This is a genomic window from Streptomyces sp. NPDC006624 (genome assembly GCF_040611555.1).
GTDB lineage: Bacteria > Actinomycetota > Actinomycetes > Streptomycetales > Streptomycetaceae > Streptomyces.
The window spans coordinates 1-113,629 of the sequence record NZ_JBEXOM010000002.1; the positions used below are offsets into that span (position 1 = coordinate 1).

Annotated in this window: 99 protein-coding genes, 1 tRNA gene and 5 pseudogenes (1 of these 105 cut by a window edge); 39 read left to right on the forward strand and 66 right to left on the reverse strand. The window is 70.3% G+C overall.

The annotated features are described in order from the left end of the window. Nucleotides 1-87 precede the first annotated feature (87 nt). Both ABZY20_RS03625 and ABZY20_RS03630 read left to right on the forward strand, forming a co-directional pair. Nucleotides 88-888, forward strand: coding sequence for an AIM24 family protein (locus ABZY20_RS03625; protein WP_356436048.1), 801 nt, complete (start codon nt 88-90; stop codon nt 886-888). A 116-nt stretch (nt 889-1,004) separates the two neighbouring features. After that, on the forward strand, nt 1,005-1,481 hold the full coding sequence (locus ABZY20_RS03630; RefSeq protein WP_356436050.1) for a MarR family transcriptional regulator: 477 nt from the start codon (nt 1,005-1,007) through the stop codon (nt 1,479-1,481). 15 nt (nt 1,482-1,496) lie between these two features. Here the strand turns inward: ABZY20_RS03630 and ABZY20_RS03635 are convergent, their stop codons facing one another. Next, the gene (locus ABZY20_RS03635; protein WP_356436052.1) at nt 1,497-2,939 is read right to left on the reverse strand and encodes an ATP-binding protein; all 1,443 of its coding nucleotides are present in this window, start codon (nt 2,937-2,939) and stop codon (nt 1,497-1,499) included. Then, the gene (locus tag ABZY20_RS03640; RefSeq protein ID WP_356436055.1) at nt 2,936-3,604 is read right to left on the reverse strand and encodes a response regulator transcription factor; all 669 of its coding nucleotides are present in this window, start codon (nt 3,602-3,604) and stop codon (nt 2,936-2,938) included. The genes ABZY20_RS03635 and ABZY20_RS03640 overlap by 4 nt, the downstream gene beginning before the upstream one ends. A gap of 116 nt (nt 3,605-3,720) precedes the next feature. Between ABZY20_RS03640 and ABZY20_RS03645 the strand changes: the two genes are divergently transcribed. Then, on the forward strand, nt 3,721-4,335 hold the full coding sequence (locus tag ABZY20_RS03645; protein WP_356436057.1) for a PepSY domain-containing protein: 615 nt from the start codon (nt 3,721-3,723) through the stop codon (nt 4,333-4,335). Between the two features lie 369 nt (nt 4,336-4,704). Here ABZY20_RS03645 and meaB read toward each other — a convergent pair whose 3' ends face one another. Together meaB and ABZY20_RS03655 are read right to left on the reverse strand one after the other, a co-directional pair. Next, nucleotides 4,705-5,661 carry a methylmalonyl Co-A mutase-associated GTPase MeaB gene (gene meaB / locus ABZY20_RS03650; RefSeq protein ID WP_356436060.1) on the reverse strand — a complete coding sequence of 319 codons (957 nt, stop codon included), beginning with the start codon at nt 5,659-5,661 and terminating at the stop codon, nt 4,705-4,707. 57 nt (nt 5,662-5,718) lie between these two features. Then, nucleotides 5,719-6,927, reverse strand: a complete 1,209-nt coding sequence (locus tag ABZY20_RS03655; protein ID WP_356436063.1) for an acetyl-CoA C-acetyltransferase — start codon at nt 6,925-6,927, stop codon at nt 5,719-5,721. Nucleotides 6,928-7,075: 148 nt separating this feature from the next. Between ABZY20_RS03655 and mce the strand changes: the two genes are divergently transcribed. The 7 genes from mce (at nt 7,076) to ABZY20_RS03690 (ending at nt 16,996) form a co-directional block, all read left to right on the forward strand. After that, complete coding sequence (mce, locus tag ABZY20_RS03660; protein ID WP_356436066.1) at nt 7,076-7,516, forward strand: methylmalonyl-CoA epimerase; 441 nt, start codon at nt 7,076-7,078, stop codon at nt 7,514-7,516. Between the two features lie 233 nt (nt 7,517-7,749). Next, nucleotides 7,750-11,697 carry a polarized growth protein Scy gene (scy, locus tag ABZY20_RS03665; protein ID WP_356436068.1) on the forward strand — a complete coding sequence of 1,316 codons (3,948 nt, stop codon included), beginning with the start codon at nt 7,750-7,752 and terminating at the stop codon, nt 11,695-11,697. Between the two features lie 183 nt (nt 11,698-11,880). Beyond that, nucleotides 11,881-12,816 carry a cellulose-binding protein gene (locus tag ABZY20_RS03670; protein WP_356436071.1) on the forward strand — a complete coding sequence of 312 codons (936 nt, stop codon included), beginning with the start codon at nt 11,881-11,883 and terminating at the stop codon, nt 12,814-12,816. A gap of 85 nt (nt 12,817-12,901) precedes the next feature. After that, on the forward strand, nt 12,902-13,864 hold the full coding sequence (locus ABZY20_RS03675) for an ABC transporter ATP-binding protein (RefSeq protein ID WP_356436072.1): 963 nt from the start codon (nt 12,902-12,904) through the stop codon (nt 13,862-13,864). A 2-nt stretch (nt 13,865-13,866) separates the two neighbouring features. After that, a complete protein-coding gene (locus tag ABZY20_RS03680; RefSeq protein ID WP_356436074.1) occupies nt 13,867-14,637 on the forward strand; it encodes an ABC transporter permease in 771 nt (256 codons plus the stop codon). 122 nt (nt 14,638-14,759) lie between these two features. Further along, on the forward strand, nt 14,760-16,109 hold the full coding sequence (locus ABZY20_RS03685) for an ABC transporter ATP-binding protein (RefSeq protein WP_356436076.1): 1,350 nt from the start codon (nt 14,760-14,762) through the stop codon (nt 16,107-16,109). Then, nucleotides 16,106-16,996 (forward strand): ABC transporter permease, encoded by an 891-nt coding sequence (locus ABZY20_RS03690; RefSeq protein ID WP_356436077.1) that lies wholly within the window; start codon nt 16,106-16,108, stop codon nt 16,994-16,996. Before ABZY20_RS03685 ends, ABZY20_RS03690 begins: the two co-directional genes overlap by 4 nt. Before the next feature lie 22 nt (nt 16,997-17,018). Here ABZY20_RS03690 and ABZY20_RS03695 read toward each other — a convergent pair whose 3' ends face one another. Then, nucleotides 17,019-17,351, reverse strand: coding sequence for an ATP/GTP-binding protein (locus ABZY20_RS03695; protein ID WP_356436080.1), 333 nt, complete (start codon nt 17,349-17,351; stop codon nt 17,019-17,021). A 300-nt stretch (nt 17,352-17,651) separates the two neighbouring features. Between ABZY20_RS03695 and ABZY20_RS03700 the strand changes: the two genes are divergently transcribed. Further along, complete coding sequence (locus ABZY20_RS03700) at nt 17,652-18,680, forward strand: LLM class flavin-dependent oxidoreductase (RefSeq protein WP_356436083.1); 1,029 nt, start codon at nt 17,652-17,654, stop codon at nt 18,678-18,680. A gap of 144 nt (nt 18,681-18,824) precedes the next feature. Here ABZY20_RS03700 and ABZY20_RS03705 read toward each other — a convergent pair whose 3' ends face one another. After that, entirely contained in the window at nt 18,825-19,217 is a 393-nt protein-coding gene (locus ABZY20_RS03705) for an SCO5389 family protein (RefSeq protein WP_356436085.1), read from the reverse strand. Between the two features lie 253 nt (nt 19,218-19,470). Between ABZY20_RS03705 and nucS the strand changes: the two genes are divergently transcribed. Next, nucleotides 19,471-20,142, forward strand: coding sequence for an endonuclease NucS (gene nucS, locus ABZY20_RS03710; RefSeq protein WP_356436088.1), 672 nt, complete (start codon nt 19,471-19,473; stop codon nt 20,140-20,142). Between the two features lie 55 nt (nt 20,143-20,197). Here nucS and ABZY20_RS03715 read toward each other — a convergent pair whose 3' ends face one another. From ABZY20_RS03715 to ABZY20_RS03730, 4 genes are all read right to left on the reverse strand, one after another. Further along, a complete protein-coding gene (locus ABZY20_RS03715) occupies nt 20,198-22,687 on the reverse strand; it encodes an ATP-binding protein (RefSeq protein ID WP_356436091.1) in 2,490 nt (829 codons plus the stop codon). Nucleotides 22,688-22,954: 267 nt separating this feature from the next. Next, nucleotides 22,955-23,278 carry an STAS domain-containing protein gene (locus ABZY20_RS03720; protein ID WP_356436094.1) on the reverse strand — a complete coding sequence of 108 codons (324 nt, stop codon included), beginning with the start codon at nt 23,276-23,278 and terminating at the stop codon, nt 22,955-22,957. A 149-nt stretch (nt 23,279-23,427) separates the two neighbouring features. Continuing rightward, nucleotides 23,428-24,276, reverse strand: a complete 849-nt coding sequence (locus ABZY20_RS03725; RefSeq protein WP_356436096.1) for a 3-hydroxyacyl-CoA dehydrogenase family protein — start codon at nt 24,274-24,276, stop codon at nt 23,428-23,430. A gap of 116 nt (nt 24,277-24,392) precedes the next feature. Further along, entirely contained in the window at nt 24,393-24,563 is a 171-nt protein-coding gene (locus tag ABZY20_RS03730) for a hypothetical protein (protein ID WP_356436098.1), read from the reverse strand. A 91-nt stretch (nt 24,564-24,654) separates the two neighbouring features. Between ABZY20_RS03730 and ABZY20_RS03735 the strand changes: the two are divergent. Continuing rightward, nucleotides 24,655-25,038 (forward strand): annotated as a pseudogene (locus tag ABZY20_RS03735) (ATP-binding cassette domain-containing protein); the annotation flags it as partial. A 205-nt stretch (nt 25,039-25,243) separates the two neighbouring features. Then, nucleotides 25,244-25,816, forward strand: coding sequence for a cob(I)yrinic acid a,c-diamide adenosyltransferase (locus ABZY20_RS03740; RefSeq protein WP_356436101.1), 573 nt, complete (start codon nt 25,244-25,246; stop codon nt 25,814-25,816). Here ABZY20_RS03740 and ABZY20_RS03745 read toward each other — a convergent pair. Together ABZY20_RS03745 and ABZY20_RS03750 are read right to left on the reverse strand one after the other, a co-directional pair. After that, nucleotides 25,813-26,001, reverse strand: a complete 189-nt coding sequence (locus ABZY20_RS03745) for a DUF5708 family protein (RefSeq protein WP_356436104.1) — start codon at nt 25,999-26,001, stop codon at nt 25,813-25,815. The two genes, ABZY20_RS03740 and ABZY20_RS03745, sit on opposite strands and share 4 nt — an antisense overlap. Continuing rightward, on the reverse strand, nt 25,998-26,579 hold the full coding sequence (locus tag ABZY20_RS03750; RefSeq protein WP_356436106.1) for a hypothetical protein: 582 nt from the start codon (nt 26,577-26,579) through the stop codon (nt 25,998-26,000). Before ABZY20_RS03750 ends, ABZY20_RS03745 begins: the two co-directional genes overlap by 4 nt. Before the next feature lie 152 nt (nt 26,580-26,731). On the opposite strand from ABZY20_RS03750, the gene ABZY20_RS03755 reads away from it, so the two are divergent. The 3 genes from ABZY20_RS03755 to ABZY20_RS03765 all read left to right on the forward strand — a co-directional run bounded on the left by ABZY20_RS03755 (nt 26,732) and on the right by ABZY20_RS03765 (nt 30,520). Next, nucleotides 26,732-27,922, forward strand: a complete 1,191-nt coding sequence (locus ABZY20_RS03755) for a histidine kinase (RefSeq protein WP_356436109.1) — start codon at nt 26,732-26,734, stop codon at nt 27,920-27,922. After that, nucleotides 27,919-28,560 (forward strand): response regulator transcription factor, encoded by a 642-nt coding sequence (locus tag ABZY20_RS03760; protein ID WP_356436112.1) that lies wholly within the window; start codon nt 27,919-27,921, stop codon nt 28,558-28,560. Before ABZY20_RS03755 ends, ABZY20_RS03760 begins: the two co-directional genes overlap by 4 nt. A gap of 133 nt (nt 28,561-28,693) precedes the next feature. After that, entirely contained in the window at nt 28,694-30,520 is a 1,827-nt protein-coding gene (locus ABZY20_RS03765) for a glycoside hydrolase family 18 chitinase (protein ID WP_356436115.1), read from the forward strand. Nucleotides 30,521-30,598: 78 nt separating this feature from the next. Here ABZY20_RS03765 and ABZY20_RS03770 read toward each other — a convergent pair whose 3' ends face one another. The 20 genes from ABZY20_RS03770 to ABZY20_RS03865 all read right to left on the reverse strand — a co-directional run bounded on the left by ABZY20_RS03770 (nt 30,599) and on the right by ABZY20_RS03865 (nt 51,938). Continuing rightward, nucleotides 30,599-31,045, reverse strand: coding sequence for a DUF2550 domain-containing protein (locus ABZY20_RS03770; protein WP_356436118.1), 447 nt, complete (start codon nt 31,043-31,045; stop codon nt 30,599-30,601). A gap of 127 nt (nt 31,046-31,172) precedes the next feature. After that, complete coding sequence (locus tag ABZY20_RS03775; protein ID WP_215118518.1) at nt 31,173-31,550, reverse strand: F0F1 ATP synthase subunit epsilon; 378 nt, start codon at nt 31,548-31,550, stop codon at nt 31,173-31,175. Between the two features lie 111 nt (nt 31,551-31,661). Then, the gene (atpD, locus tag ABZY20_RS03780) at nt 31,662-33,098 is read right to left on the reverse strand and encodes a F0F1 ATP synthase subunit beta (protein WP_356436121.1); all 1,437 of its coding nucleotides are present in this window, start codon (nt 33,096-33,098) and stop codon (nt 31,662-31,664) included. A 3-nt stretch (nt 33,099-33,101) separates the two neighbouring features. Further along, nucleotides 33,102-34,016 (reverse strand): F0F1 ATP synthase subunit gamma, encoded by a 915-nt coding sequence (locus ABZY20_RS03785; RefSeq protein ID WP_356436124.1) that lies wholly within the window; start codon nt 34,014-34,016, stop codon nt 33,102-33,104. Between the two features lie 20 nt (nt 34,017-34,036). After that, nucleotides 34,037-35,626: a F0F1 ATP synthase subunit alpha gene (gene atpA, locus ABZY20_RS03790; RefSeq protein WP_356436126.1), complete on the reverse strand. Its 1,590-nt coding sequence runs from the start codon at nt 35,624-35,626 to the stop codon at nt 34,037-34,039. 124 nt (nt 35,627-35,750) lie between these two features. Next, nucleotides 35,751-36,566 carry a F0F1 ATP synthase subunit delta gene (locus tag ABZY20_RS03795; RefSeq protein ID WP_356436129.1) on the reverse strand — a complete coding sequence of 272 codons (816 nt, stop codon included), beginning with the start codon at nt 36,564-36,566 and terminating at the stop codon, nt 35,751-35,753. After that, nucleotides 36,563-37,111: a F0F1 ATP synthase subunit B gene (locus ABZY20_RS03800; protein WP_356436131.1), complete on the reverse strand. Its 549-nt coding sequence runs from the start codon at nt 37,109-37,111 to the stop codon at nt 36,563-36,565. The genes ABZY20_RS03795 and ABZY20_RS03800 overlap by 4 nt, the downstream gene beginning before the upstream one ends. Nucleotides 37,112-37,150: 39 nt before the next feature. Then, nucleotides 37,151-37,387 carry an ATP synthase F0 subunit C gene (atpE, locus tag ABZY20_RS03805; RefSeq protein WP_141313222.1) on the reverse strand — a complete coding sequence of 79 codons (237 nt, stop codon included), beginning with the start codon at nt 37,385-37,387 and terminating at the stop codon, nt 37,151-37,153. 73 nt (nt 37,388-37,460) lie between these two features. After that, entirely contained in the window at nt 37,461-38,228 is a 768-nt protein-coding gene (atpB, locus tag ABZY20_RS03810) for a F0F1 ATP synthase subunit A (RefSeq protein ID WP_356437372.1), read from the reverse strand. A gap of 273 nt (nt 38,229-38,501) precedes the next feature. Beyond that, nucleotides 38,502-38,939, reverse strand: coding sequence for a hypothetical protein (locus ABZY20_RS03815; RefSeq protein ID WP_356436133.1), 438 nt, complete (start codon nt 38,937-38,939; stop codon nt 38,502-38,504). Between the two features lie 308 nt (nt 38,940-39,247). Then, nucleotides 39,248-40,594 carry an MraY family glycosyltransferase gene (locus tag ABZY20_RS03820; protein WP_356436134.1) on the reverse strand — a complete coding sequence of 449 codons (1,347 nt, stop codon included), beginning with the start codon at nt 40,592-40,594 and terminating at the stop codon, nt 39,248-39,250. A 129-nt stretch (nt 40,595-40,723) separates the two neighbouring features. Then, nucleotides 40,724-41,962 (reverse strand): serine hydroxymethyltransferase, encoded by a 1,239-nt coding sequence (glyA, locus tag ABZY20_RS03825; protein ID WP_356436135.1) that lies wholly within the window; start codon nt 41,960-41,962, stop codon nt 40,724-40,726. A gap of 96 nt (nt 41,963-42,058) precedes the next feature. Next, nucleotides 42,059-42,736, reverse strand: coding sequence for a protein-tyrosine-phosphatase (locus ABZY20_RS03830; protein ID WP_356436137.1), 678 nt, complete (start codon nt 42,734-42,736; stop codon nt 42,059-42,061). Beyond that, a complete protein-coding gene (locus ABZY20_RS03835; RefSeq protein WP_356436139.1) occupies nt 42,733-43,380 on the reverse strand; it encodes an L-threonylcarbamoyladenylate synthase in 648 nt (215 codons plus the stop codon). The genes ABZY20_RS03830 and ABZY20_RS03835 overlap by 4 nt, the downstream gene beginning before the upstream one ends. 70 nt (nt 43,381-43,450) lie before the next feature. Further along, the gene (prmC, locus tag ABZY20_RS03840) at nt 43,451-44,296 is read right to left on the reverse strand and encodes a peptide chain release factor N(5)-glutamine methyltransferase (RefSeq protein WP_356436141.1); all 846 of its coding nucleotides are present in this window, start codon (nt 44,294-44,296) and stop codon (nt 43,451-43,453) included. Nucleotides 44,297-44,327: 31 nt separating this feature from the next. After that, nucleotides 44,328-45,404, reverse strand: a complete 1,077-nt coding sequence (prfA, locus tag ABZY20_RS03845; protein ID WP_356436142.1) for a peptide chain release factor 1 — start codon at nt 45,402-45,404, stop codon at nt 44,328-44,330. Nucleotides 45,405-45,510: 106 nt separating this feature from the next. Beyond that, on the reverse strand, nt 45,511-45,732 hold the full coding sequence (rpmE, locus tag ABZY20_RS03850; RefSeq protein WP_184908681.1) for a 50S ribosomal protein L31: 222 nt from the start codon (nt 45,730-45,732) through the stop codon (nt 45,511-45,513). A gap of 183 nt (nt 45,733-45,915) precedes the next feature. Continuing rightward, nucleotides 45,916-47,052 (reverse strand): LCP family protein, encoded by a 1,137-nt coding sequence (locus ABZY20_RS03855; protein WP_356436144.1) that lies wholly within the window; start codon nt 47,050-47,052, stop codon nt 45,916-45,918. A 296-nt stretch (nt 47,053-47,348) separates the two neighbouring features. After that, nucleotides 47,349-50,159, reverse strand: coding sequence for a S8 family serine peptidase (locus ABZY20_RS03860; RefSeq protein ID WP_356436146.1), 2,811 nt, complete (start codon nt 50,157-50,159; stop codon nt 47,349-47,351). 147 nt (nt 50,160-50,306) lie between these two features. Beyond that, nucleotides 50,307-51,938, reverse strand: a complete 1,632-nt coding sequence (locus ABZY20_RS03865; protein WP_356436148.1) for a phospholipase A2 — start codon at nt 51,936-51,938, stop codon at nt 50,307-50,309. A gap of 246 nt (nt 51,939-52,184) precedes the next feature. On the opposite strand from ABZY20_RS03865, the gene ABZY20_RS03870 reads away from it, so the two are divergent. After that, on the forward strand, nt 52,185-52,871 hold the full coding sequence (locus ABZY20_RS03870) for a hypothetical protein (RefSeq protein ID WP_356436150.1): 687 nt from the start codon (nt 52,185-52,187) through the stop codon (nt 52,869-52,871). 313 nt (nt 52,872-53,184) lie between these two features. On the opposite strand, the gene rho is transcribed toward ABZY20_RS03870, so the two are convergent. The 7 genes and pseudogenes from rho to ABZY20_RS03905 all read right to left on the reverse strand — a co-directional run. Continuing rightward, a complete protein-coding gene (gene rho / locus ABZY20_RS03875) occupies nt 53,185-55,218 on the reverse strand; it encodes a transcription termination factor Rho (RefSeq protein ID WP_356436152.1) in 2,034 nt (677 codons plus the stop codon). A 402-nt stretch (nt 55,219-55,620) separates the two neighbouring features. Then, nucleotides 55,621-56,550 (reverse strand): homoserine kinase, encoded by a 930-nt coding sequence (gene thrB, locus ABZY20_RS03880; RefSeq protein WP_356436155.1) that lies wholly within the window; start codon nt 56,548-56,550, stop codon nt 55,621-55,623. Between the two features lie 362 nt (nt 56,551-56,912). Beyond that, nucleotides 56,913-57,971, reverse strand: coding sequence for a threonine synthase (thrC, locus tag ABZY20_RS03885; RefSeq protein ID WP_356436157.1), 1,059 nt, complete (start codon nt 57,969-57,971; stop codon nt 56,913-56,915). Nucleotides 57,972-57,977: 6 nt separating this feature from the next. Next, nucleotides 57,978-59,270: a homoserine dehydrogenase gene (locus tag ABZY20_RS03890; protein ID WP_356436159.1), complete on the reverse strand. Its 1,293-nt coding sequence runs from the start codon at nt 59,268-59,270 to the stop codon at nt 57,978-57,980. Nucleotides 59,271-59,442: 172 nt separating this feature from the next. Beyond that, nucleotides 59,443-60,834 carry a diaminopimelate decarboxylase gene (lysA, locus tag ABZY20_RS03895; RefSeq protein WP_356436161.1) on the reverse strand — a complete coding sequence of 464 codons (1,392 nt, stop codon included), beginning with the start codon at nt 60,832-60,834 and terminating at the stop codon, nt 59,443-59,445. A 25-nt stretch (nt 60,835-60,859) separates the two neighbouring features. Next, a complete protein-coding gene (nrtL, locus tag ABZY20_RS03900; RefSeq protein WP_356436163.1) occupies nt 60,860-62,224 on the reverse strand; it encodes an ArgS-related anticodon-binding protein NrtL in 1,365 nt (454 codons plus the stop codon). 379 nt (nt 62,225-62,603) lie between these two features. Then, nucleotides 62,604-63,029: pseudogene (locus ABZY20_RS03905) on the reverse strand (response regulator); the annotation flags it as partial. 115 nt (nt 63,030-63,144) lie between these two features. Between ABZY20_RS03905 and ABZY20_RS03910 the strand changes: the two are divergent. Beyond that, nucleotides 63,145-63,216: transfer RNA gene (locus tag ABZY20_RS03910), tRNA-Arg, on the forward strand. A gap of 163 nt (nt 63,217-63,379) precedes the next feature. On the opposite strand, the gene ABZY20_RS03915 is transcribed toward ABZY20_RS03910, so the two are convergent. The 14 genes and pseudogenes from ABZY20_RS03915 to ABZY20_RS03980 all read right to left on the reverse strand — a co-directional run bounded on the left by ABZY20_RS03915 (nt 63,380) and on the right by ABZY20_RS03980 (nt 73,360). Next, nucleotides 63,380-63,661: a hypothetical protein gene (locus tag ABZY20_RS03915; protein ID WP_356436164.1), complete on the reverse strand. Its 282-nt coding sequence runs from the start codon at nt 63,659-63,661 to the stop codon at nt 63,380-63,382. A 107-nt stretch (nt 63,662-63,768) separates the two neighbouring features. Next, the gene (locus ABZY20_RS03920; RefSeq protein WP_356436166.1) at nt 63,769-65,142 is read right to left on the reverse strand and encodes a tyrosine-type recombinase/integrase; all 1,374 of its coding nucleotides are present in this window, start codon (nt 65,140-65,142) and stop codon (nt 63,769-63,771) included. Next, nucleotides 65,139-65,309 carry a helix-turn-helix domain-containing protein gene (locus ABZY20_RS03925; RefSeq protein WP_356437374.1) on the reverse strand — a complete coding sequence of 57 codons (171 nt, stop codon included), beginning with the start codon at nt 65,307-65,309 and terminating at the stop codon, nt 65,139-65,141. Before ABZY20_RS03925 ends, ABZY20_RS03920 begins: the two co-directional genes overlap by 4 nt. Then, a pseudogene (locus ABZY20_RS03930) lies at nt 65,309-66,686 on the reverse strand (replication initiator). Before ABZY20_RS03930 ends, ABZY20_RS03925 begins: the two are co-directional and overlap by 1 nt. Nucleotides 66,687-66,787: 101 nt before the next feature. Further along, entirely contained in the window at nt 66,788-67,090 is a 303-nt protein-coding gene (locus ABZY20_RS03935; RefSeq protein WP_356436168.1) for a SpdD-like protein, read from the reverse strand. Nucleotides 67,091-67,110: 20 nt separating this feature from the next. Further along, nucleotides 67,111-67,266 carry a hypothetical protein gene (locus tag ABZY20_RS03940; protein ID WP_279329954.1) on the reverse strand — a complete coding sequence of 52 codons (156 nt, stop codon included), beginning with the start codon at nt 67,264-67,266 and terminating at the stop codon, nt 67,111-67,113. A gap of 17 nt (nt 67,267-67,283) precedes the next feature. Next, nucleotides 67,284-67,463 (reverse strand): mobile element transfer protein, encoded by a 180-nt coding sequence (locus ABZY20_RS03945; protein WP_235074018.1) that lies wholly within the window; start codon nt 67,461-67,463, stop codon nt 67,284-67,286. Between the two features lie 13 nt (nt 67,464-67,476). Next, the gene (locus tag ABZY20_RS03950) at nt 67,477-68,187 is read right to left on the reverse strand and encodes a DUF2637 domain-containing protein (protein ID WP_356436170.1); all 711 of its coding nucleotides are present in this window, start codon (nt 68,185-68,187) and stop codon (nt 67,477-67,479) included. A gap of 87 nt (nt 68,188-68,274) precedes the next feature. Next, nucleotides 68,275-69,642, reverse strand: a pseudogene (locus tag ABZY20_RS03955) (FtsK/SpoIIIE domain-containing protein). 5 nt (nt 69,643-69,647) lie between these two features. Then, nucleotides 69,648-69,995: a hypothetical protein gene (locus ABZY20_RS03960; RefSeq protein ID WP_235074015.1), complete on the reverse strand. Its 348-nt coding sequence runs from the start codon at nt 69,993-69,995 to the stop codon at nt 69,648-69,650. 182 nt (nt 69,996-70,177) lie between these two features. Further along, on the reverse strand, nt 70,178-70,999 hold the full coding sequence (locus ABZY20_RS03965; protein ID WP_356436172.1) for an integrase: 822 nt from the start codon (nt 70,997-70,999) through the stop codon (nt 70,178-70,180). After that, nucleotides 70,996-71,847, reverse strand: coding sequence for a sigma factor-like helix-turn-helix DNA-binding protein (locus ABZY20_RS03970; RefSeq protein ID WP_356436175.1), 852 nt, complete (start codon nt 71,845-71,847; stop codon nt 70,996-70,998). Before ABZY20_RS03970 ends, ABZY20_RS03965 begins: the two co-directional genes overlap by 4 nt. A gap of 175 nt (nt 71,848-72,022) precedes the next feature. Beyond that, entirely contained in the window at nt 72,023-72,412 is a 390-nt protein-coding gene (locus ABZY20_RS03975; protein ID WP_356436178.1) for an ATP-binding protein, read from the reverse strand. 96 nt (nt 72,413-72,508) lie between these two features. Beyond that, nucleotides 72,509-73,360: a helix-turn-helix transcriptional regulator gene (locus ABZY20_RS03980; protein ID WP_356436181.1), complete on the reverse strand. Its 852-nt coding sequence runs from the start codon at nt 73,358-73,360 to the stop codon at nt 72,509-72,511. A 591-nt stretch (nt 73,361-73,951) separates the two neighbouring features. Here ABZY20_RS03980 and ABZY20_RS03985 point away from each other — a divergent pair. Together ABZY20_RS03985 and ABZY20_RS03990 are read left to right on the forward strand one after the other, a co-directional pair. Further along, a pseudogene (locus ABZY20_RS03985) lies at nt 73,952-74,838 on the forward strand (transposase). Between the two features lie 351 nt (nt 74,839-75,189). Continuing rightward, nucleotides 75,190-76,170 (forward strand): HNH endonuclease, encoded by a 981-nt coding sequence (locus tag ABZY20_RS03990; RefSeq protein WP_356436184.1) that lies wholly within the window; start codon nt 75,190-75,192, stop codon nt 76,168-76,170. A 560-nt stretch (nt 76,171-76,730) separates the two neighbouring features. On the opposite strand, the gene ABZY20_RS03995 is transcribed toward ABZY20_RS03990, so the two are convergent. Further along, nucleotides 76,731-77,876 carry a DNA cytosine methyltransferase gene (locus ABZY20_RS03995; RefSeq protein WP_356436187.1) on the reverse strand — a complete coding sequence of 382 codons (1,146 nt, stop codon included), beginning with the start codon at nt 77,874-77,876 and terminating at the stop codon, nt 76,731-76,733. A gap of 500 nt (nt 77,877-78,376) precedes the next feature. On the opposite strand from ABZY20_RS03995, the gene ABZY20_RS04000 reads away from it, so the two are divergent. From ABZY20_RS04000 to ABZY20_RS04010, 3 genes are read left to right on the forward strand one after another with little or no spacing between them, the layout of a single operon-like run. Next, nucleotides 78,377-80,215 (forward strand): hypothetical protein, encoded by a 1,839-nt coding sequence (locus ABZY20_RS04000; RefSeq protein ID WP_356436190.1) that lies wholly within the window; start codon nt 78,377-78,379, stop codon nt 80,213-80,215. Further along, on the forward strand, nt 80,215-81,648 hold the full coding sequence (locus ABZY20_RS04005) for a hypothetical protein (protein WP_356436193.1): 1,434 nt from the start codon (nt 80,215-80,217) through the stop codon (nt 81,646-81,648). The genes ABZY20_RS04000 and ABZY20_RS04005 overlap by 1 nt, the downstream gene beginning before the upstream one ends. Further along, nucleotides 81,645-86,702 (forward strand): FtsK/SpoIIIE domain-containing protein, encoded by a 5,058-nt coding sequence (locus tag ABZY20_RS04010; RefSeq protein ID WP_356436196.1) that lies wholly within the window; start codon nt 81,645-81,647, stop codon nt 86,700-86,702. The genes ABZY20_RS04005 and ABZY20_RS04010 overlap by 4 nt, the downstream gene beginning before the upstream one ends. Nucleotides 86,703-86,974: 272 nt before the next feature. Here ABZY20_RS04010 and ABZY20_RS04015 read toward each other — a convergent pair whose 3' ends face one another. Together ABZY20_RS04015 and ABZY20_RS04020 are read right to left on the reverse strand one after the other, a co-directional pair. Continuing rightward, nucleotides 86,975-87,406, reverse strand: a complete 432-nt coding sequence (locus tag ABZY20_RS04015) for a very short patch repair endonuclease (RefSeq protein WP_356436198.1) — start codon at nt 87,404-87,406, stop codon at nt 86,975-86,977. A gap of 119 nt (nt 87,407-87,525) precedes the next feature. After that, a complete protein-coding gene (locus ABZY20_RS04020; protein ID WP_356436201.1) occupies nt 87,526-88,125 on the reverse strand; it encodes a toll/interleukin-1 receptor domain-containing protein in 600 nt (199 codons plus the stop codon). Between the two features lie 1,197 nt (nt 88,126-89,322). Between ABZY20_RS04020 and ABZY20_RS04025 the strand changes: the two genes are divergently transcribed. The 3 genes from ABZY20_RS04025 to ABZY20_RS04035 all read left to right on the forward strand — a co-directional run bounded on the left by ABZY20_RS04025 (nt 89,323) and on the right by ABZY20_RS04035 (nt 90,637). Continuing rightward, nucleotides 89,323-89,793 carry a DUF6448 family protein gene (locus tag ABZY20_RS04025; protein ID WP_356437376.1) on the forward strand — a complete coding sequence of 157 codons (471 nt, stop codon included), beginning with the start codon at nt 89,323-89,325 and terminating at the stop codon, nt 89,791-89,793. Beyond that, complete coding sequence (locus tag ABZY20_RS04030; RefSeq protein ID WP_356436203.1) at nt 89,790-90,056, forward strand: 2TM domain-containing protein; 267 nt, start codon at nt 89,790-89,792, stop codon at nt 90,054-90,056. Before ABZY20_RS04025 ends, ABZY20_RS04030 begins: the two co-directional genes overlap by 4 nt. Nucleotides 90,057-90,154: 98 nt before the next feature. Continuing rightward, nucleotides 90,155-90,637 (forward strand): Asp23/Gls24 family envelope stress response protein, encoded by a 483-nt coding sequence (locus tag ABZY20_RS04035; protein WP_356436205.1) that lies wholly within the window; start codon nt 90,155-90,157, stop codon nt 90,635-90,637. Between the two features lie 191 nt (nt 90,638-90,828). Here ABZY20_RS04035 and ABZY20_RS04040 read toward each other — a convergent pair whose 3' ends face one another. Further along, nucleotides 90,829-91,698, reverse strand: a complete 870-nt coding sequence (locus tag ABZY20_RS04040; RefSeq protein ID WP_356436207.1) for an MBL fold metallo-hydrolase — start codon at nt 91,696-91,698, stop codon at nt 90,829-90,831. Nucleotides 91,699-91,814: 116 nt separating this feature from the next. Next, on the reverse strand, nt 91,815-92,873 hold the full coding sequence (locus ABZY20_RS04045) for a Ku protein (protein WP_356437378.1): 1,059 nt from the start codon (nt 92,871-92,873) through the stop codon (nt 91,815-91,817). A 55-nt stretch (nt 92,874-92,928) separates the two neighbouring features. Here ABZY20_RS04045 and ligD point away from each other — a divergent pair, with 55 nt between their 5' ends. Further along, the gene (gene ligD, locus ABZY20_RS04050) at nt 92,929-93,810 is read left to right on the forward strand and encodes a non-homologous end-joining DNA ligase (protein WP_356436208.1); all 882 of its coding nucleotides are present in this window, start codon (nt 92,929-92,931) and stop codon (nt 93,808-93,810) included. A gap of 16 nt (nt 93,811-93,826) precedes the next feature. Here the strand turns inward: ligD and ABZY20_RS04055 are convergent, their stop codons facing one another. Next, nucleotides 93,827-94,630, reverse strand: a complete 804-nt coding sequence (locus ABZY20_RS04055; RefSeq protein WP_356436210.1) for a nuclease-related domain-containing protein — start codon at nt 94,628-94,630, stop codon at nt 93,827-93,829. 164 nt (nt 94,631-94,794) lie between these two features. Between ABZY20_RS04055 and ABZY20_RS04060 the strand changes: the two genes are divergently transcribed. From ABZY20_RS04060 to ABZY20_RS04105, 10 genes are all read left to right on the forward strand, one after another. Next, the gene (locus ABZY20_RS04060) at nt 94,795-95,298 is read left to right on the forward strand and encodes a dual specificity protein phosphatase family protein (protein WP_356436212.1); all 504 of its coding nucleotides are present in this window, start codon (nt 94,795-94,797) and stop codon (nt 95,296-95,298) included. A 408-nt stretch (nt 95,299-95,706) separates the two neighbouring features. After that, nucleotides 95,707-96,468: a hypothetical protein gene (locus ABZY20_RS04065; RefSeq protein WP_356437380.1), complete on the forward strand. Its 762-nt coding sequence runs from the start codon at nt 95,707-95,709 to the stop codon at nt 96,466-96,468. Then, complete coding sequence (locus tag ABZY20_RS04070; RefSeq protein WP_356436215.1) at nt 96,465-97,718, forward strand: ATP-binding protein; 1,254 nt, start codon at nt 96,465-96,467, stop codon at nt 97,716-97,718. The genes ABZY20_RS04065 and ABZY20_RS04070 overlap by 4 nt, the downstream gene beginning before the upstream one ends. 114 nt (nt 97,719-97,832) lie before the next feature. Beyond that, nucleotides 97,833-98,288, forward strand: coding sequence for an SH3 domain-containing protein (locus tag ABZY20_RS04075; RefSeq protein ID WP_356436217.1), 456 nt, complete (start codon nt 97,833-97,835; stop codon nt 98,286-98,288). A gap of 52 nt (nt 98,289-98,340) precedes the next feature. Continuing rightward, nucleotides 98,341-99,705 carry an FtsW/RodA/SpoVE family cell cycle protein gene (locus tag ABZY20_RS04080; RefSeq protein WP_356436218.1) on the forward strand — a complete coding sequence of 455 codons (1,365 nt, stop codon included), beginning with the start codon at nt 98,341-98,343 and terminating at the stop codon, nt 99,703-99,705. Further along, nucleotides 99,702-101,180 (forward strand): penicillin-binding transpeptidase domain-containing protein, encoded by a 1,479-nt coding sequence (locus ABZY20_RS04085; RefSeq protein ID WP_356436221.1) that lies wholly within the window; start codon nt 99,702-99,704, stop codon nt 101,178-101,180. The genes ABZY20_RS04080 and ABZY20_RS04085 overlap by 4 nt, the downstream gene beginning before the upstream one ends. A gap of 279 nt (nt 101,181-101,459) precedes the next feature. Then, entirely contained in the window at nt 101,460-102,398 is a 939-nt protein-coding gene (locus ABZY20_RS04090; protein WP_356436223.1) for a diiron oxygenase, read from the forward strand. 466 nt (nt 102,399-102,864) lie between these two features. Then, a complete protein-coding gene (locus tag ABZY20_RS04095; protein WP_356436226.1) occupies nt 102,865-103,518 on the forward strand; it encodes a TetR/AcrR family transcriptional regulator in 654 nt (217 codons plus the stop codon). Between the two features lie 10 nt (nt 103,519-103,528). Then, a complete protein-coding gene (locus tag ABZY20_RS04100; RefSeq protein ID WP_356436229.1) occupies nt 103,529-103,828 on the forward strand; it encodes a hypothetical protein in 300 nt (99 codons plus the stop codon). A gap of 108 nt (nt 103,829-103,936) precedes the next feature. Further along, a complete protein-coding gene (locus tag ABZY20_RS04105; RefSeq protein WP_356436232.1) occupies nt 103,937-105,346 on the forward strand; it encodes a C40 family peptidase in 1,410 nt (469 codons plus the stop codon). Here ABZY20_RS04105 and ABZY20_RS04110 read toward each other — a convergent pair. The 5 genes from ABZY20_RS04110 to ABZY20_RS04130 are packed head-to-tail and all read right to left on the reverse strand — an operon-like array spanning nt 105,310 to nt 110,976. Beyond that, entirely contained in the window at nt 105,310-106,572 is a 1,263-nt protein-coding gene (locus ABZY20_RS04110) for a styrene monooxygenase/indole monooxygenase family protein (protein WP_356436235.1), read from the reverse strand. The two genes, ABZY20_RS04105 and ABZY20_RS04110, sit on opposite strands and share 37 nt — an antisense overlap. Before the next feature lie 13 nt (nt 106,573-106,585). Then, nucleotides 106,586-107,233, reverse strand: a complete 648-nt coding sequence (locus tag ABZY20_RS04115) for an ATP/GTP-binding protein (protein ID WP_356436238.1) — start codon at nt 107,231-107,233, stop codon at nt 106,586-106,588. Next, nucleotides 107,214-107,636, reverse strand: coding sequence for a DUF742 domain-containing protein (locus ABZY20_RS04120; RefSeq protein ID WP_356436240.1), 423 nt, complete (start codon nt 107,634-107,636; stop codon nt 107,214-107,216). The genes ABZY20_RS04115 and ABZY20_RS04120 overlap by 20 nt, the downstream gene beginning before the upstream one ends. Next, the gene (locus ABZY20_RS04125) at nt 107,633-108,157 is read right to left on the reverse strand and encodes a roadblock/LC7 domain-containing protein (protein WP_356436243.1); all 525 of its coding nucleotides are present in this window, start codon (nt 108,155-108,157) and stop codon (nt 107,633-107,635) included. Before ABZY20_RS04125 ends, ABZY20_RS04120 begins: the two co-directional genes overlap by 4 nt. After that, nucleotides 108,154-110,976: a nitrate- and nitrite sensing domain-containing protein gene (locus tag ABZY20_RS04130; RefSeq protein WP_356436246.1), complete on the reverse strand. Its 2,823-nt coding sequence runs from the start codon at nt 110,974-110,976 to the stop codon at nt 108,154-108,156. Before ABZY20_RS04130 ends, ABZY20_RS04125 begins: the two co-directional genes overlap by 4 nt. Before the next feature lie 367 nt (nt 110,977-111,343). Here ABZY20_RS04130 and ABZY20_RS04135 point away from each other — a divergent pair, with 367 nt between their 5' ends. Then, nucleotides 111,344-112,123, forward strand: a complete 780-nt coding sequence (locus tag ABZY20_RS04135; RefSeq protein WP_356436249.1) for a protein phosphatase 2C domain-containing protein — start codon at nt 111,344-111,346, stop codon at nt 112,121-112,123. A 12-nt stretch (nt 112,124-112,135) separates the two neighbouring features. On the opposite strand, the gene ABZY20_RS04140 is transcribed toward ABZY20_RS04135, so the two are convergent. Next, nucleotides 112,136-112,627 (reverse strand): MarR family transcriptional regulator, encoded by a 492-nt coding sequence (locus tag ABZY20_RS04140; protein ID WP_356436252.1) that lies wholly within the window; start codon nt 112,625-112,627, stop codon nt 112,136-112,138. Between the two features lie 174 nt (nt 112,628-112,801). Continuing rightward, nucleotides 112,802-113,629, reverse strand: partial view of an endopeptidase La gene (lon, locus tag ABZY20_RS04145; RefSeq protein WP_356436255.1) — the 3' end only. Its footprint extends 1,587 nt past the window's final position; the window shows 828 of its 2,415 coding nt (coding positions 1,588-2,415); its start codon lies beyond the right edge, outside the window — the gene reads right to left on this strand; it ends in the stop codon at nt 112,802-112,804.

The window sequence follows — 113,629 nt, forward strand, 5'->3', positions numbered from 1 at the left end:
ACGCAGCGCGCACGCCAAGCCATGCACCCACCGGGACCGAGAGGTCACAACCCTACCCGTGAGGGCTGCAGAAGGGATGGTCCTCTAATGAGCACCTACGGAACTCCGGGGGCCGGCCCCGCGGTCTTCGACCCGGCGACGCTGCCGTCCGACGACAACGTCACCCCCTACGCCTTCTGCGTGGAGCTCAAGGGGAGCCAGTGGTTCCTGCAGAAGGGGAAGATGATCGCCTACTACGGCTCGATGGACTTCAACGGCGTCGGGCACGGCCGGCTGGACCGTCTGGTGCGCACATCCTTCCATTCGCCACTGCACGCGAGCGACTGGGTCGTGGCGGAGGGCTCGGGCAAGATGCTCCTCGCCGACCGGGCCTTCGATGTGAATTCGTACGACCTCGAGGACGGCAACCTGACCATTCGCTCCGGCAATCTGCTCGCTTTTCAGCCAACTCTGTCGCTGAAGCAATCGATCGTGCCGGGTTTCCTGACCCTCATCGGAACCGGGAAGTTCGTCGCCGCGTCCAACGGGCCGGTGGTGTTCATGGAACCCCCCGTCCGGGTCGACCCCCAGGCCCTGGTCGGCTGGGCGGACTGCCCCTCGCCCTGCCACCACTACGACCACGGGTACATGACCGGCGTCATGGGCGGTCTACGTGCGCTGACTGGCCTCGGCGGGGCTTCCGGCGAGGAGCACCAGTTCGAGTTCGTGGGCGCCGGCACGGTGCTGCTGCAGTCCTCCGAGACCCTGATGGCCGAGCAGGCCGCGGGGGCCGTTCCGCACCAGCCGGGGGTGCCCGGCGGCGGGGCGCACAGCCCCCAGGCGGGCCAGTCGGGGGTACCGCGCCTTCCCGGACAGCTGGGGGACCTCCAGCGTCGCTTCGGGCTGTGAGCGGTAGTCTGCGGAGTGTGACATCGAACGCCTGAGCACCACTGTTCGGCAGGTGTGCGCCGTCACACGCAACCCCTCACTAGTTCGCCTTTCAACCTTTTAGGTAGACTTCATTCATGGAGACCGAGACGGCCACCCGCTGGCTGACGGATGCGGAGCAGTGCGCCTGGCGCACCCACCTGGAGGTCAACAAGCTGTTGACATACCAGCTCGAGAAGGACCTGCAGCCGTTCGGCCTGACAATGAACGACTACGAGATCCTGGTGAATCTCTCCGAGTCCGACGACCAGCGGATGCGGATGAGCGACCTCGCCTCCGCCACCCTCCAGTCCAAGAGCCGGCTCTCGCACCAGATCACGCGCATGGAGAACGCGCACCTGGTCCGGCGGGAGAACTGCGAGTCGGACCGCCGGGGGCTCTACGCGGTCCTCACCGACCACGGCATGGCGACGATGCAGAAGGTCGCGCCCCACCATGTGGCGTCCGTGCGCAGGCACTTCATCGACCTGCTGTCCCCCGAGGCCCTGACGGAGCTCGACAAGGCCCTCAAGCCCATCGCGGAGCACCTGCGCGGCCAGCGCGGGCGCCCGTAGCCCGCCCGGTCCCGGTCAGGCCGCCGAAGCGGGGCCTGACCCGGGCGACCGGCCCTGGACCACCGGCAGGCGGAGCTCGAACAGGGCTCCGCCCGCGGGCCCCCGCCCGGCCGTGAGCGTGCCGCCGTGCCGTACGGCCACGTCCCGGGCGATGGCCAGGCCCAGCCCGGCACCGCCGTCGTCGCGGCTGCGGGCGGCGTCCAGCCGTACGAACCGTTCGAAGATCCGCTCCCGGTCGGCCTCCGGTACCCCTTCCCCGTCGTCCGCCACGGCGACCACGGCCCGGTCCCCCTCCCGCCGCACCGTCACGGTGACGGCCGAACGGGCGTGCCGCTGGGCGTTGTCGAGCAGATTGGCCAGCACGCGCCCCAGCTGCCCCCGGGATCCGGCCACCTCCACCGCCTCGGCGTCCACGCTCACACGGGTCCGCCCCTCGGCCTCCTCCCGGGCCAGCCCGGCGAGGTCGACCTTCGCGTCCGCGGGCCGCTCCCCCGCGTCCAGCCGGGCGAGCAGCAGCAGGTCGGCGGCCAGCCGCTGCAGCCGCACAGTGTCCTCCACGGCCCCGTCGAGGTCCAGCAGCTCGGGATGGGCGGCGGCCACCTCCAGCTGCGTCCGCAGCGAGGCGATCGGGCTGCGCAGCTCGTGGGAGGCGTCGGCGACGAAGCGGCGCTGCCGCTCCACGGAGGTCTCCAGCGCAGCGAGCGTCTCGTTGGTGGTGCTGGCGAGCCGGGCGATCTCGTCGTGCGTGTCCGGCTCGGGGACGCGCCGCGTGAGGTCCTCGGACCGGGTGATCGCGGCCATCTCGCGCCGGATGCCCTCCACGGGCCGCAGGGCCCGCCGGGTGACCAGCCAGGTCACACCCGCGACGACGGCGAGCAGCAGCGGGAACCCGATCAGCATCACCGTCAGGGCGGTCCGCACGGCCCCGTGCTCGGCGGCCAGCGGCGCGCCGGCGAAGACCTTGAGGTGCCCGCGGTCGTGGGTCTCCACCTCCACGGCGGCGAACCGGTAGTCCTCCGTGTCCCCGTCGACCGTCGCCGACCCGTTCCGGAAGACGCTCTCCCCGGAGATCTCCCCGGGTTCGAGGGGCTCGGCCGAGTCGTCGGAGTCGTCGTCGCCGTCCCCGCCCGCGGCCGGCTGCGGCTTCACCCGTGTGCTGTCCGTGCCGCTGATCCGCTCCAGGTCCTCGCTGACCGCGACCAGCCGCTCGTCCTCGTCGAGCACCTGCACCGGCCCGATGTCCCCGTCCAGCCCGGACAGCTGGTCGTACGGCGTCCCGGCGGCGAGTTCGGAGGCGACGGCCCGCGCGGAGCGCTCGGCCTGCGTACCGGCCTCGCCCATCAGGTTGGACCGCAGGGACAGCAGCACGGCCGCCCCCGCCGCGACCAGGGCCACCGCCACCACCAGCGTGGCACCGAGGGTGGCCCGCGCCCGGACGGACCCGAACAGCCGCCTCACGGCGAGGTCTCCAGCCGGTACCCGGCCCCGCGCACGGTGCGGATCAGCCCCGGGCGCAGCTTGCGCCGCAGGGTGCTGACGTACACCTCGACGATGTTCGGATCGCCCTCGTACGCGAAGTCCCAGACGTGCTCCAGGATCTCGGACTTGGACACCACCTCCCCGGCCCGCAGCACGAGCTGCTCCAGCACGGAGAACTCCTTGGCGGTGAGGGCGATCTCGTCCTCACGGAGGAACACCCGCCGGGCGGCCGTGTCGAGCTTCAGGTCCCCGTGCACATGCACCGGCGAGGCCCCGGCCCCCTGCCCGCGCCGCCGCAGCAGCGCCTTGATCCGGGCGACGAGCACGACGTACGAGAACGGCTTGGTCAGATAGTCGTCGGCGCCCGTGTCGAGCCCCTCGGCCTCGTCGTACTCGCCGTCCTTGGCGGTCAGCATCAGGATCGGCACCTCGTGCCCGGCGGCGCGCAGGGCGGCGCAGACCCGGTAGCCGTTGAGCCCGGGCAGCATGATGTCCAGGATGACGAGGTCGTAGCTCCCCTCCGAGGCCCGGTGCAGCCCTTCCCGCCCGTCGTGGACCACATCCACGGCGTACCCCTCGGCCGTCAGGCCCCCGGCGAGCGACAGGGCCAGCCGCTTCTCGTCCTCCACGATCAACAGGCGCATGCCTCAAGAGTGGCAAAGGCAACCTGAAGATCCCTTCAGGGGCCTTCAGCTTCCTCTCAGCCTCCCTCGGCCAGAGTCGAAGACGTCGAAAGCGAAACGACTCGGGAGGAACCCGCATGAAGCGCAACATCGTGATCGCCGCCGTGGCCGCCGCCGCTCTGATCGGAGGCGGTACCGCGACGGCCCTCGCGACCACGGGAGACGACGACGGCCCGGCGCGGCAGGCGGCCGACACCCGGCAGACGGGCGACGGCACCCGGGACGACCGCGAGGACGACGACGCGGCGCGGGCCGCCTCCTCCGACGTCACGGCGCCCGAGGCGATCGCCTCCGCGCTGAAGCACACCCCGGGCACGGCCGTCTCCGCCGAGCTGGACGACGAGGACGACGGCGACAAGGTGGTCTGGACGGTCGACGTCCTGTCCGGCGACGACACCTGGCACAGCGTGAGCGTCGACCCGTCCAGCGGCAAGGTCCTCGGCGCGCACACCGACGACGAGGACGACACGGCACAGGTGCGGGCGGCGCTGAAGGGCTCCTCGGTGACGGCCGAGGAGGCCGCGAAGGCCGCCGCCGGCAAGGGCGTGGTGACGTCCGTCGACCTGGACGACGACAGCGGCGACACGTCCTGGGAGGCCGAGACCCACCGGTCCGGCGGCGCCGAGCAGGACTGGACGATCGACCTGAAGACGGGCAAGGTCACGGCGGACCGCTCGGACGACCAGGACTGACCGGTCACTGCGGCTTCCACCGCCCCGGCGTCCGTGCCGCCGCCGGGGCGATACGCATCCCGGCGGCGCGCGGAGTGCGGCTGCGGGCACCCGTGCCTTCCCAGCGGCACGCATGCCCGCAGCGAGGCGGGACCGGCGCCCCGCAGCGGGGCGGACCCGCACCCGCGCACGCACGGAAGGGGACGTGCCGGGGGCTGTCCGCCCGCAGCGGTCGGCGCGTCAAAGAACAGTCAGCCGATAGACAACTCCATCGCGCCGATCCGAGGACGGACACCCCCCGGCGCGGCCCCGCCCCACACCCCGCCGGCAGGCGCAACCCGCACCCCCGCCCACGCCGCACAGGCCGCCGCAGGCAAAGCCCCCCGGCGCTCAGCCCTCCGTCAACCCCGCCACCAGCTCGTCCGCCGCCCGGTAGGGATCCAGCTCCCCCGCCACGATCCGCTCCGCCAGCGCCCCCAGGCGCCGGTCCCCGTGCAGGTCGCCGATCCGTTCCCGCAGGGCCGTCACCGCGATCGTCTCGACCTCGCGCGAAGCCCGGGACATCCGCCGCTCCGCGAGGACGCCCCGCTCCTCCATCCAGGCCCGGTGCTTCTCCAGCGCCTCCACGACCTCGTCCACGCCCTCGCCCCGCGCGGCGACGGTCTTGACGATCGGCGGGCGCCAGTCGCCCGGCCCCCGTGCCTCGCCCAGCCCCAGCATGTGGTTCAGCTCGCGGGCCGTCGCGTCGGCCCCGTCCCGGTCCGCCTTGTTGACGACGTACACGTCACCGATCTCCAGGATCCCGGCCTTGGCCGCCTGGATCCCGTCGCCCATCCCCGGCGCGAGCAGCACCACCGACGTGTCCGCCTGCGAGGCGATCTCCACCTCCGACTGCCCGACCCCCACCGTCTCGACGAGGATCACGTCGCAGCCGGCCGCGTCCAGCACCCGGATCGCCTGCGGCGCGGCCCACGCCAGCCCGCCCAGATGCCCGCGCGTGGCCATCGAGCGGATGTAGACACCCGGATCGGACGCGTGGTCCGACATCCGCACCCGGTCCCCGAGCAGCGCTCCGCCCGAGAACGGGGAGGACGGGTCGACGGCGAGCACGCCGACCCGCTTGCCCTGCTTGCGGTACGCCGTCACCAGCGCCGAGGTCGACGTCGACTTGCCGACACCCGGCGACCCGGTCAGCCCCACGACGTACGCCCCGCCCGTCAAGGGCGCGAGCGCCGCCATGACCTCCCGCAGCTGCGGGGACGCCCCCTCCACCAGGGAGATCAGCCGGGCCACGGCCCGCGGCCGCCCCTCCCTGGCCTGGGCCACCAGCGTGGAGACGTCCTGCATCACAGCTCCGTTCAGAAAAAGGACCTACCCGAAGAGACCGAGGAGACCGGCGCGGTCTCAGGCCTTCGGTACCCGGACGATCAGCGCGTCACCCTGACCACCGCCACCGCACAGCGCGGCGGCGCCCACGCCGCCGCCCCGCCGCTTCAGCTCCAGCGCCAGGTGCAGCACCAGCCGCGCGCCGGACATCCCGATCGGGTGACCCAGGGCGATGGCACCACCGTTGACATTCACCTTTTCGGTGGACACGCCGAGGTCCTTCATGGACTGCACGGCCACCGCGGCGAACGCCTCGTTGATCTCGATGAGGTCGAGGTCCGCGACCTCCAGCCCTTCCTTCTTCAGGGCGTGCAGGATGGCGTTGGACGGCTGGGACTGCAGCGAGTTGTCCGGCCCGGCCACGTTGCCGTGGGCGCCGATCTCGGCGATCCACTCCAGGCCCAGCTCGCGCGCCTTGGCCTTGCTCATCACGACCACGGCGGCGGCGCCGTCGGAGATCTGCGAGGCGGAGCCGGCCGTGATCGTGCCGTCCTTGGAGAACGCCGGGCGCAGCTTGCCGAGCGACTCCGCGGTCGTGTCGCCGCGGATGCCCTCGTCCTTGCTGAACAGCACCGGGTCGCCCTTGCGCTGCGGGATCTCCACCGGCGTGATCTCCGCCTCGAACAGGCCGTTCTTCTGCGCGGCGGCGGCCCGCTGGTGCGACAGCGCCGCGATCTCGTCCTGCTCGGCCCGGCCGATGCCCAGGCGCGTGTTGTGCTTCTCCGTCGACTCGCCCATGGCGACGCCGTCGAAGGAGTCGGTCAGGCCGTCGTGGGCCATGGAGTCGAGCATCTGGACCGCGCCGTACTTGAAGCCCTCGCGGGACTTCGGCAGCAGGTGCGGGGCGTTGGTCATGGACTCCTGGCCGCCGGCGACGACCACGTCGAACTCGCCCGCGCGGATCAGCTGGTCGGCGAGCGCGATGGCGTCGAGGCCGGACAGGCACACCTTGTTGATGGTCAGCGCGGGCACGTTCATCGGGATGCCGGCCTTGACCGCGGCCTGGCGCGCCGGGATCTGCCCCGCCCCGGCCTGCAGCACCTGGCCCATGATCACGTACTGCACCTGGTCGCCGCCGATCCCCGCACGGTCGAGGGCGGCCTTGATCGCGAAGCCGCCGAGGTCGGCTCCGGAGAAGGACTTGAGTGAACCGAGCAACCGTCCCATGGGCGTCCGCGCGCCCGCGACGATCACCGAGCTGTTCGCCTCAGATGTTCCAGAAGTCATGAGCTGCGATCCCCTTACCGGCTGCACAGCCGAGGAGTGAACGAGGGTTTACTTCGAATGTACTGAGTGGCACTCCGTGCCGTCATCGGGCTGTCGGTGTGATCGCGCGCACGTTGCGTAACCACCGCGGGGGCGCTGCACTGAATTCATGCTGACGCGAATCGACCACATCGGAATCGCCTGCCACGACCTCGACAAGACTGTCGAGTTCTACCGTGCCACCTACGGCTTCGAGGTGTACCACTCCGAGATCAACGAGGAGCAGGGCGTGCGCGAGGCCATGCTCAAGATCAACGAAACGTCCGACGGCGGGGCCACCTACCTGCAGCTTCTCGAGCCGACCCGCGAGGACTCCACCGTCGCGAAGTGGCTCGCGAAGAACGGGGAGGGCGTCCACCACATCGCTTTCGGTACGGCGGATGTGGACGCGGACGCCGCGGACATCCGCGACAAGGGCGTACGCGTGCTGTACGAAGAGCCGCGACGCGGTTCCATGGGGTCACGGATCACCTTCCTGCACCCCAAGGACTGTCATGGCGTACTGACAGAACTGGTCACTTCGGCGCCTGTTGAGTCACCTGAGCACTGACCCTCGTACATAAGGGCCGGTAGGGTTGGGTGCGGTCGCCGCTGAGTCCAGGGTGACCGCGGTCCCGCCGTGCGACGGCAGGACCACCGGGGTCCGGGTTTCGGGGGACGAGCGTCGGGGCAGCAGCCTCTGCTCCGCCGATGATCTGACACCATTCCCCGGGGGCCCCGTTCGGCGGATGGACGGAGCTCGTTCGGAAAGAGTTGCGACCAGGGGACGGATGGGACCGCGCAGTGCGGGGCTACGAGAGCCAGGAGCGAGAGCCGGCGGCTGACGTCGACCACCTCTCTCGGTTCGAAGCCGAGATGAAGCGGCTGAAGACCGAACGGGAAAAGGCGATCCAGCACGCCGAGGACCTCGGCTACCAGGTCGAGGTGCTGCGCGCCAAGCTGCACGAGGCGCGGCGCACCATCATGTCCCGGCCCTCCTTCGAGGGGGGCGACATCGGCTGGCAGGCCGAGCAGCTGCTGCGCAACGCGCAGATGCAGGCCGACCAGATCCGGGCGGACGCCGACCGGGAGCTGAGCGAGGCCCGGGCGCAGACCCAGCGGATCCTCCAGGAGCACGCCGAGCAGGCGGCCCGGCTGCAGGCGGAGCTGCACCAGGAGGCGGTGACCCGCCGCCAGCAGCTGGACCAGGAGCTGGCCGAGCGCCGCCAGACGGTCGAGTCGCACGTCAACGAGAACGTGGCGTGGGCCGAGCAGCTGCGCGCCCGCACCGAGCAGCAGGCCCGCCGGCTGCTGGAGGAGTCCCGCGCCGAGGCCGAGCAGTCCCTGGCCGCCGCCCGCGCGGAGGCCGAACGGCTGGCGACCGAGGCCCGGCAGCGGCTGACGAGCGCGGCCGAGGAGGCCCGGACCGAGGCCGAGCAGATCCTGCGGCGCGCCCGCGCGGACGCCGAGCGGCTCCTCAACGCCGCCTCCACGCAGGCCCAGGAGGCCACCGACCACGCCGAGCAGCTGCGCACCTCCACCGTCACGGAGTCGGAGTCCGCGCGCCGCGAGGCCCAGGAGCTCAGCAAGGCCGCCGCGCAGCGGATGGCCGAGGCCGAGGAGGCGCTGCGCAAGGCGCAGGCCGAGTCGGAGAAGCTGGTCGCGGAGGCCAAGGAGGCCGCCGCCAAGGCCCTGGCGAGCGCCGAGTCCGCGAACGAGACGCGCACGCGCACCGCCAAGGAGCAGGTCGCCCGGCTGGTCGAGGAGGCCACGAAGGAGGCCGAGAACACCAAGTCCGAGGCGGAGCAGATCGTCGCGGACGCCCGCGCCGAGGCCGAGAAGATCGTCGCCGAGGCCTCCGAGAAGGCCCGGACGCTCACCGCCGAGGAGACCGCGACCCAGCTGTCCAAGGCGGCGCGGACCGCCGAGGAGGTCCTCACCAAGGCGTCGGAGGACGCCAAGAAGACCACCAGGGCCGCGGCCGAGGAGGCCGAGCGGATCCGCAAGGAGGCCGAGGCCGAGGCGGACCGGCTGCGGGCCGAGGCGCACGACATCGCCGAGCAGCTCAAGGGCGCGGCGAAGGACGACACCAAGGAGTACCGCGCCAAGACGGTCGAGCTGCAGGAGGAGGCCCGCCGGCTGCGCGGCGAGGCCGAGCAGCTGCGGGCGGACGCCGTCGAGGAGGGCGAGAAGATCCGCGCCGAGGCCCGCAAGGAGGCCGTGGCGCAGATCGAGGAGGCGGCGAGGTCCGCCGAGGAGCTGCTCGCCAAGGCCAAGGCGGACGCGGACGAGCTGCGCACGACGGCCCAGACGGACAGCGAGAAGGTCCGCACGGAGGCCATCGAGCGGGCCACGACCCTGCGCCGGCAGGCCGAGGAGACCCTGCAGCGCACCCGGCAGGAGGCGGAGCGGCACCGCGAGGAGGTCGTCGAGCAGGCGGAGGCGCTCAAGGCCGAGGCCGAGCGCGCGGCGCGCGAGCTGCACGCGGAGACCGAGCGGGCCGTGGAGGCCCGCCGGGCGGAGGCCGCCGAGGAGCTGACGCGGCTTCGGAGGGACGCCGAGGAGCGGCTGACGGCGGCCGAGCAGGCGCTGTCGGACGCCCGCGAGGAGGCCGCGCGGATCCGCCGCGAGGCCGCCGAGGAGAACGAGCGGCTGCGCGCGGAGGCCGCCGAGCGGATCCGTGCGCTGCGGCAGCAGGCGGAGGCCGAGGCCGAGCGGCTGCGCGACGAGGCCGCCTCGGACGCGTCGGCCGCGCGGGCCGAGGGCGAGGCCGTCGCCGTACGGCTGCGGTCGGAGGCCGCGAACGAGGCCGAGCGGCTGAAGTCGGAGGCGCAGGACAGCGCCGACCGCATGCGCGCGGAGGCCCAGGCCGCCGCCGAGCGGCTGGCCGCGGAGGCGTCCGAGACGCTGGCCGCCGCCCAGGACGAGGCCAACCGGCGCCGCCGCGAGGCCGAGGAGCTCCTCGGCAGCGCCCGGCAGGAGGCCGACCAGGAGCGCGAGCGGGCCCGCGAGCAGAGCGAGGAGCTGCTGGCCTCGGCGCGCAAGCGCGTGGAGGAGGCGCAGACCGAGGCCGTCCGGCTGGTCGAGGAGGCCGACCGGCGGGCCACCGAGATGGTGTCGGCGGCCGAGCAGCACGCGCAGCAGGTCCGGGACTCCGTGGCGGGGCTGCACGAGCAGGCCCAGGAGGAGATCGCCGGGCTGCGCAGCGCCGCCGAGCACGTGGCGGAGCGGACGCGGCGGGAGGCGCAGGAGGAGGCGGACCGGGTCCGCGCGGACGCCTACGCCGAGCGCGAGCGGGCGAGCGAGGACGCGGGCCGGCTGCGGCGCGAGGCGCACGAGGAGACCGAGGCCGCCAAGGCGCTCGCCGAGCGGACGATGTCCGAGGCGATCGCGGAGGCGGAGCGGATCCGCACGGAGGTCTCCGAGCACGCCCAGCGGGTGCGCACGGAGGCCTCGGACACCATCGCCGAGGCCGAGCAGAACGCCTCGCGTACCCGGGCGGACGCCCGCGAGGACGCCAACCGCATCCGTTCGGACGCGGCGACGCAGGCGGACACCCTCATCACCGAGGCGCGCAGCGAGGCCGAGCGGCTCACCACGGAGACGGTCCAGGAGACCGACCGGCTGCGGATGGAGACGGTCACCGAGGCCGAGCGCGTCCGCACCGATGCCCTGTCCGAGGCGGAGCGCCTGCGGTCGGAGGCGGCCGGCGAGGCCGAGCGGGTGCGGGCCGAGTCCGTCGCCACGGCCGAGCAGCTGGTCGGCGAGGCCACGAGCGAGGCGGAGCGGCTGCGTGCCGAGGCCGCCGAGACGGTGGGCGCCGCGCAGCAGCACGCCGAGCGGCTGCGCGGTGAGGCCGAGCGCGTCAAGGCCGAGGCGGAGGCGAAGGCGGAACGGCTCGTCGCCGGTGCCCGCGAGGAGGCCGAGCGCACACTGGACGAGGCCCGCAAGGACGCCAACAAGCGGCGTTCCGAGGCGGCCGAGCAGGTCGACAAGCTCATCACGGAGACCACGGCCGAGGCGGACAAGCTGCTGAGCGAGGCGCAGCAGCAGGCGCACAAGACCACCGCGGAGGCCGAGTCGCAGGCCGACACGATGGTGGGCGCGGCCCGCACGGAGGCCGACCGGATCGTGTCCGAGGCGACGGTCGAGGGCAACTCGCTGGTGGAGAAGGCCCGTACGGACGCCGACGAGCTGCTGGTCGGCGCGCGCCGGGACGCCACGCAGATAAGGGAGCGCGCCGAGGAGCTGCGCGAGCGCATCACCTCGGAGATCGAACAGCTGCACGAGCGCGCCCGCCGGGAGTCGGCCGAGACGATGAAGTCGGCGGGCGACCGCTGCGACGCACTGATCAAGGCGGCCGAGGAGCAGCTGGCGAAGGCGCAGGCGAAGGCCAAGGAGATCGTGTCGGAGGCCAACTCCGAGGCGGGCAAGGTCCGTATCGCCGCGGTGAAGAAGGCGGAAGGGCTGCTCAAGGAGGCCGAGCAGAAGAAGTCCACGCTGGTCCGGGAGGCCGAGGAGCTCAAGGCCGAGGCGATCCGCGAGGCGAAGCGCACGGTCGAGGAGGGCAAGCGCGAGCTGGAGGTCCTGGTCCGCCGCCGCGAGGACATCAACGCCGAGATCTCCCGTGTCCAGGACGTGCTGGAGGCGTTGGAGTCCTTCGAGGCCCCCGCGGCGTCCAAGGACGGCGGAGTCAAGGCGGGCGCCACGGTCGGCGCGCCCCGATCGGGCGGCAAGTCCTCGGAAAGCTAGCGAAACGGGACGAAACCGGTGTGGGCCAGGGGCTTTGACCATGTCTTTGGCAAGCATTCCGGCGGCGAGCCACCCAAAAGGGGTGTCATTTTCCAGATCAAACGTGCATCCGCTCGATGACACACCGTTTCGGCCCCTAGGATTCCACCTATCACCTCACCGGTCTCATTCGACAGGAACCCCATGAGCGACACTTCCCCCTACGGCTTCGAGCTTGTGCGGCGTGGGTACGACCGCGCTCAGGTGGACGAACGTATCTCCAAGCTCGTCTCCGACCGTGACAGCGCTCTCGCCCGCATCACCGCTCTGGAAAAGCGCATCGAGGAGCTCCACCTCGAGACGCAGAACGCCCAGGCACAGGTCACCGACGCCGAGCCGTCGTACGCCGGCCTGGGCGCGCGCGTGGAGAAGATCCTCCGCCTCGCCGAGGAGGAGGCGAAGGACCTGCGCGAGGAGGCCCGGCGCGCGGCGGAGCAGCACCGCGAGCTCGCCGAGTCGGCGGCCCAGCAGGTGCGCAACGACGCCGAGTCGTACTCCGCGGACCGCAAGGCCAAGGCCGAGGACGAGGGCCTGCGGATCGTCGAGAAGGCCAAGAGCGACGCCGCCCAGCTGCGCGCCGAGGCGCAGAAGGACGCGCAGTCCAAGCGGGAGGAGGCGGACGCCCTCTTCGAGGAGACCCGCGCCAAGGCCGCGCAGGCCGCCGCCGACTTCGAGACCAACCTCGCCAAGCGCCGCGAGCAGTCCGAGCGCGACCTGGCCTCCCGTCAGGCCAAGGCCGAGAAGCGTCTGGCCGAGATCGAGCACCGTGCCGAGCAGCTGCGCCTGGAGGCGGAGAAGCTGCGCACGGACGCCGAGCGCCGCGCCCGCCAGACGGTGGAGACGGCCCAGCGCCAGGCCGAGGACATCGTGGCCGACGCCAACGCCAAGGCCGACCGCATCCGTTCGGAATCCGAGCGCGAGCTGGCCGCCCTCACCAACCGCCGCGACAGCATCAACGCCCAGCTGACGAACGTCCGCGAGATGCTCGCGACGCTCACGGGCGCCGCGGTGGCCGCCGCCGGTACGCCGGCCGAGGACGAGCCGATCTCCCGCGGGGTCCCGGCGCAGCAGTCCCGGTAACGCCCGGCACACGGAGTCCCGACCTCCGCGAAGCCCTCTGCCCCTCCGGGTGGCAGAGGGCTTTGTCCCGTTCTAGCGTGGCCGCATGATTGAGCTGGAGGGGCTGACCAAGCGTTACGGCGAGAAGGTGGCGGTCGACGACCTGTCCTTCACCGTGAGACCGGGCATCGTCACCGGCTTCCTCGGGCCCAACGGCGCGGGCAAGTCCACGACCATGCGGATGATCCTGGGCCTCGACCACCCGACCGCCGGCGACGTCCGGATCGACGGCAGGCGCTACCACCAGCTCAAGGACCCGCTGACGTACATCGGCGCGCTGCTGGAGGCCAAGGCCTGGCACGGCGGGCGGACCGCCTACAACCATCTGCTGTGCCTCGCGCAGAGCAACGGCATTCCGCGCCGCCGGGTGCGCGAGGTGCTGGAGACGGTCGGGCTGACGGCGGTCGCGCGGAAGAAGACCAAGGGCTTCTCGATGGGCATGGGGCAGCGGCTGGGCATCGCCGCCGCGCTGCTGGGCGATCCGCGGATCCTGATGTTCGACGAGCCGGTCAACGGCCTGGACCCCGAGGGCATCCACTGGATCCGCACCCTGATGAAGTCGCTGGCCGCACAGGGCCGTACGGTCTTCGTCTCCTCCCACCTGATGAGCGAGATGGCCCTGACGGCCGACCACCTGGTGGTCATCGGGCAGGGCCGGCTGCTCGCGGACACCTCCATGGCCGACTTCATCGACCGCAACTCGCGCTCGTACGTCCGCATCCGCTCCCCGCAGCGCGAACAGCTGCTCGATGTGCTGCGGCGGGCCGGGATCGTGGCCGTGGACGGCGGCGACGGGGCGCTGGAGGTGGACGGCGGCAAGGCCGAGCACGTCGGCGAGCTGGCGGCGCAGCACGGGGTCACGCTGCACGAGCTGAGCCCGCAGCAGGCGTCGCTGGAGGAGGCGTTCATGCGGCTGACCGCGGAGTCGGTGGAGTACCACGCGCACAGCGGCAGGAGCGCCGAGCCGGCGCGGCAGCAGCAGTGGGGCGACGGCTGGAAGAAGGGCTGAGCATGGCGACGACCCAGGTCGTACGGTCGGAGTGGACCAAGATCCGGTCGGTGGCGTCCACGGTGTGGACGCTCTCGCTGGTGGTGGTCGTGACGACCGCCCTCGGCATGCTGATCTCGGCCCTGTCGAAGAACGAGTTCGACGGTATGAACGCGCAGCAGCAGGCGGAGTTCGATCCGACGTTCACCAGCTTCGCGGGGATGAGTCTCGGTCAGCTGGCGATGATCGTGTTCGGGGTGCTGGTGGTGTCCAACGAGTACAGCACCGGCATGATCCGCACCTCGCTGGCCGCGGTGCCGCGCCGCGGGTCCTTCCTGTTCAGCAAGATCGCGGTCGCCACGGCGCTGGCCCTGCTGGTCGGCCTGGTCACCAGCTTCGCCGCCTTCTTCCTGGGGCAGGCGATGCTGGGCGACCTGCGGGCCGAGATCGGCGATCCGGGGGTGCTGCGGGCGGTGCTCGGCGGCGGCCTCTACATGGCGCTGATCGCGATGTTCTCCATGGGCGTCGCCGCGATGCTGCGCTCACCGATGCTGTCGCTGGGCATCCTGATGCCGTTCTTCTTCCTGATCTCCAACATCCTCGGGAACGTCGACGCGACGAAGAAGGTCGGCCGGTTCCTGCCCGACCAGGCCGGCAGCAAGATCATGCAGGTCGTCGCCCCGGTGGACGACGACACGCCGTACGGGCCGTGGGGAGGCCTCGGGATCATGGGGCTGTGGGTGCTCGCGGCCCTGATCGGGGGGTACGTGCTGCTGAAGAAGCGGGACGCCTAGCGGGACCGGTGTGGCGTGACCCTTTACCTGCTCTTGGGTGGAACCGTCAGCGCCTCGATATCCTCCTAACCCTTACGGGGGCGTGTGCCCCGCTGTCCTGAACCTTGCGATGGGTGCGGAGCATGATCGAAGCAGTCGGCCTGACGAAGCGCTACGGCGACAAGACCGCTGTGTACAACCTTTCCTTCCAGGTGCGGCCCGGGGCCGTCACCGGCTTCCTCGGGCCGAACGGCTCGGGCAAGTCGACGACGATGCGGATGGTCCTCGGGCTCGACAACCCGACGGCCGGGCGGGTGACGATCGGCGGCTACCCCTACCGCAAGCTGCCCAACGCCGCCCGTCAGGTCGGTGCGCTGCTGGACGCCAAGGCCGTGCACGGCGGCCGCTCCGCCCGCAACCACCTGCTGTCCCTCGCCCAGCTGTCGGGCATCCCGGCCAAACGGGTGGACGAGGTGCTCGGCGTCGTGGGTCTGCAGGACGTGGCCAAGAAGCGCTCCAAGGGCTTCTCGCTCGGCATGGGGCAGCGCCTCGGCATCGCCGCCGCGCTGCTCGGCGACCCGCAGGTGCTGCTGTTCGACGAGCCGGTCAACGGGCTCGACCCGGAGGGCATCCTCTGGGTGCGGAACCTGATGAAGGCGCTCGCGGCCGAGGGTCGTACGGTCTTCGTCTCCTCCCACCTGATGAGCGAGATGGCGCTGACCGCCGACCACCTCATCGTCATCGGGCGCGGGCAGTTGCTCGCCGACATGAGCGTCAAGGACTTCATCTCCGCGAACTCCGCGGACTTCGCGCGCGTGCGCACGCCGGACAGCGAGCCGCAGCAGCGCGAGAAGCTGTCCTCCGCGCTCACCGAGGCGGGCGGGCACGTGCTGCCCGAGCAGGACGGGGCGCTGCGCGTGACCGGGCTGCCGCTCCCCCGCATCAGCGACATCGCGCACCACAGCGACGTCCGGCTGTGGGAGCTGTCGCCGCATCAGGCCTCGCTGGAGGAGGCGTACATGCGGATGACGCAGAGCGCCGTCGACTACCGCTCGACCATCGACCAGAAGGAAGGCCTGCAGCAGCCGCTGCCGCCCGGCGCCCAGCCGCCGATGCCGGTGCCCGGCCAGGGCCAGCCCGGCTGGTACGCCCCGCCGCCGCCCCAGCAGGGCGGCCAGCCGTTCTCGATGCCGCCGCAGGGCGCACCGGGGCAGGCTCCGGGCCCGTACGGCGCCCCCGGAGCGGCTCCGGGCGCCCCGGGCGCCTCCGGGCCGGGCACGCCGAACCCGTACGCCCAGCCGGCGCCCCAGGCCCCGCAGAGCGCGCCGCAGACGCCTCAGGCCCCGGCGGACCCCGCCGGGCAGGCGGACGCCGCGCCGGCCCCGTCCGCGCCGCAGGCTCCCGCGCAGCCGCCCGCGGCTCCCGCCGCGCCCGCCGGTGCGCCGGCCTCCGCTCCGACCCCTGACCTGACCAAGCCCGAGGACGCCCGATGAGCAGCCCCCAGTCCCAGATGCCGCAGGCCGCGCCCGCCTGGCAGGCGGCGGCCGGTACCGCGGTCCCCGCCTCCGGCTCGCCGTACCCCGGCTACACCTCGCCGATCCCGGTGGTGCGCACGCACCTCGGGCACGCCATCGCCTCCGAGTGGACGAAGATCCGGTCGGTGCGTTCGACGATGTGGACGCTCGGCGTGTTCGTGCTGCTCGTGGTCGGCATCGGCACGCTGACCGGCGCGGTGGTGGCCGGCTCCGACCCGGCCCTGGAGGGCGAGAGCCCGCTCGGCCTCGGCTTCTTCGGCGTGCTGCTGGGCAGCATGTGCATCATCACGCTGGGCGTGCTGACCACGGCGTCGGAGTACGGCACGGGCATGATCCGCACCACGATGGTCGGATGCCCCAGCCGCGGCCGGGTGCTGGCCGCCAAGGGCGTGGTCTTCTTCCTGGTCGCGTTCGTCGTGACGCTGGTGTCCGTGACCCTCGTCGCCGTCATGCACCTGGCCATGCTGGACGGCTCGGGCGCCGAGTCGCCCTCCGGGGCGGAGTGGCTGAAGGCCACCGTCGGCGTCTCGCTGTACGTCGCGCTGCTGGGCCTGCTGTCGCTGGCCATCGGCTCGATCATCCGGCACTCGGCGGGCGCCATCACCATCATGATCGGCGCGGTGCTCGCCCCGCTGGTGATCGCTCTCTTCATGTTCTCGGAGTCGCTGCGGGCCGTGCGCGACGCCCTGTTCGAGTACTCGATCCCGAGCCAGCTCAGCGTGTTCTACGCCGCGTCCCTCAGCGAGTCGGGCCCGGGCGGCTGGGACCCGCTGTGGATCATCCTCGGCGCGACGACGGTCGCGTTCGGCGCCGCCTTCGCGCTGCTGGAGAAGCGGGACGTCTGAGGTCCCCGGGGGACCGACTCCCTCAGAATCTGGGCGCGTTACGGGACCGCTGCACCCCCGGGGTGCGGCGGTCCCGCGCGTTCCAGCAGGCCTTGTGCCAGTGCCGGCGGTCGTCGACGCCCGTGTGCTCGGACCAGGCCACGACGTGCGGCACACCGTCGGGGATCAGCTGGTCGCAGCCGGGGCAGCGGTACGACTTGCCCTGTGCGCTCGCACCGGCCACGTGCCGCACGCTCCAGTTCTCGCCCTGCCAGTGCTGCGAGGACTGCCAGCCTCCGTAGCGGCCGGGACGCTCGTCCTCGGCGCTCCGGCCGGAAGAACCGGCGCCCTTGGGTCGGTTGCGACGCGGGGACACGGGACACCTCTCGGGGCTATACAGGAAGCACGGGCCGCGTCCAGCCTACGCGGCGCCGACGCGGGTACGCGTACGGCACCAATCGTCACAAGTCCCCCGCCGGGCGAGCCGCGCTCCCCCGGGCTCCGGGACGGGGCGTCCCCGGGTTCTCGTCCCCCGGGTTCCTGCCCGGCCACCCTGCAGAGCACCCATTCTGCAGACAATCCGCAAAATACTCCGCTCGGCCGTGTCCTCGGCACGTGTCAGACGGTTATGCGCTGTGGGGGAGCTCCGTGTCGGAGCCAAGGAAGCAGGAAAGCAATGCGCGTTGGAAGTTTCGTGTTGGCGGCCCGGTTCCCCGGTCAGGGCGAGGGAGAGGCGCTGCACCGCGCGGTCCGTTCGGCCGAGGTGGCCGAGGAGGCCGGCCTGGACACGGTCTGGCTGGCCGAGCACCACTTCGTGCCGTACGGCACCTGTCCGTCGGCCGTCACCCTGGCCGCGCTGCTGCTGGGCCGCACCCGCCGCATCCGGGTCGGTACGGCGGTCAGCGTGCTGCCCACCGTCCACCCGGTGGCCCTGGGCGAGCAGGCCGCGCTGCTGCACCACACGAGCGGCGGCCGTTTCACGCTCGGCGTCGGCCGCGGCGGCCCGTGGGTCGACCTGGAGGTGTTCGGCGCGGGCCTGGAGGCCTACGAGAAGGGCTTCCCGGAGTCCCTGGACCTGCTCGCGCGCTGGCTGCGCGATCCGTCCGTGGCGGCCGACGGGGAGCGTTTCCGCTTCCGCGAAGTGCCGGTCGTGCCACGGCCGTCGGAGGCCCTGGACGAGGTCCCGGGGCCGGAGCTGGTGGTGGCCTGCACCTCGCCGTCGAGTGTCCGGCTGGCGGCCGAGCGCGGGTTGTCGATGCTGCTCGGGATGCACGTGGGGGACGAGGAGAAGGCCGAGATGGTCGCGCTGTGGGGCAGGCACGCGCGCGCCTGCGGCCGGCCGCCGGAGGAGATCCGGCGCGCGTCGCACGTGTCGGCCGGTGTCTGCCAGATCGCGGACCGGCGGGTCGACGCGGCCGAGACGCTGATCAAGGCGATGCCGGGCTGGTTGAAACAGGGCCTGGAGGCGCATGTCACGGTCGACGGGCGCACCCGCCGGATGCGCGACCCGCTGGCGTACACCGAACTGCTCTGCGGGCTGCACCCGGTGGGCACCCCGCGGCTGTGCGCCGACCGGCTGGCGGCGACCAGCGAGCGGACCGGCATCTCCCGGTTCGCCCTGCTCGTCGAGGGCTCCGGGGACCTCGCGGCGACCGAGGAGAACGTGCGCCGGCTCGGCGCCGAGGTGCTTCCCCAACTCCGGTGAACGGACCGGGTTCCGGGGGCACCGGGCAGGGTTCCGGGGGCACCGGACAGGCGACGGCCGACGACCGGGTACGTCACGCGGGCTTGCCGCTCCGGTACAGAACTGCACCTCCCGCGTACGGAGCGGCAAGCAAGCGGCGGTGCGTCAGCAGTCCCGGAACTCGGGTGACTGGTTCAGCAACTGGCTGCGGACCGAAGTGAAGCGGACCAGCGTCTCGTCGACCGAGGAGTCAAGCGGGAACACCGCCACCCGGTGGCAGTTCTGGAAGGCCAGCCGCACACCGAAGTGCCGCTGCAGCGCGCCCCGTATCGCGTCACTCGCAAGCGCACGCAGCAGCTGGCCGCGTGCCTGCTCGTCCGGCGGAGGCGTCTGGTTGTCGGCGAACGCACCGCCGTCCACCTTCAGCTGGGCCACCAGGGAGCTGATCATCTCCCACGCATAGGGCAGGGAGGTCCGGACGCAGTCGACGAATTCCGCTTCGTCGACCTCGCCTCGCTCGGCCTGTTCGAGTAGGGCCGGTGAGACGTCGAGCGACATGAGTTCTCCTCTCGCACCCCCGCTTGAGCAGGGGTTGCCGGACAGATAAGGGAGTTCGCGATGCCCAACACGCTGCGTACACACGTCGCGACCTCCCGCTCATACGGTAAGCAACCGACGGTGACGGCACCAGGAGAATGGGCAGATGAGACACTCTCGATGAGCACACCCTGCACACAATCGGCCAATAACGAACACGTGTTTTCCAGGGCGAATCGCGTCGACAGGCGCCCGTCGAGTAGCGTTGCCGACCATGCGTCTCGTCATTGCCCGCTGCTCCGTGGACTACGCCGGGCGGCTCACCGCCCACCTTCCCTCGGCCCCGCGCCTGATCCTGGTGAAGGCGGACGGCAGCGTCTCGATCCACGCCGACGACCGGGCCTACAAGCCCCTGAACTGGATGTCGCCGCCCTGCACCCTGAAGGAGGGCACCGGCGGGGACGCCGGCGTCTGGACCGTCGTCAACAAGGCGGGTGAGAAGCTCATCATCACGATGGAGGAAGTCCTCCACGATTCCTCGCACGAACTGGGCGTGGATCCCGGCCTGATCAAGGACGGCGTGGAAGCACACCTCCAGGAGCTGCTCGCCGATCGCATCGAGACACTCGGCGAGGGCTACACGCTCATCCGCCGCGAGTACCCGACGGCCATCGGGCCGGTGGACATCCTGTGCCGGGACGCCGACGGCAGGACCGTCGCGGTGGAGATCAAGCGGCGCGGCGAGATCGACGGCGTGGAGCAGCTGACGCGCTATCTGGAGCTGCTGAACCGCGACCCGCATCTCGCCCCGGTGCGCGGCGTCCTCGCGGCCCAGGAGATCAAGCCCCAGGCCCGCGTGCTCGCGACCGACCGCGGCATCGGCTGCCAGGTCCTCGACTACGACGCGCTCCGCGGCATCGAGGACGACAAGCTGCGCCTGTTCTGACCGCGTCCCTCGTCCCCCGCCGCCGTCGCCGCGGCGGCGGCGGCGGGGGGCAAGGCTAGATCACCTGCTCCGTGCTGCCGCTCTGCGACGCGCTCGCGGTGGTGTCCGTGGGCGCGCTCGGCGCCGGGCCGCTGGCGGAGTCCGAGGTGGACGGGCTGGTCGTCGTCGGGGTCGTCGTCGGCGTCGAGGGCGTGCCGGTGTCCGTCGGCGTCGGGGCCGGCGTGGACGACGTCGGCGGCTTCGTCGTCGGCTTGCTCGACGTCGGGGGCTTCGGCGAGGTGGGGGGCCTGGTCGACGCCGGCGGCTTCGAGGACGACGGCCTGGACGGGGACGCCGAGTCCTCGGGGTCCCGCGAAACGCTCGGGGTGGCCGTCGGCGTCGGGTCGTCCGAGGTGCCCAGTGTGCCGTCGGGGCCCGGATCCGTCGGGCGGCTCGTCACCACGCCCACCTCACCGCCGCCGTCCTCGGCGGGCCGGTCGGCGCCCAGGCTGCCGTCGTTGACGCCCTGGCTGGCGGACGGGTTGACGCCGACCCGGTCGGACGGCGTGCCGGGCTCGTTGTCGGAGGTGGCGCCCAGCGTCACGACCGTGCCGAGCACGGCGACGAGCAGGGCACCGGCACCGGAGGCGACCAGGTTGCGCCGCGCCAGCCCCTTGAGGCCGCCGCCGCTCTTGTCCGTGGCGGCGGGCGTGCTGCGGTGGGTGACCAGCGCCGGGGACGAGGGCGGCTGGAGCGTCGGGAAGGCCGCCGGGACCCCGCCGGCCGGGGACTGCGACTCCTCGTCGCGGGCGTCGGGCACCTCCTCGCCCGCGGTCGGCCCGAGCCCGATCGGCGTGCCCGAGCGGTCGGCGACCAGGGCGAGGGCCCGGCGTCCGGCGACGGTGCCCCGCTTGTCGGCCAGGGCGCCGCGCAGGCCGATGGACGCCTCCAGTTCGGCGCGGGCCCGGTCGAGCTGGCCGCCGCACAGGGCGAGCACGCCGAGCTCGTGGTGGAAGTAGGCCTCCTCGGCGACGTCACCGGCGAGCCGGGCGGCCTCGGCGCCGGCCCGCAGGGCCCGGTCCCAGGCGCTCCAGTGCAGCGCGGCGGCGAACGCGGGGGCGGCGGTGCGGGCCAGGTGCACGCCCGCGCTCTCCTCGCCCTCGGCGGGCGGCCGGGAGGCCGGTCCGAGGACGGACAGGGCCGCGAGGAGCGCGTCGGCCTCGGCGCACACCCGCTCCGGGGTGACCGAGGGGTGCCCGGCCCACCAGGAGTAGTGCTGGGCGGCGCTGCGGGCGTCGGCCTCGGTCGTGTCGGCGTATCCGGCGGCCTCCAGCTGTGCGGGCACGCCCGCGGCGAGCCGGTAGCGGGAGCCGACCGGGGAGACCAGTCCGCAGGCGGCCAGTTCGCCGAGCGCGGCGTCCGCGTGGGTGTCACCGACCAGGGCGGGCAGATGCGCCTGGTGCGGCACCTCGCCGCCGAGGGCGACGGCGAACCGCAGGGTGGCGCGCGCGGAGGCGCTCAGCCGGGCGGCGAGCAGCGGGGCGGGCGCGGCGGCCTCACCGAGCGAGGGCAGCGGCACGTCGTCGCCGAGCTCGTAGGGGACGGCGTCGGCCGGGGGCGTGTCCTCGAAGACGCCGAACTCGTCGACGGCGCCGGTGCCGGCGCGCAGCCGGTCGCGCTGGCGCAGCAGGGCGCCGGCCTGGACGAAGCGCAGCGGCAGGCCCTCGGACTCGAACCAGAGGTCACCGGCCCAGTTGGACTCCTCCTCGGTGAGGGCCCGGCCGACGGCGTGCTCCAGCAGCTCCAGGCCGTCCGACCGCTCCAGCCCGCCGAGCAGGACCTCCTCGACGCCGGCCGCGGCGGAGGGGGCGGGCACGTCCGGGGTGGCGGCCAGCAGGAAGGCGCACTCGGGGGTGGCGTCCAGCAGCTCGTCGAGGGCGGCGCCGCCGAACTCGACGTCGTCCAGGACGACGACGGCACCGATCTCCCGGACGTGGGTGAGCAGTTCGTCCCGGTCCGGGCGGTACAGCGGGGCGCTGAACACCGCGTGGAACAGGTCGTGGAGCAGGTCGCCGGCGGTGCGGCCGAAGCCGTTCAGGCGGACGACGCCGTCGGGCGCGAGGTCCGAGCAGTCCTCGGCGACGAGGTCGAGGAGCCGGGTGCGGCCGGAGCCGGCCGGGCCGGTGAGGCGCACGGAACGGCCGCGGGCGAGCAGACGCACGAGCTGCTCGCGCTCGTCCTGGCGGGCCAGCAGCGGCAAGGCGGGCTGCGCGGGCCCGGGCGGGACGGGCGGCCGGGCCGCGCGCTCGGTCTCGGCGCGCTCGGCGGCGGTGAGCTTCACCGGCCGGGCGGGCCGTTCGGCGGGCGGGCAGACCTCTATCTCGCTGCCGTCGACGGGGTTGACGGTCAGCAGGAAGTCGCCGGAGACCAGCTGCACCGTGCGGGCGAGCGCGGGCGCGTGCTGGCTGAAGTCGGGTGTGAGGGAGTCCCTGGGAGGGCGCTGGCGCGGCGTCCCGCCGTCACCGTCATGGCCGTACTCCTCGGGTCCCCGGTTGTTCGGGTCCATCGGTAAAGCCCCCCAAAAGCGTGTGTGTGCCTGGACAAGCCCCTCCCGGCCTTGCTGCACACCGCGCTGTCGCTTCTGGTCCGGGCCCGCTAGAAGGGTGATGTGGCAGCGGGCAGCCGAACCCTAAACCTTCGCACAGTATCTACGACAGTCCGGGGTACCGCGCCGTCCATAACGTCACGGTCTCGTGAGGATTGTGCGCGTCGCACGGTTCGGCGACGTCCGTCCGGGTCTCCCCGGTCGCCCGGTCCACACCCGCACGGGGCGTCACACCCGGGGCAGGGTCTCCACCCCGATGCCTCCCTCGATCGCCAGGATCCGGTGCAGGCGGGTGGCCACCAGCAGGCGCTGCATCTGCGGCGGGACGCCGCGCAGCACCAGGCGGCGGCCGCAGCGGCCCGCCCGCCGGTGGGCTCCCATGATCACGCCCAGTCCGGTGGCGTCCCAGGAGTCGAGTTCGGACAGGTCCAGCACCAGGTCGCCGACGCCGCCGTCGACGGCCGAGTGCAGGACCGTACGGGCGTCCGCCGCGCTGCGGACGTCGAGGCGGCCCCCGACGACCAGCTCGGCGTGGTCGCCCCTGATGTGCATATGCGCTCCCCGTGCGTGCGAATCGTGCTCCGCGTTCTGATAAGGGTGATGCAACCTCTGACTGCGTGGAGGACGCAGAGGTTGCTTCCTGTAAGCGAACCGATACCGAATTCACCCCGGGGTGTGATGGCCCCGGGGCATGTGCGGTTTCAGTGCTTGTAGAAGCCCTGCCCGCTCTTGCGGCCGATGTCACCGGCGTCAACCATCCGGCGCATCGACTCGGGGGCCGCGAACTTCTCGTCCTGGGACTCGGTGTAGATGTTGCTCGTGGCGTGCAGCAGGATGTCGACGCCCGTCAGGTCCGCCGTCGCCAGCGGTCCCATCGCGTGGCCGAAGCCCAGCTTGCAGGCGAGGTCGATGTCCTCGGCGCTCGCCACGCCCGACTCGTGCAGCTTGGCGGCCTCGACGACGAGGGCGCAGATGAGACGGGTCGTCACGAAGCCGGCCACGTCGCGGTTGACGACGATGCAGGTCTTGCCGACCGACTCGGCGAACTCGCGGGCCGTGGCGAGGGCTTCGTCGCTGGTCTTGTACCCGCGGACGAGTTCGCACAGCTGCATCATCGGCACCGGCGAGAAGAAGTGCGTGCCGACGACCCGTTCGGGCCGCTCGGTGGCCGCCGCGATCTTGGTGATCGGGATGGCGGAGGTGTTGGAGGCGAGGATCGCCTCGTCCTTCACGATCTTGTCGAGCGCGCGGAAGATCTCGTGCTTGACCTCGAGCTTCTCGAAGACGGCCTCGACGACCACGTCCGCGTCGGCCGCGGCGTCCAGGTCGGTGGTCGCGGTGATGCGGGCCAGGGCGGCGTCGGCGTCGTGCGCCTCCATCTTGCCCTTGGCGACGAACTTGTCGTACGACGCCTTGATGCCGTCGGTGCCCCGCTTCAGCGCCTCGTCGGTGACGTCGCGCAGGACGACGTCCCAGCCCGCCTGTGCGGAGACCTGGGCGATGCCGGATCCCATGAGGCCGGCTCCGATGACGGCGAGCTTCCGTGCCACTGTGCGACTCCCCTGACGCGCTGTTGATGTCTGCCTCTCGGGCGGAGACTAGCGGGCGTGAGAGCGGGCGTGAGCGCTTAGTAACGCGTTTCACGTCTCACGAGATGAGACGCGCGTCACGCGGCGCCCCGGACGGCGTAGTTGAGCACCTCCTCGCCCAACAGCCCCTCCATCTCGCCCGCCCGGACCGCCTGCGCGTACGCGCTCGTCCGCCTGGGCTCGCCTCGCGCTGCGAGCAGCACCAGCGTCTCGCGGGACACCTCGCCGCGGTCGCGCCCGGCGACCACGCGCGGCCGATGGCGCCCCGCACGGTCTGGTGGAGCCAGTTGAGCTGACCGGCGATCAGTGTGGGCATCGGGTCGTCGGCGGCGGCGCCGGCTGCCCGATCGCGCGTGCGCCGCCCTCTCCGGCGGGCGGCGGCGCCGGCTGGACATCGCCATGGCGCTCACCCACCGGCCGACGGTGCTGTCCCTGGACGAGCCGGCGACCGGCCGGGACCCGGGCAGCCGGGCCGGTCCGTGGGACCTGGCGCGCCGGCTGCGCGACGAGCACGGCACGACGGTGTTCCTCACCACGAACCACCTGGACGAGGCCGACGCCCTCCCCGGCCGGCTGGTGATCGTCGACGGGGGCGTCGCCGCCGAGGGCACCCCGAGCGCGCTGAAGCCGCGCCACGGCGGCTCGCCCGGCGCCTCGCCCCGGGGCACGTCCCTCGCCGTCACCGGCCGCGGCACCGACCCGGCCGGCCAGCCGCCCGTCGCCGCCCTCGGCCCCGGCCGGCTGGACTCCCTGTCCCACCTCATGCCGTTCCGCTCCTGGTCGACGCCGTCCGGGACGCCCCGCGTCGGCGGATGCACGACCGTCCACATGCTGTACGGCGTCCCGGTGGCGCTCGGGTTCACGGCCGGGTCCGTGACGGTGGGCACACGCGTGTTCCGAACGGCGGGCGCGTCACTACGCTGGCGGCATGGTCAATCTGACGCGCATCTACACCAGGACCGGCGACCAGGGCACCACCGCCCTCGGCGACATGAGCCGGGTCGCCAAGACCGACCTGCGGATCGCGGCGTACGCCGACGCCAACGAGGCGAACGCGGTGATCGGCACGGCGATCGCGCTGGGCCGGCTGCCCGAGGAGGTCGTCAAGGTGCTCACCCGCGTCCAGAACGACCTGTTCGACGTGGGCGCCGACCTGTCGACGCCGGTGGTGGAGAACCCGGAGTACCCGCCGCTCAGGGTCGAGCAGTCCTACGTGGACAAGCTGGAGGCGGACTGCGACCGCTTCCTGGAGGACCTGGAGAAGCTGCGCTCCTTCATCCTCCCGGGCGGCACCCCGGGCGCGGCCCTGCTGCACCAGGCCTGCACGGTGGTCCGCCGCGCGGAACGCTCGACGTGGGCGGCCCTGGAAGCCCACGGCGAGCGGATGAACCCCCTCACGGCCACCTACCTCAACCGCCTCTCCGACCTCCTGTTCATCCTCGCGAGGACGGCGAACAAGGAGGTCGGAGACGTGTTGTGGGTGCCCGGCGGCGAACGCTAGGTTCTGCCTCGCGCGGCGTGCCAGAGGCCGTTGGCGGAGAGGACCCCGCCGACGATCATCATCACGATGCCGACCTTCGTGAGGGTGACGACGGGGACGTCCACGTCGCCGGTGAACCGCCACAGCACCAGGCCGATCAGGAAGGTGACGACGCCTTCGAGCGCGTACTGCTTGGCCTTGCTCATGGGTGGAGCCTCTCTTTCGACGGGGTGGCGGCCTCGGGCTCCCGCGCGGGGGCCTTCCTCGGCCAGATCAGATAACTCAGCGCGACCAGTCCGTGGATCCCGGCCGCCCGCCAGGCCGTGAAGCGCCAGCTCTCCAGCGAGGTGACGCGGCTCGGGTCGTCCACGTACCAGATCGCGAGCTGGAGGAGCACGGTCGCGACGACGGCGCCCGTGAGGGTGCCCAGCCAGACCCTGCCCTCGTGGCGCGCCCGGGCCATGCCGTAGCGCGGGGGCCCAGGCGGTGGCGGGGCGCCGCCGAGCCGGTGGGCGGCGTGGCCGTCGAGCCACTTCACCGTGCGATGGCCGTGCCCGACGGTGTAGCCGATGTAGAGCGCGGCCAGGCCGTGCGTCCAGTTCGGCTCGGCGCCGTTCTTCAGGTCCAGCGCGGTGGCGACCAGCAGGACGACCTCCAGCAGCGGCTCGCACAGCAGCAGGCCCAGTCCCAGCCGCGGCATGCGCAACAGGTAGCGGGCGCCCAGGCCGGCCGCCAGCAGCACCCAGAAGCCGATCTCACAGGCGGCGATCAAGGCGACGATCACGGTTCGCTCCTCTCGGTCACCCTTCAAGGCTCCCGGGCGGGGCGGCCGGAATCGTCGTCGCGGCTGACGAATCCGCGGTACATCGAAAGATGCAGCCGGGGACCCTCCGCGGGGATCACGCGAGGGGCACGGCGGCCGTGTTGGATGGTGCCATGGCCGTACGACTCCCCCGCCCACGCCGCTTCGACGTGTACGTCGCCCTGGGCAGTCTGCTCGGCGGGCTGCTGCTGTGGGCCCTCGGTCTGGCCACCCGCCCGGCCACCGAGGTGTACGTGCTGCTGCCGGGACGCTGGCCGGTGCTGCTGCCGCTGTTCGTCATGGCGGGCTGCGAGCTGCTGCGCAGGACCGCCCCGCGCACCGCCCTGCTGGTCGGCACCGCGGCGATCGTCCTGGACGTGCTCACGCAGGGCAACCTGGTCACGATCCTGATGTACACCGACCTCATGTACGCGGCCGTCCTGTACGGCCCGCCCGCCTCGGCCCACCGCATCCCCCGGGTCACCGGGCTGCTCTCGGTGGCCGGGACCGTGGTGCCGTTCGCGGTGTGGCGCGAGCCCGAGGCCCTGCTGATCGGCCTGATCACCGGCATCGTGGCCTTCGGGCCCGCGGCCACCGGCCTGATCGTGCGCACCCACCGCGACGCCGCCGAGGCGGCCCGGCTGCGCGCCGAACAGACCGCGCTGCTGGCCGAGATGGACCGCGTCCAGGCCGTCACCGCCGAACGCGCCCGGATGGCCCGCGAACTGCACGACATGGTCGCCAACCACCTGTCCGCGATCGCCATCCACTCCACCGCCGCCCTGTCCCTGGAGGACCCGAAGACCTCCCAGGAGGCGCTGGTGGTGATCCGGGAGAACAGCGTGGAGGGGCTGTCGGAGATGCGGCGGCTCATCGGCATCCTGCGGGACGACAGCGGCGACACCGAGCCGGTCGCCCCCACCCTGGACGGCCTCGCCGCGCTGGTGGAGAGCGCGCGCACCAACGGCCTCGACGTCACCCTCGACGCCGCCCGCGTCACGGTCCCGGCCCCCGTGGAGCTCGCCGCCTACCGCATCGTCCAGGAGTCCCTGACCAACGCCCTCAAGCACGCCGGGCCCGGCCGCGTCGCCGTCCGCCTCGACCGGCGCGACGGGGTGCTGGACGTCCGGGTGACCAGCCCCTACGGCGACCGCGACGGGCCCACCGCCCCCGGCTCGGGTGCCGGGCTTGTCGGCATGCGCGAGCGCACCGCCCTGCTGAACGGCACCTTCGAGGCCGGCCCCGAGGACTCGCCCGACGGCAAGATCTGGGCCGTCCACGCCACCCTGCCCGTCAACGACCCCGTCGAAGGAGACCCCGCATGATCCGCGTCCTGGTCGCCGAGGACCAGTCCGCCGTCCGCGCAGGCCTGGTCCTCATCCTGCGCAGCGCGCCCGACATCGAGGTGGCCGGCGAGGCGGCGGACGGCGAGCAGGCGGTGGCGCTGGCCCGCGAGCTGCGGCCGGACCTGGTGCTGATGGACGTGCAGATGCCGCGCCTGGACGGGGTGTCGGCGACCCGGCAGGTGGTCGCCGAGGGGCTCGCGGACGTGCTGGTGCTGACCACCTTCGATCTCGACGCGTACGTCTTCGGGGCGCTGCGCGCGGGCGCGTCCGGCTTCCTGCTGAAGAACACCGAGGCGAAGGAGCTGCTGGAGGCGGTGCGGACCGTCGCGCGCGGGGAGGGGCTGATCGCCCCGGCGGTGACGCGGCGGCTCATCGCGGAGTTCGCCGCGAAGCCCGTACGGGAGCCGGCGGCCGATCCGGCGGTGCTGGACCGGCTGACCCGGCGGGAACGCGAGGTGCTGTCCTGCCTGGGCGAGGGACTGTCCAACGCGGGCATCGCCGAGCGGCTGGACATGGCGGAGGCGACGGTGAAGACGCACGTCAGCCGCCTGCTGGCGAAGCTGGAGCTGCGCAGCCGGGTGCAAGCGGCGGTGCTGGCACAGGAGTTGGGGATCTGACCGGGCGCGGATCCGGACAGGTCGTGGTGGTCCAGACCTATTGACCGGTGGTCCAGACCTTTCTATTCTCACCGCACCATGAGTGGCGTGAGGCTCAGTCACGCCCCCCACAACTCCATCAAGGAGGCGCAGCATGCGCTTCAGACACAGAGCCGCGGCAGGGTTCGCGACACTGTTGCTCCCCTTCGCCGGCCTCGTCGGCCTGGCCAGCCCGGCCCAGGCCGCCACGTCCGCGACCGCCACCTACGCCAAGACCCAGGACTGGGGCTCCGGCTTCGAGGGCAAGTGGACGGTGAAGAACACCGGCACCACGACCCTCAGCTCCTGGACCGTCGAGTGGGACTTCCCCTCCGGCACCTCGGTCACCTCCGCGTGGGACGCCGACGTCACCTCCTCCGGCTCCCGCTGGACCGCCAAGAACAAGTCCTGGAACGGCACCCTCGCCCCCGGCGCCTCGATCACCTTCGGCTTCAACGGCTCCGGCTCCGGCTCCCCCGCGAACTGCAAGCTCAACGGCGGCAGCTGCGACGGCGGCACCACCGAGCCCGGCGACAGCGCCCCGAGCGCCCCCGGCACCCCGACCGCCTCCGGCATCACCGACACCTCGGTGAAGCTGTCCTGGTCCGCCGCCACCGACGACAAGGGCGTCAAGAACTACGACGTCCTGCGCGACGGCGCCAAGGTCGCCACCGTGACGAGCACCTCGTACACGGACACCGGCCTGACCAAGGGCACCGACTACTCCTACTCGGTCCAGGCCCGCGACACCGCCGACCAGACCGGCCCGGTCAGCGGCGCCGTCCGGGTCCGCACCACCGGCGGCACCACCGATCCCCCGCCCACCGGCGACAAGATCAAGCTCGGCTACTTCACCGAGTGGGGCGTCTACGGCCGCAACTACCACGTCAAGAACCTCGTGACGTCGGGCACCGCGTCGAAGATCACCCACATCAACTACGCGTTCGGCAACGTCAAGAACGGTCAGTGCACCGTCGACGACACCTACGCCGCCTACGACAAGGCCTACACCGCCGACCAGTCCGTGTCCGGCACCGCCGACACCTGGGACCAGCCGCTGCGCGGCAACTTCAACCAGCTGCGCCAGCTGAAGGCGAAGTACCCGCACATCAAGGTGCTGTACTCCTTCGGCGGCTGGACCTACTCGGGCGGCTTCGGCCAGGCCGCGCAGAACGCCGCCGCCTTCGCCAAGTCCTGCAAGGCCGTCGTGGAGGACCCGCGCTGGGCCGACGTCTTCGACGGCATCGACATCGACTGGGAGTACCCGAACGCCTGCGGCCTGACCTGCGACACCTCCGGTCCGGCGGCCTTCAGGAACCTCTCCCAGGCCCTGCGCAACGAGTTCGGCCCGAACTACCTGGTCACCGCGGCCATCACCGCCGACGGCTCCGACGGCGGCAAGATCGACGCGGCCGACTACGGCGGCGCCGCGCAGTACCTCGACTGGTACAACGTGATGACCTACGACTACTTCGGCGCCTTCGACAAGGACGGCCCGACCGCCCCGCACTCCCCGCTGACCTCGTACCAGGGGATCCCGCAGGCCGGCTTCAACTCGGCCGACGCGATCGCCAAGCTCAAGGCCAAGGGCGTCCCGTCCGCGAAGCTGCTGCTCGGCATCGGCTTCTACGGCCGCGGCTGGACCGGCGTCACCCAGTCCGCCCCCGGCGGATCGGCGACCGGCGCGGCCCCGGGCACGTACGAGGCGGGCATCGAGGACTACAAGATCCTGAAGAACTCCTGCCCGGCCACCGGCACCATCGCGGGCACCGCGTACGCGCACTGCGGCAGCAACTGGTGGTCGTACGACACCCCGGCGACCATCGCGGGCAAGATGAGCTGGGCCGAGAACCAGGGCCTGGGCGGCGCGTTCTTCTGGGAGTTCAGCGGTGACACCCCGAACGGAGAGCTGGCGACCGCGATCCACAACGGCCTGTCGTAAGGAGATTCGGCGGGTTACGCCACGTTGACACTCCCCCAGACTTCGTCCGGGGGACCCCCACCCGGCGAGTGAACGTGGCTACGCCACGTTCACTCGCTGACCGGGCGGGGCTGCCTCGAGCCACGCGAGGAAACCGGTCAGCGCGTCTTCGCTCATCGCGAGCTCGAGACGCGTGCCCCGGTGCAGACAGGCCAGGATCACGTGGTCGGAGAGCAGCGCCAGCTCCTCCTCGCCCTCCGGGACCCGGCGGCCGGCCACCTCGATCGCGGAGCGCTCCAGGATCCGGCGCGGTCGCGGCGAGTACGAGAAGACCCGGTACCACTCGACACGGTCGCCGTTGTACCGGGCCACTCCGTACGCCCAGCCCTTGCCGTTGCTGTCGCCCTGCTCGGGGGCGTCCCAGCGCAGGCTGGCGTCGAAGGTGCCGCCCGAACGCTGGATGAGCCGGCGGCGCAGACCGAAGACGAACAGGCCCACCACCACGAGGGCCACCACGATTCCGCACACAGTCAGAGCGAGGACCATCGGCACCGACCTCCTCGTCTCCTAGGTAACGGAACGTAAAAAACACCCACATCCGCCTCAGCCGCGGCCGGGTCCGGATCTCTCCGGTACCCAGCCGCGGCTGAGTGACGTCTTCACACGGACGGGGTCAGCGGGCCGCCGTCGCAGCCCGCAGCCGGACGTCCGCGCGGCGCTTGGCCTCCGCGTCGTCCTCCGCCTTCGCGCGCTCCAGCTCCTGCTCCGCGCGCTGGACGTCGATCTCGTCCGACAGCTCGGCGACTTCCGCCAGCAGCGAGAGCTTGTCGTCGGCGAACGAGATGAACCCGCCGTGGACCGCGGCGACGACCGTCCCGCCCTCGCTGGTGCGAATGGTCACCGGGCCCGACTCCAGCACACCGAGCAGCGGCTGGTGACCGGGCATGACGCCGATGTCGCCGGACGTGGTGCGCGCGACGACCAGGGTGGCCTGGCCGGACCAGACCTCACGGTCGGCCGCGACCAGCGCGACGTGCAGCTCAGCAGCCAAGGTGGCTCCTCGGGTCACCACCCGGCGGGAGTGCCGGGTGTTGGTTACAAGTCTAGTAGGCGTGGCAGAGGGGGCGGGACGAAGCCCGCCCCCTCATGACGAGCGCGAGGCTCAGGAGACGCCCAGCTCCTTCGCGTTCTTCTTCAGGTCCTCGAGACCACCGCACATGAAGAACGCCTGCTCCGGGAAGTGGTCGTACTCGCCGTCGCAGATCGCGTTGAACGCGGCGATCGACTCGTCCAGCGGCACGTCCGAACCGTCCACGCCGGTGAACTGCTTGGCGGCGTGGGTGTTCTGGGACAGGAAGCGCTCCACGCGACGGGCACGGTGGACGACGAGCTTGTCCTCCTCGCCGAGCTCGTCGATACCGAGGATCGCGATGATGTCCTGCAGGTCCTTGTACTTCTGCAGGATGTTCTTCACGCGCATCGCGGCGTTGTAGTGGTCCGCCGAGATGTACCGCGGGTCGAGGATGCGGGACGTGGAGTCCAGCGGGTCCACGGCCGGGTAGATGCCCTTCTCGGAGATCGGACGGGACAGAACCGTCGTCGCGTCGAGGTGGGCGAAGGTGGTGGCCGGGGCCGGGTCGGTCAGGTCGTCCGCGGGGACGTAGATCGCCTGCATCGAGGTGATCGAGTGACCACGGGTCGAGGTGATGCGCTCCTGCAGGATGCCCATCTCGTCGGCCAGGTTCGGCTGGTAGCCCACCGCGGAGGGCATACGGCCGAGCAGGGTCGACACCTCGGAACCGGCCTGGGTGAAGCGGAAGATGTTGTCGATGAAGAACAGCACGTCCTGCTTCTGGACGTCGCGGAAGTACTCCGCCATCGTCAGGCCGGCCAGGGCCACGCGCAGACGGGTGCCCGGGGGCTCGTCCATCTGGCCGAAGACCAGGGCGGTCTTGTCCAGAACGCCGGACTCCTCCATCTCCGCGATGAGGTCGTTGCCCTCACGGGTGCGCTCGCCGACGCCCGCGAAGACGGAGACGCCCTCGTGGAGGTTGGCGACACGCATGATCATTTCCTGGATCAGCACGGTCTTGCCGACACCGGCACCACCGAACAGACCGATCTTGCCGCCCTTGACGTACGGGGTGAGCAGGTCGACGACCTTCAGGCCCGTCTCGAACATCTCGGTCTTCGACTCGAGCTGGTCGAACGCGGGGGCCTTGCGGTGGATGGGCCAGCGCTCGCCGTCGTGGACCTCGTCGCTGTTCAGCACCTCACCGAGGGTGTTGAACACCTTGCCCTTGGTGAAGTCGCCGACCGGGACGGTGATGCCCGCACCCGTGTTGACGACCGGGGCCTGGCGGACCAGGCCGTCGGTGGGCTGCATGGAGATGGCGCGGACCAGGCCGTCGCCCAGGTGCTGGGCGACCTCGAGGGTCAGCGTCTTCTTCTCGCCCGCGAGCGCCGGGTCGGCGACCTCGACGTGCAGGGCGTTGTAGATCTCCGGCATCGCGTCGACGGGGAACTCCACGTCGACGACCGGGCCGATGACCCGCGCGACGCGGCCCGTCGCCGTGGCCGTCTCAACAGTGGTGGTCATTTGTCAGTCACTCCCCGCGGTCGCGTCGGCCAGGGCACTGGCGCCACCGACGATCTCGCTGATTTCCTGGGTGATTTCGGCCTGGCGGGCCTGGTTGGCAAGCCGGGTGAGCGTCTCGATGAGCTCTCCGGCGTTGTCGGTGGCCGACTTCATCGCGCGCCGCGTGGCGGCGTGCTTGGAGGCGGCCGACTGGAGCAGCGCGTTGTAGATACGGCTCTCCACGTAGCGCGGCAGCAGGGCGTCCAGGACGTCCTCCGCCGACGGCTCGAAGTCGAACAGCGGCAGGATCTCGCCCTTGGGCTTGGCCTCCGCCGCGACCTCGTCGAGGCTGAGCGGCAGCAGCCGCGCCTCGATCGCCGTCTGCGTCATCATCGACACGAACTCGGTGTAGACGATGTGGAGCTCGTCCACGCCGCCCTCGGCCGTCTCCGTCTCGATGGCCTCGATCAGCGGTGCCGCGACCTTCTTGGCGTCCGCGTACGACGGCTCGTCGGTGAAGCCCGTGAACGTCTCCGCGATCTTGCGCTCGCGGAAGTTGTAGTGGGCGACACCGCGGCGGCCGACGATGTAGTTGACGACCTCCTTGCCCTCGGCCTCGAGCTGCGCCGTGAGCTTCTCCGCCGCCTTGATGGCGTTGGAGTTGAAGGCGCCGGCCAGACCGCGGTCGCTCGTGAGGAGCAGGACCGCGGCACGGGTCGGGTTCTCGGCCTCCGTGGTCAGCGGGTGCTTGGTGTTAGAACCGGTGGCGACCGCCGTGACCGCGCGGGTGAGCTCGGTCGCGTACGGGGTGGAGGCCGCCACCTTGCGCTGCGCCTTGACGACGCGCGAGGCGGCGATCATCTCCATCGCCTTGGTGATCTTCTTGGTCGCGGTGACAGATCGGATGCGACGCTTGTAGACCCGGAGCTGGGCTCCCATGAGTCAGGTCCCTTCCGTCGTCACTTGCCGGCAGCCGGGGCGTCCTCGCCGAGCAGCTTGCCGTCGGAGGTCTCGAACTGCTTCTTGAACTCCGTGATGGCGTCGGCGACAGCCTGCAGGGTGTCGTCGGACATCTTGCCGCCCTCACGGATGGAGGTCATCAGACCCTGCTCCTTGCGGTGCAGGTAGTCCAGCAGCTCCGTCTCGAAGCGGCGGATGTCGGCGACGGGGACGTCGTCCATCTTGCCGGTGGTGCCGGCCCAGACGGAGACGACCTGGTCCTCGGTGGCCATCGGCTGGTACTGCGGCTGCTTCAGCAGCTCGACCATGCGCTGACCACGCTCCAGCTGCGCCTTGGACGCGGCGTCCAGGTCGGAACCGAAGGCGGCGAACGCCTCCAGCTCACGGAACTGGGCGAGGTCCACGCGCAGACGGCCGGAGACCTGCTTCATCGCCTTGTGCTGCGCGGAACCACCGACTCGGGAGACGGAGATACCGACGTTCAGCGCGGGGCGCTGACCGGCGTTGAACAGGTCCGACTCCAGGAAGCACTGGCCGTCGGTGATGGAGATGACGTTGGTCGGGATGAACGCCGAGACGTCGTTGGCCTTGGTCTCGACGATCGGCAGACCGGTCATCGAGCCGGCGCCCATCTCGTCGGAGAGCTTGGCGCAGCGCTCCAGCAGACGGGAGTGCAGGTAGAAGACGTCACCCGGGTAGGCCTCACGGCCCGGCGGGCGGCGCAGCAGCAGCGACACGGCGCGGTAGGCGTCGGCCTGCTTCGACAGGTCGTCGAAGATGATCAGGACGTGCTTGCCCTGGTACATCCAGTGCTGACCGATGGCCGAACCGGTGTACGGCGCCAGGTACTTGAAGCCGGCCGGGTCGGACGCCGGGGCGGCGACGATGGTCGTGTACTCCAGCGCGCCGGCCTCCTCCAGAGCGCCGCGCACGCCGGCGATGGTGGAGCCCTTCTGGCCGATGGCGACGTAGATGCAGCGGACCTGCTTGTTCGGGTCGCCGGTGCGCCAGTTGTCGCGCTGGTTGATGATCGTGTCGACGGCCAGGGCCGTCTTGCCGGTCTGTCGGTCACCGATGATCAGCTGGCGCTGGCCGCGGCCGATCGGGGTCATCGCGTCGACGGCCTTGTAGCCCGTCTCCATGGGCTCGTGCACCGACTTGCGGACCATGACGCCCGGGGCCTGCAGCTCCAGGGCGCGACGGTCTTCGGTCTCGATCTCGCCGAGGCCGTCGATCGGGTTGCCGAGGGGGTCCACCACGCGGCCGAGGTAGCCCTCGCCCACCGCGACGGAGAGAACCTCACCGGTACGGGAGACCGGCTGACCCTCCTCGATGCCGCTGAACTCACCGAGGACGATGGCACCGATCTCGCGCTCCTCGAGGTTGAGGGCGAGGCCGAGGGTGCCGTCCTCGAACTTCAGCAGCTCGTTGGCCATGGTCGAGGGCAGGCCCTCGACCTTCGCGATGCCGTCGCCGGCAAAGGTGACCGTACCGACCTCCTCGCGCGAGGCCGCGTCCGGCTTGTACGCCTGGACGAAGTTCTCCAGCGCGTCCCGGATCTCCTCCGGCCGGATCGTGAGCTCCGCCATCTGGGTTCCCTGCTCTCCTTGTTGGGCCCGAAGTTTCTTAGGGGGTCTGGGGGCGACCCCCAGGATTCTTCTGCACGGCCCAACCAGGGCCGTCGTAAGTACGTTGTGCCTATTGAGTTGCTGCTCAGCCGGCGAGCCGGCGGCTGGCGTCCTCGATCCGGTCCGCGAGGGAGCCGTTGATGACCTCGTCGCCGACCTGCACCCGGATCCCGCCGAGGACCTCGGGGTCCACGTCCAGGTTGAGGTGCATCTGGCGGCCGTAGAGCTTCGCGAGGGCGGCACCCAGGCGCTGCTTCTGCGGCTCGCTCAGCGGAACCGCCGAGGTGACGGTGGCCACCATGCGGTTGCGGCGATCGGCGGCGAGCTTGGACAGGGACTCCAGTCCCGACTCCAGGCTACGTCCCCGCGGCGCGGTCACAAGGCGCGTCACCAGACGCTCGGTGGCCGACTGCGCCCTGCCGCCGAGGAGGCCGCGCAGCAGCCCGCTCTTGGCCGAGGTGGTGGCCTTGCGGTCGGTCAGCGCGGCACGCAGCTCGGTGCTGCCGGAGACGATCCGGCCGAACCGGAACAGCTCGTCCTCGACGTCGTCGAGCTTGCCCGCCTGCTGGGCGGCCGTGAGGTCGGCGGTGTCGGCGAGCGACTCCAGCGCGTCCACCAGGTCGCGCGAGCGCGACCAGCGGGAGCGCACCATGCCGGCCACCAGGTCGGCGGCCGGGCCGCTGACCTGGGTGGCGAGCAGGCGCTGGGCCAGCTCGGCCTTGGCCTGACCGTCCTGCGCCGGGTCGGTGAGGACCCGACGCAGCGACACCTCGCGGTCGAGCAGCGCGGTGACGGCGGCCAGCTCGTCGGCGAGCGAGCCCGCGTCCACGGACGTGGAGTCCGTCAGCGCGTCGAGACGCTCTCGTGCGGCTGCCAGGGCCTCGCGGCTCGCTCCGTTCATCGTCCGGCCTCGGCCTTCTCCTCGAGCTCGTCGAGGAACCGGTCGATCACACGGCTCTGCCGGGCGTGGTCCTCGAGGGACTCGCCGACGAGCTTGCCGGCCAGGTCGGTGGCGAGCTTGCCGACGTCCTGGCGCAGCGCGGACGCGGCGGCCTTGCGGTCGGCCTCGATCTGGGCGTGGCCGGCGGCGACGATCTCCTCGCGCTGACGCTGGCCCTCGGCCCGCATCTCGGCGATGAGCGCGGCACCCTGCTCCTGCGCCTCCTGGCGCAGACGCGCGGCCTCGTGCCGGGCCTCGGCGAGCTGTGCCTTGTACTGCTCAAGGACGCTCTGGGCCTCGACCTTCATGGTCTCGGCCTCTTCGATACCGCCTTCGATCGCCGCGCGGCGCTCCTCCAGAACCCTGTTGATGTTCGGAAGCAGCTTCTTCCAGAAGAAGAAGAACACGATGGCGAAGGCGATGGTGCCGACGAGCAGCTCGGGGCCCGGAGGAACGAGCGGGCTCTGCTCCTCCTCGGCCGCCAGCTGCACCAGGTTGGCGATCACATCAGTGCCTTTCGTCGAAAAGTGTCAGGTGGCTAAGACTTAGCGACCGAACACGAACGGCATAACGATGCCGATGAGGGCGAGCGCCTCACAGAAGGCGAAGCCGAGGATCTGGTTGGCGCGGATCAGGCCGGCGGCCTCGGGCTGACGGGCCAGGGCCTGGGTGCCGTTACCGAAGATGATGCCGACGCCGATGCCGGGGCCGATGGCGGCGAGGCCGTAGCCGATGGAGCCGAGCGAACCGGAGACAGCGGCGAGGGTCTCAGTGGCAGCCATGCTGAATCTTCCTTCTCTTTCACGGACCGGCGGGGGTTGGCCACCGGACGATCTGGGGCTGGGGGGTGGGTGCTCAGTGGTGTTCGGCGAGAGCGCCCTGGATGTACGAGCAGGCCAGCAGTACGAAGACGTACGCCTGGACGGCCTGCACGAAAAGCTCGAAGAGGATCATGGCGATCGTCATGACGAAGGAGACGCCGGCCGCCGGGATCATCCAGCTGTTCAGCAGGTACCAGGAGGCGACCGTGAACATGACCAGCATCAGGTGACCGGCGAACATGTTCGCGAACAGTCGGACCGCGTGCGTGAAGGGGCGGACCAGCAGGTTCGAGAAGAGCTCGATGATCATGACGAGCGGCAGAACGGCACCCAGCGACTTGTCGTAGCCGGTCACGTTCTTGAAGAAGCCCACGAAGCCATGCCGCTTGAAGGTCAGACCGACCCACGTGATGTAGACGATGGCGGCCAGGACGATCGGGTACGCGATGATCGACGAGACCGGGAACTGGGCCAGCGGGATCACGGACCAGACGTTCATGATCCAGATGAAGAAGAACAGCGAGACCATCAGGGGGACGTACTTCTCGCCCTCCTTCTTGCCGAGGGTCTCGTAGACGATGCCGCGGCGGACGAAGTCGTAGCCGGCCTCACCGACCATCTGCAGCTTGCCGGGCACGACCTTGGCCTTGCCGAAGGCGGCGTAGAAGAAGCCGATGACGAGAACGGTGGTGATGAGGGCGAGCAGCATCACCTTGTTGAACTCGAACCCCCCGACCGTGGCGATCGGCTTGAAGAGGAACGAGTGCAGGCCCGGTGCCGGAAAACCACACCCGTCGGACATGATCCGACAGCTCCAGTCGAAGGCGAGCTGGGTCTGGTCAGCACTCACCGCGGGCTCCTTCGGTGTGACGCATAGGTACGGCAACCTCGTTGTGTCGGCGCGGCGCGCAGCCGCGGGTCGGCACCGGACTGGTGTTACGGATGTGAGGGCGGCGGAGGGGCATCGAGCCTCGCGTTCGAGCAGGCGTCAGCTCAGATGCCCGCGCCCGCGATGCCGCAGTTGGCACCGGACGATAGCAGGAGTTCTCACTGCCCTTTATCGCGCCCCTACTCGTCACGACGACGACCCGGTCTTCTCGGGCCTGTCACTCTTCGCGGAGTCCGGATCGACGTAGAAGATCTTGGCCTTCATATGCGCACGAGCCTGCGCGGCCATCCACACGACCGTCGCGACGACGAGCCCGATGGCGAACGCCTTCGCGTTGAAGAGAGAGGTGTCCTTGAAGAGGGCGACGAAGATCAACAGGAGCAGGAGCTGGGCGACATAGAGCATCAGCCCCATGGCCTGGAACAACTGCGGGAGCGTTTTTGCCGTCCACTGGAGAACGAACAGGCCGATCCCCATGAAGAGGATCGCCAGCACCGTGCCGACGGCCGCTCCGACGGCTCCCTTGCCTCCGGCCACCACGCCACTGACGGCGACCACGACCGCACCGGCAGCGGCTGTGGGCACAGCGCACTGCAAGAGGTTCCGGGCGTCATTGGACGGCATGGCGGCAACTCCGCTTTCGCAGGGGGCAGGGGTGTCGTCATGGACGAGCGTAGTCCCGGGCTGAGTGGAGACCTCACACCAATGGACCGTCGCACTGCGGTCCTTCGGCTCTATCCGGGGGGTTCTCGTGAACCGTATCACAAACTATTTGATGCAGTCTTTACCTGAGGGTGTGCGTACTGTCACACATGAGAGTGAACACGCCCGTCTGAGCGTGAACCCGACCGGGATGTCTGGTAATGGGCGCTTCGCACTCCCATCACACTCCCATAGCAACCCCACGACTTGGCAATGCTCTCGTCAGATTCTTACCTTGTCCCGGCCTTGCGCCGATCGGCCAGACGCGAACGGGGGCCGATGGCGGTCGCCCCGTTGACGCCGGCGACTCCGGAGGCCACCGGGGTGCGGCTGTCCGCCTCGGCGGAGCCGGGCTGTTCCGTCGCGGCAGCCGGGGTCGAGGCCTCCGGGGAGACGGCCACGACCGCGCCCCGGCGCCGGTAGCGGGGCGGCACGAACCGCTCCATCCAGCGCGGGGTCCGCGGCGTGAAGCGCGGCAGCAGCAGCAGGACCAGGCCGATCGCGCTGAGGAACACGACGCCGAGGACGATCCACATGGACGCCGAGTTGACCGAGTAGGCCAGGGCGCCGAAGGCGATCAGCGCGGACCAGAAGTACATGATGAGCACCGCGCGGCTGTGCGAGTGGCCGATCTCCAGCAGGCGGTGGTGCAGGTGGCCGCGGTCGGCGGCGAAGGGCGACTGGCCGCGCCAGGTGCGGCGCACGATCGCCAGGATCAGGTCGGCGGCCGGCACCGCGATGATGGTCAGCGGCAGCAGCAGCGGGATGTACACGGGCACCGTCTGGTGCACGGCCTCCTTCTCGGACCCGACGTACAGGTTGAGCGCGTCCGGGTCGACCTGCCCGGTGACCGAGATCGCGCCCGCGGCCAGCACCAGGCCGATCAGCATCGAGCCCGAGTCGCCCATGAAGATCCGCGCGGGGTGCATGTTGTGCGGCAGGAAGCCCAGGCACATGCCCATCAGGATCGCCGAGAAGAGGGTCGCGGGGGCGGCGGCCTCGACGCCGTACGAGTACCAGATGCGGTAGGCGTACAGGAAGAACGCGGTGGCCGCGATGCAGACCATGCCGGCCGCGAGACCGTCCAGGCCGTCGACGAAGTTCACCGCGTTGATGGTGATGACGACCAGCGCCACCGTGAGCAGGGTCCCCTGCCACTGGGTGAGCGCGACCGAGCCCACACCCGGGACCGGCAGCCACAGGATCGTCAGACCTTGCATGACCATCACGCCCGCGGCGATCATCTGGCCGCCCAGCTTGATCAGGGCGTCGATCTCGAACTTGTCGTCCAGGACGCCGATCAGCCAGATCAGGGCCGCCCCGGACAGCAGCGCGCGGGGTTCGTTGGACGTCTCGAAGACCTGGTTGAGATTGGTCAGGTGGTCGGCGACCAGCAGGCCCGCGCACAGGCCGAAGAACATCGCGATACCGCCGAGCCGCGGAGTGGGTTCCCGGTGCACGTCACGTGCCCGGATCTCCGGCATCGCTCCGGCCACGATCGCGAACTTCCGTACCGGCCCTGTCAGCAGATACGTCACCGCGGCCGTCACGCAGAGCGTCAGGAGGTATTCACGCACGGGCTTCCCCACAGGTCTCGCTGGCCATCTCAGCCCCACACCCTAGCGATGCGCGCATATGTGTGGGGACTTCCGGGTAGCGACGATGGTTGCACGCTCGGCTGTGCACCCTGGTCCGCCTACCCGGGCTCAGCGCGGATACGGCGGAAATCCACCGGCCAGCTCCCGCACTTCTTCACGCGCCCTGGTGGTCTCCGTCACTCCCCTGAGCACCCCGGTGAGCAGCTCGGCGATGCGTGCCATCTCCACCTCGCCCATGCCCTGGGTGGTCACCGCGGCCGTACCCAGCCGCAGTCCCCGGGCGTCGCCGTGCGGCAGCGCGCAGCAGTCCAGGACCATGCCGGCCGCGGCGAGACGGCCCCGGGCGGTGCGTCCGTCGACGCCGAGGGGCGCCGGGTCGGCGGTGATCAGGTGGGTGTCGGTGCCGCCGGTGGTGACGACCATGCCCGCCGCGGCCAGCCGGGCCGCGAGCACCCGCGCGTTCGCGACCACCTGATGGGCGTACGCGGAGAACGCCGGTGTCGCCGCCTCGCCGAAGGCGACGGCCTTGGCGGCGATGGTGTGCATCTGGGCGCCGCCCTGGGTGAAGGGGAAAACCGCCCGGTCGACCCGCTCGGCCAGCTCCGCCCGGCACAGGATCATGCCGCCGCGCGGTCCCCGCAGCACCTTGTGCGTCGTCGCGCACACGATGTCGGCGTACGGCACCGGGTTCGGCGCCGCTCCCCCGGCCACCAGCCCGATGGGGTGCGCCGCGTCCGCGATCAGGTAGGCGCCCACCTCGTCGGCGACCTCGCGGAAGAAGGCGTGGTCGAAGTGGCGGGGGTAGGCGATCGAGCCGCACACGATCGCCTTCGGCCGGCGCGTGCGGGCCAGGGTGCGCACCTGCTCGTGGTCGACGAGCCCGGACTCGGCGTCCACGCCGTAGCCGGCGAAGTCGAACCAGCGGCCGGAGAAGCTGGCGGGCGACCCGTGCGTGAGGTGGCCGCCGTAGGGCAGGCCGAGGGCGAGGACGGTGTCGCCGGGGCGCAGCAGGGCGGCGTAGGCGGCGAGCACCGCCGAAGTGCCCGAGTGGGGCTGGACGTTGGCGTGGTCGGCGCCGAACAGGGCTGTGGCGCGGTCGGCGGCGAGCCGCTCGGCGACGTCCGCGATCTCGCAGCCGCCGTGGTGGCGTGCGCCCGGGTAGCCCTCGGCGTACTTGTCGGCCAGCGGCGAGCAGAGGGCGGCCAGGACGGCGGGCGAGGTGAAGTTCTCGGCGGCGATCAGCTGGATCGTCGTCTCCCGGCGCTCCCGTTCCGCGAGCAGCACGTCGGCCAGCTCGGGGTCCTGGCGGCGCAGGACGTCGGCCTCGATGGCAGGGGTGACCGTCATGGTGGGCTCCGGGCGACGGGTGCTGCGTGCGGGTGGACGGTTCGCCGTGGTGACGTACGACCAATGTAGGCCCGGGCCCTGCGGGGCGCTCGGCCGTTACGTCCGTGCGGGGACGCCGGTCAGGGCCGTGACGACCGGGTCGAGCGCCTGGTGTATCTCGTCCCCGATGGACCGGAAGAACGTCAGCGGCGCCCCGTACGGGTCGTACACCTCGTCCGCTTCGGCGTTCGGCGCGAGCAGCCACCCGCGTAGAGCGGCCGCGGCGCGCACCAGGGCACGCGCGCGGACGACCACGCCCTCCTCCAGGGAGGGCAGGGTCGCCGGGTCGATGGCCTTCACCAGGCGGGTGAACTCCTTGAGCGTGAAGGTGCGCAGCCCGGCGGAGTGGCCCATGGAGATGACCTGCGCCCGGTGGTCGCGGGTGGCGGTCAGCACCAGGTCGGCGCGGATGACGTGCTCGTCGAGCAGCTCGCGCCCGGTGAAGCCGGAGGCGTCCGCGCCGAAGTCGGCGAGGACGGTCTCCGCGTGGGACTCCATGGGCGCGCCCTCGTGACCCCAGGTGCCGGCGCTCTCGACGATGAGCCCGCCGCCCAGGATTCCCAGCCGCTCCTGCACGAAATGGCGGGTCAGCCGCTCGGTGATGGGCGAGCGGCACACGTTGCCGGTGCTGACGTGGAGGATGCGGAAGCTGTCGCGCGGTAGCCCCACGAACGTCGTCGTGATCTCCGCCGCGCTCTCCCCGTTGCCTATGCCACGCCCCTCAGGGGCCGTCAATTCGCCACCTCGAGGTCGGGTACGACCTTCCTCAGCTCGTCCGCCGAGAGCGCGCCCGCGCGCAGCAGCAGCGGCACCTCGCGGGTCACGTCGACGATCGACGAGGGCACGTTGCCGGGCGTCGGACCGCCGTCGAGGTAGACGGAGACGGAGTCGCCGAGCATCTCCTGCGCGGCGTCGCAGTTCTCCGGCGCCGGGTGGCCGGTGAGGTTGGCGGAGGAGACGGCCATGGGGCCGACCTCGGTGAGCAGCTCGATGGCGACCGGGTGCAGCGGCATGCGCACGGCGACGGTGCCGCGGGTGTCCCCGAGGTCCCACTGCAGGGACGGCTGGTGCCTGGCGACGAGCGTCAGGGCGCCCGGCCAGAAGGCGTCGACCAGCTCCCAGGCCAGCTCGGAGAAGTCGGTGACGAGTCCGTGCAGGGTGTTCGGGGAGCCGATCAGGACGGGCGTGGGCATGTTGCGGCCCCGGCCCTTGGCGTCGAGCAGGTCGGCGACGGCCTCCGAGGAGAACGCGTCGGCGCCGATGCCGTACACCGTGTCCGTCGGCAGCACCACGAGCTCGCCACGGCGGACGGCGGACGCTGCCTCGCGCAGACCGGTCACACGGTCGGTCGCGTCGTTGGTGTCGTATCGCCGTGCCATCTTTAGCTGGCCTCCTCGTACACGTGCTGCGGGGTTGAAGACGGGGCGGTCCGCGAGGACCGCGGGGTGCTCACGGCAGGGCCTTGCGGGCCGTGGCGAAGCGCGGGCGGTTGTTCAGGTCCGGGTGGTCGGCGGCGTCGGTCCAGCCGCGGTCCTCGGCGAAGATCCACGGCACCTGACCGCCCTGGGTGTCGGCGTGCTCCACGACCACGACGCCGCCGGGGCGCAGCAGCCGGTGCGCGGCGCGCTCCAGGCCGCGGATCAGGTCGAGGCCGTCCTCGCCGGAGAACAGGGCCATGCCGGGGTCGTAGTCCCGCGCCTCGGGGGCGACGTACTCCCACTCGGTGAGGGGGATGTACGGCGGGTTGGAGATGACGAGGTCGACCTGGCCGTCGAGGTCCGGGAAGGCCGTGAGGGCGTTGCCCTGGCGCAGGTCGACCCTGGACCCCTCGACGTTCCTGCGGGTCCACACCAGGGCGTCCTCGGACAGCTCCACGGCGTGCACGCGGGAGCGCGGCACCTCCTGGGCCAGGGCGAGCGCGATGGCGCCGGAGCCGGTGCACAGGTCGACGATGCACGGCTCGACGACGTCCATGGCCCGTACGGCGTCTATGGCCCAGCCGACCACGGACTCCGTCTCCGGCCGCGGCACGAACACCCCGGGCCCGACCTGGAGTTCCAGGTACCGGAAGTAGGCGCGCCCGGTGATGTGCTGGAGCGGCTCGCGCGCCTCGCGGCGGGCGATGACCTCCCAGTAGCGGGCGTCGAAGTCGGAGTCCTTGACGGAGTGCAGCTCGCCGCGCTTCACGCCGTGCACGAACGCGGCGAGCTCCTCCGCGTCGGTACGCGGCGAGGGCACGCCGGCGTCGGCGAGCCGCTGGGTGGCCTGGGCCACCTCGGCGAGCAGCAGATTCACGCAAGTCCTCCGGAAGTTGCTCGTTCGTGCCTTACGCGGCTGCCAGCTTCGCCGCGGAGTCCGCGTCGACGCAGGCCTGGATCACCGCGTCGAGGTCGCCGTCCAGGACCTGGTCCAGGTTGTACGCCTTGAAGCCGACGCGGTGGTCCGAGATGCGGTTCTCCGGGAAGTTGTACGTGCGGATCTTCTCGGAGCGGTCGACGGTGCGGACCTGGCTGCGGCGGGCGTCGGCGGCGTTCTTCTCCGCCTCCTCCTGCGCGGCCGCGAGGAGCCTGGAGCGCAGGATACGCAGTGCCTGCTCCTTGTTCTGCAGCTGGCTCTTCTCGTTCTGGCAGGAGGCGACCACTCCGGTGGGGAGGTGCGTGATGCGCACCGCGGAGTCGGTGGTGTTGACGGACTGCCCGCCCGGCCCGGAGGACCGGTAGACGTCGATGCGCAGATCGTTGGGGTTGATCTCGACGTCGATCTCCTCGGCCTCGGGCGTGACCAGCACACCGGCCGCGGAGGTGTGGATACGGCCCTGGGACTCGGTCGCGGGCACGCGCTGCACGCGGTGCACGCCGCCCTCGTACTTCAGCCGCGCCCACACGCCCTGGCCGGGCTCGGTGGCGCCCTGGCCGCCCTTGGTCTTCACCGCGACCTGGACGTCCTTGTAGCCGCCCAGCTCGGACTCGGTGGCGTCGATGATCTCGGTCTTCCAGCCGACCCGCTCGGCGTAGCGCAGGTACATGCGCAGCAGGTCGCCGGCGAACAGGGCCGACTCGTCGCCGCCCGCGCCCGCCTTGATCTCGAGGATGACGTCCTTGTCGTCGCTGGGGTCGCGCGGGACCAGCAGCAGCCGCAGCTTCTCCGTCAGCTCCTCGCGCCGCTGCTCCAGCTCCTTGACCTCGGCCGCGAACTCGGGGTCGTCGGCGCCCAGTTCGCGCGCGGTCTCGATGTCGTCGCCCGTCTGCGTCCAGGTCCGGTACGTGGCGACGATGGGGGTCAGCTCGGCGTAACGCTTGTTCAGCTTGCGCGCGTTGGCCTGGTCGGAGTGGACCGACGGGTCGGCGAGCTTCTTCTCCAGGTCGGCGTGCTCGGTGACGAGTTCCTCGACGGCCTCGAACATCTTGGGGCTCCTGTGTGCGGACGGGGGTGAAGGGCGAGCGACCAAAAACGCCGGTCCCGGAGCGCCCGGTGGGGGGCGCGTCCGCGGACCGGCGAAATGGGGCTCGCTACTTCTTGGAGCCGGCGGCCTTGCCGAAGCGGGCCTCGAAGCGGGCCACGCGGCCACCGGTGTCGAGGATCTTCTGCTTGCCCGTGTAGAACGGGTGGCACTCGGAGCAGACGTCGGCCCGGATGCTGCCGGACTCGATGGTGCTGCGCGTGGTGAACGACGCGCCGCAGGTGCAGCTGACCTGCGTCTCGACGTACTCGGGGTGGATGTCGCGCTTCAAGGTGTCTCCTAGGTTTCGGGAGGGCGCCGGGTCGCCGCCGCGGGGTGCGGGGGCGTGAACCGGGGCCGACGTACCAGTCTGCCAGGACTGGGGCCATCCCCCAAAACCGGGGTTGCGGTCGTTTGTTCCCCGCGGGCCTGTGGGGCGTACGCGCGGTTCCCCGCGCCCCTGCGGGCGTGCCCGTTACGGGGCGCTCACGACTCCCTTGGCCTCGCCCGCGGCCGTGCCCCTGGTGGCGGCCGCCGGGATCGGCTTGTCGTCCTGCAGCGCCTTCCAGATCCGGTCGGCCTTCTTCTTCTGCAGCAGGACGCGGTTGGGGTCGGCCGGGTCGTAGACCACCGGCATGGTGACCATCTGCATCCCGGAGGGGCTGATGCCCTTGAGGCCGCCCGCGAAGGAGGCGAGCTTGTCGACCGAGCCGAGGTCGGAGTCGGTCGTCACCGTCTTGGTCGCGGTCTGAGCGAGGTCCAGCAGCTTCTTGGGGTTGCTGAAGACGCCGACGTCCTTGATCTGGGCGACCAGGGCCTTGATGAAGGCCTGCTGGAGCTGGATGCGGCCGAGGTCGGAGCCGTCGCCCACGCCGTGCCGGGTGCGGACCAGGCCGAGGGCCTGCTCGCCGTCGAGTCTGTGGGTGCCGGCCTTCAGCTTCAGGTGGCTGTCGGGGTCGTCGATGCTCTTGGTGGTGGTCACCTCGACGCCGCCGAGGTCGTCGACGAGCTGCTGGAAGCCGGCGAAGTCGACCTCCAGGTAGTGGTCCATGCGCAGGTCGGTGATCGACTCGACGGTCTTGACGGCGCAGGCGGCCCCACCGGTGGAGTAGGCGGAGTTGAACATCACGTTCCGCGCGGCGGGGTGCTCATCGCCCTGGGTGTCCGTGCACGTGGGCCGGTCGATGAGGGTGTCGCGCGGGATGGAGACCACGCTGGCCTTCTTGTGGCCCTCGTAGACGTGGACGATCATCGCCGTGTCCGAGCGGGCGCTGCCGTCGTCGGTGCCGCCGCCGAGCTTCCTGTTGCTGCCGGCGCGTGTGTCGGAGCCCAGGACCAGGATGTTCTCGGAGCCGTTGTCGGCCTTCTCGGGCCGGTCGGTGCCGAGGGCCTGGTCGATGTCGACGCTCTTGAGGTTGCCGTTGAGCTTGAAGTACACGTACCCCAGCCCGGTGCCCCCGAGGACGACGATGCCCGCCGCGGTCCAGGCCGTGATCACCAGGCCCTTGTGCCGCTTGCGGGGCGCGCGGCGACGGCCCGCGGCGCGGGTTCGCGCGGCGCTCGTACCGCTGTCGCCCGGTATGCCCGGGTCCGGCGTGCTCTCGGCGGACATGTGCTCCTCAGCTCGTCTACGGTCGGTTACCCCCTGCGGTCAGTGCCAGGCGTAGCCGGGTGGCGGTCCTTCCTCGCACCATCGTCGCTCCAGCCGGTCAGACGGAGAAACTCGGGACAGGGTTGCACGACGCACTGTGCCCACCGCGTGCGGCGGTGGGCACAGTGCGTGTCCGTGGGGCCGGAGGGACCCGGCTCACCTGCAGTTTCGGTGGAGGACGTCGTTCTGCCGGAAGCGGTGCCGACGGACTCGCGCGTGGGGAAGATCTCTTCGGGCGCGTCCGAGGCACCCCTGGCTCAGCGGGCGGACATGCCGAACCGCAGCCCTGCCGCCGGGAGGCCGCTCGCGCCCGGTGCGTAGGTGGTGACCGACTGCGCGGTGCCTCCGGTGACGTTCGCCCAGGGCAACGCGTAAAGGGCTCCGTGGGCGCCCGGTCCGTAAGGCATACCGATGTAGAGATTGGCCTGTGTGCCGTACAGGCTGGTGCCCGTCTTGTGCGCGGCGGTCGGGGTTCCCGGCATACCGGAGGCGTTGCCGGCCTCGATCCACCGGTCGGTCACGCCCGGCGCGCTGCGCAGGCCGAAGACCATCACGGCGCCCGGGTCGGCGACCGTGCCAATGTCCTCACCCGGCACGCCGACGGCCATCACCAGACTCGCGTCGGTCCGGGCCTTCCCTGGATCCCGATTGGCGACGGCCACCTGGGCGCCCATGCGATCACCGGCCTCGGGTGCTCCGGTGACGTCGTCGGGCGCTTGGTCGTAGCCGCTGTTGATCTCCGTGATCGCCGGGGAGAAGTCCTTGTCCACCCTGAACACGAGAGCACGTCCGGCGTCGGCTTTGGCCGCTCCCCCGTAGGTGAGGTCCTCACCCGGTACACCGACGGCGATGTACGTGCCCCGCAGGGGCCAGGGGAAGCCCTGGTGGTACAACGCCTGGGTGGCCGAGACCGACGCACCGAACTGGTCCCCCGCCTCGGCCTCACCGCTCACGTCCGGGTCGGCCTCGTGGACGGCTCCCACATGGGCCGGGACGCCGTTCTCGTTGAGTTTGTGGGTCATCACGTTGACCTGGCCCGATATCACCTCGGACGGGTTCGGGCCCGGTCCGGGCACCACACCCTCGCCCGGTACGCCGACCACCACGTACTCAGGGCTCGCGGCCACCGAGGAGCCGAACTTGTCGCCCGCCTCCAGCGTGCCCGGAATCCCCGAGCTTCCCTGTATCACCGTCCGGTTGACGCTGCCTCGCAGGTAGAAGACGGCGCCTGTGTCCGTCTTGCCGTCGATGTCCTCACCCGGGACCCCGAAGACCAGGAACGGCTCCTGGTCGAGCGTGAGGCCGGCTGCGACGGCGGCGCCCATGCGGTCTCCGGATTCCGAGGACGCGGCGAGGAGGCCTTCGGCGCCCGTGCCCTGCTCGAAGTGGAGTGCCGCCTTGCCCGTACCGAGGCCGCCGGAGGCCCCGTAGAGCACGTCCACGGTGCCGGCGTCCGTCGCGCTGCCGACGTCCTCGCGGGATGTGCCGACGACCAGATCGGTGCAGCCGTCCTTGTTGTGGTCGGTGGTGGCGAGGGAGTCGCCGAAGAAGTCGTTCGCCTCGGCGTCGCCGGGCACCGAGGCGAGGTCCTGATTCACCTCGGACGTGCCCCTTCCACCGCCGTAGACGACCCGTACGAGGCCGGCCTTGGCGTCGCCGCCGACGGCCGCCTCGGGGTCGGCGACGGCGATGTCCTCCTTCTTGTCGCAGTTGAAGTCGTGGCCGGTCGTCGCCGGCTGGACGGTCGCGCCGAGCGCTTGGGCGACATCGATGCGGGGGGTCTCGGCGCCCGTGTAGGCGACCGTCTTCCCGCTGCTCTCGAGCCGCGACTCGGAGTTCGCGACACTGTCGTTCGGGAACGCCTGCCGCAGGACCGCGAGGGCGCCGGACACGTGCGGCGCGGCCATGGAGGTGCCGTTCTTCGCGGCGTACCCGTCGCCCGGGACGGAGGAGGTGATGCCGGTACCGGGAGCGAGGAGGTCCAGCAGCGGGCCGCGGTTGGTGAACGCGGACAGCTGGTCGTCGTCGGAGGTGGCGCCGACCGTGATCGCGGAGGAGACGCAGCCGGGCGCGCTCACCGCGTCACCGAACCCGTTGTTGCCGGCCGCGACCACGGTGGCGACTCCGGCGGCGAGCAGCTTGTCGACGGCCGCCTTGCGGGCGTCGTTGTCGCAGGCGGTGGCGTACCTGCCGGCGCCCAGGCTCAGGTTCGCCGCGACCACCGGTGCCCCGGACTGGCGCAGTTGCAGCACCTTCTCCAGGGCGGCCAGCTGAGCGCTGGTGAAGCTGCCCACGCACGGTGCGGCGCCGGGGCCGCAGTAGTCCTCGGAGTCGAACTTGCTGAACACCTGCAGGGCGATGATGTCCGCGCCGGGAGCGACACCGCGCTTGGGGGCTCCGGTGATGCCCTCGCCGTTGCCGGCGATGATGCCGGCCACGTGCGTGCCGTGATCGCATTCGGCGATGGCCGCGCAGGGGCCGGTCCCGGAGTCGGCCGTGCCCGCGCCCTCCTGGTGGTCGGTCCCGTCAGGACACAGGCTGGTGGCGCTGAGGTCGGGGTCGGTGGTCGAGAAGCACGCCTCGGAGATGACCCGGTCCTTGAGGAACGGGTGGCGGGTGGCGACCCCGGTGTCCAGTACGGCCACCACACTGCCCGCACCGTTCATACCCTGTGCGGAGGCCTGGTCGGCGCCGATGAGGGGGATGCTCTCGTCCAGCGAGGGCCGCGCCGGGACGTCCTCCGTGACGCTGACCACGCCCGGCTGGGCGGCCAGCTGGTCCAGGCCGCCGCGGTCGACCTTGAGGGTGACGACCGGCAGGGTCTGGAACGACTGCACCGTCTCACCGGCCGAGGCGGCTGCCGAGAGGTCTGTGCGGTTCTCGGTGACGACATTGACGCGGGCGACGCCGCCGGACGACGTCGCGTCGTACAGCGGCGGATCGATGGGATCACCATTCGTCGCGGCCGCCGCGGCGGCACTGCGGGGCACCGCGGCCTGGGCCGGGACGGCGCCGAGCGTCACGGCCATCACCGCGGTGACGACCGTGGTCCATATGGGTTTGTTCACTGAGGCTCCGGTGGGAAGCGGGCGTGGCTGAACCCGCTGCTGCGCATACGGGGAAAGGCGAGCACCGAAGGGCCGGACGGCGGAGATGTTCCGCCGTCCGGCCGGTAGCGCTCGTGGGCGTGATCGGTCCGAGGGCCGCGCCGCGGATCAGGTGGCGTTGGCGCCGTTCTTCGGGTTGCCCTTCAGGCCGACGGCCTTGTAGTAGACCCACGCCCAGCCTTCGCACTCGGGCCTGGCCAGGACGCCGTACTTCTTGCAGCTGTACGTCTTCATCGTGGTGTGGAAGGCGTTGTCGACGTTCGACTTCTTGCTTCGGTCGAGGTAGTACTTGTAGCCCTTGTAGGTGTTGCCGATCAGGCCGTAGCCGTAGTCGTGCATGTCGCACGCGCTGCGGAAGTTGAAGCCCTTGGGCTTGCTTACGTTGGGGCCCGGGGTGCTGCAGCCGTCGTTGTTGATGCCCACGACCCAGTGCTTGGTCGGCGTCTGCTTCCAGAGCGGCTTGTGCCAGCCGTAGTGCGCGGCCCATGCGGCACAGCCCGACTCGAGGTACCACAGCCAGTCCGTCGCGCGGTTGCAGTGGCGCGGGTAGGCCGCCGGGTCGGAGATCTCTCCGCTGGTGAAGTCGGTCGCCGGCGGGGTGGTGGCGGTTGCGTCGGTGATGGCGGCCGCACCCTGGAGGGTCGACTCCGCGGCCGGACGCGCGGGGCCTTCGGACTCGACGTTCGGGGCGGCCGAATCGGCCGGGAACGTCAGCTCCCAGGCACCGTTGGACGGCGACGTGACGTCGGCGACCCGTCCCGTGGTGTCGTAGGCGTACGAGGCGACCGGCTCGGCGGCCTCGACCGGGTTGACCACTGCGCGCAGCAGGCCCGAGGTGTCGTAGGAGTACCGCGCGAGGGTCTGCGTGGTGGTACCGACGGTGAGGCTGATCTCCTTGGCGCGACCCGCGTACTCACCAGGAGCCGTGCCCGTGGCCGTCGTGTCGGTCGAGTACTTGACCGTCAGCGACTGCGCCGGCGTCTCCCCGGCGGCGGCCTCCTTGATGCTGGATACCCGGCCCTGGGCGTCGTAGCCGGCCGTGGTGAGGACACCGTCGGCCACGGTGCCGACGCCGGTGACGCGCCAAGTGTCGGCACCCGGGGCGACCTGCTTCCAGGTGTAGGTGGGGGTCAGCCCGGCGATGCCGACGGGAGCGCTGGCGTCGGTGTCGGTGGACTGATCAGCGTCCACCTCGGACGGGGGCGCGCTGAGGACCTCGGAGACGGTCGAGACCAGGGCGCCGGTCGTCGCGTCGAACTTGGTGGTCTCGGTGAGCTTGTTGCCCTGGGCGGACAGGTACTTCCGTACGCCGCCACCGCTGGGGTAGTCGACGCTGCTGGTCAGGCTGTAGGTGATCGGGACGTTCTCGTCGAGGTCGGTGACGACGACGGAGTCGGACTTCTGCTCCAGCTTGCGGTTGAGCTGGCCCCCCACGAATTCGGCTTCCCAGCCGGGGCCGAAGACGCCCATGTCCGGACGGGACGCGGGTGCGGACTCCGGCCTGGAGACACCGTCGGCCTGGGCATTGACCGTGTGGCTGCGGCTCATGAGGCCCTCTGCCACGTCAGTCTCGTAGATCTCGAAGGACCGGTCCGCGGTCGAGTACACCCCGGGACCGACCTGCTCGATATCGCCTTCCGCCAGCGGCGGATCCACGACCGCGGCCGCCAGAGCGAGCGATGCGTCCGCGCGTTCCGCCTGCGCAATTCCCTGCGGCAATAAGACGGACAAGGACAGCACGGCAATTGCGGGTATCGCAATTCTGCGCACGAGTTCCCCCCTCGTGTAGCAAGTGTGTGAGTGATCAAGCGATCAAGCGCAGACACTAGATCACCACTGATTGTTTTCACAAGCACCAAAAACGGAACGTGCAGATCCGTATTTCTCCGAGCGAGGAATGCAGCGCTTCTATTGGCCGCGCGCAGTCCGTGTAAATGAGTACGCGTACTCATGCGGGGTGCCGAGTGACGACCGGATACTGCGCGCATGACACCCATCACCGCCCCCACCGGCGCGTTCGCCCGCCACCGGCTCGCCCTCGCGGCTGTCGCCCTCGGCGCCCTGGCACTCACCGGCTGCGGAAGCGACGGGTCCGGCGGCGGTGGGACACAGAGCGAGCCGGGCAGGAGCGCCGAGGTGAGTGCCACCACGCCGACCGGCGAGCAGGCGGCGTTCGAAGCGATGCTCGACAAGGTCGCCCAACCGTGCTCCACGACCGACGAGGCCCCGTCCGGGCCCGGTGACCAGGCCCCGTCCGGGCCCGGCGACGAGAGCCCGACCGGTCCGGCGGGAGAACAGAGCCTCGCCCCCGGTGAGACTCCCCCGGACGAGCCGATCGAGCCCGGTGCCCCCTCGGAGCCGGCGCCTCAGCTGAGCGACCGGGACCGGTGCGCGAGCGTCCAGCACGAACAGCGCATCATCGAGGCGCTGCAGTCCGTCCCGGATCCCACCCCCGCCAAGGTCCGCAAGAGCCTGAACGGCCTCGGCTACATAGACGAGCGCATCCACGGCCTGAAGCAGGACGGCAGGACCACGCGGTTCCACCTCGACCTGCGCGAGAAGGGCGGCCGGCTCTGCGAGGCAGGCGTGGCGGCGGGCCAGCAGACGGACGTCACCCCATGCGTGGCCCCCGCGGCCGGAGCGTTCACCGTCAATACGCCCGAAGGGGTGTGAAAGCCCCTTTCCGGCTGCGCGGCAATCCGGCCGGACCATTCCGGACCGACACCGGTTTATGAAGAAAAGCACCGTTTCCGCGGCGGGGAAGCGATGCCGGGATTCCGACATCGCGGACGTGACGAGAACCACCGATCCGCAGTTTTCTCGCCGTCCGCCTGGCCCGTTTTGGTTTCCCGAATACGGACCGGCGGCAGAAAGGCGTCGCCGAGCGAGCCGCCTTCTCAGCCGCGCGACAACACCGGACGCGCACGACGAAGGGCCGCCCCCTGCGCTCGCAGGGGGCGGCCCTCGGTCTTTTCCGGGACGACCCTCAGTCGCCGTTGCCGGGCGCCGGCGTCGTCTTCTGGATCTGCATCAGGAACTCGGCGTTCGACTTCGTCTGCTTCATCTTGTCGAGGAGCAGCTCCACCGCCTGCTGCTGGTCGAGTGCGTGCAGCACCCGGCGCAGCTTCCAGACGATGGCGAGTTCGTCGCTGGCGAGCAGGATCTCCTCCTTGCGGGTGCCGGACGCGTCGACGTCCACCGCGGGGAAGATGCGCTTGTCGGCGAGCTTGCGGTCGAGCTTGAGCTCGGCGTTGCCGGTGCCCTTGAACTCCTCGAAGATGACCTCGTCCATGCGGGACCCGGTGTCCACCAGGGCGGTGGCGAGGATGGTCAGCGAGCCGCCGTCCTCGATGTTGCGGGCCGCGCCGAAGAAGCGCTTCGGCGGGTACAGGGCGGTCGAGTCGACACCACCGGACAGGATGCGGCCGGAGGCGGGCGCGGCGAGGTTGTACGCACGGCCCAGACGGGTGATCGAGTCGAGCAGGACGACCACGTCGTGACCCAGCTCCACCAGGCGCTTGGCGCGCTCGATGGCGAGCTCGGCGACCGTGGTGTGGTCCTCGGCCGGGCGGTCGAAGGTCGAGGAGATGACCTCGCCCTTGACCGACCGCTGCATGTCGGTGACCTCTTCCGGACGCTCGTCGACCAGGACGACCATCAGGTGGCACTCGGGGTTGTTGTGCGTGATCGCGTTGGCGATCGCCTGCATGATCATGGTCTTGCCGGTCTTCGGCGGGGCCACGATCAGACCGCGCTGGCCCTTACCGATCGGCGACACGAGGTCGATGATGCGGGTGGTGAGCACGCCCGGGTCCGTCTCCAGGCGGAGGCGGTCCTGCGGGTACAGCGGGGTGAGCTTGTTGAACTCCGGGCGGCCGCGGCCGTGTTCGGGCGCCATGCCGTTGACGGAGTCCAGGCGCACCAGCGCGTTGAACTTCTCGCGCCGCTCGCCGTCCTTGGGCTGGCGCACGGCACCGGTGATGTGGTCGCCCTTGCGCAGGCCGTTCTTGCGGACCTGGGCGAGGGAGACGTACACGTCGTTCGGGCCGGGCAGGTAGCCGGAGGTGCGGATGAAGGCGTAGTTGTCGAGGATGTCGAGGATGCCCGCGACAGGGATCAGGACGTCGTCCTCGGTGATCTGCGGCTCCTGCACCTCGTCGCGGCCGCGGCGGCCACGGCGGTCGCGGTAGCGCCCGCGGCGGCCGCGCCGCCCGCCCTCGAAGTCGTCCCCGTCCTCGTCGGCACGCGGGCCGCGGTCCTGGCGGCCGCCGCCCTGCTGGCTCTGCTGGCCGCGCTGGCCGCCGCCCTGCTGGTCGTCGCCCTTGCGGCGCTCGCGGTCCCGGCCCCGGCCGCGGTCGCGGTCACGGTCGCGGCGACGGCCCTCGCCGCCGTCACCGGCGTCGGACTTGGCGTCGTTGTTCTGCGACTGCTGCTGCACGGGCGCTTCGCCCCTGGACTCGTTCTTCGCCTCGGCGGCGACGGTCTCGGGAGCGGAGGAGGGGGATCCGGCGTCGGCCGTGGCACGGCGGCGACGGCGCTCGGACGGCGCGTCGTCTCCCGCGCGCTCGGCCTCACCCGCGCGGGCGGCGTTCCCGCCCGGCTGGCCGGGGATCTCGATCTGCTGCTGAGCCGTGGCCTTCTCCGCGGGGGCCTCGGGGGCCTCCTTCGCGTCGGCCTTCTTCTCGGCCTTCTCACCGTTGTCGCCCGTACGGGTGCGGGAGGTCGCGCGGCGCTTCGGCTTGGTCTCGGCGGCGGTGTCGGCCTTCGCGGCCGGAGCGGCGCCGCCGGACGCCTGCGCCTCCTTGATGACCTCGATCAGCTGGCTCTTGCGCATGCGCGCGGTGCCCCTGATACCCAGGCCGGATGCGACCTGTTGCAGCTCGGCCAGCACCATGCCCTCGAGGCCGGTACCGCGGCGCCGCCGGGAGCCGGCACCGGTGGCAGGCGCGGAGGCGTCCGTGGCGGGCGCGGCAGCGGTCTCCTCGACACGTGCGCCCATCAGATCGGTGGTGTCGCTCACGAAGGGTCCTTCCCTGGAGCGGACGTCGGCCTGTCTGGCTCGGCGACCGGTTGTGCTGTCCGGCGTCGGTCCGTGTGGTGTGAACCGTGCCGGGGCGGTGGTCCGCCTAAGCGGCGGAGGAATCTGGTGATGGCGCTTCCTTGAGCCGTGGCACCCAGTGTCAGTGTCACGTGGCGTGGTCGCACCGGTTCCGGAGCGTGCCCTGCGAACCGCTCAGTGTCCTTGTACGGCGTACGGTCCGACGTACGGAACACAGTGCGGCTTGGGGGGCTCCCGGAAGAATGTCTGTCCCGGACGGGGACACGAGGCACCTCGCCATGGTGGGGTCGGGTGCAGACTTGAGGTTAACACTACCGGATCCAACAAACATTCCCCCTCTCGAAATCCGGCAACCGCGCGCTTTCAGATGTCACTGGAGGTGGCGAGCGGCAGCACGCTCGCACCCTGTGCGTCGAGTTCCAGCCGGTTCGCGGCCCAGTCGCCTCCGGCCAGGGTCTCGACCTTGTCGGCGGTGCCCGGGTCGGCCAGCGCCATCACCGTCGGCCCGGCGCCGGAGATGACGGCGGGGACGCCCTCGGCCCGCAGCCGCTCCACCAGTGCCGCGCTCTCGGGCATGGCCGGGGCCCGGTACTCCTGGTGGAGCCGGTCCTCGGTGGCCGGCAGCAGCAGCTCGGGGCGCCGGGTCATGGCCTCGACCAGCAGGGCGGCCCGGCCGGCGTTGGCGGCCGCGTCCACGTGCGGGACGGTCCGCGGGAGCAGTCCGCGCGCCGTCTCCGTGAGGACCGGCTTTCCGGGGACGAAAACCACCGGAACGATGGAATCGGCGGGGTCCATCCTGATCGCGCGGGCCGCGCCGCCCTCCATCCAGGAGAGCGTGAAACCGCCGAGCAGACAGGCCGCGACGTTGTCGGGGTGGCCCTCGATCTCCGTGGCGAGCTCCAGCAGCGCGGTGTCGTCGAGCTTGGCCTCGGCGCCTATGGTCACGGCCCGGGCGGCGACGATGCCGGCGCAGATGGCGGCCGAGGAGGAGCCCAGGCCCCGGCCGTGCGGGATGCGGTTGGCGCAGACGATCTCCAGGCCGCGCGGCTGACCGCCCAGCAGGTCGAACGCGGTGCGCAGGGACCGTACGAGAAGGTGCTGCTCGTCGCGCGGGAGCGTCTCGCTGCCCTCACCCGCGATGTCGATGTGCAGCCCGGAGTCGGCCACCCGGACGACCACGTCGTCGTACAGACCCAGCGCGAGGCCGAGGGCGTCGAAGCCCGGGCCGAGGTTGGCGCTGGTGGCGGGGACGCGCACCCGGACGGCGGCGGCGCGGAACGCTGGACCGGCCATCGCTCGATGACTCTCCTTGAGCTGCGTGATTGTCGAATGACGTTCGATGGACATTCGATGGCGTACGAGAACCCTGGGGGCCGCTGCCGACCGGACGGGCCGGGCGCTGTCCCGGCCGCGGAGGCGGCGCGGCACCGCGCTCCGGGCGGAGGCATATGCGGCGGGCGGGTTCAGTACAGCCTATCGAAGGAAGGTTCTGTGGCGACATAGGGCGCACAGGAGGCGCACGATGCGTGTCGTAAGCCCCCTGTGCACCCCCTGCAGGGATCATCCCCGGTCGAGCGCCGTCTTACGCCGGACCATGCCGGGCGTGTCCCCGGCGCTCGACGCGTCGGCGCACGTCAGGACGGCCCCGGGCGCCCTCAGGCGAGACCCAGGCGCTCCGCCGCGGCCGCCGCGTCGACGGGGACGGTGACCGGCTGCGGGGCCCCGGCGACCGCCCAGTCGGGGTCCTTCAGGCCGTTGCCGGTGACCGTGCAGACGATCCGCTGGCCGGGGTCGACCTTGCCCTGCTCGGCGGCCTTCAGCAGACCGGCGACGGACGCCGCGGACGCGGGCTCGACGAAGACGCCCTCCTGCGAGGCCAGCAGCCGGTAGGCGCGCAGGATCTCACGGTCCGTCACCTCGTCGATCAGACCGCCCGACTCGTCCCGCGCGGCGAGCGCGTAGTTCCACGAGGCCGGGTTGCCGATGCGGATCGCGGTGGCGATGGTCGAGGGGTCCTTCACGACCTCGCCGCGCACGATCGGGGCGCTGCCGGAGGCCTGGAAGCCCCACATCCGGGGCGTCCGGGAGGCGATGCCGTCGGCGGCGTACTCCGTGTAGCCCTTCCAGTAGGCCGTGATGTTGCCCGCGTTGCCGACCGGCAGGACGTGGATGTCGGGCGCGTCGCCGAGCATGTCCACGATCTCGAAGGCCGCCGTCTTCTGACCCTCGATACGTACCGGGTTGACCGAATTGACCAGCGAGACGGGGTAGTTGTCGCTCAGGCCGCGGGCGAGGGTGAGGCAGTCGTCGAAGTTGCCGTCGACCTGGAGGATCTTCGCGCCGTGCACGAGCGCCTGGCCCATCTTGCCGAGCGCGATCTTGCCCTGCGGCACGAGCACGGCGCAGACCATCCCGGCCCGCACGGCGTACGCGGCGGCGGAGGCCGAGGTGTTGCCGGTGGAGGCGCAGATGACCGCCTTCGCGCCCTCCTCCTTGGCCCGCGTGATGGCCATGGTCATACCGCGGTCCTTGAAGGAACCGGTCGGGTTGGCGCCCTCCACCTTGAGGTGGACCTCGCAGCCCGTGCGCTCGGAGAGCACCTGCGCGGGCACGAGGGGCGTACCGCCCTCGCGGAGCGTCACGACCGGCGTGGTGTCCGATACCGGCAGCCGGTCCCGGTACTCCTCGATGATTCCGCGCCACTGGTGGGTCATTGCTGGTTACTCTCCTTCAACCCGCATGATGCTGGCGACACCACGCACGGTGTCGAGCTTGCGCAACGCCTCGACGGTCCCGGTGAGGGCCGCGTCGGACGCACGGTGCGTGACGACGACGAGGGAGGCCTCGCCGTCCTTCCCCGACTGGCGAACCGTATCGATCGAGACTCCGTGCTCGGCGAAGACGGTCGCGACCTGGGCGAGAACACCCGGTTTGTCGGCCACGTCGAGGCTGATGTGGTACCGCGTGACGACGTCGCCCATCGGGGACACCGGCAGGGCGGCGTAGGCGGACTCACCCGGTCCGGTCGCGCCGTTGAGCCGGTTGCGGCAGACGGCGACCAGGTCGCCGAGGACGGCGGAGGCCGTCGGGGAACCGCCCGCTCCGGGACCGTAGAACATGAGCTGCCCGGCGGCGTCGGACTCGACGAACACGGCGTTGTAGGCGCCGCGCACGGAGGCCAGCGGGTGGCTCAGCGGGATCATCGCCGGGTGCACGCGCGCGGTGACGGACCCGCCGTCCGCGGCCCGCTCGCAGATGGCGAGCAGCTTGATGGTGCAGCCCATCTCCTTGGCGGAGGCGAAGTCGGCGGCGGTGACCTCGGTCATGCCCTCGCGGTAGACGTCGTCGAGGCGCACACGTGTGTGGAAGGCGATGCCGGCGAGGATCGCGGCCTTGGCGGCGGCGTCGAAGCCCTCGACGTCGGCGGTCGGGTCGGCCTCGGCGTACCCCAGGGCGGTGGCCTCGTCGAGGGCCTCCTGGTAGCCGGCGCCGGTGGAGTCCATCTTGTCGAGGATGAAGTTGGTGGTGCCGTTGACGATGCCCATCACGCGGTTGATCTTGTCGCCGGCGAGGGACTCGCGCAGCGGCCGGATCAGCGGGATGGCGCCGGCGACGGCGGCCTCGTAGTAGAGGTCCTTGCCGTGCTCGTCGGCGGCGGCGTGCAGCGCGGCGCCGTCCTGGGCGAGCAGCGCCTTGTTGGCGGAGACGACGGAGGCGCCGTGCTCGAAGGCGGCGGTGATCAGGGAGCGCGCGGGCTCGATGCCGCCGATCACCTCCACCACCACGTCGATGTCGCCGCGTTTGACGAGGGCGGTGGCGTCCGTGGTGACCAGGGCGGGGTCGATGCCCTCGCGGACCTTGTCCGGGCGGCGCACGGCCACGCCCGCCAGCTCCACCGGGGCCCCGATGCGGGCCGTGAGGTCGTCGGCGTGCGTCGTCATGATGCGCGCCACCTCTGAGCCGACCACTCCACAGCCCAGCAGCGCCACCTTCAGCGGACGCGTACGCATCATCCGACCTCGTTTCCTCATGACCGTCTACGGTGCAACCAGTCTCACCCACCGAACGGGACTTTCTGCCCCTGGTCCGGATCGTGAGATGTCTATTTCATTTGTACGCGGGTGGAAGACAGGAGATCTTCCACCCGCTCTCGCCGGCCGCCCGGCGTCCCCCAGCCGACATCCCTCAGCCGACATCCAGACGCAGGAGGTCCTCCTCCGTCTCACGGCGGACGATCACCCGCGCCTCGCCGTCGCGCACGGCCACGACCGGCGGCCGCAGCACGTGGTTGTAGTTGCTGGCCATGGACCGGCAGTAGGCGCCCGTGGCGGGCACGGCGATGAGGTCACCCGGTGCCAGGTCGGCCGGCAGGAACGCGTCCTTCACCACGATGTCCCCGCTCTCGCAGTGCTTGCCGACGACCCGGGCGAGCATCGGCTCGGCGTCGGAGGTGCGGGAGACCAGCGCCACGCTGTACTCGGCGTCGTAGAGCGCGGTACGGATGTTGTCCGACATGCCGCCGTCGACGGAGACGTAGGTGCGCAGCCCGTCGAGGGGCTTGGTGGTGCCGACCTCGTAGAGCGTGAAGGCGGTCGGGCCGACGATGGCGCGTCCCGGCTCGACGGAGATGCGGGGCGTGCGCAGCTTGGCCACCTCGCACTCGCGGCTGACGATCTCGCTGAGCGACTTGGCGATCTCGTGCGGCTCGCGGGGGTCGTCGTCACTGGTGTACGCGATCCCGAGCCCGCCGCCGAGGTCGATCTCCGGCAGCTCGATCCCGTGCTCGTCACGGATGTCCTTCAGCAGCCCGACCACCCGGTGCGCGGCGACCTCGAACCCGGACATGTCGAAGATCTGCGACCCGATGTGGCTGTGGATGCCGACGAGCTCCAGACCGTCGAGCTGCAGCGCCCGCCGTACGGCCTCCGCGGCCTGGCCGCCGGCCAGCGGAATGCCGAACTTCTGGTCCTCGTGGGCGGTGGCGATGAACTCGTGGGTGTGGGCCTCGACACCCACGGTGATCCGGATCAGGACCTTCTGCCGCTTGCCCAGACCCTGCGCGATGTGGGCGACGCGCACGATCTCCTGGAAGGAGTCGAGCACGATGTGGCCGACGCCGGCCTCGACGGCCCGGGTGATCTCGTCGACGGACTTGTTGTTGCCGTGGAAGGCGATGCGCTCGGCGGGCATGCCGGCGGACAGCGCGGTGGCCAGCTCGCCGCCGGAGCAGACGTCGACGTTCAGCCCCTCCTCGTGCAGCCAGCGCACGACGGCGCGGGAGAGGAACGCCTTGCCCGCGTAGTAGACGTCGGCGCCGGTCCCGAAGGCGGTGCGCCAGGCCCGCGCGCGGGCCCGGAAGTCGGTCTCGTCCAGGACGTACGCCGGGGTGCCGAACTCCTCGGCGAGCCGCGTGACGGGGATGCCGCCGACGGTGAGGACCCCGTCCTCGTCCCGCGTGACGGTCTGCGCCCACACCTTCGCGTCGAGCGCGTTGAGGTCGGCGGGCGGGGCGGAGTAGTGCCCCTCGGGGAGGACATCGGCGTGACGGGGCCCGGCGGGGTGTGCGGAACGGCTCATGGTTTCGTGTGCCTCTTCTTGGCTCTCAGAGGTGTTCGGGTGCGTCGATGCCGAGCAGGGACAGGCCACCGGCCAGCACCGCCCCGGCGGCTTCGGCGAGCGCGAGCCGGGCACGGTGGGCGGCCGAGGGTTTCTCCTCACCGACAGGCAGCACGGCGGACAGCAGCGGCAGCGTGGCGTCGGCGACGGCGATCAGATGCCGGGCGAGACGGTCGGGGCTGCGGTGGGACGCGGTGGCGGCCAGGACGCGGGGGTGGTCGCCCAGCAGGGCGAGCAGGGGGGTGGTGGCCGGGTGGGGGGCGGGGCGGGCGAGCCGTGCGGTGGTATCCGTGTCGTGCACGGGGCCGGGCTCGGGGTGGGGCAGCGGTGTGGTGATGTCCGGGTCGGGTGCGGGGCGGGCCTGAGGTGAAGTGGTGCCCGGGTCGGGCATGGGGCGGGACTGAGGTCCAGTGGTGCCCGGGTCGGGCATGGGGCGGGACTGAGGTCCAGTGGTGCCCGGGTCGGGCACGGGGCGGGCCTCAGGTCCAGTGGTGCCCGGGTCGGGCACGGGGCGGGCCTCAGGTCCAGTGGTGCCCGGGTCGGGCACGGGGCCGGGCTCGGGTTGGAAGCCCAGGTCGCGGGCGTTGCGCAGGAGGGCCCGGGTGCGGGCGTGGGCGTACCGGACGCGGAAGAGGGGGTTGTTCTCCCGCTGGACCAGGTGATCACGGGTGATCCGGGGACGGTCGTGGGGGGCGGGGTGGAGCAGGGCCCAGCGGGCGGCGTCGCGGCCGAGCGGGAGGGGGTCGGCCGGGGCGGGGACAGGGCGGACGTCGACCCGCCGGTCGGTGCGGGCGTGGGGCCCTTGGCCGGTGAAGTCCACATGCCCTCGGCGGGTGAAGTCCACGCCGAGGACGGACTCCCACTCCGCCTCCGCGGGCGGCCCGCCTTCGCACTCGATCCGGACGAGATCTCCCTGGCTGCGCAGCACACGGGCGAGGGCGTCCGCGCTCACGACGGCCCGGACCTCCGCCGGGCACCGCACCAGGACGACGTTCCCACTCAACCCGTCGGCGTGCCCGTAGCGCCGCCCGCGACGCAGGACCTCCTCGACGAGGCCGGTGGAGGCGTCGCCGGCCAGGCTGAGGTTGAGGAACCCGGGCCCGGTGACGACGACGTCGCTGATGCACCACTCGTCGAGCAGCCGCGCGCGGAGGATCTCGGCGACACCGAGCGGCGGCTGCCCTGCGGGGCGGGCGAGCTGGAGGGCGATGTTGGTGGCGTAGTCGCCGCATCCCCCGGGCCCGGGCGGAGTCACCACGGCCCGCTCCGGCACGGTCACGCTGAGCACCCCGTCATCGACAGCGCGACGCACGGCGTGCAGCACGGTGCGGGAGAGCTCGACGGGGGTCACGGGGACAAGCGTATGGGAGGAGGGGGGTGGGTATGCGAACCGGTTTTGGTGGTGGTCCGGGATGTGGACGGGGTGGGGTGGGGGCGAGGCACGGCCGGGGAAGGTGCGGCTCTGTTCGGGGGAGGTGCGGCTCTGTCTACCTGACCGGGCGTGTGGGTGGCTAGGGCATGACGGGCTGGTCGACGGGCCGATCGAGCGGCTGGTCCACGGTGGGCACGGGGGCGTCGGAGGAGCCTGCCGAATCTTTGGGGTCCGTTGGAGCGGCGGGAGTCGACGGCATGGGAGGGGTCGTGGAAGCCGTAGGCCTGACGGGAATGACAGAAGCTGCACCACTGTCGCCGCCGACCCCGGCACCATCACCTGCCTGCAGCCGACCTCGCCGTGCCCGCTCGACCAACTGCTGCACCATGTCGACCAGTTCGGCGGGTTCGAAAGGCTTGGAAAGGAAGGCGTCGACGCCGGCCTCAAGCCCGGCCTCGACCTCGAGACGACTGCACGCACTGACGATCGCGAGGGGCGTGTCGCGGGTCAGCGGATCGGCCCGCAACCGAGCGGCGGTCTTGAGCCCGTCCAGCCGGGGCATCACGACGTCGAGGGTCACAACATCGGGCCGCACCTGATGAACGACATCAAGACACTCGGCACCATCGGCCGCGGTCACGACCTCCAGCCCCTCAAGCTCGAGGTTGACCCTGATCAGCTGCCGGATGACCTTGTTGTCGTCCACAACAAGCACCCGACCCGACGCGCCTGGCACAACTCGAGAGTAGGTCGGCCCCGGCCACCGCGTCCGGGTTTTCCCCACTTCCACCCCTGACGAGCGACCTTCACGCCCTCCCCCGGCAGCGGAAACCCGTTCATGACCACCCCATGGGAGCTGGTAGTGTTCTACCCGTCGCCGCGAGCAACGCGACCGACACGCCCCCGTAGCTCAGGGGATAGAGCAACGGCCTCCGGAGCCGTGTGCGCAGGTTCGAATCCTGCCGGGGGCACCCTGTATTAGGTGCCCAAAGACCCCGTCACCAGCGGAAACGCTGAGGCCGGGGTCTTCGCGTATGTGCAGTTGGATGCGGCCCGTAGCGGCCGTATGTCGGGGTCCGTGGACTATTCGTGGACTGGCGACGGGCGACAAACGCCCAGGTCGGCCAGCGTTTCTCACGCCATGGCCCGAGCCTCCACGAGCGACCGCTGCACGTCGCCCACCAGGTCCCGGAGGCGTCCGGGCTGCACGCCCTCGTGTTCCATCCACTCGCCGAAGCGAGGACGCAGGTGCCGCACCATGCCCGTCCCGTGGCGACGCAGCACCGAGCGATTGATCGAGATCTCTTCCTGCACCTCTCTTCGGAGATCATCGGTCCAGCCCTGCGCCCGGTCTTCCTCGCCCAGAGGGGCCTTGAGAGCGGCCACCGCTTCGTCGAGGACCGCAAGCAAGTCCATGGCATCCCCCGGAGATCACAAGGTGCACTGCACCGGTTCCTGTCAGCCCTTGAATGGCGAAAGCCCCCGGACGAGTCCGGGGGCTCGAAGCCTAGCGCCGTACGGGATCACTCGTACTCGCGCAACAGCTCCTCGATCTTGCGGTTGGCAATCTCCTGTCGTCCGTCGATGCATTTGGCGTAGCGGCTCAGCAGGACCTCCACGCTGTTGCCCGCACGTTCGGCAACCTCTGTCGGGTCCACCCCCGAGTTGAGCCAGGTCGACAGCGCCGAGTGCCGGAGGTCATACGGGCGAGCCGCGAGCGGGGAGGCCACCGCGGCCGGCGGAAGCGCCAGCGCACGCGCCTCCTGCCAGACGCGGTAGTACGTCGAGGAGCCGACCACTCCCCCGTGCTCGTTCGTGAACAGCCGCCCGTCCTCGGCGGTGCCGAACGTGTCGAGGTGCTGCCGGAGGATGGCGACGAGCTGGGGCGGGATCGGGACGAGCCGGACCTCTTCCGCCGGACGGTTCTTGAGGCCCCGGTCGTCATGAGTCTCGCCGGAGTCCGTCCACTGCTTTCCGACGCTGGGACGCGTCCGATTCAGCAGCACCGTTCCCCAGCCGGTCTCGGGCAGCTTCAAGTCCGCATCGGTGAGGCCGACGGCCTCAGCCGGACGCAAGGCGCCGTAGTACATGCAGGCGAACAGGCCGACGAGTCGACGACCACGAGCCCGGCCGTACCCACCGACGTACGAGACCGCAGTCAGCAGGGAGCGGGCCTGCGCGGGATTGGCGACCACCCGGGGATCGACTTCCCCGGTCACCTTCGGTTTCTTCCAGCGAATTCCCGTGATCGGGTTCTCTTTGAACTCTCCGAGGTCCACCGCGTAATGCAGCGCATTGACGAGTGTCCGACGCTTACGCCGAACGGTCTCCGCGGCTGCCGCCGTCCCGTCGAGCTTCAGCTTGAGCGAATCCAGGACGGCCCTGCCGATCGCAGCATCACCGAGATCCGAGAGCGGACGCGACGTCTTGGCCACCCAGTGCAGGGTGTTCGCGATCTCGGTCGGCAATTCGCGCTCGTCCGGTCCGGGAAGGACGAAGGCCCAGTTGCGAAGCGCCCTCCTGATCAGTTCCTCGGACGGCTGCCCCGGACGCTCGTCGAGCAGGGCCATCGTCACGGCGGTCAGGGCCTCATTGATCCCGTTGCGCGTGTTCGGCGCCGCGTGCGGCCACTTCATGGCGAGGTACTTCAGAGCGAAGGCGTACCAGGTCGTCGAGGTTGCCTTTTCGATCAACGAATCGGGCAGCCCGGTCTCTGTGTCGAACTCTTCGCCAGCATGAGCGGCACGAAGCACCTTGGAACGGTAATGGTCCGCAAGCCCCTTGGTGCGGAACTGTTCGGAGAACACTTTCCCGGCAACGGTCCACCGGACGTCGTAGGACGACTTCTTGGTGTTCCTCTTCCGAACACCCCACACCTTCACGTCGAGAGACTTCACGCCGCCTCCTCCAACTGCCGCAGCCAGGCGGTGAAGTCGCTCCGCCACACACGGAGCTCCCCGTTGGGCAGCTTGAACGCAGCGGGGCCCTGCCCCAGCTCCCGCCACCGGTAGAACGTACGGCGGGACACACCGCCCAGCTCTGCGAGGATCTGCGGGACGGTCATCAATTCGTCACGTCGGTGGTCCACGCCGGTTCTCCTTCCGTGTCGTCGTCTGTCTGGGCTGCGGGTGTAGGGATGCCGTGAGCGATGAGGTGTTCTGCAGCGGTCAGGCCGGTGCCGGCGAAGCGCCAGTGCGAGAGGACGAGCACGGTGTCCGGGTCGGGCAGTGGGCGGCCGGCTTCGGCCGCGCGTTCGCGGGCCAGGGCTTCGTTGTGGTCGGCGCGTGCCTGGCGGAGGGCGCCGAGGGTGACGGAGTAGGCGCGTGACTTGGTGGAGAAGTGGCCGCGGAAGCCGAGCATGTGAGCCCACTTGCGCAGGCGTAGGTCTTCGAGTTCCGGGAGCGCGCCGAGGTGCCAGCAGGTGAGGATCATGCGCCGGGCGTGGTTGGTGACGCCGGAGCCGATCAGGTCGGTGATCGGGTTCCGGATGGGGCGGTCGAGGGTGCCCGCGGTTTCGGCGCCCTTGGTGGCGTACTTGGCGATGTAGGCAGCCACGGCGCGGCTGGACAGTTCCGAGGTGGCCGCGAAGTCGGCCGAGCGGATGGGGCGGATGTCGAGCTGGTCGCCGAAGCGGAATGCGTACGCGTGGCCGTCGAGGACGGGGCCGGGTGTCTCGGCGACGCGGGCCGCCGATCGGATCGCGTCGGTGAGCAGTCCGGTGGTGGCCCAAGTCGGTGGGGCGTCCTCGGCGCCGTCCGGGCCGTCGAGGCGGATGACGGCGTGGAAGTGGACGGCGCCGCGCCGCTGGTACTCGGCGACCTTGGCGTAGGAGACCTTGATGCAGTCGCGCAGCGCCGAGCGGCTAATGCCCGCGTGAGAGGCGAGGTGCTGGCGCAGGTAGGTGGTGAAGCGGGCCCACAGTGCCCCGGCGTGTGCGTTCCACAGGACGGCCGCGCGGTAGTCGTAGCGGTCCGGGTCGAGGGGTGTGCCGAGGGTGGGGTCGTCGTCGGGGTGGTGGCGTCCGCAGCGGCACCGGCCGCCGCCGGGGCGGTTGTGGACGGGGCCGAAGGACGGGGCGGTGAAGGTGGCGAAGACCCGGGGGTGTTGGGCGACGGCCGGGCCGATGCCCTTGCCGCCGCTCAGGCCGGCGGTGACCAGGTGGAAGGTGTCTTTGCGGTAGATCTCGGCGCAGGCGGCACACCGGGTGGCACGGCGGTTGTTGCAGCGGATGAGGAGCTGTCCGGCCGGAAGGTCGCGGTCGGCGATCTCGCGGACGATCTCCCCGGTTGCGGCGTGGACGTCGAGCCGGTGGCCTTCCATGCGTACGGGCTGCTCGCAGCCGCCGAGACGCTGGATCTGGTGTGCGTAGGCGCTGAGGTCGCCGTGCTGGGCGAGTGCGCGCCAGCTGGCGGATGGCTGCGGTCGGAGCCGCAGGGCGCATGTGCGGGTTCCTCCTTGGAAGAGACGGACGGGCGGTGCCAGCGCCCGGCCTGTCAAGGGGGCTAGACAGCGTGGGCAGGTCGGGCGGGCAGAGGCGTGAGGTCAGCGGCGGGTGAGGATCGAGCGGATGACGACGGCGCACACGGCCACGGACGTGGCGCTGATGGCGATGGCGAGGAGCATGGAGACCAGGACGGTGCCGACGACCAGGACCGCGGCGGTGCCGCCGCCGACGAGGGCGAGCGCGCTTCCGGGCGTGAAGCGGGCTGCTGGGCGGGGTGAACCCGGAGCGACGGGGGCCGGGGACGGAGCCGGGGCACCCGGCGTGGTGGTCGGCTCGACGACGGCGGGCGGGGCGGCCGGGCCGGTGGGCTGCGGCATGGTCGGGACTTTCGGTCGGAACATGAACGATCCCCTTTCGCGGGTCACTTGAGGAAGCTGTCGATGACGGGAGCAAGCAGGCTGTCGGCGAGCAGGTATCCGCCGACGAGCAGCACGGCGATGAGCCACACGGGCGGACGGATGAGCTTGACGCCGAGGACCCCGACGACGAGCAGGGCGAGCCAGAGCGGAACGTCCATTTCTGTAGGTCTCCTGTTCAGGCCGGGCAGCGGTGGAGGCGGGCGGCGAGTTCGGCGGCGGCGCGGCTGTCGTACTCGGCGGAGAAGTCGCAGCGGGGCGCGGTGCAGGCGGCCAGGTGGCGGTTGCGCCCGCGGTCGACGAACGAGGCGACGTTCACGGGGCCGATGCGACGGACGTTGCGGAAACGCCGGTTCATGGCGGTGCTCCTCTCAGAGGTGTGCAGCGACGGACGGAGTCATGGACGGGGGCAGGCCGAGCCGGACGCGTACGGCGTCGGGGTCGGCGGGGTGGCCCGTGGTCGAGCGGTGCTCCTCAGCCAGCGCCCGCGCCCGGTCGACGAGGGCGGGCGGCAGAGTGACCGTGGAAGGGGGCACCGGGGCCGGAGCGGCGGCCGGTTCGGTGGTGGGCTCCGGGGCCGGTTCGGGCTCGTCGGAGGGGGCGGGCTGCGCGTCTCGGTCGGCCCGGTCGACGGCACCCGCAGCCGGACGCGGAGTCGGGTCGGCGTCCGTCGCCGGGGAGGCCGGGACCACCGGGGCTTCCGGGACGGCAGGAGCGTGGGCCAGGAGCGTGCCGCCGAAGAAGGCGACGGCGGGCCAGCCCGCGACCGTCACGCGTAGCCAGGCCGGTACGTCCTCCAGGTCGAGGAGCCCGGCCGTCGCGACGTTGGCGCCGAGCGATGCGGCCAGGGCCACCAGGAACCACAGCCGCGGGCCACCGGCCGCCACTCCCACTCGCTGCTGCTGACGCATCCGGCGCCAGGCCGCGACCAAGAGCAGGTCGACACTCACCGGGTAGGCCCAGGCCTTCCAGCCGTCCTGTCCAGCCGCCGCAGCGAGATCGTGCAGGTGGGAGAAGGACAGGGCACCGGCGATGACGGCCTGAACGATCACGGCGTCCACGCGGGCCAGTTGGGCGCGCATCGGCTCGGTCTCCTTCCGGTTTCGGGCATGGGAGGTGTAGGGACACGGCGCGAGGCGGTCACGCCGGCCGTGGGAGTGGGAGTGCGGTTACTCGGCCACCGGGCGGGCGGTGGGCACCGCAGGAGCGGTAGAGGAAGGCCCGGCGGGCTTGGCGGCGACGAGAGGCCGGAAGGCGTCGATGCGGGGCAGGACCGGGACCAAGCCCGCGGTGTCGCGACAGACGGCCGCAGCGTCGTCGAGGGTGAGGTGGGGTGAGCGGATGCGGGACCAGCCGCCGGAGGAGTCGCCGACGACTGCGACGCCAGGCCGTTCGGCCGGGATGGAGGTTGCGGCCAGTGCCGCTTCCTGCGCGATGTCGCCGAGCGCCATGGTGGCGGAGGTCTCGTCGTTGACGCGGTGGCAGACGCGGCCGGTGAGCTGGGCGCGGAGCATGGTGGCTCCCTTGCCGAGTTCGGCACCGAAGCGCTGCCCGCAGACCTCCAGGTAGATGCCGGCCGCGCGGCCGAGCTGGGCAAGCCGGATGAGCTTGGTGACCATGGCGTCCCGTCGCCTCTCGTCGTCCTTGCTGGCGGCGAGGAAGAGTTCAGCGACCTCGTCGACAACGACCACGACCGGCACCGGTCGTACCTTCTCCGGCAGGCCCCAGACATCCGAAGTCAGCCCGGCATCCGAACCGGCCCCGCCCCGCACGCCGATGAGGCGGAACCGCGCCTCCATCTCATCCACCAAGGCATCCAGCAGTTCGTTCGCACGATCCGGCGTATCGGCCAATGCCGACAACCGGGGCGCGAACGGGGCCAGTTCCACACCCCACTTGCAGTCGATGCCGACGAGCGCGACGGGTTGCCGGGCCAGCCCGCACAGCAGGTTGCGTAGATACACGGACTTGCCGGACTGCGTCGCGCCGAGGATCAGTTCGTGCGGCACGGTACGGAAGTCACGGACGTGCCAGTGCCCGTCTTCCCGCAGCGCCAGCGGCAGCGAAAGCGGTTCGGTGCGCAGCCACCGCCGAGTGGGCCGGACGTCGGTGAGGACGTCCCAGCCGACCAACCGCAGCTCCAACCGCCCCGGCCTGGTGGGACGGACGTGCACGGCGTGCGCGCCCTAGGCGTGCCGCAGCCGGTCGGCCGAGGCGGTGAAGTCCTCGGGTGACTGCCCGGCCGCCATGCGCAGGCGCATCACGAGCCCGCACCCGGTCGGCAACGGGAACGAACGGCGAGGCGGCACGGGAGCAGCCTGCCGCCCCACCATCCGGGCGGTGGCCCGGCGCATGGCCGAAGCGGGCACCGTAAGGCCGCAGGCATCCATGGTGGCCCGGTACGAGGTGAGGACCCGCAGCGTGACGGCCGGATACCCGACCAGCCACCAGAACAGGACCGGCAGCCGACGACGCACAGCGACCAGCGCGGCCACCGCCAGCAGTCCCAGCATCAGAACCCACAGGGCATCGGTCATGACACTCAGCCCTGCGCCGTCGCCGGAGCGCCGACCATGACGGCGTCCGCCCGGTAGGCGATGCCGTGCCGGGCACGACCACCGAACTCGCTCTCCCACGGCCGGGCCACCAGTCCGGACAGGAAGACCGGCGCTCCCATGGCCAGCCCTTCGCCAACGCCCTTCTCAGGAACGGTGACCTTGATCATGTCGGAACCGCCCTGCGCGATGAACACCAGCTCCAGGACCATGAGCCGGTCGTTGGTCACGGGGTCTACGGCCACTTCACCGGTCTGCCGGTCCCTCACCTTGACCTCGGGCAGCTTGGTGACCAGCAGAGTTGCGGACGAGGTGTCCACGGGGATGAAGCGCATTCTGTGAACCTCACTCAGGTCGGGCGCCCATCGCGGGCGCCGGATCGAACTGGATACCCCCCTAGACAGCAAGGGAGTGACCCGCCCTAACTGTCTAGGGGGGTTGACGGAAACCGTAACCGACGCCCCGTCAAACTGTCTAGGGGGGTATACAAGTGGGTCTCGAAGACCGCCGGGATGCGCTACGACATGACCCAGTGCAGCGCGGTCGCGTCGTCGCGGGTCTTGCCTCGCGGCCAACGCCGGCCGTTGGGGTCGTCAGCCTCGGCCGCACGTACGCGCCGGATCAGTTCATCCGGTCCCGACGAGTTGAGGAGACCCAAGGCCTCTTTCCAGTCGGCGAGTTCGAAGCTGTCGACGAGTCGCGTAGCGCCATCGCTCAGCAGCGTCACGGAGGCCAGTGAATCCAGCGGCACCGTCCCCGTCAGGGCATGGTCGGCCGCTTGCGGGTCGGGTCCGGCGATCCAGAAGCCGCCCGGCCGGTTACGGAGACCGGTCAGAGCGTCCCGGTACTCCGCGAGGGCAGCGGCGTGTTCGAGCGAACCGGTGGGCAGTGCGTCCAGCGGTCCGCGCAACCGTTCGCCGACGTCGTCCAAACGCTGGTCGGTGATGGCGGCCGTAGTCCCGTCCGTCTCGGCGAGGAGGAGGGTCGAGTCACCGAGGACGAGGTACTCCAGGGCTCCGGCCTCGACCCGGACAGCGACGACCGTGCTGGTCGGACTGGCCCGGTAAGCGAGGTCGCATGTGTCCTCGTGCAGGGAGCGGACAGTCTGGATCGAGTCGGCGAGACAGTCGGCCAGCGGCCGGGCAGGCCGCGCCGCGATACCGGCCAGCAGCAGCCCGCCCAGCGTCGAGGAGAACCAGGCGATGCCGTGCACGCATCCGGTCTCCGCCCCGGCCACGCCGGCGCCGTCGAGGAGAACGGCCGCACCGGGGCCGGCCGCGGCGAAGTCCTCGTTCTCCCGTCCCGGGTCGGCCGGCTGGGTGCCGAGGGCGACGTTCATGCCGTTGCCTCCTCGTCGTGCAGGTAGAGGGGGCAGAGCAGTTCGACGGATTGCGGCTCGTCGGTCTCGGGGTCGTAATCGACGCTCACCAGCGTGGAGAAGTGCCGCTCGCCCACCTGTCCCCAGAGCGAGTTGAGGTCCGAGGAGAGCAGGTGGACCACGCCGAGGGAGCCTGCCGTGTGGATTCCGGCGATGGCGAGTACCGAGCCGTTGCCGTCCGGTCGCGGCAGCCTGCCGAGGTATCCGACGTCATGCGGGCGGCGCGGCTCGATGTCCGCGCCCGCGTGATACGTCGCCCCTGTGCGCCGGTCGACCAGCGCCCACGGTTCGCCCTCCGGATGCTCCCAGCCGAGTACCGGGTCCTGGGCGTACAGATTCTTCATGGCGTCGGACATGCCCGGCCCGCAGACGACGATCAGGCCGTCGCGGTTCAGGTCGATCTCACCGCTTACTTGCACGTGACCGGAGCTGACGGCAAGCCCGTACGACTTGGCCAGCTCCTCCAGCCGCTTCCCGGAGTTCATGTCGGCCATGGCCACGACCGGACGCTTCTTCTCGCCGTCCCACCGCAGCGGAGTCACCACGGTGACGGCACCCACGCCCAGAAAGGCCCCCTCAGGCGCCGGGCCGGTGTGCCGGATCTGGTGAATCCGCCCACGGCTCAGACCGGCCTTCTCAGCGATCTGCGCATAGGACAACCCTTGGGCGTGGAGGTCCTGGACCACACGGCGGCGGAGCCGGGCAAGCTCGGTCACCTCCTGCTGCGCGTCGGCCAGCCTCTTGGTGACCTCGCGCAGGAGCAGATACGGATCATTGATGGCGGTGATCCGCTGCAGCTCGTCCGACATGACCGCACCTCCTAGAAGTAACCAGGAGTCTAGGGCCCTAGACGGAACGGGCGGCAGGCGCCGCCCTGTACGCACGCCTACCACGAAGAACCGGGACCGCCGCCGAGGCACACCCCGAGGACTCACCCGCCACCGCCCGCGGGATGGTCGCGCACCGCCCAAGGGCCTGACTTGATCACACCCCCTCCCGGACCAGATCGGCCCACACAGCACGCCCCTGGGGCCAGCTCTTCACACCCCAGTCCTTGGCACAGGACGCGATCAGCAGCAGCCCGCGCCCGCTCTCTTCCTGGCTGGTCACGTCGCACAGGTGCGGCACCCGATCGCCGCCCTCGTCGACCACCTCGATCCGTACGAGGTCATCGCCGAAGCAGACGACTACGAGGAACCAGCCGCCGGGCGCACCGCTCCGGGAGTGCCGCACGGCATTGGTCGCCAGCTCGCTCACGACCAGGACGGCATCGTCGAAGGAGCCGTGCCCGTCGAGCAGGGCAGCGACGAAGTGACGCGCCTGCGCCACCTCCTCGGCCACACCAGGAAAGGCACGACACCACTTGGACCGCATAGAAGACTCCTCACCATCGTCTAGGGGGCTAGACAGCCAGCGGCAGCGTATTCCCAAGCGGACCCAACAGGCCAGGCATACAGAGGAATTATTCCTCTAAGGGGTGAGGGTGTCTCCCAAGTCGCGGAACTCCTGCATCACCTGCAACAGCAGCTCCCGCACCTCGTCGCCGAAGACCGCAGCCCGCTCGAAGCGACCGAACGTCTCCTCGTACGAGGCCACCTCGACAGAGTCGGCCGACACCCGCTCGGCACCGAACGTCTCGACCACGACCGCACGCCGGTCGCACAGCGTGAACCCATGTCGAGGCAGGACCGGAACCGGCTGACGCCAAGGGACGACCCCGAGCCGCACCGTGCTCAGACTCTCGACAGCCAGCAACCGATCCAGCTGGGCCAGCATCAGCGCCGGCGTCCCCGGCCACGTACGGAGCACCGCTTCGGTCAGCACGAACACCGACTCGCGCCCAGGTTCGTACAGCACGCTCTGCCGCTCAACACGGGCAGCAACGGCCCGGCCCACCGACTCGGGCGTCGTGGCCGGCGCACTCTCGAAGACGTGCCGGGCGTACTCCGCGCTCTGGAGCATGGCCGGGAGAACGACGCACTGGAATGAGCGCACCAGCCGAGCGGAACGAACCTCGTCATCAACGGCAACACCGGTCGAGGCCGTGCCGTCGTCCGGTCCACCGGAGTCCGCAGCCGCCTCTACCGCGGCCAGGAGGTCACGCACCTCCAGGGCAGTCGTCTCGTCGAGGCCGAGGGCGCGAGAGAGCCGGTCCAGCACATCGAGGCTCGGGACCATGCGCCCGTTCTCCACCTTGGACACAGTCGGCTGCCCCACATGAGCCCGCTGCGCCAACACAGCACCCGTCAGGCCGGCCTCTGCACGAAGCGCACGAAGACGCATCCCGAGCGCCCGCATCCGGTCTCGCCGTTCACTCCCCATGTCCAGCGTTCTACACCACGACCCAGCAGTCACCGGGCACAAGAGCAGCATCAACGTGCAGCAGAGCGTGCGTGATTCAAAGTCTCCCTACTGGTTCAAGGCGGCTCGCTCCGCTCCCCGCGCGCGGCCCAGCCCCCGGCCGGGCCTGCGCTCCTGTCTCCGCCCCGCTCCAGCCCGGCCGGCGTCTGTGCCGCGCGCACAGCAACCAGCCGCCTGACGTCAGGAAGGGGGCACGTCGCGGCTGGGACGGTCGGCTCCACGGCTTTAGGCAGCCACTTTGGCGCGAGCCTCGAAGATCATGGCCCCAACGTCGTGCTTTACCGGGCAGGTCCACAGACTGCCCGACGCGCCGGAAGCTTACGGGGCCATGATCACTAGCGCCAAAGCAGCTCCGTAAGTTGTTCGGTGGCCCGGGAGGGCCGGATGTGGCTTCAAAGCAGCTTGCAGACCGTGACTCGGTTGGAGTGGCCGTCCGGCCCTCCAGGGCGCCCTGGTCGCTGATTGAAATATGCGGAACGCGTCGCTGTTTACGGAGCTGACGACGGGGTGTCCTACGGGCCGACGGAACGAACTCGGCTGCGGGAGGGACGCGTGAACAAACAGCGGGCCCGGATATGGGTCGGTATCGACGCGGGCAAGGGCCATCACTGGGCCGCAGTGGTCGACGAGACTAGCGCGACCCTGTGGCCGAAGAAGATCGAAAACGACGAGTCTGCGATCCTGACCGCGCTCGGCGAGATCTTGGACCTGGCCGACGAGGTGCACTGGGCGGTGGACATCTCCAGCAGGTCCTCCGCCTTGCTGTTGGCTCTGCTGGCAGCCCATGGTCAAGGGCTGTCTACGTGCCCGGCCGTACCGTCAACCGCATGGCCGGCGCCTACCGGGGCGAGGCCAAAACAGATGCCCGCGACGCCTATGTCATCGCCGAAACCGCCCGCCACCGCCGTGACTTCACACTCGCACTGCCCGGCGAGGACACCGCCGCACAGATCGTCGCCGACCTGGCCACACAGATCCTGGACCTGGACGACCGACTGCGACGCCTCGACCGGCAGATCCGCGACACCTTCCGCACCCACCCACAGGCCGAGATCATCGAGTCTCTGCCCGGCATGGGGCCCATCCTCGGAGCTGAATTCGTCGTCGCCGCAGGAGACCTGACCTCCTACACCGACGCCGGCCACCTCGCGTCAGCCGCCGGACTCGTCCCCGTCCCCCGTGATTCCGGCCGCCGCACCGGCAACCTGCACCGCCCCAAGCGCTACAGCCGCCGCCTGCGCAGAGTCTTCTACCTCCCCGCGCAGACCAGCATCGTCCGAGACGGCCCGAACCGGGACTACTACCTCAAGAAACGCGGCGAGGGCTGCAAACACGTCCAGGCCGTAATCGCCCTCGCACGACGCCGCACCAGCGTGATGTGGGATCTCCTCCGCGACAACCGAACCTTCACCCCCACCCCGTCTACGCAGACGGCCTGACGCAACTCGACGTCACAGAGTCCTCAACGTGGTTGAGACCGGTGGGAGTGCAGCGAGACACACGCGCGCCTGATCGGTCGGCATGCCATCCGTCGTGGCTGGCTTTCGTCGGCTGAGGCACAAACGATCTGCACGACAAGATGCCACCCGCACTGCTGGAGGACGCCCACAGCCTTGACTCGGTCATTGAAACTCCAGCCCAAAAGCCGCTCCGCCGACCTCTCTCCGAGCATCCTCTGCCAGGCAACAACGGGAAGCTGCCAGTCTGCCCGCTACATTGATCGCAGACGCTCGCGCGGGGGCGTGATGGCGTGTGAGCATCTTGGTTCGATGTGCCTTGGGGAGGGTCTCATGACGACGTGGTTGGTGCTGGCGAAGGCCGGGAGCAAGCGAATCAGCGAGGGCTACGACGACAATCCGGCCACCCACTACAGCTGGGACAGCACGGTTAATAACCATGCCAAGTTGAAGGTCGGTGACGTGATCGCCTTGTGGGATGGCACCGAGCTGCTGGGCCTGTCGGTGATCGAGGGCATTGAGGTCGGTCAGGGCGAGAAGGACACCCCGTACTGCCTTAAGTGTGGCAAGGCCGATGTAGCCGAGCGGAAGAAGAAGCTGCCTCGATTCGTGTGCTGGAACCAAGAGTGCAAGCACGAGAGTGATCAGGCCGGCTGGAAGCGTAAGAGGGTCACCACCTACCGCAGCCGGCATGAGGCTGGCTGGATCGACGCCCGCGGCACCCTAATCGCGCCGGAGTTGCGCGCTCTGTGCATGCAGCCCGCCTCACAAAACAGCCTGCGTGAGTTGCGTCCGGACGACTTCCGGCATGCCATCACGCACGGCGGCGTGCCGTTGCCGCTTAGCGTCGTGGACACCACACAGAGGATGATCACCGAAGGGCATGGCACCGCAACCATTCGCGTGCGTAAGGGGCAGCCCGCATTCCGCAAGCATCTGCTGGAGGTGTTCGGCGAGATGTGCGCCTTCACCGGGCCGGCCCCAGGGCAAGCGCTGGAAGCGGCGCATCTGTACAGCTACGCGGCCAAGGGCCGGCACCACAAGGGCGGTGGTCTGCTATTGCGCCGTGACCTTCACCGACTCTTCGATCTCGGCCTGATCGCCGTCTGCCCTCAGACCAAAACCCTGCACGTAGCCGATGCCCTCAGAGCGTACCCGGACTACGCCAAGTTGAACGACTCCCCGTTGACCGTGCGCGTGACAGATGATCATCTCAAGTGGCTAACCAAGCACTGGGCTATGCACCGCGCGGGCACAGACGCCCATGCCTCCCCAGCCTGCCCCCGTCGAGGTGGCCACCGCATAGAGCACTGACCTATCGGCCGCACCTACTTTCTAGCCACCTGTCAGTGTCAGTGTTCCGTTCAACATGAGATCACGGACCGAGTCGGTTCCGGTCTATGTGAGCTCGCCCTTGGATAGCAGCTCGCTGGTCGCGTCCTCGGCTCGACGAAGAACGATTCGACCGTCCCCCAGGCTGTAAGCAATGATCTCGGAGCCGCAACCTAGACCGGCCTCTGCCAAGAGTCCGAGGGGAAGTTGGATCGCGCCGTCATCGCTAATAGTCAGTTGCACGGGTTCGCGAAGCATGCGCATAGCCTGCCACAGCGGTCGCAACGTGCACCGGCTGCCCTTACTCGAACGCCGGTACCGAACCCCAGCTGTAGATCCAGGGCGAGCCGAGTTCCAAGGCTGCGGCCGCACATGCACGTAGGTGAATACACGGAGGAGCCGCCCGACCGGCACAAGCGCAGTTAGAGATCCGGCAATCGCACCGTGGTGCGGCCAAGGCTGATGCCCGGCCCGACTCCCGGACCACCAGCAGGGTATGCGCCTACCTCAAACACTCTCGGACGGATCAGATCTGTGCAGGCTCAGCAGGCGAGGCCGACAGCAGGCGCAGCAAAATCGTCCTCAAGCAACTGGGAAGGTTCATCCTTCACCTGCAGAACCTCAGCCTCGAAGAGATTTGAGGTCAGCAGCTCGGTCAGAGGTGGAGGTACGGCGTTGCCGATGATGACCTGAACCTCAGTGCGAGTCAGCTCATAGCGAGGCTTGGCCCTCTCGTCGACGAACTTGAAATAGTCTGGGAAGCTCTGAATACGCGCGGCCTCGTGAGCGGTCAGACATCGCGGGACACCAGGATGGACAAATCTTCCGCGACCCATCGTCGCGAAACCGCTGGTAATGGTCTGAGCCGGACGGTCCCACCACAAGCGGCCGTACATTGCCGTGTAATTGTGGTTGCCCTGGTGGCACTCGGGACGCTCTTCGTTCGGCAGATTGTGCTCGTCGTTCTCGAAGAGATAGTTCATACGCCGCTGGTTATCCGGGCTGGGTATGGCAGCTTCATCGAAGAAGCTCTTCGGTCGAACGTCGAGCAGGTCACCGATCGCCCAACGGAGGTCGTGCGGTGCGACATCGTGGTCTTCGATCTGCAGTAGATCAGCAGCCGAATAACCAAAAGGCAGCGCGTCTTCCCGAATGGCCAGCAGTATGTGGCGCTTGCGCGTCTGGGCAACCCCGAGCTTCAGCAGGTCGATACGGCTGGTAGCGACGTCGTATCCAAGCTTCCTAAGGTGAGCGATGGCACGGGAGACCACCTGCTGTTTGTCATTGACGACCGCCAGCACGTTCTCGATGACGACTGCACGGGGCAGTAGAACCTCTGTGGCGCGGGCCATGCGCAAGTACAGGCGGTTCTTGGGGTCGGTGCGGCGTGTGTGGTTATTGAGGTTGCTGTGCCCCTGACACGGCGGCCCGCCGACCAGAAGCCCTACCTCACCCACCGCTGAGACAGTCTCGGTCTCCCGAGCAGTCAGCGGAGCACCAAGGTCACCGTCGAAGTAGGACTCGACGGCTCCCTTTTGCACGTTGGCCTTGGGGAAATTGACCTTGAAGACCTTGGTGGGAGCTGCCTCAAAGTCAACTGCGAGACGAACATCCAGCGCGACGTCCCGCTTGTGCGCTGCCTGGGCAACACCGAGAGTGAGTCCACCGCAGCCGGCGAAGAGGTCCACTACTCTCAGAGAGCCGACGCCCTCCTCAAACTTCGGTCGCCGCTTGGCCCGCAAGGGGTGCCTCTCACCCACGTGTGACCCCCATCTGCGCTTGCCTGTCGAACTGGCGGAACGAGCGCATAGTACTCGATCAACGATGGAAGCGAGCGGCTGGCCTGCACCTGCGTACCACCTGAAGCTGCTGATCGCGACCGTTCTTCGTAAACACCGTCCGACAGTAGGGGAACCCTCAACGGGCGCCTCACCGGGAGTCAGTTGCGTTGCTGCTACCACCGAGTCGCCGTCAAGGCTTGCGTCCCGCGCACCCCCGGGCGATCGCAGGAAGCGTCATGCCTCAGCGACAAGAGCGGTCGTCACGGATTCCCGAGATCCTAGCCAGAGTCACACTCTGGCGTCTAGACGCCCACTCAAGCGCTCTGACGTGCACTTTGACCTACCGTCAGAGATGTGCGAGCTAGACTTTGACAGCGCTCCCGGCTCGGTCGACGAAGGACAACAGCATGCCGCTAGAGGTCAACGCACATGTCCAACGGATACGCCGATACCAGCCGTTCGATGTCGACGCCTCGGAGATGATCTACGAGCGGGCGGATCAGACGGACCGCACGCAGTCGCCTTACCGCGTCGTGACGCTGGACTACCTGCTAGGGGTCATTGAGCAACCGACCACTAAGACCATCGTCCTCACCGGGGACGCCGGGCACGGCAAAACAAGCCTGTGCGCTAACCTTCTGGCCGAACTGATGGTTGGTGAGAATCCGATCCCCTCGGATGTCCGGAGAACGGTTTTCAACGAGCTGCTCGAGGCCGGGGACGCCAGCCGCCCCCTCGCCCAAACCCGCAGCGGGCGCCCGCTGTACATCCTCAGGGACCTCAGCGAGCTAAGCGTGCAGGCGGGCGCCCACAAGCTCGTGCAGCTGCTCGACCCACCTGACCAGGGCGTCGCGATCATCTGTGCAAACGAGGGCCAGCTACGTCAGTGCGTCGCCGAAGACGATAACCGCGACAGCAGCGGAACCGGGCGCGCCAACATTCTGGTGAAGACCCTCACGGATGGCATTGCTCGTGGGCAGGTCAGCGACCCTGCTGGCACGGTCACTGTCATCAACCTCAACTACCAGTCCGTGGCGACCGACAGCCGCAACGGCGGGCTCGTCACTTGGGTCCTGAAGCAGTGGACGACCCCGCGATGGTCGCGCTGGAAACCCTGTGACATCTGTGATGCACGTGAGATCTGCCCAATTCTGGCCAATCGCAATGAACTGCACGACGCCACCCACGGGCCTCAGCGCCGAGCCGCGATCCGTGACCTGTTTGCCGCAGCCGAGCGCACCGGAGCCGTAGTCACGACCCGCCAGGCGCTGTCCGTGACGAGTTACATGCTCACCGGAGGGCTGGCCTGTGAGGACGTCCATGCCAAGTACCAATGGTCGCACTCGAACAAGTTGTGGCAGGCTCCCCACCTGTACCATCAGGCGCTCTTCGGTGACCGGTTGACCCAGCAACAACGTAATCGCGTTCCTGCCTTCCTTGCGCTGCGCAAGCTGGACCCGGGCAAGGTGTCTCGTCGCCAGGTTGACGACCGTCTCGACCCGGACACAGCCGGCCGATTCCCTCCAAGGGATCCCAGAAGCTACTTGCAGACGGCCCGTACGACCCGGGACGCGCAGAAGCAGGCCGAACAGTTGCGGGGCCTGTACACGTTCCTGCGTCGTGCTGACTTCTTCAACAACATTGACGACAGCGATCGGTTCGCCCGCATGGGCTTGCAGGCCGGGGACGACTTTGTCAGTGTCCAGAAGGAGAATGGGGACCCGGCAGACACCGCGGTGCGCGACCGCTTCCTCAAGGGCTTGGAAGCCGTCCAGGGTATCCACCGAGCTGGGAGCAATCCTGACTTCCTTGTGCTTGACCCGGCCTTCTTTGCCCAGCGCGCCCGGGCAGCCGTGATCTCCCGACGGGTGTCCAGCAAGGGCGTCGAGGTGGTCGACCAGGTCACCCAGTGGCAGAAAGAAGACCGTACGGTCGACATCCCAGGGATGCGGAATGCCGTCGAGTGGCTCAACCGTTCCATCTTCATCCGTATCCCGGCCGTCGCCCCTGGCCAAAGCGCCGTTTCCGTCGAAGTCGATCTTCTGCGCTTCGAGTTGTTGACACGGTGGGCCGCAGGTCTGCGCAGCGAGGTCCAGCACGAGGCCGAGATCCGCGGACTGAGCGGGGCCCTGGCGGAGCTGGCTGACTTGTTGAACAGGGACGACGAGATCCAGGTACTGGTAGGCAACGTCATGAGAAAGCTCATGATCGACGTGGGCGACAAGATCAGGTCGGTGCGGGCGTAATGGCTGATCGTTCCAAGGCAGAGGTCGTCCGTCGTCTCTTCGGGGTGAATCTCGAACAGCAGGGCCGCGGCTTTTATGTACCACTTGAGATGCTTGCGATCGCCCGCGGCGTCTACCTGGCACATCAGGAAGACCCAGAGAACTACGCAGAACTCCTGGATGACGCAGACACGGTCGCCTACAAGAGGACCTCACACGACCTGGCTCGGCGGATCGCAACCAATGCTGCCATCGCTGAAGGCGCGGATGAACTTAGTAAAGCGGTCGAGCTGGATTCACCCGAGACGTTGGAGACGCTCCATGCCCTGTTCTCTTCCCTCTTGGTAGAGATTCCGGGCCGTCGCAGTCAGCCCAGCTGGTTCGGGGCGCACATCTATCCATTCGTCGGTGAACTCATTCACTACGACGCGGTCGATCGGCGAGTCCATCAACGCAGCTCCTCCTCCAAGAAAAAGGAGCAGGCCAACAAGCTAAAGGGCAAAGTTAAGGCTCCGAGCATCGAGCGCTATCTTTTCCGTGGTGGTGGGAGCTGGGCCTACAAGGTTCTACGCAGCGACCCTGACCCTGACCGCAAGGCGGCTACCCGACAAGGCCTCGGTGACCTCGTTCGAGACAGCGGCACGCCGCTGGGTAACCTCGCCAAGGCTCTTAGTGCCCACGACTTCGACTTCGACGAAGAGCCGTATGAAGACGATTCAGAAAAAGAAATCGATTTGTACGAGGAGCTCAGCCCGTGGCCTGGCCTGTTGAGGAATGGGGCTCGTAACATCGTCGCCCGTACTACGACACCCAGAGCCAAACGCACCGAGAGCCTCATGCACTGGGTCCCCTATTGCTTGGCCCGCCACCAGCTTCACCTTGCACGCAGGAAGCTGGGTTTCACCGACGGCGAGTCAATCCTGTTGGACTTCGGTAACGAGGCGACCCCGCTGCGCAGCGAGTCACAAAAGACTCTCACCAGCTTCCGCAACGACATCGCCAACGCGATCAACGTCCAAGCCCGAGAAATGATCGGCGACGCCGAAGGCGACGAGGACAAGAAGGGACGCTACGAGCGATTCACCGAAAAGACTGGCAATGCGGTCGCATCACCTCGAGCGTTTTTCAGCGAGACCCTCGCCGCTGTGGGGGCCCTGAACGCGACGGGCGGACGCCGACACTTCACTATGAAGCCCCCGATGCTTGAGGCGCTAGTGTCCGCCACTGTCCCGCAGGGCACAGAGATGGAGTTCGACCAGTTCTGCGCACTGTTGTACAAGGACTACGGCCTAGTGACGGAGAACAAGGTCGCGGCTAGGAGCCCTTTGGCCCACGAGGTCGACTCGTCGGTGCTTGCCCACAACGGCAAGGCGTTCCGCGAGAAGCTGGCAGCTATCGGTCTGCTCACTCAGTATTCAGACGCAACCAGCATGGTTAGAGGGGAGCCCCGGTGACCGACAACAGCATCCGAGCGCTCGGCCGGTTCGTCGCAGATGAAGCCCTGCGCAAGGTCACTGAGGCCAGCGAGGCCCGTGTCGGCCTGCGCGTCAGCGGGTTCGATCAGGCGACCGTGGCCGAGGCGCTCCGTCGCACGGCCCAGAGGCTGTCGGAGTCGCCGGCACTTCAGGTTGTCGTCAAGGTCGGCACCGCGAAGCAGATTGATGGGGTACCTGTTGAGTTCCTGCTGAATCGGGGGGACCAGCTGACCAAGTGGCGAAATTCCGTCCAGGGCACGGCAGTATTGCTGTTCGAGTGGGGGCAGTCTCCCGACGCCCAAGGCCTAGCGGCCATGAACGCCCTTGACGATGCCGCAATCCTGGGAGACCACCATGACACCTCCGGCGAGCTCGGCTTCGACAGGTTCATGGCAGAGGTATGGCGGGACGCGGGTGGCAGCGGCACCGTTCCGGCCCTCATGGCTGACTCCCTGCGGGAGATCTGGCGTGCCGTGACCGATGAAGATCCCCGGTCCTTGCATCGCTGGGCAGCCTTCCTGGTCGAGACAGCTCAGAGGGTCGCAGCAAGTCGGGTCCACACGCGTGACGTCGTCTGTACCGAGATTTCTGCAGCGCTGCCCGCCCTGGGCCTCTTCCCAGACCGAGGCCTATTCGTCAAGCCCGCCGCGCTGCCTGCCCGGATCAAGAAGAACGTCTGCGTCAGTGTCTTTAAGCAACCCACCGGAAAGGAAATCATCGCGGAAGACCTGATAGACCGCATCACCGCGACTGAGTTCAGCGAGGAATCTCTTGCTCACGTTGGAGCGGACTCAGAGACTGTCAAAACCCGCATGCGCGACCTCGTACTCAATCTCAACCTCAACCATAGCGGGCCTGTCTTGCAGGATCGTCGTCAACTGCGCTCTGGGCAGGACCTGACCCTCTGGCTTGAGGTCTTCGAGCAGAAGTCCAAGAAGATCGGCCTGGGGCAGCAGGTCCGGCAAGAGATCGAGAGGAAGGCCCCAGACCGGGTCGACGACTTCGACGCCATGATGATCGAAGACGCCCTTGACCGCGGCGACCAAGAATCCGCACAGCGCTTCCTTGACGAGACTCCCGTCGGTGGCACTGAACCCCTGGCCGACCTGTTGAACAAGCGTTCGCGCCGCAAAGTGGAAAAGCTTGCTTTCCCGGACTCTCAATTCGTCCAGGACCCACTGCGTGCCCTGCTGCGTGAGCTGACCTATTTCTCCGACGAAGAGGAAGGTCCCGTCGTCGTCGGACTTGAAGGCAATCAGGAAGCCGGACGATGGAGCCGCTGGTTGTTCGCTTTCCTCTACGCACGCACGCTGCGTGAAATCCAGGACTCCACCACCGGGCTTCGCCTGACTTTGGAGGTGAACGAGTGCCTGCTGGACGTGAGGAAGCCGGACCTGCCGGAGGCCCAAGAAACCCAAGAGCCGTTCGACCTGAACACCGAGTGGGCCCCTCTACGCATCCTGGTAGAGATGGACGGCGCCGCCCAGCGACGTTTTCGTTGGGACCCCGTGGGCATTCCTGGGCAAATAGCACTGGCAGCCCTCATCGACAGCTGGCGAAACCCCCCTGGCCATGCCAGCAATCTAACCTTCGACACCTTCCTCGAAAAGTTTAACGACCCCCGGCAGTGGCAGGTCGACGAGCCTGCGCCTGTCCCCGAACCTCACTTCGCCGGCCAGCTGGAGTGCCTCAAGCGGAAGCACTTCAAGCAGTTCTCCGAAGGGCTCGACGCCGGCAGCATTAATGATTACGTAAGCGAGTGGGAAGCTATCCTCCGTGAAGCTCGAACCACTCTTATTCCCAACAACGCTCCGGATGCAGACCTTGAGGCCGTCGTCCTGACTGATGTCGTCGGTCTAGCCAATCACCGCATGATGATGCTGGCCACCCACCCGCTGAAGCTGCGATGGCTGGCCAAAAACTATGCAGAGACCGCCGCCAGCATTAAGACGGCCTTGAACAAAGAGGGAGGTCTGAGTCTCAACCAGGAGAACGAGGATCTCTTCTTCGACGCCATCGACCGCATCTCTCCTCACGGAACACCAGCGGTCCTCGTTGGGCCGGGCGGCACGATCGCCATTCCGATGCGGGAATCGGCCGGGCACGAGGAGTACGCCCCGGTACGCCACGGCGGCAATGAGTCCAAGGACTGGCTCTCCAGCGTCGACGAGACCGCAATCGACGAGATGGTCCGCGTCATCACCGACTATCTGACGACCTACCCTCACAAGCTTGACGGCCTTCGCGTACTGCTCTTGGACCGCAACGGCGACCCTATCCTGCCCATGCGTGTGGCCAAGCAGGTACGGGCCAAGAATCCCCGTTTGAAGGTAGACCTGGTCGTCCTGGCTCCTCAGGCCACCCATCACGAGATCATCCAGGGTTTTGACCTGCAATTCTCCAGCACGGAGATGTCCGAGGACAGCTTCCTGCCCGATGTTCAACTCATTCTGCAGGCATGGGAGCCCGACCAGAAAGCGGACCTGTCAGGGCTGGAAGACACCGTAGACATCGCCCTGGCTCCGGCACTGTTTGGTACCCAGACGAGTGTCAAGGAGAGCACCAAGAAGGCATCTTTGTCGGGTGCCTACAACCCCTGGAAGCACCCGGCCTCACACAATCTGGCTCAGACCAGCCAGAACGTCGTAAGAGCGCTTCTCCCCGAGACCGCAGACGAGACTCTTGAGTCCTGGTCCACCCTGTGCGTGCGCTACCACCGCCATTCCCCAGTCTCCGGCGAGAGCGTCGACGGCATCGACTACTTCGAGATGCAGGTGCAGTTCGACCAGCATCAGGACTTGTTCGCCGAACTGCACCGCGTGGCCCACTGGGTCGTGACCCTTGACAGCTTCATCGGCCGTGAGCAGATCGATGCCCTGCGCAACCGCCCTGATGTCATTCTCGTCAAGCCGAGTGTCGGCAAGAACGAGTCATACACACTCATTGTTAGCTCGCAGACCGGCCAGCAGTTCGTCGTCCAGCGACTGCAACGCCGCCTGGAGCAGATCGGCGTCGTTACTCCGCAGGACTCCGAAGGCACCGCCAAGAGGATTTACGAGGTCGGCCGCAACGTGGCTCCTGGGGCTGTGTTGCGCTCCCTCGGTATCGGCACCACGGTCAATGAAGTCGTCGGCCTGGTCGCCACACGTTTTGTCATCGATCAGCAGTTTCCCGTCCCTCGGTCGGGCACGAGTCTGGTCACCTGGATCAGCTTCGACGAGCACCACCGCTGGTTCGGTCGCGGACACAAAACCCGTGCCGATCTCGGGCGCTTCGTACTGACCATCCAGGACAACGGCACGGTTCTCCTGGATGTCCTGGTCGCCGAATCGAAGTTCCGCCGCATGTTCGACGTTGGCTCGGCCGAAGAGCAGCTCAACCGCACCACCGACCTTTGCGAGGACGCTTTCCGCTCGGGCGGCGAGGCTCGCCACGACCGTCCCTTCTGGCTGGACGAGCTTGCCGCCGCGATCCTTCAGACCAGTGGAAACGCCCTGCAGGCCGCCGAACTTCCAGCTCGCACCATCATCGGCGACAGCGATCATCGTCAGGTCGAAGCGAAGGTCCTTGACGCCCTGCGCTCCGAGCATGTTCAGCTCGGTCAAGTTTCCGGCGTTGCCGTGGCCATTTCAGCCGAGGACGACCAGCCGGCTCCCGTGGTTGGGAAACTCGGAAAGCACACCCTGGTGAGGCTGCATAAGCACGAGTTGCTGAACCTTATCGGCGCTCTGCGTGCCAATCAGGACCCCACCAACGCTGACCCTATAGTTTTTTCAGGTGGCCTCAGCAGGACAGAGAAGTCGCAAAATGCTGTCGCTAATTCCCCCTCAGCAGACGTCTCTGCCGAAGTGCCTGCCTCGGACGAATCAGCGGAATCTGTCGAGGCCGTCGAAGGAGCTGCTCCGGCGGCCATACCGAGCCGGGTAGATGGTCTCCACGTCGCAGAAAAGGCACACCCAGTCACGCTGAATGCTCACCGCGGTGGCCTCGGCGAGGAGGAGTTGAGGCTTCGATACAACAAGGTCGTAGAGGTCTTCAACCGCCATAAGGTCGCGGTCACCGCCCCGGACATCGGCGCGTGGCAGGAAGGACCGGGCTTTTACATCTTCCGGTTCATCCCCCATCCTGGCGTCACCGTTGACAAGCTGACCAACCGGCGTGACGAGATCTTCCTGGCCCTGGCACTGCCCTCCGGGTTCAGTATCCGCACCCGCAGCGACCGCGGCTCCGTGCTCTTCGAGATCCCCAAGATCGACGACGAGAAGTACGGGGTCGACGCCAAGGCGCTATGGCAGCAGTGCCCGGCCGACCCCGAGAGCCTCATAGCTCCCCTGGGCGCCGACATTGAAGGCAACCCGGTCACAGTCGACCTGTCCTCCGCGGACTCACCACATTTGCTGGTGGCGGGTACTACCGGGTCGGGCAAATCCGTCGCCCTGGAAACGATCCTCAAAGGCCTGATTCGGTACGACAAGAGCAGCCTGCGACTTCGCCTCGTCGACCCGAAGGGCACCGAGCTCGTCGACTTCGAGGACGACCCTCACCTCAACGGCGTGATCGGCATGGACGCCGCCGACGCCATCGAAATTCTTGAGGAAACCGTCGCAGAGATGGACGTGCGCTACAAGGACATGAAGGCGATCCGCACTCGCAAACTCGTCGAGTACAACGCTAAGGTCGACAAAGCAGACCGAAAGCCCTGGATCGTCATTGTCCTGGACGAGTACGCCGACCTCACCAGCGATCCAGAGGAGAAGAAGCGAATCGAAGCGCTACTCAAGCGCCTGACGCAGAAGGCCCGCGCTGCGGGCATCCACGTTATCGCCGCCACACAGCGCCCGAGCGCAGATGTCATCTCGACGACTATCCGCTCCAACTTTCCCGCCCAACTCGCGCTACGGGTCAAGACAGCGACGGACAGTCGTATCATCTTGGATGAGACAGGAGCCGAAGCTCTGGCCGGACAGGGCGATGCCTTCCTTCACACGGCCAAGGGCACTGTACGAGTGCAGGTCGCCTATGACGGGAGCTGACCAGGCCCCGCCATGTTTCGAAGAAGCGCTCGCCGTGCCAGTCCACGAACGGCAACGTGCTTGACGCCGTGTCTTAAGCGACTGCCTCGTCCGGCTGGCCTAGATGGCAGAGGTCGCTCAGCGCACCATTGATGGACGAGCATGCCTACTGAGCACGGACCCGGCACTCTGACCAGGTACCTGACTGCGCCGGCCTCCAACCCGCCGCAGTCAGGTCCGGAGTGCACTTCACCAACTCGAAGTTCCGAAAGCTCTCCAGTCAGCCGCGGGAATCACCCTGCATCCGCCTGCCTACGGGTCATCACTACATCGTGAACCCGCTCAGCGACTGCGGTCGGTACCTCATGTTCCCAGAAGCGCAATACAACCCAACCCAATGCGCTCAGATGCTCGGTGGTCTCCCGATCTCTCATGACGTTACGGTCCAGCTTCGCTCGCCACCAAGCCGCGTTTGCTTTTGGGCTGGTCGTATGGTTGGGACATTTGTGCCAGAAACATCCGTCGAGGAAGACAGCGACCTTGTATTTAGTGAAGGCGATATCAATGCTTCGCCGAGGCATGCCCGGCACGGGGACGTGGATACGGTAGCGCAACCCTGCCCGATGAAGGATTTGTCGAACCGCCAGCTCCTGAGGTGTGTCACGGCGAGGCTGTCGGCTCATGCGCTTCGTGACGGCAGGAGACGAGGGCACCAGGGATTCCATGCTCCCAGTGTTCCCCCCTGATTCCCTGCAACCCAAGCGCGCTCTTCGGAGCGCCTGACAGACAGGGTGAAGAAGTGATCTTACCTCCACAGAGCCCTTGTTCGCGTGCCGTCATGTCGTCAGATCTCGCCGGCCTCTTCCCACCCGCAATCGCTGCAACGGACTCCTGCGTACATGTCGTCCCTGCGGTGATCAAGCGCGCTCCAGCCGTCCAGCTTCGAACTCGGCGCCCCGCAGCGGGGACAACCGATCACGACACCGAACCCTTCGAAGTACCGGTACTCGAGCCCGGAATCTTCGACTGTCTGCTGCATCAGCTTCAGGAGTTGCGCCTGGGACTCGATGCCCGTGAGTTCCCGAGCAGCTCGATCGACATCGCCGTCGGCAAGGGAGACCCACATGATCGTCTCGAGAAGCGGCGGGAGGGGGGTGTCGTCAAGGATGATCGGGATGACCCGGACAGAGTTGTCCCGCAGGCGCCGGCTGAGGGCCACCTCCCACTCTGTGTTCACCCAAGCAGACGTTGAGGAGTTGGCCGACCAGAAGACCATCACGGTGTCCACCAGACTCAGTGCCTCGTTGACCTTGCCCGGAATTGAGTCCCCAGGGCGAATCTCCCAGGAGTCGAGCCAGACGTCGACGCCGAGCAGTCGCAGGCGGGCAGCAAGCGGCTTCACGTCAGGCTTGTCGCGGTGGTTGTGAGAGATGAAGGCGTGCATGGGGCCAGCCTCTCATCGGCAACTCCGCTTGGACGCCTACATCGTCAAACTGACGACATCCGGCAGGCGGGCCCTCTCCGGAGACATAGGCGTTGCAGATGTCGGTCTCTGGCTTGTAGCCGCTTGCGGTCCACACCTTCGCGTCTGAGACGCTGATGATGCTAGCCAGTCGGACGTGGCAACCGAGCAGCCGGCTCGATTACCGCGCAAGTACCCCTGCCAGTCATACGTGCGGAAGGCTATGGGCCCCGAAGATCTATGCAGGTCTGCAGGTGCTGCTCCGCGCACCCGCCCGGTGTTCCGATGACCTAACGGAGCCCCCCGCAGCCTCGACGATTCGCACGGCAATGCCGCCGCTCTGACCCGAGCAATGCTCATAGGCATGCTACGAGCTGTGGACTATATCTGGACCCGTACTCGTCAACCGGTCGTCTATAGGACCGTGGCCTGCGACGATGCCTGGTAGTCAAGCCCCCTCCGGAGCCGTGTGCGCAGGTTCGAATCCTGCCGGGGGCACTTCGCAGGAAGTGTCTGGAGACCCCGCCATCAGCGCCTTCGCTGAGTGCGGGGTCTCGTCGTGTGCGCAGGTGGATGCCGTCGGGAGCGGTTGCTTCGCACAGGGATGGCGTTCGTTTGCCGTTAACTCCTGCACTGTCGGCATGGCTTGAGCCCTTGCTGCTCCGCGCGTTCCCTGGAGATCTCGGTTCGCCCCCTGAACGTGTCCGGTTTGCTGTTCAGGGCTGGGCAGTCGAGGTCGGTGTGGTACGCGTACCGGTACTCACCGATACGCACGTACACGTCCTTCATGAGAGGTCCGTTCGGCTCGCTGGCTTCCGCGTCACCGACGACGCGGTCAGCCTCGTCAACGAGCACGATTGGCCATGGCAACGACCGTCAGAAGAGTTGCCCGGCCTTTCAGCTGCCGCCCGCCCGGAGGGCGCTACCGCGCCGGAACAACTCCTCCGCCGGCCGCCGTCCGAGCCTTGACGAGCGACCGCTGTACGTCGTCCACCAGGTTCCGGAGTCGGCCGGGCCTCACGCCTTCGTGTTCCATCCAGCCGCCGAAGCGTGGACGCGGGTGCCGGACCATGTCCGTCCTATGGCGACGCAGCGTCGAGCGATTGAGCGAGATCTCCGCCTGCACATCTCTCGGAGATCATCGGTCCAGCCCTGTGCCCGGTCTTCCTCGGCCAGGTCCTGCCCTTCGTTCCCGGGGGAGAGGAGGCGGACGTACGGGAGGCTTTTCAATGGACCTTCAAGGTTCGTAGGTTGGGGTCGTACGCTCGGGAGCTGGCCGACCGCTGGTTCTTCGAGACGGTCGTCCGTGTGCACCGCGCCGGAGAGGGCTCTCCCTTCACCGGGCTCAAGCCGGCCGGGCTCGATGTCGGGCCGGTGATTTCCGCCGTTGAGCGTGCCCGCGACTCCGGTTTCGCCGAGGAGTTGATCGGCCTCCTGTGCGGGGTCTTCCGTGATCAGGTGGAAGGCGGTGTGGGCTCATCGTCCGTGGCGGCAGACCCTCGCCCAGCCCCACCCGTGACCACCAGTCCCCGCAGGCCGGGACGGGACCAATGGCCCGGCCTCGTGGAACGAAGGACCCCTGGCGCTGCTCGCGGTGAGCGGCGTCACGATGGTGGGAGAGAGTACGTCGGCCGGGAGGTGACGGCATGAGCCATGTCAGTACGTCACCGGAGTACGACCGGGCCAGGGCCCGGGTGCAGAGGAAGCGGAAGTTCCGCAGCGATCTGATCAGCTATCTCGTGATCAACGGGTTCCTCGTCGTCGTCTGGGCGATCACGGGTCTCGGTTACTTCTGGCCGGGCTGGGTCATGGGGGTGTGGGGTGTGTTCCTGATCCTGTCCGCCTGGGGCCTGTTCTTCCGCCACGAGGTGACCGAGGAGGAGATCCAGCGGGAGTTGCGCAAGCACAAGTGAGGATGCGTCCTCGCCACTTATGCCCCAAACGCACCATTGTTCTACGGTGGAGGGGAACGACGCTGCTCACCCCCTCACCCACCATCGAGGTGACGGTCATGACGGAGACCACTCAGCGCAGGACCACCCCGAACCGGACCGGCCAGCAGGACGGCGGCCCCTCGCAGGGCGGCCGCAAGGATTCGCCGGAAACCCGGGGCAACACCGCGATCGCGGACACGGTCGTGGCGAAGATCGCGGGTATGGCGGCCCGGGAGATTCCCGAGGTGCACAACCTCGGCGGCGGGATGACCAGGGCCTTCGGGGCCGTGCGCCAGCGCGTGCCCGGCACCGGCACCGGCACCGGTGTCACGCAGGGCGTGAAGGTGGAGGTCGGCGAGCGTCAGGCCGCTGTCGATCTGGACGTGGTCATCGAGTACGGCGCTGCCATCGTCGACACCGCGGCGGATGTGCGGACCAACGTCGTGAACGCGATCGAGCGGATGACCGGTCTGGAGGTCGTGGAGGTCAACATCGCCGTCGACGACGTCCACCTGCCGGACGAGGAGGAGCCCGAGCAGGAGGAGCGCCGGGTGGCCTGAGGGGCGCGCTGCCCCGGGGCGGACACAGCGGGGAAGGGACCGACCGTCGGTGCCGTCGGGTGCCGTCGCGTCGGGTGCCGACGCCCTGGGACCGCCCTCGGCCGCCCTCGGCCGTCCCCGGTCGCCCCGGTGGCCCCCCGCTCCTGGCAGCACCGTAAGCCCCGGCGCCCCGGCAGCCCCAGCAGCCGAGGTCAGTAGACCTTCGGGGCCGCTCCCGGCTCGCACGGCACCCGGGCGCGCTCGCCGTGGCCGCAGTGGACGACGCGGTCCGCCAGGCCGATGCGGTCGGCCTCCGCCAGGAACGCGGAGAGCGGTGAGCGCATCACCGTGTAGTCGCCGTAGTGGATCGGCAGGATCAGGCGGGGGTTCAGGCGGCGGGCCAGTTCCGCGCCCTGGGCGCCGTCCATGGTGACCACGAAGCCGCCGGGGAGCGTGGTGCCGCCGAGGTGCAGGAAGGCCAGGTCGGCGGCCGGGAAGCGGTCGGTGATCTCGTCGAGGGCGTCGTGGACGAGCGTGTCGCCCGAGACGTACAGCCGCAGTCTGGGCAGGCCACCCGCCGGGCCGAACTCCAGCATGCTGCCCATCACCGGGGGCAGGAGCCCGCGCAGCACCGGGTGGCCGGCGTGGCGGCCGGGCAGGGCCGTGACCGTGACCTGCCTCCCGTCGCGCTGCAGGGTGAGCGACCGCCAGGTGCGCAGTCCCGCGGTGTGGTGGAAGCCGTGCGCGACCTTCAGGCGGCGGGCCGCGTGCGGTGTCGTCAGGATCGGCACCGTGCGGTCCAGGTGCCGGCGAGCCCGGCGGTCCCAGTGGTCGCCGTGCAGATGGGACAGGACGATCCCGTCGAGGCGGGGGAGGTCGCCCACGTCGAGCGCGGGCTCGGTGAGGCGGCGGCTCACCAGCCCGTACCCGAGGTAGGCGTACTGCCCGCGGTGCAGGAAGTTCGGGTCGGTGAGCAGGGTGAGCGGGCCGTACGACAGCAGGACGGTCGCGTTCCCGATGAAGTGGAGGTCGAGCGCGTCGTCCTGGGCGCGGGCGCGGCGGTCGTGCGTGGGCTGTGGCATCGTGCCCCTCCGCTCTCTCTCCCCCCCCGGCGCCGGCTGGGTACCCGGGCGAGGGCCGTCCAGTCCACCGCCCCGCCCCGCCCGCAGGGCTCCGGGGAGGCGGTGTGCGGGGGGGGTCAGGCCGAGCGCTTGCGGGACGCCGATTTCTTCGCGGGTGTCTTCTTCGCCGCCGTCTTCTTGGCGCCCTGGGCGGACTTGGTGCTCTGGGTGGACTTGGCGCCCTGGGCGGACTTGGCCGTCGACTTCTTCGACGAGGCGGTCGTCTTCTTGGCGGCCGTCTTCTTCGCCGTGGACGTCGACTTCTTGCCGCCGGTCTGCTTGGGGGCGGCGCGGGACGTCGTCTTGCGCTGGGGCAGCGACTTGACCTCGGCGTGGTCCCCGGCCTCCTCGCCGCGGGACTCGCGTGCCGCGCGGACGCTGCTCTCCAGGGCCGCCATCAGGTCCAGGACCTTGCCGCCGGCCGCCGGTTCCGGGGCCTGGGGCAGGGACTCGCCGGCGGCCTTCGCGGCGATGACCTCCTCGACGGCCTCGCGGTACTCGTCGTGCAGGTCCTCCAGGTCGACCTCGCCGAGCGTGTCCATCAGGGCGTCCGCCAGGTCCAGCTCCTTGTCGCGGACCGTGACGCCGGTGTCGGGGGCGACGCCCTCGGGGGCGCGGACCTCGTCCGGCCACAGCAGGCCGTGCATGGCGATGGCGTCGCCGACCACCCGGAGCATGCCCAGCCGCTCCCGGCCGCGCAGGGCGTACTTGGCGATCGCGACCTTGTTGCTGCGCTTGAGGGCCTCCCGCAGCAGGGTGTACGGCTTGGCGGCGGGCGCGCCGCCGGCCTGGAGGTAGTACGCGGCGTCCATCTGGAGCGGGTCGATCCGGTCGGCCGGTACGAAGGCGACGATCTCGATCGTCCTGGCCGTGGGGATGGGCAGGCTGGACAGGTCCTCCTCGGTGATCGGGATGATCGTCCCGTCCGCGTCCTCGTAGCCCTTGCCGATCTCCCCCTGGGTGACCTCGCGGTCCTCCAGTTCGCAGAACTTGCGGTAGCGGATGCGGCCGCCGTCCTCGGTGTGGATCTGGCGGAAGGAGATCGAGTGGCTCTCGGTGGCGTTCACCAGCTTGATCGGAATGCTGACCAGGCCGAACGAGATGGCGCCGTTCCAGATGGATCTCACGTGCAGCACCCTTCCGGTCACGCTCGGGAGCGTTTCGTCATGGTTTGCGTGGGATTCTTATCGTATGGCGCCCATCACGGAGGTGGAGGGGCGACGGCTCGCCCTCAGCAATCTGGAGAAGGTGCTGTATCCCGCCGACGGCTTCACCAAGGGCGAGGTACTGCACTACTACGCGACCGTCGCCGAGGTCCTGCTGCCGCATCTGCGGGACCGGGCGGTGTCCTTCCTGCGGTATCCGGACGGGCCGGACGGGCAGCTGTTCTTCACCAAGAACGTGCCGCCGGGTACGCCCGAGTGGGTCGCCACCGCCGAGGTGCCGCGGGTCGAGGGACCCTCGCGGATGGTGCTGGTGCAGGACCTGCCGAGCCTGATGTGGTCGGCGAACCTGGTCACCGAGTTCCACACCCACCAGTGGCTCGTGGACTCCCCCGACGAGGCCGACCGGATCGTCTTCGACCTCGATCCGGGGGCGCCGGCGGGCATCGTGCAGTGCTGCGAGGTGGCGCTGTGGCTGCGCGAGCGGCTCGCCGCGGACGGGATCGAGGCCTGCGCCAAGACCTCCGGCTCCAAGGGGCTGCATCTGCTGGCAGCGGTGCGCGGGGCGTCGTCCGAGCGGGTGTCCGAGTACGCCAGGCGGCTCGCGGTCGAGGCCGAGAAGGACATGCCCCGGCTGGCCCTGCACCGGATGACGCGCAGCCTGCGGCCCGGGAAGGTGTTCGTCGACTGGAGCCAGAACGCCGCCCGCAAGACCACGGCGGCGCCGTACACCCTGCGCGCCCGCGCGGAGCCGACCGTCTCGGCGCCGGTGACCTGGGAGGAGATCGAGGAGTGCCGCGCTCCGGGCCGCCTGGACTTCCACGCCCGTGACATCGCTCCGCGCGTGCGGGACTACGGCGACCTGCTGGCACCGCTGCTGGACCGGGAGCGGGCGGGAACGCTGCCGTAGCCGGACGGCCGTGCCCTCACACCCGTTCCCATGTGCTCCGGTCCCTCGCCATCGCGTGCAGCGCCTCCACGTCCGCCGGTTTCAGGACGCCGCCCTGGTGGGACAGGGCGTGCAGTTCCGAGTCGGTGAGGATGCGGACGCCACGCGGAGGAGCCGGGATCGAGACGCCCGACGGGGCCAGCAGGGCGAGGACCGGGCGGACCTCGGCCGTCAGCGCGTGGGAGGCGCGGGCGGCGTCGGAACGGACCCGGCGCAGCAGCGGGCGGGGCTCGTGGCGGCCCAGGGCGACGAGCGGGTCGGAGACGGTCACCCGGTGCTTGCGGGCGTACAGGGCGTGGACGGCGTAGAGGCCGCCGGGGCCGATCAGCAGGTGGTGGACGCGGTCGCCGCCCGGGAGCGGCACGGAGTGCACCACGTGCCAGCCCGCGCCGTCGAGGCGGTCCAGGGCGTCCCCGATCGTCTGCTCGGCCGCCAGGGCCCGGCGGCGCGGGTCGGGGCGCAGTCTGCGGGGCGGGCCGGGGTCGCGGTCGAGGGCGACGAGCAGGGCCTCGCCGGGGCGGTTGGGGGCGAGGTCGTCGTCGGGGTGGAGGGTCATCCGGGCGAGCTCGGCGGGCGTCGGCACCGGGGGCGGTCCCACCTCCACGGGGCCGGTGATGAAGGGGCCGAGGGCCGTCATGACCTCGGCCTCGTGGTCCTCGCCGAGGAGGTTCACCCGGGCCGCCTCACGGTCGTACCAGGCGATGTTCCTGCCGTCCGGGAGGCAGACGTAGAGCCGGTCCTGACCGTGCCTCCGGGCCGGTACGACGCGCAGTCCGTCCATGCGGCATCACCCCTGACCATGGGAACAGGCGGGGTGCTGCAGGGGCAAGAACCCGGTTACCTTGGGAAGGAGTTGACCTGCCCGGCGATCAGGCCGGGACAGGGCAGCGTGCCTGGTCGGAGCGCGAGGGCGGGCCCTCGGGCGGTGATGCAGGGGAGGCGCCGTTGCGTACGCGCGGAAAAGCCGACGTGCCGGCTCCGCAGAGCCCGTGGAGCGAGGTCGTGCCCGGTCTGTGGATGGGCGGGCACGAGTTCACGGGGTCGTCGGGCCGGGTGGAGTTCGCCGTCGTACGGGACGAGTTCGACCTGGTGCAGACGCTGCTGCGGCTGCCGGGGCACGGCCCCGAACCGGGCGTCCCGCACCACGTCTGGCCCATCCCGGACGGGCCGCTGGACGGGACGCAGCTCGCCGGGGTGATCCGGCTGGCCGAGGCCGCGTGCGAGGCGCTGGACGAGGGCCGCCGGGTCCTGGTGCGCTGCTACCACGGCTACAACCGCTCGGGCCTCGTCGTCGCGCACGCGCTGATGCGCCGGGGCAGCTCCGCCGACGCGGCGATCCATCTGATCCGGGGGCGCCGCTCGCCCTGGGCGCTGCACAACGACCTGTTCGTCGAGTACCTGCGGGCCGGGCTGACGACGGCCCGGCTGCTGGAGGAACTGACCGAGTAGGGCGGCGCACGGCCGCCCTCCCGCGCAAATGGGACTTCCCCGCGAATAAGGTGTACCCGGCCGGCGGTCGCGTCCGAGCCGTGTGATCATCCGACGAACCGCAGGAGTGCAGTGCCCCGCAGCCGCCCCGGCCCCCGCACGCGCCGTCCCGCCGAGCCCGCCCGCCGTCCCGCCGCTGCCGCGCCTCGTGCCGCCACGCCTCCCCGCCATCCCGCTGAACCCGCCCGCCGTCCCGCTGCCGCCGCACCTCGTACCGCCGCCGCCCGTGCCGCAACGCCTCGCACCGCCGCCCGTAGCGCCACGCCTCGCACCGCCGCCCGTGCCGCAACGCCTCGCACCGCCGCCCGTAGCGTCACGCCTCGCACCGCCGCCCGTGCCGCCGCCGTCCGCCGTACGGCCGTCGTCGCGCTGCTGCTGGCCGCCGCCGTCGGCTGCGGTGACGCCGGAGGGCTGGAGGGCGCGGGGGCGACGCCGACGGCGGTCGGGCCGGCCCGGCTCTGGCCGGAGCTGACGCCGGCGTCCAGTCCGGCGTTCGAGATCGGCGAGGTGAACACCGAGGTGGTCAAGGGGGTCGAGGTGCCCGCCGGCGACGACATCCGCCGGGTCGACCCGGTCGGGATCGTCCGGGCCCAGATCGCCGCCGACCCGGGCGACTACACCGGCGGCGACGCGCCCTACCGCGAGACCGGCCGCCGCATGGCCGACTGCGCCGACGGCCCGGGACACGGACGATGCCCGGTCCTCACGCCGTACTACCGTGACCTGACCGGCGACGGGCGCGACGACCTGGCGCTGGGGTTCCGGCTGCTGCCCGGCAAGACCACCGCCGTGCGCGTCTACACCGTCGACGGCCACCGGCTCGTGCAGGTGATGGCGTGGGAGGACGCGCTGAGCGGAGTGGAGCTGGCCGGGCGGTCCCTCGTCATCCGCTCGCCCTCGGAGGTCGCGGGCTACGAGTACCGCCTGCAGTGGACCTGGGACCCGGACCAGCGGGCGATGCTCCTCACCCACGACGAGATGCTGCGCACCGGCCCGCGCACGCACTCCCGGCACCCCGCCCCCGCCCCCGCCCCCTCGACCTCGCCCTCGTCCTCCGCCTCGCACTCCCTCCGCCCCTCCGGGTCCCCCTCGGCAGGTCCCTCCGTCACCGGCTCGGCGGGCACCGGATGACACCCGCGCTCCCCCGGTGGTCCGGGACGCTCGCCGTGAAGGCCGCCGTCTTCATCACGGTGATGTGCTGCGCCCTGGCGGCCCTGCTCGGTGTCCTGGTGCACGCACAGGTCACGGACCAGACCGTCGACGAGGCCCGCGGCCTGGCGTTGCAGCGGCTGGCGCAGGCGACGGAGCGGTACGAGGCCGGGGACACGCTCGGGCAGGGCGCCGGGGTGGATCCCGCGGGTCTGCCCCGGTCGCTGCGGGACCTGGCGGTGGCCGGGGAGCGCGGCACGATGGTCGCCGAGCTGGAGGGGCGGCCCACCATGTGGGCCGCGGGCCCCGTCGACGGCGGCCGGGCCCTGGCGGTGGCGGTGGACTACTCGCAGCAGGCGCGCACCATCGACGGCCTGGACCGGGCGATCCTGTGGTCGTCGGGGCTGGCGATCGGGGCGACGCTGCTGGTCGGCGCGTTCGCCGTGACCCGGGTGACGCGGCGGCTGCACACCACCGCGCGGGTGGCCCGGCGGATCAGCGCGGGCGATCTCGACGCGCGCGTGAACGACCCCCGGACGCGGCCGGAGGCGAAGCGCCCGCCGCTCCCCCAGGACGAGGTGGCCGCGGTCGCCGCCGCGCTGGACTCCATGGCGGCGTCGCTGCAGGGCAAGCTGCTGGCGGAGCAGCGGTTCACGGCGGACGTGGCGCACGAGCTGCGGACGCCGCTGACCGGGTTGCACGCGGCGGCCGAACTGCTGCCGCCGGGGCGGCCGACGGAGCTGGTGCGGGACCGGGTGGCGGCGCTGCGGACGCTGACCGAGGACCTGCTGGAGATCTCCCGGCTGGACACCGGCCGCGAGCGGCTGGAGCTGGACACGGAGCAGTTGGGGCCGCTCGCCGAGCGGGTGGTGCGGGCGGCCGGGAACGGCACGCAGGTCAGGGTCGTACGGGACGCCTCGGTGGAGACGGACCGGCGGCGGCTGGAGCGGGTGCTGGGGAACCTGGTGGCGAACGCGCACCAGCACGGGCGGGGCCCCGTCGTGCTGACCGTGGACGGACCCGTGGTCACGGTCCGGGATCACGGGGACGGCTTTCCCGGGTACCTGGTCGCGCACGGGCCGCAGCGGTTCCGTACGGAGGGCGGGAGCCGGGGGCACGGGCTGGGGCTGACCATCGCGCGGGGCCAGGCGGAGGTGCTGGGGGCGCGGCTGGTGTTCGGCAACGCCCCCGGCGGCGGTGCCGTGGCGACGCTGGAGCTGCCGGTGGGGTGAGCGCCCCGGGGCGCCTCCTCCTATGGCCCAGTGTGAGGGGCGGAGCCCGCGGGGCGCTCCTAATGTGGCGATTAGTCAGCTTCGACCCCTCAGCCCCTTCATGGAGGTAACGCCATGCCCCTGCGCTCCCGCCTCGCCATAACCGCCGCAGCCGGATGCCTCGCCGCCGCGGCCGCCGTCACGCCCGCCGTCGCCGCGCAAGACGACTGGGACGCGAGCGGTGGCGACGGCTACCACCACTACGACCCCACCGGCGGGAACGGCCACCACGACCCCACCGGCGGCAACGGCCATCACCACGACCCGTCCGGCGGCAACGGCCACCACCACGACCGGCACCTGTACAAGGGCGTGGTGACGGCCGACAGGCTGGCGCTGCGCAGCGCGCCGAACCGGGGCTCGCAGGTCATCCGGTACGCCCACAAGGGCGAGATCGTCAGGATCTTCTGCAAGACGGGTGGCGAGACCGTCAAGGGCAACCCCCTCTGGTACCTCCTCACGGACGGCACCTGGGCCTGGGGCGCAGCCCGCTTCATCGACAACATCGGCCCCGCGCCACGCTGGTGCTGACACTCGGTCACCCAAAGAAGCACAAGACACACTGTTTGGGTAGGTTCCGGACATGAGCAAGGCCGGAATCACCGTGGCGACGGCGGACCCGCCCGCGCCCGCCGTCCGCCGCCTCCCCCGGCGCCGGGGCGTCGAACTCGCCCTCATCGTCCTGGCCGTCTCGCTGTCGGTGTACGGCTACTGCGCCGTGGGCCTGGCCCGGGACGGCGCGGTGCCGCCCGGCGCCGCCGGCTACGGCGCCGGGCTCGGCGTGCTGGCGCTGCTGGCCCATCTGGCGGTACGCCTGCGCGCCCCGTACGCCGACCCGTTGCTGCTGCCGATCGGTGTGCTGCTCAACGGGCTCGGGCTGGTGCTCATCTACCGGCTCGACCTGCAGACCCCGGGCGACCGGGCGGCACCGGCCCAGCTGGTCTGGTCGACGCTGGGCGTCGCGCTGTTCATCCTCGTCGTCCTGCTGCTGCGCGACCACCGCGTGCTCCAGCGCTACACGTACGTGTGTGTCGTCGCCGCGCTGGCGCTGCTCACCCTGCCGATCCTGTTCCCGGCGGTGAACGGCGCGCGGCTGTGGATCCGGATCGCCGGGTTCTCCATCCAGCCGGGCGAGTTCGCGAAGGTGCTGCTGGCGGTGTTCTTCGCCGCGTACCTGGCCGCGAACCGCAACGCCCTCGCCTGCACGGGCCGCCGGATCTGGAAGCTCCAGCTGCCCACCGGCCGGGTCCTCGGCCCGATCGTCGCCGTCTGGCTGGTGAGCGTCGGCGTGCTGATCCTGGAACGCGACCTCGGCACCTCCCTGCTGTTCTTCGGCCTGTTCGTCGTGCTGCTCTACGTCGCCACCGGCCGCACCGGCTGGATCGCCGTGGGGCTGCTGCTGGCGGCGCTGGGCGCGGTCGCCGTCGGCCGGCTGGAGCCGCACGTGCACAGCAGGATCGACACCTGGCTGCACCCGTTCGCGTCCATCGAGGCGGGCGAGGGAGCGGGCCAGCTCGCCCAGTCGCTGTTCGCCTTCGCGGAGGGCGGGGTCCTCGGCACGGGTCTCGGTCTCGGCCACTCCTTCCTCATCGGCTTCGCGGTCAAGTCGGACTTCATCCTGGCCACCGCGGGCGAGGAGCTGGGGCTGGCGGGCCTGTCCGCGATCTTCCTCCTCTACGGCCTGCTGGTGGAGCGCGGCTTCCGGGCGGGTCTCGCGCTGCGCGAGCCCTTCGGCCGGCTGCTCGCGGTGGGGCTCGCCTCGCTCGTGGCGCTGCAGGTGTTCGTCATCGCGGGCGGGGTGACCGGCCTGATCCCGCTGACCGGCATGGCGATGCCGTTCCTGGCGCAGGGCGGATCGTCGGTGGTCACCAACTGGTCGATCGTGGCGCTGCTGGCCCGGGTGAGCGACTCGGCCCGGCGGCAGTACGACGGGCAGGACACCCCGTGACCCGGCACATCCGGCACGCCGGTTTCTTCTGCGCCCTGCTGCTGGTGGCGCTGCTGCTGAACGCCGCCCGGGTCCAGCTCGTCCAGGCCCCGCAGTACGACCGCAACCCCGCCAACCGGCGTCCGGACATCGCCCGTTACGAGCAGCCGCGCGGTGACATCCTGGTCGGCGGCCGGCCCGTCACCGGCTCGAAGGACACCCGCGAGCACCTGCGCTACGAACGGACCTACACCGACGGCCCGCTGTACGCGCCGGTCACCGGCTTCGCCTCCCAGCTGTACGGGACGACGCTCCTGGAGAACGCCGAGGACGGTGTGCTCTCCGGCTCGGACCCGATGCTCGCGCCGTTCCCGCTGTGGAACGAGTTCACCCGTGCGCGCGGCTCCGGCGGGGACGTCGTCACGACCCTCGACCCGGCGGCGCAGCGGGCCGCGTACCGAGGGCTCAAGGGCCTCAAGGGCGCGGTCGCGGCGCTGGATCCGGCGACCGGCCGGATCCTGGCCCTGGTCTCGGCCCCGTCCTACGACCCGCAGCCGCTGTCGGGCAACGGCCCGGCGGCGGCCCGGGCCTGGGCCCGGCTCCACGCGGACGAGGACCGCCCGCTGCTCAACCGGGCGGCGCTGCAGACGTATCCGCCGGGCTCCACCTTCAAGGTCGTCACGGCGGCCGCCGCGCTGGACGCCGGGGTGGTCAGGGACCTCGGGGCGCCGACCGACTCCCCCGACCCGTACACGCTGCCCGGCACCCGGACCCGGCTGAGGAACGCGGCGCGCGGCTGCGAGGACGCCTCCCTGCGTGAGGCCTTCACGCTGTCCTGCAACACGGTGTTCGCCAAGCTGGGCGCGGAGGTGGGCGCGCGGGACATGGGGAAGACGGCCCGCGCGTTCGGCTTCGGCGGCGCGGAGCTGCGCGTGCCCTTCCCGGTGGCCCGCTCCACCTTCGACGCCACCCCCGACCCGGCGCAGCTCGCGCTGTCCTCGATCGGCCAGTACAACACCCGTGCCACCCCGCTGCAGATGGCGATGGTCGCGGCGGCCGTGGCCAACGGCGGCCAGGTCCGCGAGCCCTACCTGGTGGAGCGCACGACCCGGCCGGGCGGCAGCACCCTCGCGACCGCCGGCTCACGCGGGCTCCGCCAGGCGATGTCCCCCTCGACCGCGGTACGGCTGCGCGCGCTGATGCGGGAGGTCGTCGAGAAGGGCACCGGCCGCCGGGCGGCGATCCGCGGCGCGAAGGTCGGCGGCAAGACCGGCACCGCCCAGCACGGTCTCGCCAACTCGGGCACCCCGTACGCCTGGTTCATCTCCTGGGCCCAGGGCGGCCGCGACCTGACCCCGCGTGTCGCGGTGGCGGTGGTGGTGGAGGACGCCGAGGGGGAGCGCCGGGACATCAGCGGCGGCGGGGACGCGGCGCCGATCGCCCGGGCGGTGATGGAGGCGGTGCTGAAGTCACGCGAGCGGGCGCCCGGTCCCTGACGGCCCCGGTTCCCGCACGGGCGCTCACCCGTCCCCTCCCCTCCACCGCGCAGCCGGTCGCGCATCAGCCGATCCGCTTCCGGCCGTCCCCCTGCTTGCCCTTCTCCTGCCACGCGGGCTCTTCCGATTCCATGGCGTACAGGTCGAAGACCGGCATGCCTCGCAGGCTCACACGAGGTAGACACCGGGTCAACAAGTCGCGCACGGGGGATTGACGAGCTTGCTGACAGGCAGTCTCATAAGGGGGACAGTGACGTGTGCACAACGAGGTGGGCAGCCATGACGACCCTGACGGAAGCCGACGCGCTCGACGGCCTGCGCGATGCCCTCGGTCTGCTCAAGGACCGGGAGCAGGTGGCCCAACGGCTGCTCGACTCCTCCGCCAAGCATTCCTTCGACCCGGACAAGGAACTGGACTGGGACGCCCCGTTCGAGGAGGGCAAGTGGTTCTGGCCTCCGGAGCTGGTGTCGCTGTACGACACCCCGCTGTGGAAGCGCATGGGCGAGGAGCAGCGGATCCTGCTCTCCCAGCACGAGGCGGCGGCCCTGGCCTCGCTCGGGATCTGGTTCGAGATCATCCTGATGCAGCTGCTGGTGCGGCACATCTACGACAAGGCGGCGACGAGCGCGCACGTCCGCTACGCGCTCACCGAGATCGAGGACGAGTGCCGCCACTCCAAGATGTTCGCCCGTCTGATCTCCCACGGCGGCACGCCCTGGTACCCGGTCAGCCGCGCCCACCAGCACCTCGGCCGGCTGTTCAAGACCATCTCGACCACGCCGGGCTCCTTCACGGCGACCCTGCTCGGCGAGGAGGTCCTGGACTGGATGCAGCGCCTGACGTTCCCGGACGAGCGGGTCCAGACCCTGATCCGCGGCGTCACCCGCATCCACGTGGTGGAGGAGGCCCGCCACGTCCGCTACGCCCGTGAGGAACTGCGCCGCCAGATGGTGACGGCCCCCAAGTGGTCCCAGGAGTTCACCCGCATCACCTCCGGCGAGTTCGCCCGGGTCTTCTCGGTGGCGTTCGTGAACCCCGAGGTCTACACGAACGTCGGCCTCGACAAGCGGGAGGCCCTCGCCCAGGTCCGCGCGAGCGGCCACCGCCGGGAGGTCATGCAGACCGGCTCCAAGCGGCTCACCGACTTCCTCGACGACATCGGCGTCCTGCGCGGCGTGGGCCGCCGCCTGTGGAAGTCCTCGGGCCTGCTGGCCTGACCGCACCTCACGGTGCCCCACCCGTCGCGGCCGGGCGGGGCACCGCCGTCCACGACACGATCACGACCTCGCGATCACCACCGGCCCGTGCGCCCCGGGCGCCTCCTCACGGCCCGGGCCGCGAACACGTTCGCTGCGCCGTCGGCGTCACACGGCCGACCCGCGATGCCACCCGCTCCCGCACCCGCGCACGCACGGAAGGGGACGTGCCGGGGGGTGTCCGCCCGCAGCGGTCGGCGCGTCAAAGAACAGTCAGCCGATAAGCAACCCCATCGCGCCGATCCGAGGACGGACACCCCCCGGCGCGGCACCGCCCCACAACCGCCGAAAGGCGCGACGCGCACCCCCACCGAAGCGCCACAGGCCGCCACAGGCACCCACAGCCACCCGCACAAGCGCCACAAGCACCCGCACACCCCCACACTCCGCTACGCAGCCCCCCGAGCACCCGATTACGCTGCCGAGCATGACACCAGCCGCCCCCACCCCCGCCTACCGGCGACTCAGCGTCGAGGAACGCCGCAGCCAGCTGCTCTCAGCGGCACTGGACCTCTTCGCGCACCGCGCCCCGGAGGACGTGTCCCTGGACGACGTGGCGGAGGCGGCCGGGGTGTCGCGGCCCCTGGTCTACCGGTACTTCCCCGGCGGCAAGCAGCAGCTCTACGAGGCCGCCCTCCGCTCCGCAGCCGACGAGCTCCGGCACTGCTTCGACGAACCCCGCGAGGGCCCCCTCCTGTCCCGCCTCTCGCGCGCCCTCGACCGCTACCTCCGCTTCGTCGACGAGCACGACACCGGCTTCAGCGCCCTCCTCCAGGGCGGCAGCGTCGTGGAGACCTCCCGTACCACCGCCATCGTCGACGGCGTCCGCCGCGTCGCCGCCGAGCACATCCTCAGCCACCTCGGCGTCACCGGCCCCGGCTCTTGCCTGCGCATGACGATCCGCATGTGGATCACCGCCGTGGAGGCGTCGTCGCTCATCTGGCTCGACGAGGACAAGCAGCCCCCCGCCGAAGAGCTGCGCGACTGGCTCGTCGAACAGTTCGTCGCCATGCTCACGGTGACCGCCCGGCGCGACCCGCAGACCGACGCCGTGGTCCTGGCCCTCGCCGAGGATGTCTGAGACTGATCCCGTGAAGAGCGAAGACACCCCCTTCGAGGGCGGCCCCATGGACGGCCGGGTCCTGCCCGTCCTGCTCGGCATCACCGGCCACCCGCCCAAGACGTACCGCATCCCCGTCCCTGACCCGGCCGGCGGCCCGCCCACGGTCCTGGTCTACCGCCGCGTACCCCGCGGACCGGGCAAGGTCGGCCTGACCAACCGCTGGAAGTACGCGTACGCCCCCGAGGGCGTCCCGCGCCGCCGTCTCAACTGGCCCTGGTCGAAGCCAGACGCCACGCCGCCCGGCAAGCCGGATGACGCCGACGGGTGACCTCGTTGCGCCGAACCGCGCACACCCACCGCGCGCTACCCGCGCACAGGTCTGATCCTCACGAGTGTCCGGCGGCGAAAAAGCCGCCCCCGCACCGGAGGTGATGGCATGTCAGCAAGGCTCGTGCGTCTGGTCTGCATCGCGGCGACGGCGGCGACCACGGTCCTCGCCCCCCTCCCCGCCCCCGCCACGGCGGCCCCGGACCCGGACCCGGGCCGGTCCCAGGACACCGCTCTCGCCGACCTCCTGACAGACCTTCAGGGCCTGTACAAGAAGGCCGAGAAGGCCACCGACGCCTACAACGCCACCGAGGAGAAGCTGAAGAGGCAGCGCGCCGAGAGCGACCGGCTGGACCGCGCCCTCGCCCGCGCCCGGCTCTCCCTGCACGACAGCCGGAGCGCGGCCGGCCGCCTGGCCCGCCAGCAGTACCAGAGCAGCACCGACATCTCGCCGTACGTCCGTCTGCTCATGGCCCGCGACCCCCAGCACGCGATGGAGCAGGGCCATGTGATCGGCCGGCTGGCGCGGGAGCGGGCCGGCACCGTGGACCGGCTCACCGGCGACGAGCGCAGGGCCGACGACCTGGCCCGCAAGGCCCGCGCCGCACTGGACCGGCAACTCGCCCTCGCCGAGCGGCGCAAGAAGGAGCGGGACGCGGTGCGCGGGCGGCTGCACGACGTGGAGGACCTGCTCGCCTCCCTCGACCGTGACCGGCTCACCGCCCTCGCCGCGTTCGAGGAGAAGGGCGCCGGCAAGACCCGGAAGAGATTCCTGGCAGCGGGCGCACCCGACAGCGACGACAGCGCACCGGACGGCGACGACGACGCACCCGAAGGCGACGACAACGCACCCGACACCGACGACAACGCACCCGACACCGAGGACACCACGCCCGGCGACACCCGCGCACCCGACGGCGCCGGCGGCGCCGACGACATCGCACCCAGCGACAACCGCCCACCCCGCGAGGCCCCCGCCCTCCGAAGCGGCAGCGGCAGCAGCAGCAGCGGCGTCAGCGGCAACCGCGGCAAGGTCCGCCGCCCCTCGGCCGCGGGCGACCGCGCCGTCCGCTACGCCGTGCGGCAGCTCGGCAAGCCGTACGAGTGGGGCGCGGAGGGCCCGGCGTCGTACGACTGCTCGGGCCTGACCTCGCGGGCCTGGGCGAAGGCCGGGACGCCCATCCCGCGGACCAGTCAGGAGCAGTGGAGGGAACTGAAGCGGATCCCGCTGGACCGGCTGCGCCCGGGAGACCTGGTCGTGTACTTCCCGAAGGCCACGCACGTGGCGCTGTACCTCGGCGACGGCATGGTCGTGCAGGCACCCCGCCCGGGCGCGAAGGTGAAGGTGTCACCGCTCGCGGCCAACCCGATCCTGGGAGCCGTCCGCCCGGACCCGGACGGGAAGCCCCTGCGGCGGTACGAGCCGCCGGAGCTTCCCGAGGGCGCGCTGAACGGGTCGGACGAGGGGTACGACGGTTACGGTTACGCGGCGCCCGCGCCGGAGACCTCGGCCAGGTAGACCTGCGTCCTGTCCGGGTCGTAGAAGTAGTCCTCGAAGTCGGCCGGGTTGTCGAAGCCGTTGGCGAAGCGGTCGGCGACCGGCTGGAGCTCGCCGGCGGCGCCGATGAGGTTCAGCACGTGCTCCGGCGGCGGCGCGAGCATCGTGTTGGTCCACTTGGTGACGTGCCGGGCGGTCTGCCAGTAGCGGTCGAAGGTGGCCCGCATCCACTCCTCGTCGAACGGCTTGTCGCCGTGCTCGACGATCGAGGCGAGGTAGGCCGCGGCGCACTTGGAGGCCGAGTTGGAGCCCTGGCCGGTGATGGGGTCGTTCGCCACGACGACGTCCGCCACGCCCAGCACGAGCCCGCCGCCGGGGAGGCGGCCGATGGGGTTGCGGACGGTGGGGGCGTAGCGCCCGGCCAGCGTGCCGCCGGCGTCGGTCAGCTCCACCTTGGTGGCCCGCGCGTACTCCCAGGGCAGGTACCGCTCCATGAGTTCCAGGGTCAGGGAGAGGTGCTCGGCCGGGTCCTTGACGCCGTTGAAGACGTCCAGCGGGCCGCCGGGTATGCCCTCCCAGAACAGGATGTCGGCGCGGCCGGAGGTGGTCAGGCACGGCATCACGAACATCTCGCCGACGCCCGGCACCAGGTTGCAGCGGACCGCTTCGGTGCCGGGGTGCTCGGGGCGCGGGCCGAGGCCGTGGACGTACGACACGGCGAGGGCGCGCTGCGGCTCGCTGTACGGGGAGCGCTCCGGGTCGCGGGCGAACATCTGCACCAGTTCGCCCTTGCCCGCGGCGACCAGCACCAGGTCGTAGGTGCGGGAGAAGTAGTCGAGGTCGCCGACGGCGGCGCCGTGGATGACGAGCTGGCCGCCGCGCTGGGCGAACGTCTCCATCCAGCCGGCCATCTTCACGCGCTGGTCGATGGACTGCGCGTGTCCGTCGAGGCGGCCCAGCCAGTCGATGGCGCGGGCGGCGGGGCCGTCGGCCCAGGAGCCGGGGGCGGCGACCGAGACGCCGAGTCCTTCGATCTTCGGGGCCTGGGACTCCCAGAAGTTCAGCTGGAGATCACGCTCGTGCTGCAGGGCCGTGTGGAACATGCACTGCGTGGACATGACCCGGCCGGTGCGGATCTCGTCCGCGGTCCGGTTGGACATGAGGGTGACCTCGTACCCCTGGGACTGGAGGCCGAGAGCGATCTGGAGACCGGACTGACCGGCTCCGACGACGAGTATCTTCCGCATGCGGGGCTGTCTCCTACTCGGGGGTTTCGTCGAGCGCGTGGCCCACCAGGGCCAGGAGGGTCTCGATCACGGAGATCCGGCGACGCGCGTCCATGATCATGACAGGTATGTGTCGCGGGATGGTCAACGCCTCCCGTACATCCTCCGGCTCGAACAGCTCACTGCCGTCGAAGTGGTTGACGGCGACCACGTAGGGCAGCCCTGAGCTCTCGAAGTAGTCCAGGACCGGGAAGCAGTCCTTCAGGCGGCGGGTGTCGGCCAGGACGACGGCGCCGATCGCGCCGCGCACGATGTCGTCCCACATGAACCAGAACCGCTGCTGGCCCGGCGTGCCGAACAGGTAGAGCACCAGGTCGTCGTCGAGCGTGATGCGCCCGAAGTCCATGGCGACGGTGGTGGAGGTCTTGCCCGGTGTGGCGGTGAGGTCGTCGGTCGCCTCGCTCGCCTCGGTCATCAGCGCCTCGGTCTGCAGGGGCGTGATCTCCGAGGCGGAGGTGACCATCGTGGTCTTGCCCACGCCGAAGCCGCCCGCCACCACGATCTTCGTGGCTATGGGAGCACGGGTGCGATCCGTCTGCCAGGCATGCATGTCGTCGTCGGGCCGCGCCGACGGGATCGAACGAGTGACGCCATGAGCGGCGTCAGAGACGACGGAGTCCACTCAGCACCCTTTCCAGCAGAGCGCGGTCCGGGCGGCCCGTGCCGTGGCCGGTGCCCGTTCCGTACACACGGATCTTTCCCTGGTCGGCGAGGTCGCTGAGGAGCACGCGGACCACGCCGAGCGGCATCTTCAGCAGCGCGGCGATCTCGGCCACCGTCCGCATCCGGCGGCACAGTTCGACGATGGCCCGCAGCTCCGGCATCACGCGGGTGGACAGGGAGCCGTTGGTCAGTTCCCTGCGCTCCTCCGCGGCCTCCAGCGCGGCCGTGCTGGCCACGAACGTCTCCACCAGCAGCACGTGCCCGAAACGGGTACGGCCGCCGGTGAGCGAGTAGGGGCGGACCCGGGCGGGTTTGCGGTCACCGCCGCGCACCGGGAGTTGCTGCCTGGGCGTAATGCTCATCGTGCACTCCTGGTCGTCTGGGACTCCTCCAGGGATTTTCGGAGCTCGCTGCGGAGTTCCGGCGTCAGGACGTGGCCGGCGCGGCCGACGAACAGAGCCATGTGGTACGCCACCACGCTCATGTCGCAGTCCGCGGAGCCGTGGACGCCGAGCAGCGAGCCGTCGCTGATCGACATCACGAACAGGCTGCCCTCGTCCATCGCGATCATCGTGTGCTTGACCCCGCCGAAGTCCATCAGCTTGGCGGCGCCGATGGTGAGGCTGCCGATGCCGGAGACGATGGTGGCCAGGTCGGCGCCGGAGCCGCGGGGCCCGCCCCGTGCGGTGCCGCGGCCCTGCAGGGCCTGCCGGGCCTCCTTGTTGCGGTGGTCGTCGGAGGAGAGCAGGAGCAGTCCGTCGGACGAGACGACCGCGACCGAGAGGATGCCGGGCACCTCCTCGACGAGGTTGGTCAGCAGCCAGTGCAGGTTGCGGGCCTCACTGCTCAGTCCGATCAGTCCGAAGGTACTGGGCGCGGTCAACTGCTTGCCTCCTCGACTGTGCCCCCCGTGGCTTCTTCGGATCCAGCTGGTACTGCCGTGCCGGTGGCCGGCCGCTTGTGCGAGGCCGTCTTCTCGGCGATCTCCGCCTCGACCTCGCGGTAGCCGGCCTGCGCGCCCTGGCGGAAGCCGCCGAGACGGCGGCGCAGGGCTTCGGCGTCCACGGAACCGCTGCGCTGGCGCGGAGCGGTGGCCTGGGCGGTGATCTTGGGAGTGCGCTTGGGGAGGCCCTTGTCGGTGACGCGTTCGTGCTCGGCGTCGGCCTCCGCCCCGGCATCGTCTCCGGCGTGCTCGTCCCCACCCGTGTCACGCGTGTGGCCCGCGTGGTCGTGCCCGGGTGCCCCTGGGACGGACGCGCCGTCGGCGGCCGCGGAATCGTGCTGCGTGGGCTCCGGCTCCCCCTGCGGTACCGGGGCCATCAGCTCCATCGTGGTTTCGCCGGGGGTCTCCGCCGGCCCGGTGGCCGCGGTCCCCTCGGCGGCGGCCGCCAGCGCCGCCCCGGCCGGTTCCGGATGCCCCCCGGCGTCCTCGTCCGGCTGGTGCCGCCAGCCGGCCTCGTCCCGCTCGACCGCCTTCTCCGCCAGCGCGACCAGCGGGTCCCCGTCCGTCGTCCGGCCGTGCAGGACGTTGGAGTTGACCTCGGCGTCGGCGCCGGGCAGCGAGAAGGACTGCGCGCCGCCGGCCACCGGGCCGGAGCTGGGGGCGGCCTCGGCGGGGGCCGCCGCCAGCAGCGTGCGGGGCAGGACGACGACCGCCGCGACACCGCCCTGCTTCTGCTCGCGCAGCTGCACGCGCACACCGTGGCGCTGGGCGAGGCGGGCCACGACGTACAGGCCGAGGCCGAGACCGTCCTCGCCCTCCTGGTCGTAAGGCGCCTCCGGGTCGAAGTCGCTCAGGCGGGCGTTGAGGCGCTCCAGCCGGTCGCCGGTCATGCCGATGCCCTCGTCCTGGACGGAGAGCATGACCTCGCCGTTCTCCAGCAGCCAGCCGGAGATCTCCACGGGCAGGTCGGGCGGGGAGAACGAGGTGGCGTTCTCCATGAGTTCGGCCAGCAGGTGGGAGAGGTCGTCCGCGGCGAACCCGGCGATGTGGGCGTGCGGGGGCAGGGCCGCGATGCGGACGCGCTCGTAGCGCTCGATCTCGCTGACCGCGGCGCGGACGACGTCCACGAGGGGCACGGGCCCGGCGGTGTGCTGGACGTGTTCGGTGCCGGCGAGGACCAGGAGGTTCTCGCTGTGCCGGCGCATGACGGTGGCGAAGTGGTCGAGCTTGAACAGCGTGGCGAGGCGCTCCGGGTCCTGCTCGCGGTCCTCCAGGCCCTCGATGACGGCCAGTTGGCGCTCGACCAGGCCGAGGGTGCGCAGCGCGAGGTTGACGAACGTGCCGCCGATGGCCGTGCGCATCCGCTCCAGCTGGGCGGCGGAGTCGGCGAGTTGGCCGCGCAGTTCCTCGCGGGCGTCGGCCATCTTCTGGCGCTGGCCGACGAGGTGCTTGCGGTCGGACTCCAGCGTGGCGATCCGCTCGGTGAGGGCGGCGGCGTGCGCGTGCAGGGCGTTGACGGAGCGGACGACCTGGGCGAACTCGTCGTTGCGGCCGGTGAACTTGACCGGTTCCTCGGCCGCCGGGTCCTCGGCCTCGGCGAGGCGCTTGGAGCCCAGGCGCAGCACCGCGAGGGGCCGTGTGAGGCTGCGGGCCATGCCGGTGGCGACACCGACGGCGAGCAGCATCAGGGCGCCGAGGATCGCGATGCGGATCTCCAGCGCGGTGACGTCGTCGTCGCGCAGGGCCTCCAGGTCCTTGGTGCGGCGGTCGTAGAGGGCGGACTCGACTCCGCGCATCAGGTCGACCCGGGCGGAGAGCGCCGCGTCCAGCTTCTTGGTGTCGGTGGAGAGTTCGCCGCCGGAGAGGGACGGCTGGTCGGTCAGCGTCGCGAGGTACTTCTCGGCGGAGTTGACCTCGGTGCCGGTGACCGTGCTGTCGAAGGAGGCGCGGGCGTCCTTGGGGGCGGTGGCGCGGAAGTCGGCCAGGGCCGCGTCGGAGCGCAGCCGGGCCTGCTGGGCGGCGGCGCTCAGGGCGTCGCGCCGGCGGGCGTCGGCGCCGGAGGACGCGGAGGTCTCGGCCGGCAGGCCGGTGACCGGGTCGATGATGGTGCGGGTGCTGCTGGGCACGCTGAGCGCGGCGAGCAGCAGCCCCCGGGCCGCGGCGGCCTGCTGGACGGCGGAGTCCAGCTCGGCGAGGGCGTGGCCGCCCCCGCCGGCGCGCGGCGGGGTCTGCTGCGCCAGGTCCTCGGCGAGCCGGTGGAGGCCGGTGATGGCGGCGGAGTACGCCTGGTGGGCTTCGAGCGCGCTGCTCTTGCCGGTGAGCGCCGCCCGCCGTACCGCCGCTATGGCGTCGAGGTCGGAGCGCAGCCCGGCTGGCGTGTCGCTGTCCGCGCGCAGCTCCTCGACCTGCCGGTCCACGCGGGCGCTGTGCTGCTCGGAGGGCGCCTTGGACTTGGGGCGGCCGGCCGCGATGTAGGCCGTGACCTCGTCGCGCTCGTCGGCGAGGGAGTGCGCGAGTGCGAGGGCGTCCTGCGTCTGCCCCGCGAGCGTCACCAGCTCCTGCGCGTCGTGGAGTTCCCCGGAGGCGGCCAGCACGGACGGCGTGCCGGCGCCGGCGATGGCCGCGGCGACCACGGCCACGGCGACGATCAGCCGGTTGCGTACGTGTGTGGGGCGTCCCTTGCCGGTGGGGGGCGTCGGCTCGGCTCCCTGTGCGGGGGCCGTCTGCTTGCCTGTGCGACGAGGCCGCGTCTTCTGCACCGGTGCTCGCATTCCTGACTCGTGAACCTTGGGCCCGGATGACGCTCCGTCAACTGGTGCGTACTCCCGGTACACTTCCCGACCCTCCCAGCGCCGGTGGGCAGCGCACGCGCATCACCTGACCCGCCACTCGAAGGAGTGAACCTCGTCGAGGAGTTGGTGGGCAAGTTCCACCGGCTCTTGCACGGGCCGTGCGCGGCACGCCGGTTGGACGCCGGAAGCAGGCGGTGGCAGTATTCGCCGACACGCCTTCCCGGATCGCGCCATTCCCTCCCAAACAGGGCGTCTGACCTGTGCGGGTGCGCCGGTCCGGAGGCCGATGGCGGCCTTTTGCGCACGTTGTGAAGGGCTCGTGCAGACTGGCTGGATGCGTACGGAACTCGCCTCGGCGCCGTCGGACGCCGGCCGCCCCAACGAGGACTTCGCCGGTGTCGGGCTACCGGCCTCGGGACAAGGCGGTTCGGTCGTCGTCCTGGACGGTGTCACGCCGCCGCGGAGCGGGACGGGCTGTCTGCATTCGGTCCCCTGGTTCACCGCGCGCCTGGGCGGCGCGCTGACCGAACTGACCGTTTCACTCACGGATGTTCCCCTGGCCGACACCTTGTCCCGCGCCCTCGCGCGTACCGCCGAGGCCCATGCGGCAACCTGTGACCTTTCTCACCCCCGCACCCCGCAGGCCACGGTGGTCCTGGCCCGCTGGAACCCGGACACGGTGGAGTACCTGGTCCTGTCCGACTCGGCGCTGCTCCTGGAGTCACCGGACGGGGCGGTGACCCCCGTGCTGGACGACCGGCTGGCCCTGCTCCCCCGCTCGGCCCTGGCCACGGACGCGCTGGTGGACGCGACGGTCCGCAACAAGGAGGGCGGTTTCTTCACGGCGGCGGCCGACCCCGCCGTGGCCCGGCGGGCGGTGACCGGCAGCGTGCCCCGCCGGGAGGTCCGCGCCCTGGCCGCCCTGACGGACGGCGCGACCCGCTGGGTGGAGCGGTTCGGGGAGGGCGACTGGACGGACTGCTTCCGGCTCGTGCGCAAGGAGGGCCCGCAGGCACTGGTGGACCGGGTCCGGACACTGGAACGATCGGCCACCACCGGGACGTACCGGGGCAAGAGGCACGACGACGCGACGGTCGTCTACGTCGAGTTCTAGCCGCGCCGGGGGCTACTTCTCCATGCCGCGGTTGAGCTGGTGCAGCAGCCGGGCCAGTTCCGTGACCTCGCGGGGGTCCCAGTCGGCCAGGCGGCCGGCGTAGCGGGCACGGCGGGCGTCACGGACCCGGCGGACCCGGTCGTGCCCCTCCCGGGTGAGCGCGACCAGCCACGCCCGGCCGTCGGCGGGGTCGGGCTCGCGGGCGATCAGCCCGAGCTCCTCCAGGGCGCGCAGCTGGCGGGACATGGTGGCCTTGCCGACGCCGATGTAGGCGGCGAGTTCGGTGGCCCGCTGCTTGCCGCACTCGTCCAGCCGGACGAGCAGCCCGTACGCGGACGACTCGAGGTCGGGGTGGACCTCGCGGGCCATCTCGCCCTGGCTGGCCCGGGCCCGCCGCAGCAGCACGGTCAGTTCGCGCTCCAGCGCGAGGAAGGCGGGCTGGTTCACCCCGCTTCCGGCCGCACCGGCCCCGCGGTGTCCCTCGTCGTTGCCGCCGTCGTGCACGTGAGCCCTGCCTCGGTCGTCGCCCGTACCTGGAATTCTCCACCGGCTGCGGACATCGCCGCAGCTCGGCAAGTATTCCGCAGGTCGCGGGGCAGGTGTCCACAGGGCGTGGGCACGGTGAAGGCCCGGGCCTCCCTCACGGGGCCCGGGCCTTCCCTCATCCGATGACCTCCGTCACGCGGCCACCGGAACCTCCGGCGCCGCGCCGCTCGTCGCGGGCGCGAGCGCCAGCTCCAGGACCTGGCGGACGTCGGTGACGGCGTGGACGTCGAGCTTGTCCAGCACCTCCGCCGGGACGTCGTCCAGGTCGGGCTCGTTGCGCTTGGGGATGATCACCGTGGTGACCCCGGCCCGGTGCGCCGCGAGCAGCTTCTGCTTCACCCCGCCGATCGGCAGGACCCGCCCGGTCAGCGAGACCTCGCCGGTCATCGCCACGTCCGTGCGGACCAGCCGGCCGGAGAGCAGGGACGCGAGGGCCGTGGTCATGGTGATGCCGGCGCTCGGGCCGTCCTTGGGGACCGCGCCCGCGGGGAAGTGGATGTGCACGCCCCGGTCCTTCAGATCGGCCACCGGCAGTTCGAGCTCGGCGCCGTGCGAGCGCAGGAAGCTCAGCGCGATCTGCGCGGACTCCTTCATCACGTCGCCCAGCTGACCGGTGAGGGTCAGCCCCGCCGCGCCCGTCTCCGGGTCGGCCAGGGACGCCTCCACGTAGAGCACGTCACCGCCCGCCCCGGTCACCGCGAGCCCGGTCGCCACGCCCGGCACGGACGTCCGCCGCTCGGCCGGGTCCTGGGCGGACTCGGGCACGTGGTGCGGCCGGCCGATCAGGGCCCGCAGGTCCTCGTCGCGGACGGTGAACGGCAGCTCCCGCTCGCCCAGTTCGTGCTGGGCGGCGACCTTGCGCAGCAGCCGGGCGATCGACCGCTCCAGGGTGCGCACGCCCGCCTCGCGGGTGTACTCGCCGGCGAGCTTGCGCAGCGCGCCCTCGTCGAGGGTCACCTC

Excerpts from the sequence above, each read along its gene's own strand:
- ABZY20_RS03625 (WP_356436048.1), top strand. The coding sequence starts at position 88 with ATGAGCACCTACGGAACTCCGGGGGCCGGCCCCGCGGTCTTCGACCCG.
- ABZY20_RS03630 (WP_356436050.1), top strand. The coding sequence starts at position 1,005 with ATGGAGACCGAGACGGCCACCCGCTGGCTGACGGATGCGGAGCAGTGC.
- ABZY20_RS03640 (WP_356436055.1), bottom strand. The coding sequence starts at position 3,604 with ATGCGCCTGTTGATCGTGGAGGACGAGAAGCGGCTGGCCCTGTCGCTC.
- ABZY20_RS03645 (WP_356436057.1), top strand. The coding sequence starts at position 3,721 with ATGAAGCGCAACATCGTGATCGCCGCCGTGGCCGCCGCCGCTCTGATC.
- meaB (WP_356436060.1), bottom strand. The coding sequence starts at position 5,661 with ATGCAGGACGTCTCCACGCTGGTGGCCCAGGCCAGGGAGGGGCGGCCG.
- ABZY20_RS03655 (WP_356436063.1), bottom strand. The coding sequence starts at position 6,927 with ATGACTTCTGGAACATCTGAGGCGAACAGCTCGGTGATCGTCGCGGGC.
- mce (WP_356436066.1), top strand. The coding sequence starts at position 7,076 with ATGCTGACGCGAATCGACCACATCGGAATCGCCTGCCACGACCTCGAC.
- ABZY20_RS03670 (WP_356436071.1), top strand. The coding sequence starts at position 11,881 with ATGAGCGACACTTCCCCCTACGGCTTCGAGCTTGTGCGGCGTGGGTAC.
- ABZY20_RS03675 (WP_356436072.1), top strand. The coding sequence starts at position 12,902 with ATGATTGAGCTGGAGGGGCTGACCAAGCGTTACGGCGAGAAGGTGGCG.
- ABZY20_RS03680 (WP_356436074.1), top strand. The coding sequence starts at position 13,867 with ATGGCGACGACCCAGGTCGTACGGTCGGAGTGGACCAAGATCCGGTCG.
- ABZY20_RS03685 (WP_356436076.1), top strand. The coding sequence starts at position 14,760 with ATGATCGAAGCAGTCGGCCTGACGAAGCGCTACGGCGACAAGACCGCT.
- ABZY20_RS03690 (WP_356436077.1), top strand. The coding sequence starts at position 16,106 with ATGAGCAGCCCCCAGTCCCAGATGCCGCAGGCCGCGCCCGCCTGGCAG.
- ABZY20_RS03700 (WP_356436083.1), top strand. The coding sequence starts at position 17,652 with ATGCGCGTTGGAAGTTTCGTGTTGGCGGCCCGGTTCCCCGGTCAGGGC.
- ABZY20_RS03705 (WP_356436085.1), bottom strand. The coding sequence starts at position 19,217 with ATGTCGCTCGACGTCTCACCGGCCCTACTCGAACAGGCCGAGCGAGGC.
- nucS (WP_356436088.1), top strand. The coding sequence starts at position 19,471 with ATGCGTCTCGTCATTGCCCGCTGCTCCGTGGACTACGCCGGGCGGCTC.
- ABZY20_RS03715 (WP_356436091.1), bottom strand. The coding sequence starts at position 22,687 with ATGGACCCGAACAACCGGGGACCCGAGGAGTACGGCCATGACGGTGAC.
- ABZY20_RS03720 (WP_356436094.1), bottom strand. The coding sequence starts at position 23,278 with ATGCACATCAGGGGCGACCACGCCGAGCTGGTCGTCGGGGGCCGCCTC.
- ABZY20_RS03740 (WP_356436101.1), top strand. The coding sequence starts at position 25,244 with ATGGTCAATCTGACGCGCATCTACACCAGGACCGGCGACCAGGGCACC.
- ABZY20_RS03745 (WP_356436104.1), bottom strand. The coding sequence starts at position 26,001 with ATGAGCAAGGCCAAGCAGTACGCGCTCGAAGGCGTCGTCACCTTCCTG.
- ABZY20_RS03755 (WP_356436109.1), top strand. The coding sequence starts at position 26,732 with ATGGCCGTACGACTCCCCCGCCCACGCCGCTTCGACGTGTACGTCGCC.
- ABZY20_RS03760 (WP_356436112.1), top strand. The coding sequence starts at position 27,919 with ATGATCCGCGTCCTGGTCGCCGAGGACCAGTCCGCCGTCCGCGCAGGC.
- ABZY20_RS03765 (WP_356436115.1), top strand. The coding sequence starts at position 28,694 with ATGCGCTTCAGACACAGAGCCGCGGCAGGGTTCGCGACACTGTTGCTC.
- ABZY20_RS03770 (WP_356436118.1), bottom strand. The coding sequence starts at position 31,045 with ATGGTCCTCGCTCTGACTGTGTGCGGAATCGTGGTGGCCCTCGTGGTG.
- atpD (WP_356436121.1), bottom strand. The coding sequence starts at position 33,098 with ATGACCACCACTGTTGAGACGGCCACGGCGACGGGCCGCGTCGCGCGG.
- ABZY20_RS03785 (WP_356436124.1), bottom strand. The coding sequence starts at position 34,016 with ATGGGAGCCCAGCTCCGGGTCTACAAGCGTCGCATCCGATCTGTCACC.
- atpA (WP_356436126.1), bottom strand. The coding sequence starts at position 35,626 with ATGGCGGAGCTCACGATCCGGCCGGAGGAGATCCGGGACGCGCTGGAG.
- ABZY20_RS03795 (WP_356436129.1), bottom strand. The coding sequence starts at position 36,566 with ATGAACGGAGCGAGCCGCGAGGCCCTGGCAGCCGCACGAGAGCGTCTC.
- atpE (WP_141313222.1), bottom strand. The coding sequence starts at position 37,387 with ATGGCTGCCACTGAGACCCTCGCCGCTGTCTCCGGTTCGCTCGGCTCC.
- atpB (WP_356437372.1), bottom strand. The coding sequence starts at position 38,228 with ATGTCCGACGGGTGTGGTTTTCCGGCACCGGGCCTGCACTCGTTCCTC.
- ABZY20_RS03815 (WP_356436133.1), bottom strand. The coding sequence starts at position 38,939 with ATGCCGTCCAATGACGCCCGGAACCTCTTGCAGTGCGCTGTGCCCACA.
- glyA (WP_356436135.1), bottom strand. The coding sequence starts at position 41,962 with ATGACGGTCACCCCTGCCATCGAGGCCGACGTCCTGCGCCGCCAGGAC.
- ABZY20_RS03835 (WP_356436139.1), bottom strand. The coding sequence starts at position 43,380 with ATGGCACGGCGATACGACACCAACGACGCGACCGACCGTGTGACCGGT.
- prfA (WP_356436142.1), bottom strand. The coding sequence starts at position 45,404 with ATGTTCGAGGCCGTCGAGGAACTCGTCACCGAGCACGCCGACCTGGAG.
- ABZY20_RS03855 (WP_356436144.1), bottom strand. The coding sequence starts at position 47,052 with ATGTCCGCCGAGAGCACGCCGGACCCGGGCATACCGGGCGACAGCGGT.
- ABZY20_RS03870 (WP_356436150.1), top strand. The coding sequence starts at position 52,185 with ATGACACCCATCACCGCCCCCACCGGCGCGTTCGCCCGCCACCGGCTC.
- thrB (WP_356436155.1), bottom strand. The coding sequence starts at position 56,550 with ATGGCCGGTCCAGCGTTCCGCGCCGCCGCCGTCCGGGTGCGCGTCCCC.
- thrC (WP_356436157.1), bottom strand. The coding sequence starts at position 57,971 with ATGACCCACCAGTGGCGCGGAATCATCGAGGAGTACCGGGACCGGCTG.
- ABZY20_RS03890 (WP_356436159.1), bottom strand. The coding sequence starts at position 59,270 with ATGATGCGTACGCGTCCGCTGAAGGTGGCGCTGCTGGGCTGTGGAGTG.
- lysA (WP_356436161.1), bottom strand. The coding sequence starts at position 60,834 with ATGAGCCGTTCCGCACACCCCGCCGGGCCCCGTCACGCCGATGTCCTC.
- ABZY20_RS03915 (WP_356436164.1), bottom strand. The coding sequence starts at position 63,661 with ATGGACTTGCTTGCGGTCCTCGACGAAGCGGTGGCCGCTCTCAAGGCC.
- ABZY20_RS03925 (WP_356437374.1), bottom strand. The coding sequence starts at position 65,309 with ATGACCGTCCCGCAGATCCTCGCAGAGCTGGGCGGTGTGTCCCGCCGT.
- ABZY20_RS03935 (WP_356436168.1), bottom strand. The coding sequence starts at position 67,090 with ATGTTCCGACCGAAAGTCCCGACCATGCCGCAGCCCACCGGCCCGGCC.
- ABZY20_RS03940 (WP_279329954.1), bottom strand. The coding sequence starts at position 67,266 with ATGGACGTTCCGCTCTGGCTCGCCCTGCTCGTCGTCGGGGTCCTCGGC.
- ABZY20_RS03945 (WP_235074018.1), bottom strand. The coding sequence starts at position 67,463 with ATGAACCGGCGTTTCCGCAACGTCCGTCGCATCGGCCCCGTGAACGTC.
- ABZY20_RS03950 (WP_356436170.1), bottom strand. The coding sequence starts at position 68,187 with ATGCGCGCCCAACTGGCCCGCGTGGACGCCGTGATCGTTCAGGCCGTC.
- ABZY20_RS03960 (WP_235074015.1), bottom strand. The coding sequence starts at position 69,995 with ATGCGCTTCATCCCCGTGGACACCTCGTCCGCAACTCTGCTGGTCACC.
- ABZY20_RS03965 (WP_356436172.1), bottom strand. The coding sequence starts at position 70,999 with ATGAACGTCGCCCTCGGCACCCAGCCGGCCGACCCGGGACGGGAGAAC.
- ABZY20_RS03970 (WP_356436175.1), bottom strand. The coding sequence starts at position 71,847 with ATGTCGGACGAGCTGCAGCGGATCACCGCCATCAATGATCCGTATCTG.
- ABZY20_RS03975 (WP_356436178.1), bottom strand. The coding sequence starts at position 72,412 with ATGCGGTCCAAGTGGTGTCGTGCCTTTCCTGGTGTGGCCGAGGAGGTG.
- ABZY20_RS03980 (WP_356436181.1), bottom strand. The coding sequence starts at position 73,360 with ATGGGGAGTGAACGGCGAGACCGGATGCGGGCGCTCGGGATGCGTCTT.
- ABZY20_RS03990 (WP_356436184.1), top strand. The coding sequence starts at position 75,190 with ATGACGACGTGGTTGGTGCTGGCGAAGGCCGGGAGCAAGCGAATCAGC.
- ABZY20_RS04000 (WP_356436190.1), top strand. The coding sequence starts at position 78,377 with ATGCCGCTAGAGGTCAACGCACATGTCCAACGGATACGCCGATACCAG.
- ABZY20_RS04005 (WP_356436193.1), top strand. The coding sequence starts at position 80,215 with ATGGCTGATCGTTCCAAGGCAGAGGTCGTCCGTCGTCTCTTCGGGGTG.
- ABZY20_RS04015 (WP_356436198.1), bottom strand. The coding sequence starts at position 87,406 with ATGGAATCCCTGGTGCCCTCGTCTCCTGCCGTCACGAAGCGCATGAGC.
- ABZY20_RS04020 (WP_356436201.1), bottom strand. The coding sequence starts at position 88,125 with ATGCACGCCTTCATCTCTCACAACCACCGCGACAAGCCTGACGTGAAG.
- ABZY20_RS04030 (WP_356436203.1), top strand. The coding sequence starts at position 89,790 with ATGAGCCATGTCAGTACGTCACCGGAGTACGACCGGGCCAGGGCCCGG.
- ABZY20_RS04035 (WP_356436205.1), top strand. The coding sequence starts at position 90,155 with ATGACGGAGACCACTCAGCGCAGGACCACCCCGAACCGGACCGGCCAG.
- ABZY20_RS04040 (WP_356436207.1), bottom strand. The coding sequence starts at position 91,698 with ATGCCACAGCCCACGCACGACCGCCGCGCCCGCGCCCAGGACGACGCG.
- ligD (WP_356436208.1), top strand. The coding sequence starts at position 92,929 with ATGGCGCCCATCACGGAGGTGGAGGGGCGACGGCTCGCCCTCAGCAAT.
- ABZY20_RS04055 (WP_356436210.1), bottom strand. The coding sequence starts at position 94,630 with ATGGACGGACTGCGCGTCGTACCGGCCCGGAGGCACGGTCAGGACCGG.
- ABZY20_RS04070 (WP_356436215.1), top strand. The coding sequence starts at position 96,465 with ATGACACCCGCGCTCCCCCGGTGGTCCGGGACGCTCGCCGTGAAGGCC.
- ABZY20_RS04075 (WP_356436217.1), top strand. The coding sequence starts at position 97,833 with ATGCCCCTGCGCTCCCGCCTCGCCATAACCGCCGCAGCCGGATGCCTC.
- ABZY20_RS04080 (WP_356436218.1), top strand. The coding sequence starts at position 98,341 with ATGAGCAAGGCCGGAATCACCGTGGCGACGGCGGACCCGCCCGCGCCC.
- ABZY20_RS04090 (WP_356436223.1), top strand. The coding sequence starts at position 101,460 with ATGACGACCCTGACGGAAGCCGACGCGCTCGACGGCCTGCGCGATGCC.
- ABZY20_RS04095 (WP_356436226.1), top strand. The coding sequence starts at position 102,865 with ATGACACCAGCCGCCCCCACCCCCGCCTACCGGCGACTCAGCGTCGAG.
- ABZY20_RS04105 (WP_356436232.1), top strand. The coding sequence starts at position 103,937 with ATGTCAGCAAGGCTCGTGCGTCTGGTCTGCATCGCGGCGACGGCGGCG.
- ABZY20_RS04110 (WP_356436235.1), bottom strand. The coding sequence starts at position 106,572 with ATGCGGAAGATACTCGTCGTCGGAGCCGGTCAGTCCGGTCTCCAGATC.
- ABZY20_RS04120 (WP_356436240.1), bottom strand. The coding sequence starts at position 107,636 with ATGAGCATTACGCCCAGGCAGCAACTCCCGGTGCGCGGCGGTGACCGC.
- ABZY20_RS04135 (WP_356436249.1), top strand. The coding sequence starts at position 111,344 with ATGCGTACGGAACTCGCCTCGGCGCCGTCGGACGCCGGCCGCCCCAAC.